120 protein-coding genes (1 of these 120 cut by a window edge) are annotated in these 107,650 nt (G+C 67.5%); 54 read left to right on the top strand and 66 right to left on the bottom strand.

Annotation, left to right across the window (positions count from 1 at the left end; translation table 11 throughout):
* Window positions 1–134: 134 nt before the first annotated feature.
* Window positions 135–518, bottom strand: coding sequence for a hypothetical protein (locus ACOTSS_RS03825; RefSeq protein ID WP_448690211.1), 384 nt, complete (start codon window positions 516–518; stop codon window positions 135–137).
* Between ACOTSS_RS03825 and ACOTSS_RS03820 the strand changes: the two genes are divergently transcribed.
* The gene (locus ACOTSS_RS03820) at window positions 465–3,134 is read left to right on the top strand and encodes a type ISP restriction/modification enzyme (RefSeq protein WP_448690210.1); all 2,670 of its coding nucleotides are present in this window, start codon (window positions 465–467) and stop codon (window positions 3,132–3,134) included. The genes ACOTSS_RS03825 and ACOTSS_RS03820 overlap by 54 nt on opposite strands.
* Window positions 3,134–3,331 carry a hypothetical protein gene (locus ACOTSS_RS03815; protein WP_448690209.1) on the top strand — a complete coding sequence of 66 codons (198 nt, stop codon included), beginning with the start codon at window positions 3,134–3,136 and terminating at the stop codon, window positions 3,329–3,331. The genes ACOTSS_RS03820 and ACOTSS_RS03815 overlap by 1 nt, the downstream gene beginning before the upstream one ends.
* A gap of 67 nt (window positions 3,332–3,398) precedes the next feature.
* On the opposite strand, the gene ACOTSS_RS03810 is transcribed toward ACOTSS_RS03815, so the two are convergent.
* The 7 genes from ACOTSS_RS03810 to argH form a co-directional block, all read right to left on the bottom strand.
* Window positions 3,399–4,283, bottom strand: coding sequence for a transposase (locus tag ACOTSS_RS03810; protein ID WP_448690208.1), 885 nt, complete (start codon window positions 4,281–4,283; stop codon window positions 3,399–3,401).
* 12 nt (window positions 4,284–4,295) lie between these two features.
* Window positions 4,296–5,282 carry a HEAT repeat domain-containing protein gene (locus ACOTSS_RS03805; protein ID WP_448690207.1) on the bottom strand — a complete coding sequence of 329 codons (987 nt, stop codon included), beginning with the start codon at window positions 5,280–5,282 and terminating at the stop codon, window positions 4,296–4,298.
* 53 nt (window positions 5,283–5,335) lie between these two features.
* Window positions 5,336–5,476, bottom strand: a complete 141-nt coding sequence (locus ACOTSS_RS03800) for a hypothetical protein (RefSeq protein WP_176473573.1) — start codon at window positions 5,474–5,476, stop codon at window positions 5,336–5,338.
* Between the two features lie 79 nt (window positions 5,477–5,555).
* Complete coding sequence (locus ACOTSS_RS03795) at window positions 5,556–6,332, bottom strand: siroheme synthase (protein WP_448690206.1); 777 nt, start codon at window positions 6,330–6,332, stop codon at window positions 5,556–5,558.
* A 210-nt stretch (window positions 6,333–6,542) separates the two neighbouring features.
* Window positions 6,543–7,802, bottom strand: a complete 1,260-nt coding sequence (gene lysA, locus ACOTSS_RS03790; RefSeq protein ID WP_448690205.1) for a diaminopimelate decarboxylase — start codon at window positions 7,800–7,802, stop codon at window positions 6,543–6,545.
* 123 nt (window positions 7,803–7,925) lie between these two features.
* Window positions 7,926–8,186, bottom strand: a complete 261-nt coding sequence (locus tag ACOTSS_RS03785; protein ID WP_448690204.1) for a hypothetical protein — start codon at window positions 8,184–8,186, stop codon at window positions 7,926–7,928.
* Between the two features lie 2 nt (window positions 8,187–8,188).
* Window positions 8,189–9,559, bottom strand: coding sequence for an argininosuccinate lyase (gene argH / locus ACOTSS_RS03780; RefSeq protein ID WP_448691286.1), 1,371 nt, complete (start codon window positions 9,557–9,559; stop codon window positions 8,189–8,191).
* Between argH and ACOTSS_RS03775 the strand changes: the two genes are divergently transcribed.
* The 3 genes from ACOTSS_RS03775 to ACOTSS_RS03765 all read left to right on the top strand — a co-directional run bounded on the left by ACOTSS_RS03775 (window position 9,558) and on the right by ACOTSS_RS03765 (window position 11,494).
* The gene (locus ACOTSS_RS03775; protein ID WP_448690203.1) at window positions 9,558–10,199 is read left to right on the top strand and encodes a TlpA family protein disulfide reductase; all 642 of its coding nucleotides are present in this window, start codon (window positions 9,558–9,560) and stop codon (window positions 10,197–10,199) included. The genes argH and ACOTSS_RS03775 overlap by 2 nt on opposite strands.
* A 158-nt stretch (window positions 10,200–10,357) precedes the next feature.
* The gene (locus tag ACOTSS_RS03770) at window positions 10,358–10,891 is read left to right on the top strand and encodes a hypothetical protein (protein ID WP_448690202.1); all 534 of its coding nucleotides are present in this window, start codon (window positions 10,358–10,360) and stop codon (window positions 10,889–10,891) included.
* 171 nt (window positions 10,892–11,062) lie between these two features.
* Window positions 11,063–11,494 carry a PilZ domain-containing protein gene (locus tag ACOTSS_RS03765; protein ID WP_448690201.1) on the top strand — a complete coding sequence of 144 codons (432 nt, stop codon included), beginning with the start codon at window positions 11,063–11,065 and terminating at the stop codon, window positions 11,492–11,494.
* A 183-nt stretch (window positions 11,495–11,677) separates the two neighbouring features.
* Here ACOTSS_RS03765 and ctrA read toward each other — a convergent pair whose 3' ends face one another.
* Window positions 11,678–12,385 carry a response regulator transcription factor CtrA gene (gene ctrA, locus ACOTSS_RS03760; protein ID WP_054589165.1) on the bottom strand — a complete coding sequence of 236 codons (708 nt, stop codon included), beginning with the start codon at window positions 12,383–12,385 and terminating at the stop codon, window positions 11,678–11,680.
* A 200-nt stretch (window positions 12,386–12,585) separates the two neighbouring features.
* The gene (locus ACOTSS_RS03755; RefSeq protein ID WP_448690200.1) at window positions 12,586–13,521 is read right to left on the bottom strand and encodes a LysR family transcriptional regulator; all 936 of its coding nucleotides are present in this window, start codon (window positions 13,519–13,521) and stop codon (window positions 12,586–12,588) included.
* A 238-nt stretch (window positions 13,522–13,759) separates the two neighbouring features.
* Between ACOTSS_RS03755 and ACOTSS_RS03750 the strand changes: the two genes are divergently transcribed.
* The 7 genes from ACOTSS_RS03750 (at window position 13,760) to ACOTSS_RS03720 (ending at window position 18,458) form a co-directional block, all read left to right on the top strand.
* A complete protein-coding gene (locus tag ACOTSS_RS03750; RefSeq protein WP_448690199.1) occupies window positions 13,760–14,455 on the top strand; it encodes a pirin family protein in 696 nt (231 codons plus the stop codon).
* Between the two features lie 89 nt (window positions 14,456–14,544).
* Window positions 14,545–15,141: an FMN-dependent NADH-azoreductase gene (locus tag ACOTSS_RS03745; protein WP_448690198.1), complete on the top strand. Its 597-nt coding sequence runs from the start codon at window positions 14,545–14,547 to the stop codon at window positions 15,139–15,141.
* Window positions 15,142–15,149: 8 nt separating this feature from the next.
* Complete coding sequence (locus tag ACOTSS_RS03740) at window positions 15,150–15,965, top strand: DODA-type extradiol aromatic ring-opening family dioxygenase (protein WP_448690197.1); 816 nt, start codon at window positions 15,150–15,152, stop codon at window positions 15,963–15,965.
* 408 nt (window positions 15,966–16,373) lie between these two features.
* On the top strand, window positions 16,374–17,057 hold the full coding sequence (locus ACOTSS_RS03735) for an RluA family pseudouridine synthase (RefSeq protein WP_448690196.1): 684 nt from the start codon (window positions 16,374–16,376) through the stop codon (window positions 17,055–17,057).
* Window positions 17,050–17,451: an alternative ribosome rescue aminoacyl-tRNA hydrolase ArfB gene (arfB, locus tag ACOTSS_RS03730; protein ID WP_448690195.1), complete on the top strand. Its 402-nt coding sequence runs from the start codon at window positions 17,050–17,052 to the stop codon at window positions 17,449–17,451. Before ACOTSS_RS03735 ends, arfB begins: the two co-directional genes overlap by 8 nt.
* Window positions 17,452–17,458: 7 nt before the next feature.
* A complete protein-coding gene (locus ACOTSS_RS03725; protein WP_448690194.1) occupies window positions 17,459–18,046 on the top strand; it encodes an SOS response-associated peptidase family protein in 588 nt (195 codons plus the stop codon).
* Window positions 18,047–18,134: 88 nt separating this feature from the next.
* Entirely contained in the window at window positions 18,135–18,458 is a 324-nt protein-coding gene (locus ACOTSS_RS03720) for a PilZ domain-containing protein (RefSeq protein WP_448690193.1), read from the top strand.
* A 13-nt stretch (window positions 18,459–18,471) separates the two neighbouring features.
* Here ACOTSS_RS03720 and ACOTSS_RS03715 read toward each other — a convergent pair whose 3' ends face one another.
* Window positions 18,472–18,897, bottom strand: a complete 426-nt coding sequence (locus tag ACOTSS_RS03715) for an EVE domain-containing protein (protein ID WP_448690192.1) — start codon at window positions 18,895–18,897, stop codon at window positions 18,472–18,474.
* 229 nt (window positions 18,898–19,126) lie between these two features.
* On the opposite strand from ACOTSS_RS03715, the gene ACOTSS_RS03710 reads away from it, so the two are divergent.
* Window positions 19,127–20,056: an isopenicillin N synthase family dioxygenase gene (locus tag ACOTSS_RS03710; RefSeq protein WP_448691285.1), complete on the top strand. Its 930-nt coding sequence runs from the start codon at window positions 19,127–19,129 to the stop codon at window positions 20,054–20,056.
* Window positions 20,057–20,101: 45 nt separating this feature from the next.
* A complete protein-coding gene (locus ACOTSS_RS03705) occupies window positions 20,102–20,524 on the top strand; it encodes a GFA family protein (protein ID WP_448690191.1) in 423 nt (140 codons plus the stop codon).
* A gap of 10 nt (window positions 20,525–20,534) precedes the next feature.
* Here the strand turns inward: ACOTSS_RS03705 and ACOTSS_RS03700 are convergent, their stop codons facing one another.
* The 3 genes from ACOTSS_RS03700 to ACOTSS_RS03690 are packed head-to-tail and all read right to left on the bottom strand — an operon-like array spanning window position 20,535 to window position 22,362.
* A complete protein-coding gene (locus tag ACOTSS_RS03700; protein ID WP_448690190.1) occupies window positions 20,535–20,939 on the bottom strand; it encodes a ribose-phosphate pyrophosphokinase in 405 nt (134 codons plus the stop codon).
* Window positions 20,915–21,733, bottom strand: coding sequence for a DUF1295 domain-containing protein (locus ACOTSS_RS03695; RefSeq protein WP_448690189.1), 819 nt, complete (start codon window positions 21,731–21,733; stop codon window positions 20,915–20,917). The genes ACOTSS_RS03700 and ACOTSS_RS03695 overlap by 25 nt, the downstream gene beginning before the upstream one ends.
* Window positions 21,730–22,362 carry a lysophospholipid acyltransferase family protein gene (locus ACOTSS_RS03690; RefSeq protein ID WP_448690188.1) on the bottom strand — a complete coding sequence of 211 codons (633 nt, stop codon included), beginning with the start codon at window positions 22,360–22,362 and terminating at the stop codon, window positions 21,730–21,732. Before ACOTSS_RS03690 ends, ACOTSS_RS03695 begins: the two co-directional genes overlap by 4 nt.
* A 109-nt stretch (window positions 22,363–22,471) precedes the next feature.
* On the opposite strand from ACOTSS_RS03690, the gene parC reads away from it, so the two are divergent.
* A complete protein-coding gene (parC, locus tag ACOTSS_RS03685; RefSeq protein ID WP_448690187.1) occupies window positions 22,472–24,775 on the top strand; it encodes a DNA topoisomerase IV subunit A in 2,304 nt (767 codons plus the stop codon).
* Window positions 24,776–24,865: 90 nt separating this feature from the next.
* Complete coding sequence (locus ACOTSS_RS03680) at window positions 24,866–26,548, top strand: putative bifunctional diguanylate cyclase/phosphodiesterase (RefSeq protein WP_448690186.1); 1,683 nt, start codon at window positions 24,866–24,868, stop codon at window positions 26,546–26,548.
* Here the strand turns inward: ACOTSS_RS03680 and ACOTSS_RS03675 are convergent.
* The 4 genes from ACOTSS_RS03675 to ACOTSS_RS03660 are packed head-to-tail and all read right to left on the bottom strand — an operon-like array spanning window position 26,512 to window position 29,440.
* On the bottom strand, window positions 26,512–27,720 hold the full coding sequence (locus tag ACOTSS_RS03675) for a CCA tRNA nucleotidyltransferase (protein ID WP_448691284.1): 1,209 nt from the start codon (window positions 27,718–27,720) through the stop codon (window positions 26,512–26,514). The genes ACOTSS_RS03680 and ACOTSS_RS03675 overlap by 37 nt on opposite strands.
* The gene (locus ACOTSS_RS03670) at window positions 27,717–28,307 is read right to left on the bottom strand and encodes a CoA pyrophosphatase (RefSeq protein ID WP_448690185.1); all 591 of its coding nucleotides are present in this window, start codon (window positions 28,305–28,307) and stop codon (window positions 27,717–27,719) included. The genes ACOTSS_RS03675 and ACOTSS_RS03670 overlap by 4 nt, the downstream gene beginning before the upstream one ends.
* Window positions 28,307–28,891 carry a DUF1285 domain-containing protein gene (locus ACOTSS_RS03665; protein WP_448690184.1) on the bottom strand — a complete coding sequence of 195 codons (585 nt, stop codon included), beginning with the start codon at window positions 28,889–28,891 and terminating at the stop codon, window positions 28,307–28,309. Before ACOTSS_RS03665 ends, ACOTSS_RS03670 begins: the two co-directional genes overlap by 1 nt.
* Window positions 28,892–28,936: 45 nt before the next feature.
* The gene (locus ACOTSS_RS03660) at window positions 28,937–29,440 is read right to left on the bottom strand and encodes a GNAT family N-acetyltransferase (protein ID WP_448690183.1); all 504 of its coding nucleotides are present in this window, start codon (window positions 29,438–29,440) and stop codon (window positions 28,937–28,939) included.
* An 89-nt stretch (window positions 29,441–29,529) separates the two neighbouring features.
* Between ACOTSS_RS03660 and ACOTSS_RS03655 the strand changes: the two genes are divergently transcribed.
* Together ACOTSS_RS03655 and ACOTSS_RS03650 are read left to right on the top strand one after the other, a co-directional pair.
* On the top strand, window positions 29,530–29,913 hold the full coding sequence (locus ACOTSS_RS03655; protein WP_095387576.1) for a dihydroneopterin aldolase: 384 nt from the start codon (window positions 29,530–29,532) through the stop codon (window positions 29,911–29,913).
* Window positions 29,910–30,674 (top strand): SDR family oxidoreductase, encoded by a 765-nt coding sequence (locus ACOTSS_RS03650; RefSeq protein ID WP_448690182.1) that lies wholly within the window; start codon window positions 29,910–29,912, stop codon window positions 30,672–30,674. Before ACOTSS_RS03655 ends, ACOTSS_RS03650 begins: the two co-directional genes overlap by 4 nt.
* 345 nt (window positions 30,675–31,019) lie before the next feature.
* On the opposite strand, the gene ACOTSS_RS03645 is transcribed toward ACOTSS_RS03650, so the two are convergent.
* Complete coding sequence (locus ACOTSS_RS03645; protein ID WP_448690181.1) at window positions 31,020–32,459, bottom strand: NAD-dependent succinate-semialdehyde dehydrogenase; 1,440 nt, start codon at window positions 32,457–32,459, stop codon at window positions 31,020–31,022.
* 113 nt (window positions 32,460–32,572) lie between these two features.
* Window positions 32,573–33,172, bottom strand: a complete 600-nt coding sequence (locus ACOTSS_RS03640) for a TIGR02466 family protein (protein ID WP_448690180.1) — start codon at window positions 33,170–33,172, stop codon at window positions 32,573–32,575.
* A gap of 47 nt (window positions 33,173–33,219) precedes the next feature.
* Here ACOTSS_RS03640 and ACOTSS_RS03635 point away from each other — a divergent pair, with 47 nt between their 5' ends.
* Together ACOTSS_RS03635 and ACOTSS_RS03630 are read left to right on the top strand one after the other, a co-directional pair.
* Window positions 33,220–34,137 carry an SMP-30/gluconolactonase/LRE family protein gene (locus tag ACOTSS_RS03635; protein WP_448690179.1) on the top strand — a complete coding sequence of 306 codons (918 nt, stop codon included), beginning with the start codon at window positions 33,220–33,222 and terminating at the stop codon, window positions 34,135–34,137.
* Between the two features lie 16 nt (window positions 34,138–34,153).
* The gene (locus ACOTSS_RS03630; RefSeq protein ID WP_448690178.1) at window positions 34,154–34,840 is read left to right on the top strand and encodes a VIT1/CCC1 transporter family protein; all 687 of its coding nucleotides are present in this window, start codon (window positions 34,154–34,156) and stop codon (window positions 34,838–34,840) included.
* A 121-nt stretch (window positions 34,841–34,961) separates the two neighbouring features.
* Here ACOTSS_RS03630 and ACOTSS_RS03625 read toward each other — a convergent pair whose 3' ends face one another.
* Window positions 34,962–35,345: a DUF488 domain-containing protein gene (locus ACOTSS_RS03625; protein ID WP_448690177.1), complete on the bottom strand. Its 384-nt coding sequence runs from the start codon at window positions 35,343–35,345 to the stop codon at window positions 34,962–34,964.
* Between the two features lie 62 nt (window positions 35,346–35,407).
* Between ACOTSS_RS03625 and ACOTSS_RS03620 the strand changes: the two genes are divergently transcribed.
* Together ACOTSS_RS03620 and ACOTSS_RS03615 are read left to right on the top strand one after the other, a co-directional pair.
* A complete protein-coding gene (locus ACOTSS_RS03620; protein WP_448690176.1) occupies window positions 35,408–36,511 on the top strand; it encodes a DUF2855 family protein in 1,104 nt (367 codons plus the stop codon).
* A complete protein-coding gene (locus ACOTSS_RS03615; RefSeq protein WP_448690175.1) occupies window positions 36,508–37,155 on the top strand; it encodes an HAD-IA family hydrolase in 648 nt (215 codons plus the stop codon). Before ACOTSS_RS03620 ends, ACOTSS_RS03615 begins: the two co-directional genes overlap by 4 nt.
* Window positions 37,156–37,158: 3 nt before the next feature.
* On the opposite strand, the gene ACOTSS_RS03610 is transcribed toward ACOTSS_RS03615, so the two are convergent.
* On the bottom strand, window positions 37,159–37,977 hold the full coding sequence (locus ACOTSS_RS03610; RefSeq protein ID WP_448690174.1) for a universal stress protein: 819 nt from the start codon (window positions 37,975–37,977) through the stop codon (window positions 37,159–37,161).
* Between the two features lie 55 nt (window positions 37,978–38,032).
* Complete coding sequence (locus tag ACOTSS_RS03605) at window positions 38,033–38,941, bottom strand: LysR family transcriptional regulator (protein WP_448690173.1); 909 nt, start codon at window positions 38,939–38,941, stop codon at window positions 38,033–38,035.
* Between the two features lie 87 nt (window positions 38,942–39,028).
* Between ACOTSS_RS03605 and ACOTSS_RS03600 the strand changes: the two genes are divergently transcribed.
* The 7 genes from ACOTSS_RS03600 (at window position 39,029) to ACOTSS_RS03570 (ending at window position 45,380) form a co-directional block, all read left to right on the top strand.
* Entirely contained in the window at window positions 39,029–39,739 is a 711-nt protein-coding gene (locus ACOTSS_RS03600; RefSeq protein ID WP_448690172.1) for a CoA transferase subunit A, read from the top strand.
* Window positions 39,736–40,605, top strand: coding sequence for an HAD family acid phosphatase (locus ACOTSS_RS03595; RefSeq protein ID WP_448690171.1), 870 nt, complete (start codon window positions 39,736–39,738; stop codon window positions 40,603–40,605). The genes ACOTSS_RS03600 and ACOTSS_RS03595 overlap by 4 nt, the downstream gene beginning before the upstream one ends.
* Window positions 40,605–41,270, top strand: coding sequence for a CoA transferase subunit B (locus ACOTSS_RS03590; protein ID WP_448690170.1), 666 nt, complete (start codon window positions 40,605–40,607; stop codon window positions 41,268–41,270). Before ACOTSS_RS03595 ends, ACOTSS_RS03590 begins: the two co-directional genes overlap by 1 nt.
* A 151-nt stretch (window positions 41,271–41,421) precedes the next feature.
* Window positions 41,422–42,879 carry a S41 family peptidase gene (locus tag ACOTSS_RS03585; RefSeq protein WP_448690169.1) on the top strand — a complete coding sequence of 486 codons (1,458 nt, stop codon included), beginning with the start codon at window positions 41,422–41,424 and terminating at the stop codon, window positions 42,877–42,879.
* Between the two features lie 83 nt (window positions 42,880–42,962).
* Window positions 42,963–44,264 carry a serine hydrolase domain-containing protein gene (locus ACOTSS_RS03580; protein ID WP_448690168.1) on the top strand — a complete coding sequence of 434 codons (1,302 nt, stop codon included), beginning with the start codon at window positions 42,963–42,965 and terminating at the stop codon, window positions 44,262–44,264.
* Between the two features lie 19 nt (window positions 44,265–44,283).
* Window positions 44,284–44,964, top strand: a complete 681-nt coding sequence (locus tag ACOTSS_RS03575) for a glutathione S-transferase family protein (RefSeq protein WP_448690167.1) — start codon at window positions 44,284–44,286, stop codon at window positions 44,962–44,964.
* 2 nt (window positions 44,965–44,966) lie between these two features.
* Window positions 44,967–45,380, top strand: coding sequence for a hypothetical protein (locus ACOTSS_RS03570; RefSeq protein ID WP_448690166.1), 414 nt, complete (start codon window positions 44,967–44,969; stop codon window positions 45,378–45,380).
* A gap of 13 nt (window positions 45,381–45,393) precedes the next feature.
* Here the strand turns inward: ACOTSS_RS03570 and ACOTSS_RS03565 are convergent, their stop codons facing one another.
* Window positions 45,394–45,912, bottom strand: coding sequence for a sterol desaturase family protein (locus ACOTSS_RS03565; RefSeq protein ID WP_448690165.1), 519 nt, complete (start codon window positions 45,910–45,912; stop codon window positions 45,394–45,396).
* A 211-nt stretch (window positions 45,913–46,123) separates the two neighbouring features.
* Between ACOTSS_RS03565 and leuC the strand changes: the two genes are divergently transcribed.
* From leuC to ACOTSS_RS03530, 7 genes are all read left to right on the top strand, one after another.
* Window positions 46,124–47,554 (top strand): 3-isopropylmalate dehydratase large subunit, encoded by a 1,431-nt coding sequence (gene leuC / locus ACOTSS_RS03560; RefSeq protein WP_448690164.1) that lies wholly within the window; start codon window positions 46,124–46,126, stop codon window positions 47,552–47,554.
* Window positions 47,551–48,141: a 3-isopropylmalate dehydratase small subunit gene (gene leuD / locus ACOTSS_RS03555; protein WP_448690163.1), complete on the top strand. Its 591-nt coding sequence runs from the start codon at window positions 47,551–47,553 to the stop codon at window positions 48,139–48,141. The genes leuC and leuD overlap by 4 nt, the downstream gene beginning before the upstream one ends.
* A gap of 111 nt (window positions 48,142–48,252) precedes the next feature.
* Complete coding sequence (locus ACOTSS_RS03550; protein ID WP_448690162.1) at window positions 48,253–49,248, top strand: NADPH:quinone oxidoreductase family protein; 996 nt, start codon at window positions 48,253–48,255, stop codon at window positions 49,246–49,248.
* A 119-nt stretch (window positions 49,249–49,367) separates the two neighbouring features.
* A complete protein-coding gene (locus tag ACOTSS_RS03545; protein WP_448690161.1) occupies window positions 49,368–49,535 on the top strand; it encodes a DUF167 domain-containing protein in 168 nt (55 codons plus the stop codon).
* A gap of 64 nt (window positions 49,536–49,599) precedes the next feature.
* Window positions 49,600–49,893: a hypothetical protein gene (locus ACOTSS_RS03540; protein WP_448690160.1), complete on the top strand. Its 294-nt coding sequence runs from the start codon at window positions 49,600–49,602 to the stop codon at window positions 49,891–49,893.
* 50 nt (window positions 49,894–49,943) lie between these two features.
* Entirely contained in the window at window positions 49,944–50,195 is a 252-nt protein-coding gene (locus ACOTSS_RS03535) for a type II toxin-antitoxin system ParD family antitoxin (protein WP_448690159.1), read from the top strand.
* A complete protein-coding gene (locus ACOTSS_RS03530; RefSeq protein WP_448690158.1) occupies window positions 50,188–50,484 on the top strand; it encodes a type II toxin-antitoxin system RelE/ParE family toxin in 297 nt (98 codons plus the stop codon). The genes ACOTSS_RS03535 and ACOTSS_RS03530 overlap by 8 nt, the downstream gene beginning before the upstream one ends.
* A gap of 138 nt (window positions 50,485–50,622) precedes the next feature.
* On the opposite strand, the gene sdhA is transcribed toward ACOTSS_RS03530, so the two are convergent.
* From sdhA to ACOTSS_RS03510, 4 genes are all read right to left on the bottom strand, one after another.
* Window positions 50,623–52,425, bottom strand: coding sequence for a succinate dehydrogenase flavoprotein subunit (gene sdhA / locus ACOTSS_RS03525; protein ID WP_448690157.1), 1,803 nt, complete (start codon window positions 52,423–52,425; stop codon window positions 50,623–50,625).
* 1 nt (window position 52,426) lies between these two features.
* A complete protein-coding gene (gene sdhD / locus ACOTSS_RS03520) occupies window positions 52,427–52,831 on the bottom strand; it encodes a succinate dehydrogenase, hydrophobic membrane anchor protein (protein WP_448690156.1) in 405 nt (134 codons plus the stop codon).
* Window positions 52,824–53,267 (bottom strand): succinate dehydrogenase, cytochrome b556 subunit, encoded by a 444-nt coding sequence (gene sdhC, locus ACOTSS_RS03515; RefSeq protein ID WP_448690155.1) that lies wholly within the window; start codon window positions 53,265–53,267, stop codon window positions 52,824–52,826. The genes sdhD and sdhC overlap by 8 nt, the downstream gene beginning before the upstream one ends.
* A gap of 118 nt (window positions 53,268–53,385) precedes the next feature.
* Window positions 53,386–54,354: a DMT family transporter gene (locus ACOTSS_RS03510; RefSeq protein WP_448690154.1), complete on the bottom strand. Its 969-nt coding sequence runs from the start codon at window positions 54,352–54,354 to the stop codon at window positions 53,386–53,388.
* Window positions 54,355–54,446: 92 nt separating this feature from the next.
* On the opposite strand from ACOTSS_RS03510, the gene ACOTSS_RS03505 reads away from it, so the two are divergent.
* Window positions 54,447–54,935, top strand: a complete 489-nt coding sequence (locus tag ACOTSS_RS03505; protein WP_448690153.1) for an Lrp/AsnC family transcriptional regulator — start codon at window positions 54,447–54,449, stop codon at window positions 54,933–54,935.
* Window positions 54,936–54,958: 23 nt separating this feature from the next.
* Here the strand turns inward: ACOTSS_RS03505 and ACOTSS_RS03500 are convergent, their stop codons facing one another.
* Both ACOTSS_RS03500 and ald read right to left on the bottom strand, forming a co-directional pair.
* Window positions 54,959–55,186, bottom strand: a complete 228-nt coding sequence (locus ACOTSS_RS03500; RefSeq protein WP_095387601.1) for a hypothetical protein — start codon at window positions 55,184–55,186, stop codon at window positions 54,959–54,961.
* A gap of 21 nt (window positions 55,187–55,207) precedes the next feature.
* Window positions 55,208–56,323, bottom strand: a complete 1,116-nt coding sequence (gene ald / locus ACOTSS_RS03495) for an alanine dehydrogenase (protein ID WP_448690152.1) — start codon at window positions 56,321–56,323, stop codon at window positions 55,208–55,210.
* Window positions 56,324–56,533: 210 nt separating this feature from the next.
* Here ald and ACOTSS_RS03490 point away from each other — a divergent pair, with 210 nt between their 5' ends.
* The 4 genes from ACOTSS_RS03490 (at window position 56,534) to ACOTSS_RS03475 (ending at window position 60,806) form a co-directional block, all read left to right on the top strand.
* Window positions 56,534–57,883, top strand: coding sequence for a methyl-accepting chemotaxis protein (locus ACOTSS_RS03490; RefSeq protein ID WP_448690151.1), 1,350 nt, complete (start codon window positions 56,534–56,536; stop codon window positions 57,881–57,883).
* A 217-nt stretch (window positions 57,884–58,100) separates the two neighbouring features.
* Complete coding sequence (locus tag ACOTSS_RS03485; protein WP_448690150.1) at window positions 58,101–58,793, top strand: SDR family NAD(P)-dependent oxidoreductase; 693 nt, start codon at window positions 58,101–58,103, stop codon at window positions 58,791–58,793.
* Complete coding sequence (bla, locus tag ACOTSS_RS03480; protein ID WP_448690149.1) at window positions 58,783–59,838, top strand: subclass B3 metallo-beta-lactamase; 1,056 nt, start codon at window positions 58,783–58,785, stop codon at window positions 59,836–59,838. The genes ACOTSS_RS03485 and bla overlap by 11 nt, the downstream gene beginning before the upstream one ends.
* Window positions 59,835–60,806 (top strand): 50S ribosomal protein L11 methyltransferase, encoded by a 972-nt coding sequence (locus tag ACOTSS_RS03475; protein WP_448690148.1) that lies wholly within the window; start codon window positions 59,835–59,837, stop codon window positions 60,804–60,806. Before bla ends, ACOTSS_RS03475 begins: the two co-directional genes overlap by 4 nt.
* 102 nt (window positions 60,807–60,908) lie before the next feature.
* Here the strand turns inward: ACOTSS_RS03475 and phhA are convergent, their stop codons facing one another.
* The 22 genes from phhA to ACOTSS_RS03365 all read right to left on the bottom strand — a co-directional run bounded on the left by phhA (window position 60,909) and on the right by ACOTSS_RS03365 (window position 81,758).
* Window positions 60,909–61,784, bottom strand: a complete 876-nt coding sequence (gene phhA, locus ACOTSS_RS03470; RefSeq protein ID WP_448690147.1) for a phenylalanine 4-monooxygenase — start codon at window positions 61,782–61,784, stop codon at window positions 60,909–60,911.
* A 50-nt stretch (window positions 61,785–61,834) separates the two neighbouring features.
* Entirely contained in the window at window positions 61,835–62,455 is a 621-nt protein-coding gene (locus ACOTSS_RS03465; RefSeq protein WP_448690146.1) for an ATP-binding cassette domain-containing protein, read from the bottom strand.
* Window positions 62,445–63,140 carry a molybdate ABC transporter permease subunit gene (gene modB / locus ACOTSS_RS03460; RefSeq protein ID WP_448690145.1) on the bottom strand — a complete coding sequence of 232 codons (696 nt, stop codon included), beginning with the start codon at window positions 63,138–63,140 and terminating at the stop codon, window positions 62,445–62,447. The genes ACOTSS_RS03465 and modB overlap by 11 nt, the downstream gene beginning before the upstream one ends.
* Window positions 63,140–63,904, bottom strand: a complete 765-nt coding sequence (gene modA, locus ACOTSS_RS03455) for a molybdate ABC transporter substrate-binding protein (protein ID WP_448690144.1) — start codon at window positions 63,902–63,904, stop codon at window positions 63,140–63,142. Before modA ends, modB begins: the two co-directional genes overlap by 1 nt.
* A 6-nt stretch (window positions 63,905–63,910) precedes the next feature.
* Entirely contained in the window at window positions 63,911–64,576 is a 666-nt protein-coding gene (locus ACOTSS_RS03450) for a Crp/Fnr family transcriptional regulator (protein WP_448690143.1), read from the bottom strand.
* Window positions 64,577–64,674: 98 nt separating this feature from the next.
* Window positions 64,675–66,672 (bottom strand): TonB-dependent receptor family protein, encoded by a 1,998-nt coding sequence (locus ACOTSS_RS03445; RefSeq protein WP_448690142.1) that lies wholly within the window; start codon window positions 66,670–66,672, stop codon window positions 64,675–64,677.
* A 70-nt stretch (window positions 66,673–66,742) separates the two neighbouring features.
* Window positions 66,743–67,144, bottom strand: a complete 402-nt coding sequence (locus ACOTSS_RS03440) for a hypothetical protein (RefSeq protein WP_448690141.1) — start codon at window positions 67,142–67,144, stop codon at window positions 66,743–66,745.
* Window positions 67,145–67,204: 60 nt separating this feature from the next.
* Window positions 67,205–68,374 carry a sterol desaturase family protein gene (locus ACOTSS_RS03435; protein WP_448690140.1) on the bottom strand — a complete coding sequence of 390 codons (1,170 nt, stop codon included), beginning with the start codon at window positions 68,372–68,374 and terminating at the stop codon, window positions 67,205–67,207.
* 111 nt (window positions 68,375–68,485) lie between these two features.
* On the bottom strand, window positions 68,486–70,630 hold the full coding sequence (gene ligA, locus ACOTSS_RS03430) for an NAD-dependent DNA ligase LigA (protein ID WP_448690139.1): 2,145 nt from the start codon (window positions 70,628–70,630) through the stop codon (window positions 68,486–68,488).
* Window positions 70,627–71,022 (bottom strand): putative quinol monooxygenase, encoded by a 396-nt coding sequence (locus tag ACOTSS_RS03425; RefSeq protein ID WP_448690138.1) that lies wholly within the window; start codon window positions 71,020–71,022, stop codon window positions 70,627–70,629. Before ACOTSS_RS03425 ends, ligA begins: the two co-directional genes overlap by 4 nt.
* A complete protein-coding gene (locus tag ACOTSS_RS03420; RefSeq protein WP_448690137.1) occupies window positions 71,019–71,708 on the bottom strand; it encodes a GNAT family N-acetyltransferase in 690 nt (229 codons plus the stop codon). Before ACOTSS_RS03420 ends, ACOTSS_RS03425 begins: the two co-directional genes overlap by 4 nt.
* Window positions 71,705–72,070: a hypothetical protein gene (locus ACOTSS_RS03415; protein ID WP_448690136.1), complete on the bottom strand. Its 366-nt coding sequence runs from the start codon at window positions 72,068–72,070 to the stop codon at window positions 71,705–71,707. The genes ACOTSS_RS03420 and ACOTSS_RS03415 overlap by 4 nt, the downstream gene beginning before the upstream one ends.
* A complete protein-coding gene (recN, locus tag ACOTSS_RS03410) occupies window positions 72,067–73,734 on the bottom strand; it encodes a DNA repair protein RecN (RefSeq protein ID WP_448690135.1) in 1,668 nt (555 codons plus the stop codon). Before recN ends, ACOTSS_RS03415 begins: the two co-directional genes overlap by 4 nt.
* A gap of 47 nt (window positions 73,735–73,781) precedes the next feature.
* The gene (locus ACOTSS_RS03405; protein WP_448691283.1) at window positions 73,782–74,519 is read right to left on the bottom strand and encodes an outer membrane protein assembly factor BamD; all 738 of its coding nucleotides are present in this window, start codon (window positions 74,517–74,519) and stop codon (window positions 73,782–73,784) included.
* Between the two features lie 125 nt (window positions 74,520–74,644).
* Window positions 74,645–75,361, bottom strand: coding sequence for a peptidylprolyl isomerase (locus tag ACOTSS_RS03400; protein ID WP_448690134.1), 717 nt, complete (start codon window positions 75,359–75,361; stop codon window positions 74,645–74,647).
* 254 nt (window positions 75,362–75,615) lie between these two features.
* A complete protein-coding gene (pnp, locus tag ACOTSS_RS03395; RefSeq protein ID WP_448690133.1) occupies window positions 75,616–77,922 on the bottom strand; it encodes a polyribonucleotide nucleotidyltransferase in 2,307 nt (768 codons plus the stop codon).
* Window positions 77,923–78,115: 193 nt separating this feature from the next.
* Window positions 78,116–78,385, bottom strand: a complete 270-nt coding sequence (gene rpsO / locus ACOTSS_RS03390) for a 30S ribosomal protein S15 (protein WP_095387625.1) — start codon at window positions 78,383–78,385, stop codon at window positions 78,116–78,118.
* A 25-nt stretch (window positions 78,386–78,410) separates the two neighbouring features.
* A complete protein-coding gene (truB, locus tag ACOTSS_RS03385; protein ID WP_448690132.1) occupies window positions 78,411–79,370 on the bottom strand; it encodes a tRNA pseudouridine(55) synthase TruB in 960 nt (319 codons plus the stop codon).
* 295 nt (window positions 79,371–79,665) lie between these two features.
* Window positions 79,666–80,088 (bottom strand): DUF6491 family protein, encoded by a 423-nt coding sequence (locus tag ACOTSS_RS03380; protein WP_448690131.1) that lies wholly within the window; start codon window positions 80,086–80,088, stop codon window positions 79,666–79,668.
* A 51-nt stretch (window positions 80,089–80,139) separates the two neighbouring features.
* Window positions 80,140–80,676, bottom strand: coding sequence for a GNAT family N-acetyltransferase (locus ACOTSS_RS03375; protein WP_448690130.1), 537 nt, complete (start codon window positions 80,674–80,676; stop codon window positions 80,140–80,142).
* Window positions 80,669–81,283, bottom strand: a complete 615-nt coding sequence (locus tag ACOTSS_RS03370; RefSeq protein ID WP_448690129.1) for a thymidine kinase — start codon at window positions 81,281–81,283, stop codon at window positions 80,669–80,671. The genes ACOTSS_RS03375 and ACOTSS_RS03370 overlap by 8 nt, the downstream gene beginning before the upstream one ends.
* Window positions 81,284–81,326: 43 nt before the next feature.
* Window positions 81,327–81,758 (bottom strand): RrF2 family transcriptional regulator, encoded by a 432-nt coding sequence (locus ACOTSS_RS03365; protein WP_095387630.1) that lies wholly within the window; start codon window positions 81,756–81,758, stop codon window positions 81,327–81,329.
* 82 nt (window positions 81,759–81,840) lie between these two features.
* On the opposite strand from ACOTSS_RS03365, the gene ACOTSS_RS03360 reads away from it, so the two are divergent.
* From ACOTSS_RS03360 to ACOTSS_RS03340, 5 genes are all read left to right on the top strand, one after another.
* Window positions 81,841–82,320 carry a group III truncated hemoglobin gene (locus ACOTSS_RS03360; protein WP_448690128.1) on the top strand — a complete coding sequence of 160 codons (480 nt, stop codon included), beginning with the start codon at window positions 81,841–81,843 and terminating at the stop codon, window positions 82,318–82,320.
* Window positions 82,313–82,726: a hypothetical protein gene (locus tag ACOTSS_RS03355; protein WP_448690127.1), complete on the top strand. Its 414-nt coding sequence runs from the start codon at window positions 82,313–82,315 to the stop codon at window positions 82,724–82,726. Before ACOTSS_RS03360 ends, ACOTSS_RS03355 begins: the two co-directional genes overlap by 8 nt.
* Window positions 82,727–82,729: 3 nt before the next feature.
* Window positions 82,730–83,038: a DUF1971 domain-containing protein gene (locus ACOTSS_RS03350; protein ID WP_448690126.1), complete on the top strand. Its 309-nt coding sequence runs from the start codon at window positions 82,730–82,732 to the stop codon at window positions 83,036–83,038.
* A 192-nt stretch (window positions 83,039–83,230) separates the two neighbouring features.
* Window positions 83,231–84,652, top strand: a complete 1,422-nt coding sequence (locus ACOTSS_RS03345; protein ID WP_448690125.1) for a WS/DGAT/MGAT family O-acyltransferase — start codon at window positions 83,231–83,233, stop codon at window positions 84,650–84,652.
* A 94-nt stretch (window positions 84,653–84,746) separates the two neighbouring features.
* Window positions 84,747–85,328, top strand: a complete 582-nt coding sequence (locus ACOTSS_RS03340; protein ID WP_448690124.1) for a YceI family protein — start codon at window positions 84,747–84,749, stop codon at window positions 85,326–85,328.
* Here ACOTSS_RS03340 and rbfA read toward each other — a convergent pair whose 3' ends face one another.
* From rbfA to rimP, 5 genes are all read right to left on the bottom strand, one after another.
* A complete protein-coding gene (gene rbfA, locus ACOTSS_RS03335; RefSeq protein WP_448690123.1) occupies window positions 85,329–85,727 on the bottom strand; it encodes a 30S ribosome-binding factor RbfA in 399 nt (132 codons plus the stop codon).
* A 112-nt stretch (window positions 85,728–85,839) separates the two neighbouring features.
* A complete protein-coding gene (gene infB, locus ACOTSS_RS03330; protein ID WP_448690122.1) occupies window positions 85,840–88,371 on the bottom strand; it encodes a translation initiation factor IF-2 in 2,532 nt (843 codons plus the stop codon).
* A gap of 9 nt (window positions 88,372–88,380) precedes the next feature.
* On the bottom strand, window positions 88,381–89,148 hold the full coding sequence (locus tag ACOTSS_RS03325; RefSeq protein WP_448690121.1) for a DUF448 domain-containing protein: 768 nt from the start codon (window positions 89,146–89,148) through the stop codon (window positions 88,381–88,383).
* A complete protein-coding gene (nusA, locus tag ACOTSS_RS03320) occupies window positions 89,129–90,784 on the bottom strand; it encodes a transcription termination factor NusA (protein ID WP_448690120.1) in 1,656 nt (551 codons plus the stop codon). The genes ACOTSS_RS03325 and nusA overlap by 20 nt, the downstream gene beginning before the upstream one ends.
* The gene (gene rimP, locus ACOTSS_RS03315; RefSeq protein ID WP_448690119.1) at window positions 90,784–91,329 is read right to left on the bottom strand and encodes a ribosome maturation protein RimP; all 546 of its coding nucleotides are present in this window, start codon (window positions 91,327–91,329) and stop codon (window positions 90,784–90,786) included. Before rimP ends, nusA begins: the two co-directional genes overlap by 1 nt.
* Before the next feature lie 484 nt (window positions 91,330–91,813).
* On the opposite strand from rimP, the gene ACOTSS_RS03310 reads away from it, so the two are divergent.
* The 3 genes from ACOTSS_RS03310 to ACOTSS_RS03300 all read left to right on the top strand — a co-directional run bounded on the left by ACOTSS_RS03310 (window position 91,814) and on the right by ACOTSS_RS03300 (window position 94,320).
* On the top strand, window positions 91,814–92,608 hold the full coding sequence (locus tag ACOTSS_RS03310; RefSeq protein WP_448690118.1) for an ABC transporter ATP-binding protein: 795 nt from the start codon (window positions 91,814–91,816) through the stop codon (window positions 92,606–92,608).
* Between the two features lie 142 nt (window positions 92,609–92,750).
* Window positions 92,751–93,887, top strand: a complete 1,137-nt coding sequence (locus ACOTSS_RS03305; RefSeq protein ID WP_448690117.1) for a cell wall hydrolase — start codon at window positions 92,751–92,753, stop codon at window positions 93,885–93,887.
* A gap of 46 nt (window positions 93,888–93,933) precedes the next feature.
* On the top strand, window positions 93,934–94,320 hold the full coding sequence (locus tag ACOTSS_RS03300; RefSeq protein WP_448690116.1) for a VOC family protein: 387 nt from the start codon (window positions 93,934–93,936) through the stop codon (window positions 94,318–94,320).
* Between the two features lie 22 nt (window positions 94,321–94,342).
* On the opposite strand, the gene ACOTSS_RS03295 is transcribed toward ACOTSS_RS03300, so the two are convergent.
* The 5 genes from ACOTSS_RS03295 to ACOTSS_RS03275 all read right to left on the bottom strand — a co-directional run bounded on the left by ACOTSS_RS03295 (window position 94,343) and on the right by ACOTSS_RS03275 (window position 100,466).
* The gene (locus tag ACOTSS_RS03295; protein WP_448690115.1) at window positions 94,343–96,055 is read right to left on the bottom strand and encodes an ATP-binding protein; all 1,713 of its coding nucleotides are present in this window, start codon (window positions 96,053–96,055) and stop codon (window positions 94,343–94,345) included.
* Window positions 96,056–96,138: 83 nt separating this feature from the next.
* On the bottom strand, window positions 96,139–96,912 hold the full coding sequence (locus tag ACOTSS_RS03290; protein ID WP_095387647.1) for a TIGR02186 family protein: 774 nt from the start codon (window positions 96,910–96,912) through the stop codon (window positions 96,139–96,141).
* The gene (locus ACOTSS_RS03285) at window positions 96,909–97,817 is read right to left on the bottom strand and encodes a sulfite exporter TauE/SafE family protein (protein WP_448690114.1); all 909 of its coding nucleotides are present in this window, start codon (window positions 97,815–97,817) and stop codon (window positions 96,909–96,911) included. The genes ACOTSS_RS03290 and ACOTSS_RS03285 overlap by 4 nt, the downstream gene beginning before the upstream one ends.
* A 109-nt stretch (window positions 97,818–97,926) precedes the next feature.
* The gene (locus tag ACOTSS_RS03280; RefSeq protein WP_448690113.1) at window positions 97,927–99,054 is read right to left on the bottom strand and encodes a hypothetical protein; all 1,128 of its coding nucleotides are present in this window, start codon (window positions 99,052–99,054) and stop codon (window positions 97,927–97,929) included.
* Window positions 99,054–100,466, bottom strand: coding sequence for a glycosyl transferase family protein (locus ACOTSS_RS03275; RefSeq protein ID WP_448690112.1), 1,413 nt, complete (start codon window positions 100,464–100,466; stop codon window positions 99,054–99,056). The genes ACOTSS_RS03280 and ACOTSS_RS03275 overlap by 1 nt, the downstream gene beginning before the upstream one ends.
* Before the next feature lie 149 nt (window positions 100,467–100,615).
* Here ACOTSS_RS03275 and nhaA point away from each other — a divergent pair, with 149 nt between their 5' ends.
* Complete coding sequence (gene nhaA / locus ACOTSS_RS03270; protein ID WP_448690111.1) at window positions 100,616–101,902, top strand: Na+/H+ antiporter NhaA; 1,287 nt, start codon at window positions 100,616–100,618, stop codon at window positions 101,900–101,902.
* Window positions 101,902–103,485: a hypothetical protein gene (locus tag ACOTSS_RS03265; RefSeq protein WP_448690110.1), complete on the top strand. Its 1,584-nt coding sequence runs from the start codon at window positions 101,902–101,904 to the stop codon at window positions 103,483–103,485. The genes nhaA and ACOTSS_RS03265 overlap by 1 nt, the downstream gene beginning before the upstream one ends.
* Before the next feature lie 18 nt (window positions 103,486–103,503).
* Here ACOTSS_RS03265 and ACOTSS_RS03260 read toward each other — a convergent pair whose 3' ends face one another.
* Window positions 103,504–105,243, bottom strand: a complete 1,740-nt coding sequence (locus ACOTSS_RS03260; RefSeq protein WP_448690109.1) for an N-acyl-D-amino-acid deacylase family protein — start codon at window positions 105,241–105,243, stop codon at window positions 103,504–103,506.
* A gap of 125 nt (window positions 105,244–105,368) precedes the next feature.
* Between ACOTSS_RS03260 and ACOTSS_RS03255 the strand changes: the two genes are divergently transcribed.
* Genes ACOTSS_RS03255 through ACOTSS_RS03245 form a run of 3 tightly spaced genes read left to right on the top strand, consistent with a single transcriptional unit; the run spans window position 105,369 to window position 106,783 of the window.
* On the top strand, window positions 105,369–106,118 hold the full coding sequence (locus tag ACOTSS_RS03255) for a class I SAM-dependent methyltransferase (RefSeq protein ID WP_448690108.1): 750 nt from the start codon (window positions 105,369–105,371) through the stop codon (window positions 106,116–106,118).
* A 4-nt stretch (window positions 106,119–106,122) separates the two neighbouring features.
* Entirely contained in the window at window positions 106,123–106,434 is a 312-nt protein-coding gene (locus ACOTSS_RS03250; RefSeq protein WP_448690107.1) for an alkylphosphonate utilization protein, read from the top strand.
* A 19-nt stretch (window positions 106,435–106,453) separates the two neighbouring features.
* Window positions 106,454–106,783: a DMT family transporter gene (locus tag ACOTSS_RS03245; RefSeq protein WP_448690106.1), complete on the top strand. Its 330-nt coding sequence runs from the start codon at window positions 106,454–106,456 to the stop codon at window positions 106,781–106,783.
* 13 nt (window positions 106,784–106,796) lie between these two features.
* Here ACOTSS_RS03245 and grxD read toward each other — a convergent pair whose 3' ends face one another.
* The 3 genes in view from grxD to ACOTSS_RS03230 are tightly spaced (at most 53 nt apart) and all read right to left on the bottom strand, a layout consistent with a single transcriptional unit that may run on beyond the window.
* Window positions 106,797–107,129, bottom strand: coding sequence for a Grx4 family monothiol glutaredoxin (grxD, locus tag ACOTSS_RS03240; protein WP_448690105.1), 333 nt, complete (start codon window positions 107,127–107,129; stop codon window positions 106,797–106,799).
* A 53-nt stretch (window positions 107,130–107,182) separates the two neighbouring features.
* Window positions 107,183–107,410: a BolA family protein gene (locus tag ACOTSS_RS03235; RefSeq protein ID WP_053556063.1), complete on the bottom strand. Its 228-nt coding sequence runs from the start codon at window positions 107,408–107,410 to the stop codon at window positions 107,183–107,185.
* 19 nt (window positions 107,411–107,429) lie between these two features.
* On the bottom strand, window positions 107,430–107,650 hold the 3' portion of the coding sequence (locus ACOTSS_RS03230; protein ID WP_448690104.1) for a DUF1476 domain-containing protein. Its footprint extends 106 nt past the window's final position; the window shows 221 of its 327 coding nt (coding positions 107–327); its start codon lies beyond the right edge, outside the window; the stop codon is at window positions 107,430–107,432.

Below are 107,650 nucleotides of genomic sequence, written 5' to 3'. Positions count from 1 at the left end.
GCGGGATAATGTAGGAAAGACTTTATTTCGGTGGCTTCCGATGTTGCGCCCGCCCGCGGACGACGGCATGACAAAGGGGGGAGACGTCATTGAGCCGCCAGTTGATTAATGAGTATCGGGCCGAGCTCGACCGGCTACGTGCGGTTTCTGGGACCCAGCGCGAGAGTGTGCTTCGCGAGGCGTTCAAGGATTTGCTGAAGCGCTGGGGCCGCGCGAACGATCTGCAGTTCGTCGCCGAGCATGATATGCTGACCAAGCAGATGACGCGCATCTATATCGACGGCGCGCTGCTGCACGGGCTGCGCGTGCCTTTCGGTTATTGGGAAGCCAAGGACGCCAACGACGATCTGGCGGCCGAGATCGAGGCAAAATTCCGCAAAGGCTATCCGCGCGACAATATCGTCTTCACCGACGATGTGACGGCGGTGCTGTGGCAGGACGGCGTGGAGGCGATGCGCGCCGATATGCAGGGCGACGACGACAGCCTGCTGAACCTGCTCACGCGCTTTTTCGCCCACGAACGCGCCGAGATCGCCGATTTCAACAAGGCGGTGAAGCAGTTCGCGACCGACCTGCCCGAAATATTGAAGGCGCTGCGCGACCGGATCGCCGAAAAGCACGCATCCTCGCGCGATTTCGCGGCGGCGGTCGCGGCGTTCCTGCAGCATGCGCGCGACGCGATCAATCCCGCGGTCAACGAGGACGACGTGCGCGAGATGCTGATCCAGCACATCCTGACCGAAGACATCTTCGCCAAGGTGTTCAACGACCCCGAATTCCACCGCAAGAACAATGTCGCCGCCGAGCTGTACAAGCTGGAGGACAAGTTGTTCGACCGCGGCGAAAAGGCGACGCTGCTGCGCGCGCTCGACCCCTATTATGCCGGAATCGCGTCAACCGCCGCGCTGATCCAGAGCCATTCGGAAAAACAGGGCTTCCTCAAGGCGCTCTACGAGGATTTCTACAAGGCGTATAACCGCAAGGCGGCCGACCGGCTGGGCGTGGTCTATACGCCGGGCGAGATCGTGCGCTTCATGATCCGCTCGGCCGACTGGTTGTGCGAAAAGCATTTCGGCAGGAACCTGATCGACAAGGGGGTCGAGATTCTGGACCCGGCGACGGGAACTGGTACCTTCATCGTCGAGCTGCTCGAACATTTCCGGGGCAATCACGAGAAGCTGAAATATAAATATCGCGAAGAACTGCACGCCAACGAGGTTGCAATCCTCCCCTATTATGTCGCCAATCTGAACATCGAGGCGACCTATCAGGCGATCACCGGCGAGTTCGCCGAGTTCGAGAATATCTGCCTTGCCGACACGCTCGACATGGTCGAGGGGCTGGGCATCCATTCGGGCCATCAGCACGACATGTTCGGCGCCTTCGCCGACGAGAATATCGAACGCATCAAGCGCCAGAATCGCCGCAAGATCAGCGTGATCATCGGCAATCCGCCCTACAACGCCAACCAGCAGAACGAGAACGACAACAACAAGAACCGCACCTATCCGCACATCGACGACCGGATCAAGCGGACCTACATCAAGGCGAGCACGGCGCAGAAGACCAAGCTTTATGACATGTATGCGCGGTTCTATCGATGGGCCAGCGACCGGCTCGGTGATGAGGGGGTGCTGGCGTTCGTAACCAATCGGAGCTTTTTGGATAGCCGCACGTTCGACGGATTTCGCAAGCTGATAGTCAACGATTTTCAGGATATCTGGTTGATAGATTTGGGCGGGGATGTCCGTGCGAACCCAAAGCTATCAGGGACAAAGCACAACGTTTTTGGAATTCAAACGGGAGTTGCCATCGCCTTCCTCGTACGTCGCAAATTAGCAAGCCCAGCGACCGTTCATTACACCCGGCGACCAGAGTTTGACACATTGGAAGACAAGCTCAGCTGGTTGCATTCGCAAGAATTGGAAAGTGCGGGCTTTACAATGCTCAACCCCACTTCGGATGGGACGTGGATTAACGTCGGAGAGGATGGCTTTTCATCTCTGCTTCCGCTCGCTCCTCGTTCGGTATCAGCCAACTTCCGAAATTCGATCCTCCACGCGACCTCATCTGGAGTTTTGACTGGACGAGACGATTGGGCGGTAGCTCGCAATCCAAGCGATTTGCGAACCCTTGCGAATGAGTTCGGATCTCGTTTCAATAATCTTGCAGACACTAAGGAATTCGAAAGCCAAGAAATAAAATGGTCACGAAATCTTAAGCGGCACGCGATGAGGGGGCGGCGCTTCCATCTCCACGAGGGAGCAATTCGTAAATATGATTTTCGGCCATTTACTCAAAGACTAATCTATATTGACCCTTTGCTCGCTGATGAACTTGGACGAATCGACGAATTTTATCCCGCTGAATCGACAAACCCTGCTTGCGTAATCAACTTCGGGCCGCGGTTGCCATTTAGCACATTGGCGACAGGGCATGTGTCGAGCTACAGCTTTTTCATAGCTGACCCTGCGCACTATCTCGCCCGCTACCGCTACACAAAATCCGGTGAACGCGTCGACAACATCACCGACTGGGCACTAAGCAAGTTCATCGCGCATTATGGCAAAAAGGCCGGCGTCACCAAGGACGCGATCTTCCATTATGTCTATGCCGTGCTGCATGACCCCGTCTATCGCGAGACATATGCGCTGAACCTGAAACGCGAGTTTCCACGCATTCCCTTGTATCCCGAGTTCGCCAAATGGGCGGCGTGGGGAGAGGCGCTGATGGCGATGCATATCGGTTATGAGGATGTGGAGCCGTGGGCGGTCGAACGGGTCGACACGCCCAATGCCAAGCGTGCCGAGGCGACGCATCCCAAGCCGGTGCTGAAATCGCTGCCCGAGCAAGGGCTGGTACGCGTCGACGAGGACACGCAGATCGGCGGCATTCCGCGCGAGGCGTGGGATTATCGGCTGGGCAACCGGTCGGCGATCGACTGGGTGCTCGACCAGCACAAGGAAAAGACTCCGCGCGACCCGACGATCCGCGAGAAATTCAACACCTACCGCTTCGCCGACTACAAGGAGAGCATGGTCGCGCTGCTGGCGAAGGTCGTGCGCGTGAGCGTCGATACGATGGCGATCACCGAGGCGATGGAGGCGCTCGATCGGAGTGGGTGGGAGGAATAATGCAACGCAGCGGCGGGCGTAGTGGCAGGCCTTTTGGTCATATGACAATCGATGCGATCGAGCAGCATGTGCGCGCGGCAAACGGGGACCAAGATGAATTGACGGCAATTCTGGCCGAGCTCGGACATCGAAACACCAAGCGAGCGCATGAACTGAAAGACCTGGTAACACGGCTTTTGCGAAACCCGCAGCATTAGCGGCAACGAACCTGCTGGCTTTGAACTTGATCTCGGCCTCCTGCCCTCTCTCACCAGCGGGAGAGGGCTAAAGCTTCAGCCACCTCCCGCAATCATCCCTGACCCGCGCATCCCCATCTCCCATCCCCCGCTCCAACACCGCCGCCCTGCCCTCGCCCTCCGCCACCGCCGCCAGCGCGGCGAGGGCGTTGGCGCGGATGCGGGGGACTGGGTGGGCGTGCGCGAACTCGGCGGCGATGTCCTTGCCCTCTTCGGTTAGATGCACCGCGCAGCGGAGGAGCATTTCGGTGGGGGTGGTGGTCGGGCGTTTGGCGATCGTGCCCGTCTCGAGGTCGACGATATATTGGTCGCGCCAGGGGACGTGCTCGCCCTCGTCCATGATGTTGAGGCTGACCGACAGGCTGTCCGGGGGGAGCTGGCTGTGGATGTCGCGGTGGGCGCGGTAGAGGAGCATCTTGCCCTCGGCGAGGGTGCTGCGCTCGACGAAATTCAGCTTCATCGGCTCGCCGAGGCGGCCGTCGACGGCTTCGGGGTCGTAGTCGTAATAGTCGCTGATATAGCCGGGGCCCCAATAGCCCGTCGTGAGGAAGTGGAAATTATGGTCGTGCGGCAGGCCGTAGGCGAAGGCCGCGGGGCCGCTCGCGGCGTAGACGGCGTCGCTTTCCGCGGGCCACAGATTGGCACGGAGGAACCAGCCGCGGCGGCTGCGGTGGAGGAGAAAGACCTGCGCCGAATAGCGGTTTTCCGCGAGCTGATCGCGGTAGCTCGCCTTGAGTTCGGCGATGACGCGGTCGGCGAGGAAGTGTCGGTTGCGCGACAGGCCGGCGAGGAGATGCGCGCATCGGTCAAGGCTCGCTTCGTCGGCGAGGTCGACGCCGGTTTCGTCGAGGCGCGCCGCGACTTCGGCGAGGTCGATTTCGGGGACGGCGGGCGGGTCGATCAGGCGGGGCATGGGGTCTGCTTTCTAAAGCCCCTCCCCTGAAGGGGAGGGCGTTTGATAGAGCGCCAGCGTCGCCGTTGCTGCGTGGCGGACCTCCGGATGCGGGTCTTCCCCCGCCATGCGCGCCAGCGGCGCGCGGGCGGCGGCGGGGTCGAGCGCGACGAGTTCGCGCATCGCGTGCCAGCGCGCCGCGAAATCCTCGGTGCGCGTCTCGTCGGCGAACAGCGGCGCCGCGTCGGCGCGGCGCATCGTGCGGAGCAGGGTCAGCGCCATCGCGCGGAAGCTGCTGTCGCGACGCGATGCCGAGACGTGGACGAGGCGGCCGCTTTCGCTGTCACAGGCGCGGATCGGGAGGCGCGACGGCGGCTGCGCCGCGAGTTCGAGCATCAGCACGTCGCCGTCGCCGCCAATCAGGCTGAAGGCGGTGCGCGCGGTGTCGAGCGCCAGCGTCTCGCCGGCGGCGAGCGGGCGCGGCGGATCGCCGGCGCACGGGCTCGCGGCGGCGGCGGTGAAAGCGCCGGCCTCCTCGGCCTGGCTCACCGCGACATGATGGAGGCGGATCGCGGCGTTCCCGGCGGCGAGGATGCGGATGCGCGCATGGCCGGGAACGAAAAGCACGGACGGCGCCGCGTCGCGCGATGCCGCCTCGACCGGGCGGACGAGCAGGGTCAGGCGGATCGCGCCGGCCTCGGCGAGCAGCAGCCCGCCGAGCGCGCCGCCGCCGACGGCGCGGAGTGGGGGACGAGCGAAAGGGTCGGCGGCAAGCAGGTGCAGCGCCTGCGCGAGCCGGGCGCGCAGCCAGCCGATATCGTCGAGCCAGGGCGCGAGGGCGGCGATCGCTTCGCCGGGCGGCGTGGCCGCCTGCGCGCGCATCGCGGCGAGGAGGCCGGCCGGGGCGCCGTCCTCCGCCGCCCAGCGGTCGGCGAGCGCCGCGGCGGCGGCGCGCATCGCCTGCCGGCGGGGAGCATCGGCGCGCGGATAATGGTCGTGACGCGAAGCGGGCGCGGACATGCGGGCCTCCGGAGCGATAGCGCGGGCGGCGCGGGAGCCGCCCGCGCACACGGTCAGTCGTAGATGACGAGCATCACGGTGACGGTCGCTTCGAAGACCGACGGCTTCGACGTCGCCATTTCGGCGGCGAAGGAGCCGAACAGGCCGACCGCGGTGTCGAGCAGCGGCAGCGCGGCGATATCGATGGCTGGCATTGGCATAATCCCTCCTGTTTTCCGGCGTTTGATCCGCCGCGAACAGGATGGGAAAGGCGCGCGGGTGGCGCCAGTTAACTTAATTTAATGGCGCGAGCCACAGCGACAGGCCCGGCGGCGGCGCGGCGGGGGGCGCCTCGGCCTCGGTCCGCGCGGCGTCGGCGCGGGCACGGGCGAGGATCGCGGGCGGCACCGAGGGCGCGTGAAAGATATGGTCGGCCTGCCCGAGCAGGCGCGCGGCGCGCAGCGTGAGCTCGTCGGGGTCGGCGCTGGCCAGCGCGATGGTTTCGAGGCGCGCGGGCGGCGCGGCGTCAGGGGCGGCGGCGAGCCAGGCCTCGATACGCTCCGCCGCGCCGCCGTCGAGCGGGTCGAGCGCACCGCCGGCATCGAGCGCGGCGTCGATCGCGCGGCGGCGGTCGGCGGCGGCGGGCCAGCGCGCGGTCATCGCGGCGCGCGCGGCGTGGAGCGCCGAGGCGAGCGCGCCGAGCCGCGCGGGGAGCAAGGCCTCGATACGCTGGCGGACGGCTTTGGCGAGCCCCGCCGACGCGCCGCCGGTGCCGATCGCGATGGTGACGGGCGCGCGGTCGACGATCGCGGGCGTGGTGAAGTCGCAGAGATCGGGGCGGTCGACGACGTTGACAAGCAGCCCGCGCGCGCGCAGCGCCTCGGCCGCGGCGCGCGCGGCGTCGGCATCGTCCAGCGCCACGAAGCCGAGGCTCGCGCCGGGCTCCCACGCCGACACGATCCGCCCGCCGGCGCGCGCGACGAGCCGCGCCTTGGCGTCGGCCGCCTCGCCGGTTCCGACGAGCACGACGGTGCGGCCGGTGAGGTTGAGGAAGATCGGGAGCTGGTTCATGGGCCACCTATAGCAAGCCCCTCCCCTTCAGGAGTGGCAGGTAAACTGTCCCCCGGACAGTTTAGATCATGCCGGGGGCATGATCGACCTGTCACTGGGTTGGGGTGGGGTCTTGCAACCTTGCGCAAGGCCGATGGACCCCACCCGCTGCGACTAGCGAGCAAGCTCGCAAGTCTCGCTGCCCTCCCCTGGAGGGGAGGGCTAAGTCGCTTACTCGATCCAGTCGGGCACCCGCTCCGCCGCCATGATGGTGCCCGCCGCGATGCGGTCGGCGACCACGGCGTAGCGGTCGCCGTCGACGAGCACTTCGGGGACGAGGCTGCGGCTGTTGTAGGTCGATGCCATCGTCGCGCCATAGGCGCCCGCGGTGCGGAAGACCGCGAGATCGCCCGATTGCACGACGTCGATGTCGCGGTCGCGCGCGAAGGTGTCGCCGGTCTCGCACACCGGGCCGACGATCGAGGCGGTCATCCGTTCGCCGCCCGGTTCAACCGCGACGAAATCATGATACGCATCGTAGAGCGCCGGGCGCGCGAGGTCGTTCATCGCGGCGTCGACGATGACGAAGGGATGGGTCGCGCCGGGCTTGACCCACAGCACTTCGGTCAAGAGCACGCCGGTGTTGCCCGCGATGACGCGGCCGGGCTCGAACATCAGGGTGACGTCCCAGTCCTTCGTCACGCGCGCGACCATCGCGCCATAGTCGGCGGGCGACGGCGGATCGTCGTCGGGGCGATAGGGCACGCCGAGCCCGCCGCCGAGGTCGACATGGGTGATGCTGTGCCCCGCGGCGCGCAGGTCGGCCACGAGGCGGCCGACGCGCTCGAACGCGGCCTCCAGCGGCGCGAGGCTGGTGAGCTGGCTGCCGATGTGGAGCGCGACCCCGCGCAGGTTGAGCCCGGGCAGCCCCGCGAGCCGCGCGAAGATTTCGGGCGCGGGGTCGATGCCGACCCCGAACTTGTTCTCGGCCTTGCCGGTCGAGATCTTGGCGTGGGTGCCCGCGTCGACGTCGGGATTGACGCGCAGCACCGCATTCGCGGTCGTCTCGCGCGCCAGCGCGATCTCGGCGAGCGCGACGCCCTCGGGCTCGTGCTCGATGTTGAACTGGCCGATGCCGCGATCGAGCCCCTGCGCGAGCTCGGCGCGGGTCTTGCCGACGCCCGAGAAGACGATGTCCTCGGCCGCCATGCCCGAAGCGAGCGCGCGTTCGAGTTCGCCGCCCGAGACGACGTCGGCGCCATAGCCCTGACGCGCGAGCACGCGCAGCACGCCGAGGTTCGGGTTGCACTTGATCGCGAAGGCGATGTGCTTCTTCGGCACATCCTTCAGCGCGTCGCGGAACACCTGCGCATGGCGCTCGAGCGTCGCGCGCGAATAGACATAGACGGGGGTTCCCACTTCGGCGGCGATGCGCGGCAGGGGGATGTCTTCGGCGTGGAGCACGCCGTCACGAAGTTCAAAATGGTCCATCGAAGGAAGTCCTGATCATCATTCTCCGTTCGCATCGAGCGAAGTCGAGATGCCCCGAAGGACAGGACAAGCCGATGGGTGTCTCGACTTCGCTCGACACGAGCGGATTAAACTGGGTTTGGCTCAGCCTGGCGGGGGCAGGTCGAAATCGTCGGGCTCGCGTTGTTCCGAGCGTTTGAGAAGTTCGTCGCTGCGCGCGGGCTTGGCCTGCGCGTCAGGCGTCGTCAGCTCCTCGTTCCTCGGGGGGCGCGTCGCGCCGATCGGGATGACCGGCGGGGCCTGGCCCACGACCGGTTTCAGATCCTCGCGCTTGCCGCACGCGCCGAGCGTCGCCGCAAGGGCGGCGGCCGACAGGAGGACGGCGGTCAGCGGGCGGATTCGCATCGTCAACTCTCCAGCGCGGCGCGGGCCGCGGCGATGGCGTCTCTTACCCGTTCGGGCGCGGTGCCGCCATAGCTGATGCGGCTGGCGACCGATGCCTCGACGGTCAGCGCGGCGAGCGCCTGCGGCGTCACGGCGGCATGGATCGCCGCGGCCTCGGCAGCGGGCAGCGCCGACAGCTCAACGCCCAGCTCCTCGGATCGTTTCACGCAGGCGCCGACGATATGGTGCGCCTCGCGGAACGGCACCCCCGCCTCGCGCACCAGCCAGTCGGCGAGATCGGTCGCGGTCGAGAAGCCCGAGGCGGCGAGCGCGCGCATCCGGTCGGTGCGGAAGCTCAGCGTCTCGACCATCCCGGTCAGCGCGGCGAGCGACAGCGCGAGCGCGTCGAAGGCGCCGAACACCGTTTCCTTGTCGTCCTGCAAATCCTTCGAATAGGTGAGCGGCAGCCCCTTCACGATGACGGCGAGCCGCTGGAAGGCGCCGAGCAGCATCCCCGCGCGCCCGCGCACCAGTTCGGCGGCGTCGGGGTTGCGCTTTTGCGGCATGATCGAGCTGCCCGTCGACCAGGCGTCGGGCAGGCTCACGAAACCGAAGGGCTGGCTCGCCCAGATCACGATTTCCTCGGCGAGCCGCGAGAGATGAAGCGCGGCGATCGACGCGGCGGCGCAGAATTCGAGGGCGAAGTCGCGGTCGGACACCGCGTCGATGCTGTTCGCCATCGGGCGGTCGAAGCCGAGCGCCTTCGCCGTCGCGTGGCGATCGACCGCGAAGCCCGTGCCGGCGAGCGCCGCGGCGCCGAGCGGCGATTCGTTGAGGCGCGCGCGCGCATCAGCGAAGCGTCCGCGGTCGCGGCCCGCCATCTCGACATAGGCGAGGAGATGGTGACCGAGCGTCACCGGCTGTGCGACCTGAAGATGGGTGAAGCCGGGCATGATGCTGCCGGCATGCTCGTCGGCGCGCGCGAGCAGCGCGGCCTGCAGCGCCTTCAGTCCCGCGTCGATGCGGTCGCAGGCGGTGCGCGTCCAGAGGCGGAAATCGGTCGCGACCTGGTCGTTGCGCGAGCGCGCGGTATGGAGACGCCCGGCGGGTTCGCCGACGATGTCCTTGAGCCGCGATTCCACCGTCATGTGGATATCCTCGAGCGCGAGGTCCACGGGCACGCCGTCGCGCGCGAACTCTTCGGCGATCCGCGCGAGGCCGGCATCGATCGCCGCGGCATCGGCCGCGGCGACGATGCCCTGCGCGCCGAGCATCGCGGCATGCGCGCGGCTCGCGGCGATATCCTCCTCCCACAGCCGCTTGTCGATGGGGATGGACGCGTTTATCTCTTGCATGATCGCGGCGGGACCGCCACCGAAGCGGCCGCCCCACATGCTGCTCTTGTCCGGAGATTCCGTCATTCGCCGCGTCCCAAACCCGAAAATTGCCCTCCTCGCCATCCTGCTGGCGGGGTCGATCGCCGGCTGCGATAGGGAAAAGCAGGACGGGGGGCAAGCGGGGGCGTCCCAAGCAAATATTGCGCCCGGCGAAGCGAAGGATGCGCGCGGGGTCGAGACCTTCCAGCATCAACTCGACCGCAGCCACGCCGGCGAGGCGACGCCCGCCGCGAGCTTCCGCGGCCCCGACGACGCGCCGGTGACGCTCGCGAGCTTCCGCGGGCGGCCGCTGCTCGTCAATCTGTGGGCGACCTGGTGCGCGCCGTGCGTCGCCGAAATGCCGACGCTCGACGCGCTCGCGGCCAAACAGGGCAAGGCGATGGCGGTGATCGCGGTCGCGCAGGATCTGCAGGGCGCCGCGGTCGTCGACCCCTGGTTCCAGAAGGCGGGGCTGAAAACGCTCCAGCCCTATATCGACCCCGAAAACGCCCTGCTCGACGCGGCGAGCAGCGCGCTGCCGACGAGCATCCTCTACGATGCCGAGGGCAAGGAGATCTGGCGCGTGGTCGGCGCGATCGACTGGGAGGGCGCGGAAGCGAAGGCGCTGCTGGGCGAAGCGGGGGTTCAGGCCTCTTGAAGGACCTCACCGCTTTTCCGTCCCACAAGCTGAACGCCAGCCAACGGCGGCTGAACCTCAGATAAGCGGAGGGTTCAGCACCCTGTCACCCCTGCCTTGGTAGACGGTCATCGACAGGCCGCGAATCCGTGCTGCCTGACGGTGAAGGAGACCGAACCATGGCTCAGATGATCAAAACGTCTTTGACCAAGGCCGCGATTGGTGCGGCCACCGTGGGCGCCTTGCTGAGCGCCACACCCGCAATGGCACGCGACCGTTACGACCGCGACGGCATCAGCGCCGGCGAGATCATCGCCGGGGCGGTCGTGCTCGGCGGCCTCGCGGCGATCCTGTCCTCGGACAATGATCGCTATGACCGGTACGATCGCTATGACGATCGCTATCGCGGCCGCTATGACGACCCCCGCTACGGCTATGGCTATGACTATAACCGCTATGGCGACAGCCGCAGCGCGGTGAACCAGTGCGTGCGCGCCGTCGAGCGCAGCGGCAGCCGTTACGGCCGCGCCGACGTCACCCAGGTGACGAGCATCGACCGCAAGCGCGACGGCTACAAGGTCAAGGGTCGCGTCGTCGTCCGCGACGGCTATGGCGGCCGCTGGGGCCGCGGCGGCTATTACGACAAGGGCAAGTTCAGCTGCGACGTCCGCTACGGCCGCATCCACGACCTTGACTTTTCGGGCCTGCGCTAAGCGCCCGAAAGGAAGACAGCGGGAGCCCGCCGGCCTTTCGACCGGCGGGCTCTTTGCAGGCGCCGCATTCCTGGATGATGACCGAATATTTACCTTCCTTCTTTATGGAGTCGCATGGGACCATTATGATCGCCAGGCGTGGGTGACCGGGCGGCAGCTATTGGGTCGCGCATGTCTTATCCCGAGGCCGAATCCGCCTCCACGGCCGCCGAAAAGCGCCAGCCGCGCCAGTCGCGCCTGGTGAAGGCGGCGCTCGCCTGCGCACGCTTCGGCCAGTTCGACGTGACCATCCGCAACGTGTCGCAGACTGGAATCGGCGGCCGGGCACCGCATGCCCTTAACCTCGGCGAGCGGGTCACGCTGTTCCTGCCGGGACATGATCCGATGATGGGCACCGTCCGCTGGGTCGTCGACCGGCGCTTCGGCATCGAAACCGACGCCGAGATCTTCCCCGGTCGGCTGCGCGCCGCGCATGGCGACGAACTGGTGGCGGCCGACAGCCGTGCCGATTTCCAGATCATGCCGCCCCCGAAGATTTCGGCGTGGCGGCCCGGGCTGCTGCAGACACAGTCCCTGCCCGGCCATTACGGTCGCAAGCGTTAAGCAACGAGTCCAAATAGGACCGCCTCACCGAGCGAAGACGAGGCGGCAACGGCTGCCGGTTCTCGCTTCGCTCGAACGGGCCCCTCGTCTTCGCTCGGGGAGGCGGCGCAACTTTATGACACAAAAAACCGGCGCGGATCGCTCCGCGCCGGTTTCTGTTCGACCAGTTGAAAAAGCGCGGCGTCAGGCGACGCGGCGGACTTCGTTGCCGTCGTCATCGATGTCGCGCAGCACATAGCCGCGGCCCCAGACCGTCTCGATATAATTTTCGCCGCCGCAGGCGAGCGCGAGCTTCTTGCGGAGCTTGCAGATGAAGACGTCGATGATCTTCAGTTCGGGCTCGTCCATCCCGCCATAGAGGTGGTTCAGGAACATTTCCTTGGTGAGCGTCGTGCCCTTGCGCAAGCTCAGAAGCTCGAGCATCTGATATTCCTTGCCGGTCAGATGCACGCGGGTGCTATCGACCTCGACCGTCTTGGTGTCGAGATTGACCGCCAGCTTGCCGGTCTTGATCACGCTCTGGCTGTGGCCCTTCGAGCGGCGGACGACCGCATGGATGCGGGCGACCAGCTCGTCGCGATGGAAAGGCTTGGTGACATAGTCGTCGGCGCCGAAGCCGAACGAGCGCACCTTGGAATCCATTTCCGAAATGCCCGACAGGATCAGCACCGGCGTCTGCACCTTTGCAGTGCGCAGTTTCTTCAGCACGTCGTAGCCGTGCATGTCGGGCAGGTTCAAATCGAGCAGGATGATGTCGTAATCATAGAGCTTGCCGAGATCCAAGCCCTCTTCCCCCAGGTCGGTGGTGTAGACGTTGAAGCCCTCGGTGGTGAGCATCGTGTCGATCGCCTTCGCGGTCGTCGGCTCGTCCTCGATCAGCAATACGCGCATTGGGCACCCCTTGACTGTTTCCCACGATGATCCCGCGAACCGATCGCCGGGCCATCATGAATGTCGCGGCGGATCGATCCCCTGTTGCGGGACTGCCGGACCATTAACCACGAAACTAATGAAGGGAAAAGGTTAATTTTGGTTTAACCCGCAGAAATCCACGAGTCGCGGGGAATCCGCCTTCGTCGGACACGGGGTTTTCACGCGCGCTCGGCCCCGTGCTGCCGATCCCCTGCCCCGCTGCAGGACCGTTTCAACGCATCGACGAGATAGTCGGAAAGCGCCCGCACGCGCGCGGGGCGCAGCCGCGAGGGCGGCGAAAGCAGGTGCAGATGCGCCTGCGGCAACGACCAGTCGGTGAGGATGCGGACGAGCGCGCCCGACACCAGCGCCTCCTCGGCGATGAAGTCGGGCAGCACTGCGATCCCGCCCCCCGCGACCAGCCACGGCACCGCGATGTCGCCATTGTTGGCGAAGAGCGGCCCTGCGGGCACGACCGTCGCCTCCTCCCTGTCGCGGTGAAAGCGCAGCGGGATCGCACGTTCGCGGTGGCCGTAGCCGAGGAGCCGGTGGCGCGCGAGGTCGAGCGGGTGGCGCGGCGTGCCGGTCTTTTCCAGATAGGCGGGGCTCGCCATCACCGATGCCGCGACCGGCGCGATGGTGCGCGCGAGCAGCGTCGAATCGTCGAGGCTCGCGATGCGCAGCGACAGGTCGATCCCCTCGGCGACGAGGTCGTGACGCGCGTCGCTCAGCATCACCTCGATCTCCACCGCCGGATGCCGCTCGAGGAAAGCGGCGAGCGGCGGGCCGAGCACCTTGATCCCGAAGCTCATCGGCGCCGCGAGGCGGATCGGCCCGGCAAGGTCGACCCGGTCGCCGCGCGCCGCCTCGGTCGCCGCGGTCGCCGCCGCGACCATCGCGCGCGCTTCGCCCAGCAGTCCCGCGCCGGCGGTCGACACGGCGACGACGCGCGAACTGCGATGCAGCAAGGTGATGCCGAGCGATGCCTCGAGCCGCGTCACCGCCTTCGACACGCTCGCCTTCGACAAGCCGAGCGCGGCGGCGGCGGCGGTGAAGCTGCCGCCGTCGGCGACGGCGACGAAACAGGCCCAGCCTTCATAATCGGGAAGCGCCATGAAACCCCCACTTCATGGTCATTGCGAGGAGCCGAAGGCGACGCGGCAATCCCCAGCTATCGGCCGGTATGGACGGTCGCTGGAGATTGCTTCGCTCCGCTCGCAATGACTGCAATTTGGAAACGATGATTTTCCATCTACGCTATTTCGGAAACGATACATATCCCTATCTTGGCCTCAACACGATAGCGCCGCCGGGCTTCATGCCCTTGCGCGGCCAGATTGAAAGGATTGCCCGATGATCGACATTCGCAAATTCGACACGCTGGGCCACGCCAACCACGGCTGGCTCGACGCGCGTCATCACTTCTCCTTCGCCAGCTACCATGATCCGGCCCGCATGGGCTGGGGCGCATTGCGCGTCTGGAACGACGATGCGATCGCGGCGCAGGCGGGCTTTCCTCCGCACCCGCACCGCGACATGGAAATCATCACCTATGTCCGCACCGGCGCGATCACCCATCGCGACTCCATGGGCAATAGCGGCCGCACCGCGGCGGGCGACGTCCAGGTGATGAGCGCAGGCACCGGCGTGACCCACAGCGAGTTCAACCTCGAGGACGAGGAAACCACGCTGTTCCAGATCTGGATCCTGCCCGATCGTGACGGCGGCAATCCGGGCTGGGGCCAGCGCGATTTTCCAAAGGCCGACCGCTCGGGCCGCTTCGTCACGCTGGCGAGCGGGATCGAGGGCGATGAGGCGCTGCCGATCCGCGCCAACGCCCGTGTGGCGGCGGCGACGGTGAACGCCGGCGAGACGCTGTCCTACGACCTCGACGCCGGGCGCCACGCCTATCTGGTCGCCGCCAAGGGCCGCATCCGCGTCAATGGCGAGGATGCCGATCCGCGCGACGGCATCGCAATCCGCGACGTCGGCACCATCACCGTCGAAGCGATCGACGACGCCGAACTGGTGCTGGTCGACAGCCTCTGACGAGCCTCCCCCCGGGCCGCCGCCTGCCCCCCTCCCTTGCGGCGGCGGCCCACCCCTTCTCCCCTCACACAGTCCAAGGAGTATCCGCCATGACCCATATTCTTCGCATCGACGCCAGCGTCCGCAACCAGGGTTCGACCACGCGCGCGCTCGCCGACCAGCTCGTGAACCGCCTCGTCGAGCAGGATTACGGCGCGACGGTGACCCGCCGCGATCTCAACGCGACCCCGCCCGCGCTGCTCACCGAAGGCTGGGTCGGCGCCAATTTCACCGACGAGACCGAACGCAGCGACGAACAGAAGGCGCTGCTCGCGGGATCGGACGAACTGATCGCCGAGCTCGAAGCCGCCGACACGATCGTCATCACCGCGCCGATCTATAATTTCGCGATCCCCGCTTCGCTCAAGGCCTGGGTCGACCTGATCGCCCGCGCCCGCCGCACCTTCCGCTACACCGAGACCGGCCCGGAGGGTCTGCTGACCGGCAAGCGCGCCTTCATCGTCTTCGCCTCGGGCGGCGTGCCGCTGGGCAGCGCGGTCGATTTCGCGAGCGGTTATCTCAAGCATATCCTCGGCTTCGTCGGCATCACCGACGTGACGATCATCGCCGCCGACGGTCATCTGACGGACGGCGAGGCGATCGCGCGCGCCACCTCGGCGATCGACACGCTGAGCCAGGCAGCCTGAGCCACGCGATGCAGCGGCTTCCCAGCCTGTTCCTTTCGCACGGGTCGCCGATGCTGTCGCTGGAGCCCAGTCCGGCGCGGGATTTCCTCGCCGGGCTGGGCGACCGGCTGCCGCGTCCGCGGGCGATCCTGGTCGTCTCGGCACATCATGACGCGGCGCATCAGGGCGGCCGCGCGACCGTCACCGCTTCGCCCGCCCCGCCGACGATCCACGACTTCGGCGGTTTTCCCGACGCGCTCTATGCGATGCGCTATCCGGCGCCGGGCGATCCCGCGCTGGCGCGGCGCATCCCCACGTTGCTCGGCGCGCACGGCCTCGACGCGACGCCCGACGCGGCGCGCGGGCTCGACCATGGCGCGTGGGTTCCTCTCTCGCTGATCTATCCGGACGCCGACATTCCGGTCGTCCAGCTCTCGATCGCCTCCGGCGCGTCGTCCGAATGGCATCATGCGCTGGGCCGGGCGCTTATCCCGCTTCGCGACGAAGGCGTGCTGATCGTCGGATCGGGCGGCATGACGCACAATCTGCGCGCGCTGTTCTCGGCGCGCCCCGCGGTCGATGCACCCGCGGCCGGGTGGGTCACCGCCTTCGCCGACTGGGTTGCCGAACGCCTCGCCGCGGGCGCGGTCGACGATGTCCTGCACGCGGTCGAGCGCGCGCCGCACGGCCGCGACAATCATCCGACGATGGACCATATCCTGCCGCTGTTCGTCGCGATGGGCGCCGGCGGCGCGCCGCTCGACGCCGAGCGGCTGCACGCCAGCACCACCTACGGCCTGCTCGCGATGGACGTTTACCGCTTTGGGCGGAGCAGTTCGGAATAGATTCGCGCCCCGCCTATTTTCATGTTCGCCGACGGAGCGTCGGCTTTGGGCCGGAAGCCGACGCTATTTTAGAAGACGACGCTATTTTAATCGTCATCCCGGACTTGATCCGGGATCCATTCACGCAGCGCTGGAGGAGTGGATCCCGGATCAAGTCCGGGATGACGAAGGTCTGAAAGCGACCGGTTGCTGCCATATCCGACGTGTACCCCGGCGAAAGCCGGGGCCCAGGGCTTCGTCGCGCATCCCTAGCTTTTTATCGCCCTGGACCCCGGCTTTCGCCGGGGCACACAATGGAATGGAAACGTCCGCTTCCCACCCCAAAGCGGACATTGCTCGCCCGGCGCGCTCGCGCCGCGATGGAGGTTTACGCTTTCGGCGGGGGATCGCGCCGCCTATAGCGCGGCGATGCTTCTTTCCGACCGTATCCTCTTCCTCGATGGCGAGGCGATCGTGCTCGACAAGCCCGCGGGCCTGCCGGTCGATCCGCCGCGCGACGGCAGCCTCAGCCTCGAAAACCATCTCGATTCGCTGCGTTTCGGCTTCAAGCGATGGCCGCTCGCGGTGCACCGGCTCGACCGCGACACCTCGGGCTGCCTGCTGCTCGCCCGCAATCCCAAGGCGCACGGCCGCTTCACCCGCGCCTTCGAGGAGCGCGCGGTCGAGAAGCAATATCTCGCGATCCTCGATGGCGTCCTCGAAGGCGAGCGCGGCACGATCGACCTGCCGCTCATCAAGACCTCGACCGCCGAGGCGGGCTGGCGCATGGTCGGCGATCCGAAAGGCAAGCCGTCGGTGTCGCATTGGGAAAAGCTCGCTGTCGTCGAGGGCCGCAGCCTGCTGCGCTTCCGCCCCGAAACCGGCCGCACCCACCAGCTTCGCGTCCATGCGCTCGAAGGGCTCGGCTTTCCGCTCGTCGGCGACCCCGTCTACGGACGCGGCGGCACGCGGACGCGCACCCTGCTCCACGCCGAGCGGCTGGTGGTAAAACGTGACGTCAAGCCGCCGATTATCGCCGAGGCGCCCTTCCCCGACGCCTTCGTCGCGCTGGGTTTCGCGGCGCCGGAGGGAGCGGCGCCGACCCGTGGCTGAGATTCCCGAGAGCGCGATCAGCGAGAAGTTCCTCGCAGGCACCGGTCCCGGCGGGCAGAATGTCAACAAGGTCGCGACCGCGTGTCAGCTTCGCGTCAACGTCTATGCGCTCGGCCTCGCCCCCGACGCCTATAAACGGCTGAAGCAGCTCGCGGGCAGCCGGATGACCGCCGAGGGCGAACTGGTCATCCTCGCGCGCCGCTATCGCACCCAGGAGGCGAACCGCGCCGATGCGCGCGAACGGCTGAACGCGCTGGTCGATGCCGCGCTGGTGCGCCCCGAACGGCGCATCAGGACCAAACCGAGCAAGGCCGCCAAGGCGCGCCGCGTCGAGAGCAAGAAGGCGCGCAGCACGATCAAGGCCGGACGCGGACGGGTGCGCGGGACCGACTAAAAGCCGGATGACCAACCTTTACCGCCTCGACGCGCCCGCGGGCGCGATCGCCGCGGCCTTCGATGCCGAGGCCGGCGACGATCCCTGGACCGGCGACTATGTCGCGCCCGGTCGTCCCGCCCCAGTGATCGTCAGTGACGGACGCGGCGGATCGCGCCGCTTTCTGCGCCCCCGATTATGGGGCGTTCCGCCGCCGCCGCAGGGCACGCGCCCGGTAACCACCGTCCGTAACCTTCAAAGCCCCTTCTGGATCGGCACGCTGCGGCACCCCGAACTGCGCTGCCTGGTGCCCGCGACGGCCTTCGCCGAATGGTCGGGTCCCCCGGGCGCAAGGCGGCAGCACTGGTTTTCGGTCGCGTCGCGCCCGATCTTCGCCTTCGCGGGAATCCAGCGGCAGATCGAGGACTGGCCCGGCTTCGCGATCCTGACGACCGAGCCCAACCGGCTGGTCGCGCATTATCAGCCCAAGGCCATGCCGGTCATCCTTCATGCCGAGGATCATGACCGCTGGCTGACCGCCGACTGGCGCGAGGCCGCCGCGCTCGCCGCCGCCTACCCCGGCCAGTCGATGGTGGCCGGCGACGCGCCGCCTTAACCAGAAGGCTTCACCATCGGCTTTGACCTGCCGGTAACCATCGGCGCGATAGAAATCTCGAATCGAATCGCACCAGGGATCGCCAGCCGTGCCGGTAAAGAACAGCAGCATCATCAAGCCCGCGCCGGAGGGGCGCCGCGCGACGCGCACCGACGTGTCCGCGCGGGCGCGCCTTCGCGAGGCGGGCATGAACCCGTTCGACGTCGACCTGTTCGACCTTTCATCGACGGGATTTCGCTTTTTCTCCTATTCGCCCCCCGCTGTGGACACCCATCTGTGGGTGAACCTGCCCGGCCTGCAGCTGCTCGAAGCGGTCGTCCGCCGCGTCGACGGCACCAATTGCGGCTGCGAGTTCGTCAGTCCGCTGCACCCGTCGGTGACGCAGCATATGCAGGCCAAGCTGCGCAAATAGGCCGGTCCCGGCTTCAGCTTTCCGGCTTTTCCGACTTCTTCAGGACATGCTTCCACTCGTCGGGCGTCACGCGACCGACCGACAGGCGCGACAGCCGGACGAGGTCCATGTCGGCGAGCTTCGGGTCGGCCTTGATCGCGGCGAGCGTCACCGGATGCGCGAGCGGCCGCACCGGTTCGACGCGCACCACGACCCACGGCGAGCCTTCGTCGGCGGTCGGATCGGGAAAGGCGGCCTCGGTGATCTTCATGATCCCGACGCATTCCTTGCCGATATTGCTGTGATAGAAGAGCGCCTCGTCGCCGACCTTCATCGCCTGCATGTTGAGCTTCGCCGTGTGGTTGCGCACGCCGTCCCAGATGCCGCTGCCGTCCTGGACCAGCGTATCCCAGCCATAGACGTCGGGTTCGGATTTCATCAGCCAATATTGCTTTGCCATGGCGGCGGGCTTAGCCGAGCCGACCGCGCGACGGAACCGCCTTTTTCCCTTTAACCGACCGGTGCCAGCGCCTAAATCGCAGCTATGACGCGCCCTGGGCGCGACCCCTAGAGTACCGGTTTTGATGGAATCAAAACCGGTACTCTAGATTTTTGTTTTACCGTGTTTTCCGAGTCGTCAGGTGATTCCACCTGACTTGAAAACACTCTAGCAGATGGATTCCAACCGTATGACCGCCGCCGTTCCCGTCATTTCCCTGTCGCTTCCCGCCGAGCAATTCGCGCACGACTTCGGCGCCTCGTTCGAGCGTTTCGGCTTCGCGATGATCACCGATCATGGCATCGACCCGGCGCTGATCGACGACGCATGGGTGAAGGCGAAGGCCTTTTTCGCGCTGCCCGAGGCGGCGAAGCGCGCCTATCACATCCCCGGCGGCGGCGGCGCGCGCGGCTATACGCCGTTCGGGACCGAGATCGCCAAGGGCGCGAAAGAGGTCGACCTCAAGGAATTCTGGCACGTCGGCCGCGACCTGCCCGCAGGCCACAAGCTCGCCGCGCAGCAGCCGAACAACGTCTGGCCCGCCGAGGTCGCGGGGTTCCGTGCCACCTATGACAGACTGTTCGCCGAGTTCGACCGCGTCGGCGGCCGATTGCTCTCGGGCATCGCCCGCTATCTCGGCCTTGCCCCCGATTTCTTCGACGACACGGTCAAGGACGGCAACAGCGTCATGCGCCTCCTCCATTATCCACCCGTCGAGGGGCCCGCGAAGGGCATCCGCGCCGAGGCGCACGAAGACATCAACACGATCACCCTGCTGCTCGGCGCCGAAGAAGCCGGGCTCGAAATCCTCGACAAGGACGGAAGCTGGCTCCCCGTCAGCCCGCCGGCCGGGGCGATGGCGGTCAATGTCGGCGACATGCTGCAGCGGCTGACCAACAACCGCCTGCCCTCGACCACCCACCGCGTCCGCAACCCCGACGCGGGCCGCGCCAGCGTCGCGCGCTATTCGATGCCCTTCTTTCTGCACTTCCGCTCGGACTATCCGATCGAGACGCTGGAGAATTGCGTCGATGCGTCGCACCCGAACCTCTATCCGGAGCCGATCACCGCCGACGAGTATCTGCAGGAACGGCTGCGCGAGATTGGACTCAAAAAATAGGCTTAACTGCGCTATTCTGGCGCCCTTCTGACGAAGGAGGGGGTCATGTCCTACGAAGGAGAATGCTTCTGCGGCGCCGTGGCGGTCGAGGTGTCCGGTGAACCGGAAGGCATGGGCTATTGCCATTGCCGCTCGTGCCGATCGTGGTCGGGCGGCCCGGTCAACGGCTTTACCCTGTGGAAGCCGGAAAATGTGCGGATCGCCCGAGGCGAGGAACATGTCGCGACCTTCAACAAGACGCCGGGCAGCAGCCGCAAATATTGCGCCGCATGCGGTGGCCATCTGATGACCGATCATCCGGGGCTCGGCGTCGTAGACGTCTTTTCCGCGACCTTGCCGACGCTGGCCTTCACGCCCGCGCTGCACATCAACTATGCGGAGACGGTGCTGCCGATGCAGGACGGCCTTCCCAAGTACAAGGATTTCCCCGGGGCTTTCGGCGGATCGGACGAGCAGATCGCCGAATAGCGGATCGCCGCTACCGCCCGTCCCAGAAATCGAACACCGCCTGCTGCTGCTCGCGGATAAAGCGCGTCGCCGCGGCGCCTTCCCACGGGCCGTCGTAACCGAGGAGCAGCGCGGTGCCGCCGACCCACCAGCCCTGCCCCGGCAGCCGGTCGCTTTCGCGCACGACCAGCACCGCGAGGTCGGGCTCGCCATCGAGCGCGCAGAGGCGGTCGACCTCGGCGAGCGTCTTGCACACCGCGCGCATCTTGGGCCGGGTGAAGCGGAAGCCGAGATCGCCGAGCAGTTCCGAATAGCTGACGCTGCGCCCCTCGCGCGCCGCCTCGGTCAGGATCGCGCGGATGCGCGGCGCGTCGCCGAGCGCGCTCGCGTCAACCGCGGTCGCCTCGCCGCCTAGCCCTTGGTCTTTGGCGGCCATGGGAGGAAACCGGAGGTGCGCTGGACATAATCGGCATAGCCGGGGCGCGACTTGTGCAGCCCCTTTTCGAGCAGCACCTTGCCCGACCATTTCGTGAGGGTGAAGGTGAGGAAGATGGGGCCGATGACGCTCGCCAGCGCCACCCACAGCCCGGCGTCGGCGGCGACGAGCCAGATGCCCCACCAGGTCAGCGTGTCACCGAAATAATTGGGATGGCGCGTGTAGCGCCAGAGGCCGGTGTCGAGCACCTTGCCGCGATTGTCGGGGTCCTTGCGGAAGGCATGGAGCTGCGCGTCGCCGATGCCCTCGAACGCGATGCCGGCGAGCGCGGCGAAGGTGCCGAGCGCCGCCAGCCAGCCCGCGGTCGCGGGCGGGGTCGTCGCGCTCGCCCAGATGCCGAGCTGCGCCGGCAGGCAGGTGAGGAACAGCAGCGGCGCCTGGGTCAGGAACACCGAGACCAGCGCCGCGGTGCCCCAGCTCCAGCCGCGCTGCTCGATGACGCTGGCGAGGATCCTGCGGTAGCGCGGATCCTCGCCATTGGCGCGCCAGCGCAGGAACAGATGCGCGGCGAGGCGCAGGCCCCACAACGTCACGAGGAGCAGCAGAAGCTGGGTCCGGACGCCCTCGAAGCCCGCCTGAAGCGCGGTGCCCCACGCGAGCAGCACCATGCCGAACGCCCAGAAGGCGTCGATGAACGAGACGTCGCGGATCGTCCGCGCCGCGATCCACAGCCCGAGGATCACGGCCATCAGGCCGGCGAAATTGATCGCCAATGTCTGCCAGAGTCCCGTCATGCCGTCGCCCCTCCTTCGTCGCCCTCCCCTAATATATCGGAAAGCGAACGCACAGCCCGGTCGGGATATTTGGGGGTGCAGTCGCGATAGACCGCCAGCACCTTCTCCATGTCGGCGCGAAAGTCGCCGGTCGGCCAGATCGCGGGGCCAAGTCCGCCGGTCTTTCGCCCATAGTCCATCAGCCCGACGACCATCGGCACCTTCGCCGCCATCGCGATATGATAGAAGCCGGTGCGCCATTTCTTCGTCCGCCGGCGCGTCCCTTCGGGCGCGACGGTGAGCATGAATTCATCGCGGCGTGCGAATTCGGCGACCATCGCATCGACGTAATTGTGGCCACCGCTGCGGTCGACGGGAATGCCCCCCATCTGCCGCATGAAGCCGCCGATCGGCCATTTGAACAGCGACAGCTTGCCCATGAAGTGCGGGCGGATACCGATGTCGGCGGTGAGGCCGAGATAATAGAGGAAATCCCAATTGCTCGTGTGCGGCGCGGCGATGATGATGAAGCGGCGCGGCTCGGGCACCTCGCCCGCCGCGGTCCAGCCCTGGCGGCGGTAGAACCACAGCATTGCCCCGCGCACGAAACGCGCGAGCGGACCCGGCGGGTCGTCGTCGAAAGCGGCCACCGATTCTCCCCTCTTCCGCCGTCCGGCTTGCGCGAATGCGCGCGCAGACGCAAGCGGCGACCGCTTTGCCCTTTGCCTCGGGCCCCGGCCTTGCTATCGGCACCGGACAATGGCGAATACGACCGACGATCCCGACCATAACGAACCCGTCCCCGGCCAGATCGATACCCCGTTCGACAGCGCGCTGTCCGAACGCTATCTCGTCTATGCGCTGTCGACGATCACCGCGCGCTCGCTCCCCGACCTGCGCGACGGGCTGAAGCCCGTCCACCGCCGCCTTCTGTGGGCGATGCGCTCGATGCGGCTCGATCCCAGCCAGGGCTACAAGAAATCGGCGCGCGTCGTCGGCGACGTCATCGGCAAGTTCCACCCGCACGGCGACACCGCGGTCTATGACGCGATGGTCCGCCTCGCGCAGGATTTCTCGCTCCGCTATCCGCTCGTCGACGGCCAGGGCAATTTCGGCAATATCGACGGCGATAACGCCGCGGCCTATCGCTATACCGAGGCGCGGCTTACGCGCGTCGCGATCGACCTGATGCAGGGGCTCGACGAGGGCACGGTCGATTTCAAGCCGACCTATAACGGCGAGGACGAAGAGCCCGAGATCATGCCGGGCCTCTTCCCGAACCTGCTCGCCAACGGCGCGAGCGGGATCGCCGTCGGCATGGCGACGAACATCCCGCCGCATAACGCCGCCGAAGTGATCGACGCCGCGCTCGTCCTGATCGACAATCCGCGCGCCGAGCTTTCCGAGCTGCTCGAGCATGTGAAGGGCCCCGATTTCCCGACCGGCGGCATCGTCGTCGACAGCGCCGAGACGATCGCGCACGCCTATGAGACCGGGCGCGGCGGCTTTCGCGTCCGCGCGCGCTTCTCGACCGGCCGCGACGCCAATGGAAGCTGGGAAGAAACCGGGATCGAGAAGCAGGCGGGCGGCACCTGGCAGCTCGTGATCAGCGAAATCCCCTACGGAGTCGCCAAGGGCAAGCTGATCGAGGCGATCGCGCAGCTGATCGCCGACAAGAAGCTGCCGATCCTCGAGGATGTACGCGACGAGAGCGCCGAGGACATCCGCATCGTCCTGGTTCCCAAGAGCCGCAACGTCGACCCCGATGTGCTCAAGGAAAGCCTCTACCGGCTGACCGAGCTCGAAAGCCGCTTCGCGCTCAACCTCAACGTCCTCGACGCGACGCGGACACCGAAGGTGATGGGGCTGCACCAGCTCTTGACCGAATGGCTGCAGCACCAGATCGTCGTTCTCGTCCGCCGCGCCGAGCACCGGATCGGCAAGATCGACGACCGGCTGGAGCTGGTCGGCGGCTATCTCATCGCTTTCCTGAACCTCGACCGGATCATCGAGATCATCCGCACCGAGGACGAACCCAAGGCGGTGATGATCGCCGAGTTCGCGCTGACCGACCGGCAGGCCGAGGCGATCCTCAACATGCGCCTCAGGAGCTTGCGCAAGCTCGAGGAAATGGAGCTGAAGCGCGAGCAGGCCGAGCTGACGGCCGAGCGCGAGGAGCTGGCGAAGCTGATCGAAAGCCCGGCGCGGCAGAAGACGCGGCTCAAGAAAGACCTCGCCGCGTTGCGTGCCGTCTATGGCCCCGGGACCGCGCTCGGTGCGCGGCGGACGGCGATCGCCGAGGCGGCGCCGGCGCGCGACATTCCGCTCGACGCGATGATCGAAAAGGAACCGGTGACGGTCATCCTGTCGAAGCGCGGCTGGATCCGCGCCCAGCGCGGCCATGTCGCGGCGGACCAATGGGGCGAGTTCAAGTTCAAGGAAGGCGACGAACTCGCCTTCGCGGCGCACGCGCAGACCACCGACAAGCTGCTGGTCGCGGCGAGCGACGGGCGCTTCTTCACCGTCGGCGCCGACAAGCTGCCCGGCGGGCGCGGTTTCGGCGAGCCGCTACGGCTGATGGTCGACATCGATCCCGAGGCACGGATCGTCGCGCTGATCCCCGCAAGCGCAGAAGGCCGCCTGCTGCTCGCCTCGACGAGCGGGCACGGCTTCGTTGTCCAGATGGCCGAGGTGATCGCCGAAACGCGCAAGGGCCGCGGCGTCGTCAATTTGAAGCCCAAGGCGCAGCTTGCCGTCGTGCGCCCGATCGCGCCGGGCGATGACAGCGTCGCGGTGGTCGGCGAGAACCGCAAGCTCGTCGTTTTCCCGATCAACGAAGTGCCGGTGATGACGCGCGGCCAGGGCGTGATGCTGCAGCGCTATCGCGACGGCGGCCTGTCGGATGCGATCAGCTTCGTCTTCACCGAGGGGCTCAGCTGGACGATGGGCGGCGACAGCGGCCGTACGCGGACCGAAACCGACCTCATTCCCTGGCGCGTCGCGCGCGGCGCCGCGGGGCGGATGCCGCCGACCGGTTTTCCTCGAAATAATCGTTTCGGCTGAAACCCATCGCCCCTTTGCCGTAAATAGCTTTTTTACTCCCGGTGACATAGTCATGGGTCAATGGGGAAAGGTCGCACAAAACCCTTCGTTATGCCTATCGATCAGACCGGCGAAGACCGGCCCTTGCTTTACGTCGGCTGGATCGACGCCCTGCCGGTGCCTGCTGCGCTGATCCGGCCGCTGGAGCGTGGCAATTTCAGCCTCCACGCCAGCAACGCCGCGTTCGACCGCCTCAGCCTGTCGCCTGCCGGTACGAAGGCACCGATCGAGCTGCGCCGTGCGATCGAGCGCGCGGCGGCGGGGCCGGTCGACGACAACCAGGAATTCTCGTGCCGTCTCGGCGAAGGCGTGGCGGCGCGCGACCTGCGCGGGGCGATCGGCCGACTGTCGGATGAATGCGGCGACGAATCGCTGTTCCTGCTGACGCTGATCGACCGCACGCAGGAAATGATGACCGAGCGCAACCTGCGCCGCGAACTGGTATCGGACAGTCTGACCGGTCTCCCCAATCGCGCGGGGTTCGAGGAACTGGTCGAGCAGCGGTCGCATGGCGACGAACCCGCCGACCATGCGATCCTGCTGCTCGACCTTGCGCGCTTCAGCCGCATCAACGAGCATATCGGCCCGCTCGCGGGCGACGAACTGATCATCACCGTGGCGCGCCGCCTGAAATCGAGCCTGCGCAGCGGCGACATACTGGCGCGCAGCGGCGGCGACGAATTCGCCATCTCCACCCGCATCGCCGGCGGCCGCGCCGATGTGCGCGAGCTGGCGCGGCGCATCCGCGGCTGCTTCGACCATCCGTTCCGCATCGGCGAGTTGAAGGTCAGCGTCGATTGCGCGCTCGGCTGCGCGATTCAGCCCGGACATGACACCGATATCGGCGACCAGATTCGCCACGCGCAGATCGCGCTGAAGCGCGCCAAGCAGACCGACCGCATCGAAATCTACGAGCCCGAGGCGGCGATGCTGTCCGACAATCGCTTCGGCCTCGAAACGGCACTCAGGAGCGCGATCGAAGAAGACCGGCTGCGCCTTGCCTTCCAGCCGCTGATCGAGCTGGCGAGCGGCCGCGTCGCCGGGTTCGAGGCGCTCGCCCGCTGGGACGACAGCGACGGCTGCCCGGTATCGCCGGCCGAATTCATTCCGGTCGCCGAGGATTCAGGCCTGATCGTGCCGCTCGGCCAGTGGGTGATCGCCAAGGCGGCGAACGTGCTGGCCGACTGGGACCGCGACAATGGCGGAACGCCGGTCGAATGCTATTTCTCGGTCAATGTGTCGGCGATCCAGCTCGTTCGCGACGATATCGCCGCCGCCGTGCGGCAGGCGCTGATGGCCAACGCGATCGGCGGCGAGCGGCTGATGATCGAACTCACCGAAAGCGCGATCATTGGCGACCCCGATCTCGCGCTGTCGGTGCTCAGCGAGCTGAAGGCGCTCGACGCGCGGATCGCGATGGACGATTTCGGCACCGGCTATTCGAACCTCGCCTATCTGCAGCGGCTGCCGATCGACGTGCTCAAGATCGACCGCAGCTTCGTCGACCATATGGTCGAGGATCGCGACAAGGCCGCGATCGTCCGCACGATCCAGAGCCTCGCCGAGGTGCTGGGGATGAAGACGACCGCCGAAGGGGTCGAGACCGCCGACCAGGCGCGGCTATTGTCGGCGCTCGGCTGCGATTTCGGGCAGGGCTATTTGTTCGCGCGGCCGATGGATGGCCCGGAAGCCTTCGCCTATTGGCGCGAATCGCTGGCGCTGCCGATCATCTGATCGGCGAGTTCCCCGGCGCGCGCCGCACCGGGAAAATCCTCCGCGACCCACGCTGCCTCGACCGCGCGCAGGATTCGCGCGACCTCTGGCCCCGCGGTCACGCCGCGCGCGATGATGTCGCTACCCTTGATCGGCAGCTCGGGCGGCGCCCAGCCGGCGAGGCTGCGCACCCCCGCCATATCGGAAGCGGCGACGAGATGGACGTCGCGCGCCGCCTCGACACCGATCGCATAGGCGAGCCGGCGCGCCGGGCGCGCGGTATCGTCGCGGTGCGCCGCGACTGCCGCCAGATGCCTGCGCTGGCGCGTCGACAGGCGCAGCCGGCTCGCGACCGTCTCGGCCGTCACGGCATCGGCGGGCAGCAGCGCCGACAGGCGGCGCAGGGGCGCGGGCGGCGTGCCGGTTGCCCCCTCGTTCGCGATCAACCGGTCGAGGGCGTTCGCGAAGGCCGGGTCGAGCTCGGGGACGATCACTGCGAAGATGCCGTCGACCGCCATCCGGCCGACGATCGCGCACGGATCGGGCAGCGCGAGGATCTTCAGCAGCTCGTCGGCGACGCGCTCGCGCGACAGGCTCTTGAGCGACTGGCGCGCGGCGACCACCGCCGCGTGGCTCACCGGGTCGAGTTCGCCGCGCCCGAAGCGCGCCGCGAAGCGATAGAAGCGCAGGATGCGGAGGTGATCCTCGGCGATCCGCGTCGCGGCATCGCCGATGAAGACGACGCGCCCGGCCGCAAGGTCGGCGAGCCCGCCGAACCAGTCGTCGACCGTGCCCGTCGCCGGATCGGCGTAGAGCGCGTTGATCGTGAAGTCGCGCCGCGCCGCGTCCTCGCGCCAGTCGTCGGCGAAGGCGACGGTGGCGCGCCGCCCGTCGGTCGCGACGTCGCGGCGCAGCGTCGTGATCTCGTGCCGGTCGCCACTCGCGATCGCGGTGACGGTGCCATGCGCGATGCCGGTCGGGATCACCTTGACGTCGGCCGCCTCCAGCCGCCGCGTCACCTCGTCGGGGCGGAGCGGGGTCGCGAGGTCGATGTCGGTGACGGGAAGGCCGAGCAGCGTGTCGCGCACCGCGCCGCCGACGACCTTCACCGCGCCGCCGTCCGCCGCCAGCGCCGCGACGATGCGCGCGAGCCCGGGCCGACGGCGCCATTCGGCATCGGGCAGCGCCGTCACCGGTGCCACCCCGCAGGCATCCGCCGCGCCAGATTGATGATGATTCCCGCCGTCACGCCCCAGATCCGCCGTCCCTGCCAGTTCATGTCATAATAATGCCGATCGTGCCCCTGAAAATGCGCATGCTGGCGGTGGTAGTTTTCGGGGTCGAAAAGGATGTCGAGCGGCACCTCGAACCAGTCCTCGACCTCGTCGGGGTTGGGATCGAGCGGCAGGTCGGGCGGGATGACGCCGAGCACGGGGGTGATGTGATAGCCGCTGCCCGAGCGATAGGCCTCGGTCGTCCCCGCGATCGCTACGTCGCGGCGGTGGAGGCCGATCTCCTCCTCGGCCTCGCGCAGCGCGGCGTCGACCGCATCGCGGTCGCCGGGGTCGATCTTGCCGCCCGGAAAGGCGACCTGCCCCGCATGGCTGCGCAGCCACTGCGGGCGCTGGGTCAGGATGACGCCGGGGTCGGCGCGGTCGGTGAAGGCGATCAGCACCGCGGCGTCGCGGAGGGTCGGCGGGCCGTCGAACAGATAGGCCTCGTCCTCGCCCGCATCGGGGAGCAGATTGTCGAGCGCGGCGCGCAGCTTTTCGGAGAGCATCAGGCGTCCACCAGCGGAAAGCGGGCCCCGTTCGACCAGATGACGGGCAGCTCCCCGCTGTCGGCGAGCGCCATCTCGACGATCTCATAATAAAGCGCGCGGTCGATCCGCGCCTCGAGCCCGTTGCCGATCGCGCCGCGGACATGGAGCCGCGGGTCGGGGCTGTCGGGATCGCGCCCGAAAGAGAGCGGATGATCGGCGCCCGCAAGGACCAGATCGTCGGTGTCGAGGCGGAAGACGAGCCTGCGCTTCTTCCCTTCGCCTTCGCTCTTCATCTCGACCGCGCGAAAGGGCGTATCCTCGACCGCTATGGCGAGCTTCTCGGCGGGGGTGACCAGCACATGGCCGCCGTCGGGCTCGCGGCGGAGGATGGTCGAGAAGAGCCGGACCATCGCCGGGCGGTTGATCCGCCCGCCCTCATGATACCAGCTGCCGTCGGCGCGAATCTCCATCGCGCTGTCGCCGCTGCGCTCGGGCTGCCACGTCTCGACCGGCGGCAGCTTGCGCGCCGCGAGCAATTCGGCCGCCTCGGTCAGCGAAAGCTGCGAAAAGGGTTTGGGAAGCGACGGCGCGGGGGTGACCATGGACCCGACATAGGGGGGCGTGCGCGGCGCGCAACCCCGCTATGGTCAACGCGGCCCGATCATCCCCGCATCCGCCGGCAGCGCGTGCCCGTTCACCGCGCGCGCGAGCAGGCGGCGTTTCTCGAACGGGCCGGGCAGGTCCCAGGCGCCCGTCGCATCGGCGGTGAAGCCGAAGAAGCGACCGTAATATTCGGGGTCGCCGATCATCATCAGCGCGCCGTCGGCCCTGGTTTCGGCCGCCTCCAGCATATGCGCCATCAGCGCGCGGCCGTGCCCGCCGCGCTGCACGTCGGGGCGCACCGCGACCGGGCCGACCATCACCAGCGGATGCGCCACGCCATCGGCGGTGCGGAGAGCGACGGGCCAGCATTGTATCGTCCCGATCAGCAGGCCGTCCTCGGCGAGCGCGAAGCTGAGCGCGGGGATCGCCGCCGCCCCTTCGCGGAGGCGGTAGGCGGTTCGTCCGAAGCGGTCGGGCCCGAAAGCGGCGTCGAGCAGATGCTCGACCGCCTGCGGCTCGATATTCGCCAGTGGAAGTAACTCGACCAATGCCCGCCCTTTCGCTAATGCGGCGGCGCTTTAGGGTCGCGGCACCGCGTTGCAAAGCCGAATGTCGCGCCCGCAGACAGGATTTTCTTGTGACCGACCAACTCTGGCTCGAAGTCGACGGGCTGACCGTCCAGGTGCTGACCGGCATCTATTCCGAGGAAACCCACCTGCCGCAGCCGCTCCGCATCTCGGTGCGCGCGCGGCTGGCGATGGCGGACCATTACGACCCGACGACCCCCTTGAGCGCGTCGAAGAATTACATGCACCTCAAATTCGCGGCGACCGACGCGATCCCGAAGGACGTGCATTTCGTGCTGATCGAAAGCGTCGCCGACCATATCATCGACACGCTGTTCCTGCAGGACGACCGCGTCGCGGAGGTCGAGGTGAAGATCGTCAAGCTCGCGATCGCCGAGGACGGCGAGGAGATCGGGATCACGATGCGCAGAAGTCGACCGGGCGCGCGCAAGTGACTCGAAAGCTCGCCCTCGTCACCGGCGGGCTGCACCGCGTCGGCGCCGCGATCGCGGCGCGGCTCGCGCGCGAGGGTTATGCGCTCGCGCTCCACAAGCACAGCCTCGCCGACCCCGACGCGATGCTCGTCGACGCACTTGCCGAGACCGGTGCCGAGAACCGGCATTTCATCGCCGACCTGTCGGATGCGGGGGCGGTCGACGCGCTGGTCCCGGCCGTGACCGACGCCTTCGGCCGCGCGCCCGACCTGCTCGTCAACAATGCGGCGCTGTTCGCCGAGGGCGAATGGGAAGGGCTGACGCGGGCCGATCTCGCGGCGATGATGCAGCTCAACCACCATGCCCCGGTGATGCTGGCGAAGGCGCTCGTCGCGCAGGCAGGCGAAGGGCGGCGCCCCGCGATCGTCAACATCGTCGATCAGCGCGTCGCGCATCCGGTGCCCGACCAGATCGCCTACAGCCTGTCGAAAGCGGCGCTGTGGCAGGCGACGGCGATATTGGCGGTGGCGTTCGGCCGCCGCGCGCGCGTCAACGCGGTGGCGCCGGGGCTGACCCTTCCCACCGACGATTATGTGCCGGGGCAGGTCGAGCGGCTCGCGCAGCGCATGCCGCTCGGCGCGCTGCCGACGCCGGGGCAAATCGCCGATGCGGTCGTTTACCTGGCAAAAGCCGAGGCGGTGACGGGGCAGACGATCTTCGTCGACGGCGGCGCGCATCTGGCGCCAATGGGACGCGATTTCGTGGCACTGGAGCGGGATTGATCGCCGCCCATCGGATGGCAATGAGCGGCCGAGAGCGGCCGGTGGTCGATCGTCACCCCGGACTTGATCCGGGGTCCCGCTGGATGTCCAAGCCAGTCGATGCCTCAAAAAGCGGGATCCCGGATCAAGTCCGGGATGACGAATGTCGGGAATCGACCGTAGCGGCCATTTCACCATCGTCACCCTGAACTTGTTTCAGGGTCCATGGCCTGCCGTCTACTTCGACGCGGCATCGAACGAGAGGTCTGGCCATGGATGCTGAAACAAGTTCAGCATGACGTGATTTTGAACGTCACCTCCCTCACCCCAAAGTCGATAGCGGGGCCAGCCTTCACGCCGCCCGGTTCAATAAATATGCACCGCCTTGGTCACCAGATAGCTCTCCAGCCCCTCGGGCCCGCTTTCGCTGCCGAAGCCCGATTCCTTGATCCCGCCGAAGGGCGTGTCGTTGCTCGAGATGACGAAGCTGTTGATCCCCACCATGCCGCTTTCGATGCCGTCGGCGATGCGGTTTATGCGGCGGCCGTTCTCAGTGAAGGCGAAGGCGGCGAGGCCGTAAGGAAGCCGGTTCGCCTGTTCGAGCGCTTCCTCCTCGGTTCCGAACGGCCGCATCAGCGCCATCGGGCCGAAGGGCTCGTGGTTCATCGCATCGGCGTCGAGCGGCACGTCGGCGATCGCGGTGGGCAGGAAGAAATTGCCCTCGCCCGTCGCCTCGCCGCCCGCGACGACGCGCGCCCCCTTCGCCTTCGCATCGGCGATCATCGCCTCCAGCGCGGGCGCGCGGCGCGCGTTGGCGAGCGGGCCCATCTCCGTATCGGGATCGAGCCCGCTACCGATCTTCACCTTTGCGGTGCGTTCGGCGAACCCCTTGACGAAGGCGTCGTAGATGCCCTGCTGGACATAGAAGCGCGTCGGCGACACGCACACCTGGCCTGCGTTGCGGAATTTCTGCGCGACGACGCGGTCGAGCGTTGCTTCCAGATCGCAATCGTCGAAGATCAGCACCGGCGCGTGGCCGCCGAGCTCCATCGTGATCCGCTTCACCCCGTCGGCGGCGAGGCGCATCAGATGCTTGCCGACCGTGGTCGACCCGGTGAAGCTGACCTTGCGGATCACCGGGCTCGCGAGCAGGTGGCGGCTGATCATGTCGGGGACGCCATAGACGAGCTGCGCGACGCCCGCGGGGATGCCCGCATCGTCGAGGCAGCGCATGATCGCGCTGGTGCAGCCCGGCGTCTCCTCGGGCGCCTTGGAGATCACGACGCAGCCCGCGGCAAGCGCGGGGGCGATTTTCTTGACCATCAGATTGACCGGGAAATTCCAGGGCGAAAAGCCCGCAGCGGGGCCGACCGGCTGCTTCAGCACCATCGCGCGCTGGCCCGCGGGGCGCTGGAGCACGCGGCCTTCGATGCGCTTTCCTTCTTCCGCAAAATAGGCGAGCACCGCCGCGGCCGAAGCGACCTCTCCACGCGCCTGCGCGATCGGCTTGCCCTGTTCGAGGGTCAGCAACGTCGCGATCGGCTCGACGCGCTCGCGGATGATGGCGGCGGCCTTGTGCATCAGCGCCGCGCGTTCATCGGGAGTTTTGGCGCGCCACAGCGGCCACGCCCGCTCGGCGGCGGCGAGCGCCTCGTCGAGGTCGGCGGCGGTCGCGACGGGCAACTCGGCGATCGGCGCGCCGGTTGCGGGATTGTAGACCGGCGCGACATCGCGCCCCTCCCCGCTCCGCCACGCGCCCGCGATGAAGAGTTGCAGGTCGGCGTTATAGTCGGCGGTCGCGGTCATGGGGTTTCCTTTCAATCTCGTCATTGCGAGCGAAGCGAAGCAATCCAGAGCGGTTTACGCTGCCCTTGATTGCTTCGCTTCGCTCGCAACGACGGGTGCGATATAGGATCGGCTCAGGAGTAGTTAAAGCTGATACTAATCCGCTCGCCCTTGCCGGCGTGGACCATGACCTCGTGCCGCAGCCAGCTTTCCCACAGGAAGACGCGGCCCGGCGCGGGTTCGGCGTAGATGAAGGGGTGCAGATGTTCGGGCGCGTCGTCGGTGCGCCCTGGCGCCGCCATCAGCATCGGCAGCCGCGGATCCTCGAGCTTGAGCGCGCCCGATCCGGGCGGCACGACGACGTAGAAAGTCCCCGACACGACACTGTGCGGATGGATATGCCCGCTGTGGGTGCCGCCGGGTTTCAGCAGATTGACCCACAGGCTGTCGAGCCGCAGCGGCTTCGCGAGGTCGAAGTGGCAGGCTTTGGCGAACGCCTTCACCTCGCGGTCGAGCAGGCGTTTCAGGTCCGCGAAGGCGGGATCGCGCTGCGGCAGGTCGTCGAGGCTCGCATAGCTGGTATAGCCGCGATAGCCGTGCGCGCGGCTCCAGCCGCGGCCCGCGCCGTCCTCTTCCGCAAGCAGGCGGCAGCTTTGCTCGAGATCGTCGAGCAGGTCGGAGTCGCCGATGTCGGCTTCGTAAAAATGGGTGGCGAAGAGCGTGCGAACGGGCATGATGGGCGGGAAAGCACAGCGGACGAACAAGAGCAAGGGAGACGAGGATGGAGTTCGAACTGATCGCCGACGGATTGCGCTTCCCCGAAGCGCCGGTCGTGATGGACGACGGCAGCGTGATCGTGGTCGAGATCGAGCAAGGGCGCATCACCCGCTGCTGGCCCGGCGGGAAGAAGGAGGTCGTCGCGACCCCCGGCGGCGGCCCCAACGGGCTTGCGATCGGTCCCGACGGCAAACTCTATTGCTGCAACAACGGCGGGTTCAACTATGTCGAATCGGACGGCTATCTCGCCCCGCACGGCATCGCGAGCGACTATTCGGGCGGGCGGATCGAGCGCATCGACATCGCGACGGGCGAAGTCGAGATCCTCTACAAATCGGGCGACAACGGCGTGGTGCTGCGCGGCCCCAACGACATCATGTTCGACAGCCACGGCGGCTTCTGGTTCACCGATCACGGCAAGGTCGATTATGCGAAACGCGCCCATGACATCGTCGGCATCTTCTATGCCAAGGCCGACGGCAGCTTCATCGAGGAGGTCGTCTTCCCCTCGAACAATCCCAACGGCGTCGGCCTGTCGCCCGACGGCAACACGCTCTACGCCGCCGAAACCTATACCTGCCGGCTGATGAAGTTCAACATCACCGCCCCCGGCAAGATCGCGCCCGACGCGGGGCCCGGCGGCCCCGGCATCCCGCTCTATCGCCCCGCGGGCTATAAATTCTTCGACAGCCTCGCGATGGAAGCGAACGGCAATATCTGCGTCGCGACGATCGGCGAATGCGGGATCAGCGTCGTCTCGCCCGCGGGCGAACTGGTCGAATTCGTCGCGACCGACGACATTTTCACCACCAACATCGCGTTCGGGGGTGAAGACATGCGCGACGCCTATCTGACCCTGTCGGGCAGCGGACGGCTGGTGAAGACGCGCTGGGCGCGGCCGGGGTTGAAGCTGCAATATTGAGGAAGGACGACGGGGCATGCACCGCGAAACCCACGCCGTCGAACGGATCGGCTGGCTGCGCGCCGCGATCCTCGGCGCCAACGACGGAATCGTCTCGACCGCGAGCCTGATCGCCGGGGTCGCGGCGGCGGGTGCTGAGCAGGCGTCGATCCTCGTCACCGGGGTCGCGGGGCTCGTCGCGGGCGCGATGTCGATGGCGGCGGGCGAATATGTGTCGGTAAGCTCGCAGGGCGACGCCGAAAAGGCCGACATCGCGCGCGAACGGCACGAGCTCAAGACGCAGCCCGAATTCGAACTCGAAGAGCTGACGCAGATCTACGAGGGGCGCGGGCTCGACCGCACACTCGCCGAAGAGGTCGCGCAGGCGCTCACCGCGCACAATGCGCTCGACAGCCATTTGCGCGACGAACTGGGGTTGAGCCGCGAGATGCGCGCGCGGCCGGTGCAGGCCGCGGCGGCATCGGCGGCGAGCTTTTCGATCGGTGCGGCGCTGCCGCTGCTCGTCGTGCTGCTCGACGCCGGCCGTTCGCTGCCGTGGACGGTCTCGGCGGCATCGCTGGTCTTCCTCGCGCTGCTCGGTGTGCTCGGGGCCTGGGCGGGCAATGCCCCGATTGCCCGCGCCGTGCTGCGCGTCAGCTTCTGGGGCGCGTTCGCGATGGCGGCGACGATCGCGATCGGGTCGCTGTTCGACGCGGTGGGCTGAATATAATCCCCGTCATTGCGAGGAGCGGAGCGACGAAGCAATCTCCAGCCACCGGCACAGCGCAAATGATAGCTGGAGATTGCTTCGCTCCGCTCGCAATGACGAAACCAACAGGAGGGCTCTAGCGCCCCTCCAGCCACTCGCGCAGCGCGACGGCGTTGTTCCGATCCTCGTCCTTCGCCGCATAGAGCAGGGTCACCGGTCCCGCCTTCATCGCCGCATCGAGTTCGGCGAGCGCCGCCGCGACCTCGTCGCCGCCGGCATCCAGCGCGGCGAAATACTCCTTGCGGAACGCGTTCCACGCCGCGTCGCTGCCGGCGGTGGCGTGGTGGAACTGTTCGCGCATCGCGTCGCTCGGCGACAGCGGCTTCAGCCATGCGGCGAGGTCGGCCTTTTCCTTCGACACGCCGCGCGGCCACAGCCGGTCGACGAGGAAGCGCGCGCCGTCGCCGGGCTCGGCCGGTTCATATATGCGCTTGACCGCGATTGTGTGGGACCGTGGCATCTGTATGACTATCCCCCGTCCCGCGCCCGCAGGCAAGGGCCAAGACAATCGGAGGGGTCCGCATGCACAATGGCTGGGCGATCGATATCGATCGCGACGATATCACCAAGGCGGCGCTGGTCGAAGAGGCGCCCGCGCCGCTCGCGCCGGGACAGATCCGCGTCGCGACCGACCTGTATGCGATGACCGCGAACAACATCACCTATGCGGTGTTCGGCAAGCCCTCCGGCCTGTTCGGGAACGATCAGGGCTATTGGGATTTCTTCGCCGAGCGGAGCGAGCCCGGGCGCCTGCCGATCTGGGGGTTCGCAACCGTCACCGAAAGCGCGGCCGACGGCATAGCGGTCGGCGACCGCTTCTATGGCTATTATCCGATGGCGAGTCAGGCGGTGCTGACCCCCGGCGCCGCCGGGCCCGGCGGCTTCACCGACGTCACCCCGCGCCGGGCCACTCTGCCCCCGATCTACAACCAGTATCAGCGGATCGAGGCGCTGCCCGACTATCGCGCCGAACATCACGATTATTGGCCGATCTTTCGCCCGCTGTTCCTGACCGGCTGGCTGATCGCCGACCAGTTCGAGGACGAGAGCGACTATGGCGCGGGGCAGATATTGATCGCGAGCGCGTCGAGCAAGACCGCGATCGGCCTCGGCTATTCGCTCGCCCGGCGCGGCGGCGCGCGGCCCGAGACGATCGGGCTGACGAGCCGCGCGCACGCCGCCGACCTCGCGGCGCAGGGCGTCTATGACCGCGTGCTCGCCTATGAGGAGGTGATGACGCTGCCGCCCTCGACCGCGGCGGCGCTGGTTGACATGGCGGGCAATGGCGCGGTGACGCGCGTCGTGCACAGCCATTTCGGGAGCAACCTTCGGGCCTCGATCATCGTCGGCAAGTCGCATTGGGACGCGCAGGCCGACGCCGCCGGGCTTCCGGGGCCCGAGCGCCAGGGCTTCTTCGCGCCCGGCCGGGTGCAGAAGCGGATCGGCGACTGGGGCGGCGCGGCGTTCGGGCAGAAGGTCGGCGAGGCGTGGCTCGGCTTCATGGAGGTCGCGCCGCGACTCGCGCGGCCGGACACGCGCGCGGGCGGCGCGGCGGCGCTTGACGCCTATCGCGAAATGCTGTCGGGGGCGGCGGACCCCAAGACAGGAATATTGATCGCGCCATGAGCTTCACGACCGTCATCTTCGACTTCGGCGGCGTCATCACCGCCTCGCCCTTCGAGGCGTTCAACCGGCTGGAGGAGGAGCGCGGGCTGCCGCGCGACTTCGTGCGCCGCGTCAATGCGCGCGATCCCGACGGCAATGCGTGGGCGAAGTTCGAGCGCGCCGAGATCGACGCGGCCGCCTTCGACCGCGCCTTCGCCGACGAGGCGCGCGCGCTGGGGCACGATCTGGAGGGCGAAGCGGTGCTCGCGGTGCTCGCCGGCGCGGTGCGCCCGGCGATGGTCGCGGCGCTCGATACGCTGAAGGCGCGCGGCTTCACGATCGGCTGCATCACCAACAATGTGCCGTCGGGAAAAGGCGCGGGCATGGCGCGCAGCGAGAGCGCGGCGGCCGAGATCGCGGCGATCATGGCGCGCTTCGACCATGTCGTCGAATCGAGCAAGGTCGGGGTGCGCAAACCCGACCCCGCGATCTACCGGATGATGTGCGAGGCGCTGGGCGTCGCGGCGTCCGACTGCGTCTATCTCGACGACCTCGGCATCAACTGCAAGCCGGCGGCGATGCTCGGCATGTACGCGATCAAGGTGACGAGCGGCGAACAGGCGCTCGCCGACCTGTCGGCGGCGCTGGAGATGCCGCTGCCCTAGAACCTAATGGGCGAGGAGCAGCGGCGTCCGGCTGTGCGACAGCAGGTGGCGCGTGACCCCGCCGAACAGCGTTTCACGCAGGCGGCTGCGGCCGAAGGCGCCCATGACGAGCAGCCCCGCGCCGATCTCCGCCGCCTCCTCCACGAGCCGTTCGCCGACCGCTTCGGGGCCGCGGGCGACGGTCTTCAGTTCGCCGTGGATGCCGTGGCGCGACAGATAGCGCAGCGCGTCGGTCGCGGGAAAGCCGTCCGCGTCGGGATCGCCCGTATCGATGGTGACGAGCGTCACGGCGCGGCCATGCAAGAGGGGGATGGCGGCGCGGAGCGCGTGCGCCGCCTCGGTGCCGCCGTTCCACGCGACCATCGCGGGCGCCTCGAAAACCAGCGCCTTCGTGTCGCGCGGCAGGGCGAGGACGGGAACCGGCGCGGCCAGCGCCACGTCGCCGGCGAGCAGCGGCAGGTCCCCCCGTCCCTCGCCTTCGGCAGCGGGCAGGCTGACGATGGCGAGATCGGCGAAGGTCGCGGCGGCGGCGAGCGCACCCGCAACGTCGCCGTCGGACATCGCAATGTCCCAGGGAACATCCTCGCCCGCAAGCCGGTCGGCCAGCCGGGTTTCGAGCGTCAGGTCCTCGGCCTGCGCCGCGGCGAGCGCCTCGGCCGCGAAATAGGTGCCGCCGAAGGGATCGAAGCTGACGAATTGCCGGAGCGGGGTTGCGATCAGCAGCGTCGCATGGCCCTCGAACCGCCGAGCTAGGTCGAGCGCGGCCTGCAGCCGACCTTCGAAAGCGGAATCCTTGTCGGCATGAACGAGTATCGAGCGCATGGGAGCCTCCTTTTTCCGTCCGATGAAGGGATAATGCACTGCAAGGCGCGGTGGTTCATTGACCGGCGTCAAGAACCGGCGCGATCCGTAGCCGGGCAGCCTGCTCGAAGATGCGGACCAGCACCGGCTCGGTATCGGCGACGCGCATCGCGACGTGGAATTCGACCGGCGCCGGCGGCGGCATGCCGGCAAGCTCGACGAGCGCGCCGCGCGCGACCTCGGCGCGCACCATCGGTTCGGGGAAGATGCCGACCCCGCCGCCCGCGAGCGCGATGTCGATCATCATCCGGGCGTTGTTGCAGAGGTTCAATGAGCGCGGCGCGATGCGCGAGGCGTCGATCGCGTCGCGCATCCGCCCGTGAATCGGCGAATGGCTCGCGAGCGACCAGACCGGCATCGCCGCCGCCTCGCCGCCCGCGTCGAAGGCCGCGGCGACCGCGGGACTCGCGAGCCAGACGAGCGCGACCTTGCCGATCGGGCGCGAGGTCAGCGCCGGATGCGCGACCGGCCCCGCGGCGAAGGCCATGTCGGTGCGGCCGGTGAGCAGTTGCTGGATCAAATTCGCAGTCAGGTCGATCTCGATTTCGAGGCCGACCCCCGGCATTTCCTCCTTCAGCGCCGCGACGAAGGGCGGCAGGCAGCTCGCCGCCGCGATCTCGCCCGCGCCGATCCGCACCACCCCGCTCGCCTCGGCAAAGCCGCCGCTGCCGAGCAGCGCGCGCTCCATGTCGCGGAGCAGCGGCGCGCAGTCGCGCACCAGCTTGCGCCCCGCGGGGGTCAGCGACATGGCGCGCCCGTCGCGGCGGAAGAGCGCCGAGCCCAGCCGCTGTTCGAGCTCGCGCATCCGCGCCGACACCGCGGGCTGGGTCGTGTTGAGTCGCTCGGCGGCGGCCGAGAAGGTGCCGAGCCGGTCGATCCACAGCAGGGTTTCGAGATGGTAGAGCGCGATTCGATTGATCGACATCGTTTATGGATAATCTAAAAACACTATGATTAGAATTGATATGTCGGATGCGCCAATGTCGCGCCGCCAGCAGCAGGAGGCCGATTCATGGCGAACAAGCGATACCCCGACGCAGCCGCAGCCCTCGACGGCCTCCTCTTCGACGGGATGCAGGTCTGCGCGGGCGGCTTCGGCCTCTGCGGCATTCCCGAGCGGCTGATCGACGCGATCCGCGATTCGGGCGTCAAGAACCTGACCATCGCGAGCAACAATGCCGGCATCGACGGCGAAGGCCTGGGCAAGCTGCTCCGCACGCGGCAGATCAGGAAGATGATCTCCTCCTATGTCGGCGAGAACAAGGAGTTCGAGCGGCAGTATCTGGCGGGCGAGCTCGAGGTCGAATTCTGCCCGCAGGGCACGCTCGCCGAGCGCTGCCGCGCGGGCGGGGCGGGCATTCCCGGCTTCTATACCAGAACCGGCGTCGGCACCGCGGTCGCCGAGGGCAAGGAGGTGCGGAGCTTCGACGGAGAGGATTATATCCTCGAACGCGGCATCTTCGCCGATCTCGCGGTCATCAAGGGGTGGAAGGCCGACGAGAGCGGCAATCTGATCTTCCGCAAGACCGCGCGCAACTTCAACCAGCCGATGGCGACCGCGGCTAAGATCTGCGTTGCCGAGGTCGAGGAGATCGTGCCGGTCGGCAGCCTCGACCCCGACAGCATCCATTTGCCGGGCATCTATGTGAAGCGGCTCGTCCTCGGCGCGCCCTATGACAAGAAGATCGAGTTCCGCACCGTGCGCCCGCGGGAAGCGGCGTGAGGCGCGCCCTCGCCCTGTCGCTGGGCCTGCTGCTCGCGGGCTGCGCGAGCGCGGGGCACGCGCCGGTCGCGTCGGCGCCCGCAGCCCCCGCCGAGCCGGCGAAACCGACCACGGCGCTCCAATATCTCTACGGTTCGGCCGAGGCCGCCGTCGCGGTGCGCGCGGTCAATGCGCGGATTGCAGATTATGTAACGGAGCGCGTCAAGGCGCGTCCGCAGGACAGCGTCGTCCTGACACCCGGTGCGAGCATGGATGCGCCGCGCTTCGAGCCGTGCGGCGACAAGCCCTTCGCCGCGGTGTTCGACGCCGACGAAACGCTGATCTGGAATCTCGGCGCGACGCGCTACATGGCCGAGCGCGGCATCGCCTTCGATCCCAAGATCTGGGACAGCTGGGAAAAGACTGGCGCCGGCGCGGCCAAGGCAATGCCCGGCACGGTCGAGATGGTGACCGCGCTGCGCGCCGTGGGGGTCACCGTGATCGCCAACACCAACCGCAGCGCCGCCAACGCCGAGGGCGCCGAAGCGACGCTGCGCGCGGCGGGCCTCGGCGAATTCAGGCATGGCGAAACCTTGTTCCTCGCGGGCGACGACGCCGGCGGGTCGAGCAAGGACGGGCGCCGCGGCGCGATCGCGTCGAAATATTGCGTGATCGCGATGGCGGGCGACCAGCTCGGCGATTTCAGCCAGCAGTTCAACGAGAAGGCGCTGGCGCCCGCCGCGCGCATCGCGCTCGCGACCGGCCCCGCCGCCTCCGCGCTCTGGAACAAGGGCTGGTTCCTCTTCCCCAACCCCGTCTATGGTCCGTGGGACCGGCTGGGCTGGGACGATCTTTTCCCCTCCGACACCCACTGGGAGCCGAAATAATGGCCGACGAAACAAAGGGCTGGACCCGCGACGACATGGCGGCGCGCGCCGCGCAGGAGCTGGAGGATGGCTATTATGTCAACCTCGGCATCGGCATTCCGACTTTAGTCGCCAACCATGTTCCCGCGGGCATGACGGTGACGCTGCAGTCGGAGAACGGCATGCTCGGCATCGGCCCCTTCCCCTTCGAGGGCGACGAGGACCCCGACCTGATCAACGCCGGCAAGCAGACGATCAGCGAGTTGCCGCAGACCGCCTATTTCGGGTCGGAGCAGAGCTTCGCCATGATCCGCGGCGGCCATATCGACCTTGCCGTGCTGGGCGGCATGGAAGTCGCCGAAAATGGCGACCTCGCCAACTGGATGGTGCCCGGCAAGATGATCAAGGGCATGGGCGGCGCGATGGACCTGGTCGCGGGGGTCAAGAAGATCATCGTCGTGATGGAGCATGTGGCGAAGGACGGATCGGCCAAGTTCATCCCCGCCTGCACGCTGCCGCTGACCGGCAGGAATGTCGTCGACATGATCGTCACCGACCTCGCGGTCTTCAAGCGCGCCGACCATGCGAGCCCGTTCCGGCTGATCGAGCTGGCGCCGGGGGTGACGGCGGAAGAGGTCGCGGCGAAAACGACTGCGACCTATGATGTGGCGCTGGAGACGGCCTGAGCGGAAACACCCGCCTGCCATTTTGCGTCATTGCGAGCGAAGCGAAGCAATCCAGGGCGGTTTGCGCCACTCTGGGTTGCTTCGCTTCGCTCGCAATGACGGATTGATCAACTGTATTGCAAATATAATACAGTGGCGATAGCATGAGGGCATGTCGATGCTCCTGCTGCCCCTGCTCGTCCTCGCGCCAGACGCCGCGCCCGCCGATCCCGCCCCGCCCCGCGACTGGGCCGCGACGCTGCGGAGCGACGCGCAGGCGATGCACGACGATATCGCGGCGAACCATCCGGGTCCGGTCAACGCGCTCGATCCCGGTTTTTCGCAGCGCAACGACGCTGGCCTCGTTCTGGCGCTGGCGCGCGCGGACAAGGTCACCGATTTCGCCGGCTATTATTATGCGCTCAAGGCCTATGCCGCCTCGTTCGACGACGGTCATCTGGGCTATGGCACGACCGACAAGGCGCCGCCCTTCGCCGCGCGCTGGCCGGGCTTCCTGACCGGCTTCGAGGGCGCGGCGCAGGTGGTGAAGACGCGCGCCGACGACGCGCCCGTTCCGCTCGGCGCGGTGCTCGAAGGCTGCGACGGCAGGCCCGCCGATAGGCTGGCGGCGGAGAATGTCGGCGCCTTCGAAGGACGCTGGTTCCTCGCCTCGCGGCGCATGCTGCGCGGCGGGCAATTGTTCGTCGACCAGGGCAATCCCTTTATCGCGCGCCCGGTGCGCTGCCGCTTCCGTGTGGGCGATACGGCGCGCGAGGTGACGCTCGACTGGCACCCGATCGACAATGCCGCGCTGACCGCGCGGGTGCGCGACACCAACCAGATGACGCGCGCGCCGATCGCCGCGCGCACGCTGGCCGACGGGACGCGCTGGTTCGCCCTGTCGGGGTTCGACGGCGATCCCGATTCGGCCGACGCCAAGGCGCTCGGGCCGCTGATCGAGGCGATGCGCGCCGACCGCGCCGCGATCGCCGCCGCGCCGCGCATCGTGCTCGACCTGCGCGGAAACAATGGCGGTTCGTCCGACTGGTCGGCGCAGATCGCCGCGATCCTCTGGGGACCGCAGCGCATCGAGGCGCTGCCGGGGTCGACAGGGGTCGACTGGCGCGCTTCGGCGGGCAATGTGAAGACGCTCACCGATTTCCGCGACCATGTCCGCGATGCGCCGGGCACGTCGGACGCGATGAAGCACTGGATCGACACCACGGTGAACGGCGTCACCGCCGCACACGATCGCGGCGAGCCGCTGTGGCGCTTCACCGAGGCCGAACCGGAGAAGACCCCCGGCGAACCGCCCGCTCCGCCCGCGGGACCGGTCTATTTCGTCACCGACAGCGGCTGCGCCTCGGCGTGCCTCGACGCCGCAGACCTGTGGAAGGCGCTCGGCGCGATCCAGGTCGGGCGGGAAACCAGCGCCGACACCCTCTATATGGACGTTCGGCAGGACGTTCTGCCGAGCGGTCTCACCCGCATCGCGGTGCCGATGAAGGTCTATCGCGGCCGGACACGTGGCTCGAACGAGCCGCTGCGTCCGGTGCATCGCTATCCAGGCGATCTGCGCGACACCGTCGCGCTGGCGGGGTGGATCGCGGCGCTGCCCGAAAGCCGCTGACCGCCCGCTCGCCCCATCCATCCTTCCTACCAGCTCGTTGGGGGTGACGACGGGAGAAGTCGCGGCTAAGAGGGCGGCCGAATATGAGGTCGCGATCCCATAACAAGTCCGCGCTGCGGTTTCTTCTCGTCCCCCTTGCGGTCGCCGCATTGGGACTGGGCTGGTTCGGTCTTCACGCCTCCGGCGGCGGCCAGCCCCTCGCCAGCATCGCGATCCCGATCAACGCTCCCGAGGATCTGCCCGACACACCCGCCGAATGGCGCGGCCGGATCGACTATCACGCGCTCGACCGGCAATTGTCCGATCTGGCGCAGCGCCCCGAAATGGCGGGGCTCGCGGTCGCGGTGGTGGAAGACGGCAAATTGCGCTTCGTTCGCACCTATGGCGTCGCCGACCGCTCGACCGGGGCGCCGGTCACGCCGCACACCCTGTTCCGCTGGGCCTCGGTGTCGAAGACCGCGACGGGCGCCCTCGCCGCCGCGATGGCGCAGGACGGCACCGTCGACCTCGACCGCCCTATCGCCGCGTGGCGCACGTCGCTGCATCTTCCGGGCGGCGCCGAGGCGCACGTCACGCTCGGCCAGCTTCTGGCCCAGCGCACGGGCCTGACCAAGAACGCCTATGACGACCGGCTGGAGGCCGGGCAGAACCCTGCGCTGCTTCGCGCGGGTCTCGTCAACGCACCGCTGCAATGCGAACCCGGAACCTGCCACACCTATCAGAACATCGCCTTCGACGCCGCGAGCGAGATATTGGGACAGGCCGCGCACAAATCCTTCCCCGACGCGGTGAGCGACCGGCTCTTCCTCCCGCTCGGCATGGTCAGCGCGGGATATGGGATGGAGCGGCTGACGGGCGCCAGGGATTGGGCGAGGCCGCATCGCGGCCGGACGATCCTGCCGCTCACCGAATCCTATTGGCGCATTCCCGCCGCCGCGGGCGTCGAAAGCGATGTCGTCGATTTCGCGCGCTGGATGCAGGCGATGATGGGAAAGCGCCCGGAGGTGCTGCCGAAGGCGGTCCTCGAGATCGCCCACCGCCCGCGCGTGGGTACGGCGCGGCTCTATGGCGGCGCCTTGCGCCAGGCCACCAGCGATGCGGACTATGGCCTGGGCTGGCGGAGCTTCACCTATGACGGTCGCCGGCTCGAAGGCCATTCGGGCGCGGTTTCGGGCTATCGCGCCACGCTGATGTTCGAACCGGCGACGCGGACCGGCGTCGTTGCGATGTGGAACAGCGATTGGGGATTTCCCTTCCGCATCCCCTTCGCCGTGATCGACAGCTACCACAAGCGCGAAGACGCGCGCTGGCTCGACCTCGGCAAACTGCCCCCGGTCAAAGGCGAAATCGCCGGCAGATCGGCGAGAACCTCCCAAACCGGCTAAGGGCGAGAAGGCGACCCGCATGTACGAACTGATCACCGCCAACCGCAATTATTCGAGCTGGTCGCTGCGCCCCTGGGTGCTGATGAAGGGGCTCGGCATCGCGTTCGAGGACCGGATCGAGCCATTCGCCAAGCCGGTCAATTATGAGGCGTTCCGCGGCTTCTCGCCGACCGGGCAGGTGCCGGCGCTGCTCGACGGCGCGCGGACGATTTACGACTCGCTGGGCATCGCCCTCTATCTGGCCGACCGGCACGACGGCGTCTGGCCCACCGATCCCGACGCGCGCGCCTGGGCGCAGTGCGCGGCGTGCGAGATGCACAGCGGCTTTGCGGCGTTGCGCAACGATTGCACGATGAACGTGGGTGTCCGCGTGCAGCCGAAGCCGATGTCGGACGCGCTCGCGGCCAATGTCGCGCGGGTCCGCGAACTGTTCGAAGAGGGGCTGGCGCGCTTCGGCGGGCCGTGGCTGGCGGGCGACGCCTTCACCGCGGTCGACGCCTTCTTCGCGCCCGTCGCCTTCCGCATCCGCACCTATGGCCTCGACGTCGGCGCCGGGCAGGCGTGGGTCAACGCGATGCTCGCGCATCCCGCGATGCTGGAGTGGGAACGGCAGGCGCTCGCCGAAAGCTGGCGCGAGGAAAGCCATGAGGCCGAGCTGGCGGCGGCGGGCGTGATTACGGCCGATTACAGGCAAAGCTGATTTTGGATCGGGGCCACTCCCTGCGCCGTGCCATCGGCTACCCACTGTTGATTGGCAGCCTCGGTTTGGCAGGATGCCAGACGCCGGACAGAAAGACGCAAAGTGCAAATCCGGGAGATACTGAACGGACGTTCGCGAATTGCGAGGCAAACGAATATGCAGAAATCCGGAACTGGAAGAGTGTACCGATCGACGGTTCGGATTCCACCGCGGCCATAGCGGCCAAAGCCGCAGCCGATGCCGGCGGGATAAGCGCCCCTGTCTTCAAATCGGAATATTGCGGCTATGAATTGCGCTCCCGCGACGCAGGCGACCGTTGCTTCCTCTTCATTTTGGAACCGCCAGGGGTCGGCGGGGATATTCAGCTGTGCGTGTCTTCCGAAGGCAAGGTCAAGAATCTCTTTCTCGGCGAATGATCCGCACGGCGGCCTAGTCCGCTAGCGCTTCCCTGACCACCGCGACCCCCGCCTCGCGCTGCGCCTTCAGTTCGGCCTTCAGCGTCGCGGGATCGCGCGCGAGCAGGAAGCCGAAACTGACCCCGCCTTCCTTGCCGAGCGTCGCGTGGTGGAGCTTGTGCGCCTGCACCAGCCGCTTCGCATAGCCGCGCCGCGGCACCCAGCGGAACCAGCGCTGGTGGACTAGGCCGTCGTGCGCCAGCGTGTAGAGGATGCCGTAGAAAAGGATGCCGAGGCCGATCCACGTCCCCGGTTCCCACGCCCTTGCGCCCCGGATCATCGGGCTGCCGGCCGCGAACATCGAAATGCTCATTGCGGCGCCGACGAGCGCGAAGCGGTCGTTCTTTTCCAGCCGCTTGTCGTGCGGCTCGTGATGGTCGCAGTGCCACGCCCAGCCGAAGCCGTGCATGATATATTTGTGGCTCGCCCAGGCGACGCCCTCCATCGCCACGACCGTGGCGAAGATGAGGGCGATGATGGCGAGGGTGGACATGACCCGATTATAGGCTGGTTCCCCTTCCTGTGCATCCTCCTCCTTCGTCACCCCGGACTTGATCCGGGGTCCATTCACGCAGCGCGGGAAGAATGGATCCCGGATCAAGTCCGGGATGACGATGAAAAAGTGGCAATAGCTCGACGACCGAAAATTGCGTTTTTGATCGCCACTCGCTTGCATTGTTATGCAACCGGCTTAAGTGGACCGCATGACTCGGCCCCGCACCCTCTATGAGAAAATCTGGGACGCACACGTCGTCGAACGGCGCCCCGACGGTACCTCGTTGATCTTCATCGACCGCCATCTCGTCCATGAAGTCACCAGCCCGCAGGCGTTCGCGGGGCTTCGCGCGAGCGGGCGCACGGTGCGCCGGCCCGACCTGACGCTCGCGGTGCCCGACCATAATGTGCCGACGACGGCGCGGCTCGACGCGAACGGCAACAAGCTGCCGATCGCCGACCCCGAAAGCGCAGCGCAGCTCGCGGCGCTGGAGAAGAATGCGCCTGATTTCGGCATCCGCTACATCGACGCGGTCGCGCCCGAGCAGGGCATCGTCCATGTCGTCGGCCCCGAGCAGGGCTTTTCGCTGCCCGGCACGACGATCGTCTGCGGCGACAGCCACACCGCCTGCCACGGCGGCATCGGCGCGCTCGCCTTCGGCATCGGGACGAGCGAGGTCGAGCATGTGCTCGCGACACAGACCCTGCTGCTCCAGCCCGCCAAGACGATGGAAGTGCGCGTCGAGGGCGAGGTCGGACCCGGCGTCAGCGCGAAGGACATCATCCTCCACATCACCGGGACGATCGGCGCCGCGGGCGGCACCGGCCACGTCATCGAATATACGGGCAGTGCGATCCGCGCGCTGTCGATCGAGGGCCGGCTGACGATCAGCAACATGGCGATCGAGGGCGGCGCGCGCGCCGGGCTGATCGCGCCCGACGAGACGACCTTCGCCTATCTGAAAGGCCGCCCCTATGCGCCGAAGGGCGCCGACTGGGACGCCGCGGTCGCCTATTGGAAAAGCCTCGCGACCGATCCGGGCGCGACCTACGACAAGACCGTCGTCATCGACGCCGCCGACATCGCCCCGAGCGTCACCTGGGGCACCAGCCCCGAGGACGTCGTGCCGATCACCGGCGTCGTGCCCGACCCCGCGAGCTTCGCCGACCCGTCGAAGCAGGCGGCTGCGGCCAAGAGCCTCGCCTATATGGGGCTCGAACCCGGCACGCGGATGCAGGACGTCGCAATCGAGAATATCTTCATCGGCAGCTGCACCAACAGCCGCATCGAGGACATGCGCGCCGCCGCCGCCGTGATCAAGGGCCGCAAGAAGGCGGCGAACGTCAAATGGGCGATCGTCGTCCCCGGATCGGGCCTCGTGAAGCGCCAGGCCGAGGCCGAGGGGCTCGACCGAATCTTCATCGACGCCGGACTCGAATGGCGCGAGCCGGGCTGCTCGGCCTGCCTCGCTATGAACCCCGACAAGGTACCCGCGGGCGAACGCTGCGCCTCGACCAGCAACCGCAATTTCGTCGGCCGTCAGGGGCCGGGCAGCCGCACCCACCTCGTCAGCCCAGCTATGGCGGCGGCGGCGGCGGTGACGGGCAGGCTCACCGACGTCAGGGAGTTGATGGCATGACCCCGCTGGAGAAAGTCGAAGGCCGCGCGATTCCGCTGGGGCTGAAGAATGTCGACACCGACGTGATCATTCCCGCGCACTGGCTGAAGACGACGAGCCGCGAAGGCATGGGACGCGGCGCGTTCGAGACGCTGCGCGCCGACCCCGACAATCTGTTCGACAGCGCCGAATATCAAGACGCGCCGATCCTGATCGCGGGCGACAATTTCGGCTGCGGATCGAGCCGCGAGCACGCGGCGTGGGCGCTCGGCGACCTCGGCATCCGGGTTGTCATCGCGCCCTCTTATTCGGACATTTTTTCAGGCAATGCGGTCAAGAACGGCATTTTGCCCGTCGTGCTGCCGCAGGCCGCGATCGACCGGTTGATGGAGGTCGCGCAAACCGACCCCATCCATGTCGACCTCGACACGCAGACGGTCACCACGCCGTTTCAGGACCGCTTCGCCTTCGAGATCGACCCGTTCCGCAAGATGTGCCTGCTCGAAGGGCTCGACGAGATTTCGCTGACCGAGAAAAGCGACGCCGCGATCGGCGCCTATGAACAGAGGCTCGACGCCGAGCGTCCCTGGATGCGACCGGCGGCATGAGGTAACGGCACCGGCCCGCTCCCCCACCCGGCCTCCCATCTCAGGATAAGCTGTGGGAGGCCGGGTGGGGGAGCGGGCCGGTGCCGCCACAACGAAGAAAAGGAGACGATGATGAAGGCTCTTCTGTCGACCGCGACCGGCGGCCCCGAAACGCTGACGCTCGGCGAACTGCCGCGCCCGACCGCGGGCAAGGGGCAGATCGTGATCGACGTGAAGGCCTGCGCGGTCAACTTTCCCGACGTGCTGATCATCGAGGATAAATATCAGTTCCGCCCCGAGCGCCCCTTCGCGCCGGGCGGCGAGGTCGCGGGGCTGGTCGCCGAGGTCGGCGAAGGCGTGACCGAGTTCAAGGTCGGCGACCGCGTGCTCGCGGGTTGCGGCAACGGCGGCATGTCCGAAGCTGTCGCGGTCGGCGTCCACAATGTCTATCACCTGCCCGAAGGCCATGATTTCGCCGAGGGCGCATCGCTGCTGATGACCTATGGCACCAGCATCCACGCGCTCGTCGATCGCGGCCACATCCAGGAAGGCGACACTCTGCTCGTCCTCGGCGCGTCGGGCGGGGTCGGCATCGCCGCGGTCGAACTGGGCAAGGCGTTCGGCGCGCGGGTGGTCGCCGGCGTGTCGAGCGAGGCGAAGGCCGAGATCGCACGGGCTGCCGGCGCCGACGAGGTGGTGATCTATGGCCGCCAGCCGTTCGACAAGGACCAGTCGAAGGACCTCGCGAACAGGTTCAAGGAAGCGGTGGGGCCGAACGGCGCCAATCTGATCTACGACGCGGTCGGCGGCGATTATGCCGAGCCGGCGCTGCGCTCGATCGCGTGGGAGGGCCGCTACCTCGTCGTCGGCTTCCCCGCCGGCATCCCGCGCCTGCCGCTCAACCTGACCCTGCTCAAGAGCTGCGACGTCGCGGGCGTGTTCTGGGGCGCTTTCGTCGCGCGCGAGCCCGCGCGCAACCGCGCTAATATCGCGCGACTGTTCCAGCTGTGGGAACAGGGCAAGATCAAGCCGCGGGTCACCGAGACCTTTGCGCTTGAAGACGGCGGCAAGGCGATCGCCAAGCTCGGCGATCGCAGCGCGGTCGGCAAGCTGGTCGTCACCCTCTGAAATATCGCCCCGACCCGGCGCTGACCGAGGCGCTGCGCACGCTCGCGGCGCCGACGGGCCGGCTTGAGCTGCGCGTCACGCCGGGCGCAAGCCGCGACGCGGTTGCGATTGCCGACGGTGTGGTGCAGGTGCGCGTGACCGCGCCGCCCGCCGACGGCGCCGCGAACGAGGCGGTGCTGAAACTGCTCGCCGCGGCGCTCGGCTGCGCACGCCGCGACCTGACGCTGATCCGCGGCGCGACCGGGCGGACCAAGCTCGTCGGGGTAACCCTGCCCGACGCCGGTTAACGCTTTGTCAGGGGCTTTCGCCTATCGTGCGAGGCTCGACTGAACCGGGCGCAAGGTGGGATTGATGGCGACTCGCCGTTCGATGGGTGAAGCAAGTGCCGCGAGCGTGGCGAATATCTCGCGCACCCGCCGCGCGCAGCTCGTCGCCGAGTTCGAGGGCGAGCTCGGCATCGACCACAAGGCGCGCGCCAAGGCGGCCTATGAAGCGCGGCGCTGGCAGGTCATCAAGACGGTCATCGTCTGGACCATCGCGCTGATGTTCTTCCTGATCGCATGCCAGAAACTGTGGCTGATGGGGCTCGAGGTCGACCAGCCCTTTTCCGACCTCGATCCGATGAAGAGCCTGTTCGGGGAATAGGCCAGCAGCCGGCAATGGATGACGTTACCAAAATTTGGTAACATGCTTTCATGGCAGCAAAGAACACCTCGGTCGCCTTGGGCGAACCCTTCATCGAATTTGCCCGCCGCAAGGTCGAATCGGGCGAGTTCGCGACGACGAGCGAAGTCGTGCGCGAGCCGATGCGGCGGTACATTGCTTATGACGATCGTATAGAGGCGTTGCGCCGCGAGATACAGAAGGGCGTCGATAGCGGCCCCGCCCATCCGTTCGATTGGGACGCTTTCATGGAACGAAAGTTCGGCCCCGAAAGCGATGCGTAGTGTCATCCTCCGCCCCGAAGCGGAAGTCGATATCGAAGACACCGCCGATTACACCATCGAACAATGGGGCATCGAACAGGCCCGGCACCATGTCGGCGATATCCGCCGGACCATCGAATATCTCGCGGTGAACGGACTACGCCACCCCGAAGAGGCAGAAGTCTTTCCGGGCCTGAGGCGCGCGCGGAGCGGCCACCATTTCATATTCTATCTGATCGACGACGAGCGGGTCGATGTAGTGCGCGTACTGCATGAGCGGCGAGATAGAGTCCGGCAATTGAAGGGCTGAGATTGCTTTGATTCGTCATTGCGAGCGAAGCGAAGCAATCCAGGACGATTTACGCGCACTCTGGATTGCTTCGCTTTGCTCGCAATGACGAGAATAGGGGAAGTGGAGTTCCGGCTTACCGAAAACTATCCCCTCAGTTCAATAAACCCGCGCCTTCGGCTTGATATATTCGACGTCGTCGGACAGCGTATATTCGTGGACCGGGCGGTAATCGAGTTTCACGCCGCCGCCCTTGCCGCCCCAGCCGTCGAACCAGCTGACCGTGTGCTTCATCCAGTTCGCGTCGTCGCGGTTCGGGAAATCCTCGTGCGCGTGGGCGCCGCGGCTTTCCTTGCGGTTGAAGGCGGAGTGCATCGTCACTGTCGCCTGCGCGATCAGATTGTCGAGCTCGAGCGTTTCGACGAGGTCGGTGTTCCAGATCAGGCCGCGGTCGGTGACATGAACGTCCTGCATCCGCGCATAGGTCTTGGCGAGCTTTTCCTTGCCCTCGGCCATCAGCTCGTCGGTGCGGAACACCGCCGCGTGCTGCGACATGGCGCGCTGCATCTCGGTGCGGATTTCCGCCGTCGGGGAACCGCCGCTGGCATTGCGAAAATGATCGAGGCGACCGAGCGCGAGGTCGGCGCTGTCCTTGGGCAGCGACGCCTGCGCCGCGCCGGGCTTCAGCAGTTCCTTCAGGCGATGCCCGGTCGCGCGGCCAAAGACGACGAGGTCGATCAGGCTGTTCGAGCCCAGGCGGTTCGCGCCGTGGACCGACACGCACGCCGCTTCGCCCACCGCGAACAGGCCGGGGACGACATGCTCGGGGTCGCCGTCCTTCAGCGTCACCACCTCGCCATGATAATTGGTCGGGATGCCGCCCATATTGTAATGGACCGTCGGCACCACGGGCAGCGGCGCACGGGTCAGGTCGACCCCGGCGAAGATCTTGCCGCTCTCGGTGATGCCGGGCAGACGCTCGGCGAGCACCTTGGGGTCGATATGGTCGAGGTGCAGGTAGATGTGATCCTTGTGCGGACCGACGCCGCGGCCTTCGCGGATTTCGAGCGCCATCGAGCGCGAGACGACGTCGCGCGAGGCGAGGTCCTTCGCCGACGGGGCATAGCGTTCCATGAAGCGCTCGCCCTCGCTGTTGGTCAGGTAACCGCCCTCGCCGCGCGCACCCTCGGTGATGAGGACGCCGGCGCCATAGATGCCGGTCGGATGGAACTGCACGAATTCCATGTCCTGCAGCGGCAGGCCGGCGCGCAGCACCATGCCGCCGCCGTCGCCGGTGCAGGTGTGCGCCGAGGTGGCCGTGAAATAGGTGCGGCCGTAGCCGCCGGTCGCGAGCACGACGGCCTGGCTGCGGAAGCGGTGGATGCTGCCGTCCTCGAGGCACAGCGCAACCACGCCACGGCACGCGCCATCCTCCATGATCAGGTCGAGCGCGAAATATTCGATGAAGAAGTCCGCGTCATACTTCAGGCTCTGCTGATAGAGCGCGTGAAGCATCGCGTGGCCGGTGCGGTCGGCCGCGGCGCAGGTGCGCTGCACCGGCGGGCCCTCGCCCATATTCTGCATATGGCCGCCGAACGGGCGCTGATAGATGGTGCCGTCCGGGTTGCGGCTGAACGGCACGCCGGCATGTTCGAGTTCGTAGACCGCCTGCGGCGCCTCGCGCACCATATATTCGATCGCGTCCTGGTCGCCGAGCCAGTCGGAGCCCTTGACGGTGTCGTACATGTGCCACTGCCAATGGTCCGGCGTATTGTTGCACAGGCTGGCGGCGATGCCGCCCTGCGCCGCGACGGTGTGGCTGCGGGTCGGGAACACCTTGGTGATGCACGCGGTCTTGAGGCCCGCTTCGGCGCTGCCCATCGTGGCGCGCAGGCCCGAGCCGCCGGCGCCGACGACGACGGTGTCGTATGTGTGGTCGATGATCTTGTACGCTTCGGTCATCTTACATGCCCCCCGGGCCGAGCGCGGCGGGCGCCAGTGCGATGCGAACGATCGCGAAGATTCCGAAGGCCGCGCCGCCGATCGCGTAGAAATTCAGGATGACGAGCGACAGCAATTTCGCCGCTTCGCCATGGACATAATCCTCGATCATCACCTGCAGTCCGAGGCGGAAGTGCCAGAAGACGCTGACGACGAGCAGAATCAGGCCGAGCGCGACGGTCGGGTTCGAGGCCCAGCGCGCCACCGCGCCATGATCGGCCAGCGGCAGGCGGAGGAGCGAGACGAAGAACCAGGTGACGAGCAGCAGATTGCCGAGTGCGGTGAGCCGCTGCTGCAGCCAGTGGCCGGTGCCGTGATGCGACGGGCCGAGCCCGCGCACGCGGCCGAGGCGCGTTCCGTTACCCATGAAGCGCCTCCTTCGCGATATAGAGCCAGACCGCCGCGGTCGCGAGGATCGCGCCGACGAAAACGAGGATCGACCAGAGCCTGTTTGTCTTCAGCTCATAACCCGCGCCGGTGTCGAGAACGAGGTGGCGAAGGCCCGAGAGGAGATGCTGGAACAGCGCCCAGGTCAGGCCGACCAGCACGACCTTCCCCAGGATATTGGTGATCTGGTGAGAGGTGCCAGCTTCGGGGTCGTGCCAGACGCAGGCGACGAAGGCCGCATAGGCGTCCGGACCCGCGGCGATCGCGCCGAGCCACCAAAGGAACATCAGCGCCCCGACGATCGCGAGTCCGTCGCCGGTTATGCGGTGGAAGATCGAGACCGCCATCGACGGCGCCCATTTATACACCCCGAGGTGCGGAGAGAGCGGTCGCCCGCCCGGTTCCTTGCCAGCCATATCAGCCCCGTATCTTCTGACTCTATCCGGTCGATGCGGGCCGGTTAAGCCTTCCCGCCGCGATATGCAATTGCTTAGGGGGCGAATGGGAAAGAATTTGCCCGCCGGGGTCCGCCGCTCAGCTCGCCAGCACGGCGGGCGGATGCCGACGGTGCGCGGCGATGCAGGAGAGGACGCTGGCGACGACCAACGCGAACGCCGCCACTTCGAGCAGCGTGGGGAACCGCCTTTCCCAGGCGAATCCATAGAGCAGCGCGAAGAGCGTTTCGAACAGGATCATCTGCCCGACCATCGTCAGCGGCAGCAGGCGGTTCATCCGGTTCCACAGCGCGTTGCCGGCGATCGAGGCGAGAAGCGCCACGCCAACCGACACGCCCGCGAAGCGGAGCCAGGCGGCGGCATCATGGCGGATCGGCTCGATCAGCAGGGTGAGCGGGATCAGCGCGAGCGCCTGCGCGCCGGTGACAACGCCGGTCAGCAGGTTCCAGTCGTGCGCCGAGACATGATCGAGGCGCGCGAGGCAGCGGCTGTTGCCGACGGCATAAGCGGTCCACGACACGAGCGCGCCCACCGCGCACAGCAGCCCGATCATCCCCCCGCCGCCATCGTCCGATGCCGGCGCGCTGATCGCCTGCCAGCCGATGCAGACCGCTCCCGCCGCGCAGAAGAGCAGCGACGGCACGAGGCGCCCCAGCGGAGCCGCGTCCCGATCACGGCTGCCGATCAGGGTGACGGCGACCGGCAGGAAGCCGATGACGAGCGACGTCATCGCGATCCCGCCCGTCTGCACCGCGGCCGAAAGCAGGATGTAATAGAGCGTGTTCCCCGCAAGCGCGAGCCAGACCAGCGCCACCCAGTCGCGCCGCGCGAGCCCGCCGGCCAGCGTGTGCCAGCGCGGCGCAATCAGCACCGCCGCGATCGCGCCGAAAGCGAGGTAACGCCCGATTGCGAGCTGAAGCGGGGTGAAACCACGCACCAGTTCGGGCGCGAGGAACACCAGCCCCCACAAGGCGCCCGCCCCCATGCCGCACGCGAGGCCGGTTCCGATTCGATGCGTGCCGGACGCGCCGGCGATGGCGATGGTCATGGCGATCCTCACTGTCGTTGAGCGGGGAATAGCATCGACGAAGCGAGCGAAGGACGCTTGCTTCGGGGGTAAAATGCAACAAATACTCGGCTATGGGCCGACCCAAAGCATCCGGCGAGCGCAGGCTCGACCATTTCGACCGCGCGATCCTGCGCATCCTGCAGCGCGACAACAGGACGCCGCAGCGCGAAATCGCCGAAGCGGTGAACCTGTCGGCGGCAGCGGTGCAGCGGCGCATCGCCGCGATGGAGGCGGCGGGGATCATCGAACGCAATGTCGCGATCGTCGACACCGGCGCCCTCGGCATGACGATCACCGCGATCGTCGAGGTCCATCTGATCGACGAGCGCCCGCCCACGGTCGACGGCGCGAAGGCGCTGTTCCTCGCGGCCCCGGAAGTGCAGCAATGCTATTATGTGACCGGCGGGATCAGCTTTGTGCTGGTGATCGTGACCCGCGACGTGATCGAATATGAAGCGATCAGCCGGCGCCTGTTCGCCGACAATGACGCGGTGGCGAGTTTTCGCAGCCTCATCGCGCTCAACCGGGTGAAGACCGGCGCGGAGATATGGATCGCCTGAGCGCGTTCAGCCGCGCCGCCGCGTCACTTGATCTTGTCGCGGTTCGCGTAGAGCAGCGCCGCGATCACCGCCGCCGATCCGATGCCGAGGCCCGCGGCTGCTTTCCAACCGCGGCCGCGCTTGCCGCCCTTGGCCTCGGCCTCCGCCGCTTCGAGGGCTTCCTGCTGCTCGTGGCGCTCGCGCGCGGCGCGCAGCACTTCATTTTCCTCGTCTTCGTTCGGGGGAGGAGTCGGCTGGCCTTGGTCCGTCATGTGTCTTCTCTACCTTCTTGCTCAACTTAGCGCCTGGTCGACGGGCACATAGTCGGTTCCGATCGCTTCGGCTACCGCCTCGAACGTCACCTTGCCATTCCAAACGTTCAAGCCCTGCGCAAGATGCACCTCACGACGCAAAGCCTCTTTCCAGCCGAGGTCGGCGATGCGCAGCGCGTGCGGCAAAGTGACGTTGTTGAGCGCATAGGTGCTGGTGCGCGCGACCGCGCCCGGCATGTTGGCGACCGCATAATGGACGATGCCGTCGACCACATAGGTCGGATCGGCGTGCGTCGTCGCATGGCTCGTCTCGAAGCAACCGCCCTGGTCGATCGCGACGTCGACGAGCACCGATCCGGGGCGCATCGTCTTCAGCATGTCGCGGGTCACGAGCTTGGGCGCCTCGGCGCCCGGGATCAGCACCGCGCCGATGACGAGATCGGCGTCGGCGACGCATTCGGCGAGATTGGCGCGGTTCGAGAAGCGGGTCTTCGCCCGCGATTCGAAGAAAGTGCCGACGCGTTCGAGCACCTCGGGGTCGCGGTCGAGGATGGTGACGTCGGCGCCGAGCCCCGTCGCCATCTGCGCCGCGTTGAAGCCGACGACCCCGCCGCCGATGATGCACACCTTGCCCGGCGCGACGCCGGGGACGCCTCCGAGCAGCACGCCGCGGCCGCCGTGCGCCTTTTCGAGCGCGGTCGCGCCGGCCTGGATCGACATGCGCCCCGCGACCTGACTCATCGGCTTGAGGAGCGGCAGGCCGCCGTGCGGGCTGGTCACGGTCTCATAGGCGATGCACACCGCGCCCGACGCCATCAGGTCGCGCGTCTGCTCGGGATCCGGGGCGAGGTGGAGATAGGTGTAGAGGATCTGGCCGGGGCGCAGCATCGCGCGCTCGGCCGGCTGCGGCTCCTTCACCTTCACCACCATCTCGGCTGTCGCGAAAATCTCGGCGGCGGTCGCGACGATCTCCGCCCCCGCATCCTCATAGGTGCGGTCGTGCGCGCCGATGCCTTCGCCCGCCCCGGTCTCGACCAGCACGCGGTGGCCGTGCACGACCAGTTCGCGCGCGCTTTCGGGGGTCAGCCCGACGCGATATTCGTGATTCTTGATTTCCCTGGGGGTGCCGATGATCATGACTTCGTCTCCGACCGGTTTCACCTGCAACCAATAGCCGCCCCGCGCCCTCGAAGTATAGCGCGCATCGCCGGCCCGGCGCCTGAAATTCGCCCTGCCGGGTTAACGGCGAATTTACCGTTTCCGCAGCATATCCCGTTCACCAGTTTCGCGGACGCAGGCGGACGGCAGACGCCGCGCATCCAAAACTTGGCCTCGGGGGACGGGATCATGGTGAAGGACAATCCGATTCATAAGCAGCAGATCGATCCGGTGCTGATGGCCGATCGTTTTCCCTATTACGACCTCGATGGCCGGCTTGCCGCGGATGCGCGCGAGATCGCCGAGATGGTGGTGGGCCACGAAGAGCCGATCGGCCGCGCCTATTGGACCGCCTTCAACGCGCTGCCCCATGTCCGCAAGGCCGAAGGCGAACTGCTCGAAGCCTATGTGCGCGGCAGCACCCGGCACATGCTGGTCAAATATTCCGATCCCGCGGGCCAGGAATCGGCGACGATCGCCTGCCAGAACACCCATATGGCGCTGCGCGTCGGCGTGCCGCTCGCCTCGGTCTTGTCGTGCCTCGGCGAAAGCCAGCGGCTGACCATCGAGCATGTCGTCCATGGCTGCGCTGGCGACACCGACCGCATCGTCAGGTTGACGAGCGCGATCAACCGCCTCGCGCTGCTCGAGATGGACATCATGCAGACTTATGCCGAAAAGCTGGAGCGCGCCGCGATCTCGAGCGAGCGCCAGGCGCTGGCGGGCGACTTCGACCGCTCGATCGCGACGCTGGTGCAGGACACCGACGGGGTGCGCCAGCAACTCGCGAGCCAGGCCGAATCGGCCGATCTCGCGGCCAAGGGCATGATCGCCAAGACCAGCGAGGTCGCCGCGGCGTCCGAGCAGTCGGCGATCGCGATGCGCGAAGCGGCGTCGACCGCCGCCGGGCTGATCCGCGCGATCGAGGATGCGCGCAGCGAGGTCGAAGCCTCGGCGAGCGTCGCGACCCGCGCGTCGGAACAGGCTGGCGAGGCAGTCGCCATGTCGGAGGCGCTGTCGCACCACGCCGAATCGATCGAATCGATCCTCGGGCTGATCCGCGAGATCGCGGGACAGACCAACCTCCTCGCCCTCAACGCCACGATCGAGGCGGCGCGCGCCGGCGAATCGGGCCGCGGCTTCGCGGTCGTCGCGCAGGAAGTGAAGAGCCTCGCCAACGAAACCGCGCGCGCGACCGACGATATCGCGGGCAAGATCACCGCGATCCAGCAGGCGACCAAGGGGTCGGTGAGCGCCAACCAGTCGATCCAGGCGACGATCGTCGAGGTCCAGCAATCGGCCGAGCGCATCCGCGACGCGATGGACGCGCAGGCGCAGACGGTCACCTCGATCACCGCCGCGGTCGACGAGACCGCGCTCGCCGCCGATTCGATGTCGTCGACGATCGCCAGCATCCGCAACGATTCGGGAATGGTCGCGGGCGAGATCAGCGTGCTGAGCGAGAAATTCGCCAAGATGGGCGAGCGGCTCCAGTCGCTCGAACAGGCAGCGAGCGAGTTCAGCCGCCGGGTGGCCTAAGCCCGAAAGCATAAATATACTGCCGCATCCCCGAGCCCTTCGTCTGCCCTGGCGGGCGCTCAGGATAAACTTCGGCCTTTGGCCGAAGACGAGGGGCCATGCCGAGCGAAGTCGAGGCTGCTAGGTCGCTGTTCTCGCTCCGCTCGAACGGGCTCCTCGTCTTCGCTCGGGGATGCGGTGTTTGATTATGAGGGAGGCCCCGCTAAACGCGAAGGCCATGAGCATCCATATCCTGATCACCGGCGCCAGCCGCGGCATCGGCGCCGCGATTGCTGATGCGCTGACATCCCCCGATCACCGGGTCGTCGCGCTTTCCAGCGCCGATGGCGACCTGGCCGACCCCGACATGCCGCCGCGGCTATGGACCGAAAGCCTCGATCGCCTCGACGGCCGCGTCGACGTGCTGATCAACAATGCCGGAGTGTTCGAGGCCAATCCGATCGACAAAAGCGATGCCGACTGGCTTGCCGGCTGGAACCGCACGATCGACATCAATCTGACCGCAAGCGCGCAGCTCTGCCGCCTTGCGGTGCGGCACTGGCGGCAAGGCGAGCACGGCGGGCGGATCATCAATATCGCGAGCCGCGCCGCGCACCGCGGCGACAGCCCCGAACACTGGCATTATGCCGCGTCGAAGGCGGGGATGGTCGCGATGACCAAGACGATCGCGCGCGCCTATGCCCGCGACAATATCCTCGCCTTTGCCATCTGTCCCGGCTTCACCATGACCGGCATGGCCGAAGAGTATCTGAGCAGCCGCGGCGGCGAAAAGCTACTCGCCGACATTCCGCTCGGACGGGTCGCAATGCCCGATGAGATCGCCGAGATGGCGCGCTGGTGCGCCCTCGCCGCGCCGCCCTCGATGACCGGCGCGGTGCTCGACGTGAATGGAGCCAGCTATGTCCGCTAGGACCAATTGCAGCAACTCCGAATCGATCCACATCCCCGAGCGAAGTCGAGGGGCCCGTTCGAGCGCAGCGAGAACCCGCACCGTCGCGACCTCGACTTCGCTCGGCAAAGCCCCTCGTCTTCGCTCGGGGACGCGGTCGCTGAGGGCTCGCCGTTCGATCCTGTTCGCCGCGCTGCTGCTCGCAGGCTGCGCGTCGCAGGCCGAAGCGCCCGCTTCCGCACCCGCCGCGCCCACAGGCCAGGCGCTTGCCGCCGCGTGCGAAGGCCGCGACGGCTGGAGCGACCCCGCGCCGCCCGCGAAGATCTTCGGCAACAGCTATTATGTCGGCACCTGCGGCATTTCGGCGGTGCTGATCGACGCGCCGGGCGGGCTCGTGCTGATCGACGCGGCGACCGAGGAAGCCGCGCCCGCGATCCTCGCCAACATCCGCGCGCTGGGGTTCGATCCGAAACAGGTGCACACCCTGCTCGCGAGCCACGAGCATCTCGACCATGTCGGCGGGCTCAGGGCGCTGCAGGACGCGACCGGTGCGAAAATCCATGCGCGCCATGAAGCGGTCGCCACGCTGACGAGCGGCGAGCCCGAAGCGCGCGACCCGCAGCGCGGCGCGATCCCGCCCTTCCGCGGCGTGACCATCGCGGGCGAGCTCCGCGACGGCGAGGCGCTGCCGATTCCCGGCCTCGACCTGACGCTCCATGCGACGCCCGGCCACACGCCGGGGAGCACGAGCTGGACGTGGCGGTCGTGCGAGGGCGGCGACTGCCGCACCATCGCCTATGTCGACAGCCTGAGCGCGGTGTCGGGCGACGATTATCGCTTCACCGATCATCCCGATTATGTCACGATGATGCGCGCGACCTTCGCGAAGGTGCCGGCGCTGCCCTGCGACATATTGATCACCCCGCATCCGGGCGCGAGCGACCTGTTCGCGCGCCTCGCGGGCGATGCCCCCCTCGCCGACCCGGGCGGTTGCCGCGCCTATGCCGCCGAGGCCGCGAAACGGCTCGACGATCGGCTGGCAAAGGAAGCCGCGGGCAAACCATGAGCTGGCTCGTCTCGCTCCCCTGCACCCGCGACGAGGCCGAGGCTCTGTCGGGCGAGGTGCCCGCGCTCGACGCGCTGCCCGATGCGCCGGTGGTGGTGACGCGTGAGATCGACGAAGCGGCCGCGCGCTGGCAGCTCGACGCCTATGTCGAAGCGCCGCCGAGCGCCGCGCTCATCGAAATGCTGCGCGCGCTGGTGCCGAGCGCGAAGGGCGCCGCGCCCACGGTCGAGGAGCTGCCCGAGGAGGATTGGGTAACGCTGAGCCAGCAGGGACTCGAACCCGTTCAGGCCGGCCGTTTCTTCGTCCACACGAGCAGCCATGCCGACCGCGTGCCGCCGGGCGTCGTGCCCTTCCTGATCGACGCGAGCCAGGCCTTCGGCACCGGCGGGCACGACACGACCGCAGGGTGCCTGTCGATGCTCGACCGGATCGCGCGGGCCGGCGCGGCGCCGCGCAATATCGCCGATATCGGCACCGGCACCGGACTGCTCGCCTTCGCCGCGCTGGCGCTGTGGCCGCGCGCGCGGGCGATCGCGTCGGACATCGACCCCGCGAGCATCCTCGTGACGCGCGACAATGCCGCGATCAACGGCGTCGCGCTCGGTCGCGGCGGCGGCCGGCTCGCGCTCGCGGTCGCGCCGGGAACCGATCATCCCGCAATCCGCCACCGCGCGCCCTATGATCTGGTCGTCGCGAACATCCTGGCCGGTCCGTTGATCACCCTCGCCCCCGACATCGCCGCCGCGACCGCGCCCGGCGGCCATGCGATCCTCGCGGGCCTGATCGCGCGGCAGATGGAGCCGGTTCTCGCCGCCTATCGCGCGCAGGGATTCCGGCTCGCCGCGCGCGGAGGAAGCGCCGAGTGGCCGTGCCTGCTGCTGGTCAAGCGGCGGCGCTATGGTTGGCGGCGCAAGGAGCGCGCGCTGCACCGCGCGAACCCGTCGGACGCGACGTTCGGGAGCTGGTAGCCGGCAGACGTCTTATTCCCGTTCGTGTCGAGCGAAGTCGAGACACCCATCTGCACAGCGCTACCCCGATGGGTGTCTCGACTTCGCTCGACACGAACGGATTTAGACGTTTTGCTTGCCCAGCGCATAATCCTGCGTGCCGCGCGTAATCACCTGATCGTCGCCCAATATGTCGGCGATCGGGATGGGCGGCAGCGCGGCGTTGGCCGCATAGAGCGGCGCGAAATCGGTGTTCACCGTCACGTCGAGGAGCTGGTCGAGGCTGTCGATGACGAAATAATTCTGCTGGAAATCATCGATCCGATAGTCGGTGCGCATCACGCGGGCGAGGTCGAAGCCGATGCGGTTCGGGCTGTCCGAATCGAGCGCGAAAACGCTTTCGGCGTAGGAGGAGACGATCCCCGCACCGTAAATGCGAAGCGCGGCGCCCTCGCGGATCAGGCCGAATTCGACCGTGTACCAATAGAGCCGCGCGAGCTGTTTCAGCGCGTCGAACTTCAGGCTGCGCAGGCCGCCTTCGCCATAGGCCTGCATATAGTCGCCGAACACCGGGTCGGCGAGCATCGGGACATGGCCGAAGACGTCGTGAAAGACGTCGGGTTCCTGCAGATAGTCGAGCTGTTCGGGGGTGCGGATGAAATTGCCCGCCGGAAAGCGCCGGTTCGCGAGATGGTCGAAGAAGACGTCGTCGGGAACCAGCCCCGGCACCGCGACCACCCGCCACCCCGTCGCCGCCGTCAGCCGCGCGTTGAGATCGCGATAGTCGGGGATGCCCGGCTTTTCGAGCCGCAGCACGTCGATGCCGCGCAGAAAGGCCTCCGACGCGCGGCCCGGCAGCATCGCCGACTGGCGCGCGAAGAGGCGGTCCCACATCGCATGCTCGTCGGCGGTGAACGCCTCCCAATCCTGCGATATCGTCCAGTCGGACGCGGCGCCCGGTGGCGGCGTGTCATGGACATGGGTGTCGGGATTCTTCATGCGCAACGGGCTATCATAAAACTGGTTTCAAGTGAAACTTTAAGTCGACCTCACCCATCGAGCGCGATCACCTCGGTCGCCAGCCGGTCGACCTCAGCGCGGTCGTGGCTGACATAGAGGATCGGCAGTTTCAGCTCGTCGCGGATGCGCTCGATCACCGCCATGATGTCGCCGCGCCGCGCCGCGTCGAGCGACGAGAGCGGTTCGTCCATCAGCAGGATTTCGGGCCCGGCGAGCAAAGCGCGGCCGATCGCGACGCGCTGCGCCTCGCCGCCCGACAGGCTGCGCGGCCAGCGATCGAGCAGATGCCCGATGCCGAGGAAGGCGGCGGCCTCGTCGAGGCCCATCCAGCGGTCGGCCGGCGCCGCGAGCTGGTGCCCGTAAAGCAGGTTGGCGCGCACCCGCCGGTGCGGAAAGAGGCGGCCGTCCTGAAAGACATAGCCGATCCGCCGCGCCTCGGGCGGCAGGTCGATACCGTCGCCGAAAAGCGTGCGGGTGCCGATGCGGATATGTCCGCGATCGGGCCGCAGCAGCCCCGCGACCATGGCCAACAGGCTCGTCTTGCCGACGCCCGAGGGACCGAAGAGAGCGGTCAGCCCCGACCCGGCGGTGAAGCGCGCCGCGATGACCCGCTCGCCGCGGCGCTTTTCGACATCGATATCAATCGCCATGCCGCTGCCTTTCGGCATGGGTGCGGCGGACGAGCCATTCGGAGAGGATCAGCGCGCCGAGCGACAGTGCGACCGAGAACAGCGCGAGCCGCGTCACCATCGCCTCGGCACCCGGGATCTGGAGCGCCGAATAGATGGCGAGCGGCAGCGTCCGCGTCTCGCCCGGGATGTTCGACACGAAGGTGATCGTCGCGCCGAATTCGCCGATCGAGCGCGCGAAGCCGAGCACCAGCGCCGCGAGCACGCCCGGAAATGCCAGCGGCAGGCTGATCGTCCAGAAGGCATGCCAGCGGCTTGCCCCCAGTGTGCGCGCCGCACCCTCGAACCGCCGGTCGATCGCCTCGATCGACAGCCGCATCGCGCGCACCATCAGCGGCAGCGCCATGATCGCCGCCGCGAGCGCAGCGCCGGTCCAGCGGAACATCACGCTCACCCCGAACCAGCTTTCGAGCCAGCGCCCGAAAGGCCCGAGCGGCCCGAAGGCGAGCAGCAGCAACCAGCCGGTGACGACGGGGGGCAGGACGAGCGGCAGGTGGACAAGGCCGTCGAGCAGCACGCGGCCCGGAAAGCGGTAGCGTGCGAGCGCCCAGGCGAGCGCGAAGGCGAGCGGCAGCGTCGCGAGCACCGCGATGCCGCCCACCTTCAGCGACAGCGCGACGATGCTCCATTCCTCGGGTGAGAGCATCAGGGCGCCGAGAAGCCGTGCCGCGCGAATATCGCGCGCGCCTGCCGCGACAGCAGGAAGGCGCGGAAGGCCGCAGCATCCTTGTGCCGCGAAGCCTTCAGCACTGCGACCGGATATCGGATCGGCGGATGGCTCGACGCGGGAAAGGTACCGACGACGCGAACCGCGCGCGAGGCTTTCGCGTCGGTCGCGTAAACGATACCGAGCGGCGCGGCGCCGCGTTCGACGAGCGCCATCGCGGCGCGGACATTCTCGGCCGGGGCGAGCCGCCCCGCGACCCCGCGCCAGACGCCGAGCGACGTCAGCGCCGCCTTCGCATATTTGCCCGCCGGCACCGCGTCGGGATCGGCGACCGCGAGCCGCCCGCCGCCGAGCGTCCGGGCGATCGGAAAGCCGCGCGCCGGCGTCAGCCGGACCTTGCTCCCTGCCGGCGCGATCAGCACCAGCCGGTTGCCGAGCAAGGTCGTGCGGGTTCCGCCGCGCAGCAACCCCGCCTTCTGAACCGCGTCCATCCATGGCTCATCGGCCGACAGGAAGAGATCGGCGGGCGCCCCCGCCATGATCTGCCGCGCCAGCGCCGACGAGGCGGCAAAGGACAGCACCGGCCGGGCATGTCCCTGCGCCGCCCAAGCATCGGCCGCTTCGGTCAGCGATTCCTGGAGGCTCGCCGCGGCGAGCACCAGCGGCCCGCGCTCGGCGGCGCTCGCGGCGGGCGCGAGCAGCAGCGCGGCGAGAAACAGGCAAAGAGTCCGAAGGAGCACCATATCGTCCTAGCTATAACGAGCGCCGCCGCTCCGCGAAAGCAACGCGGTGATGCGAATCCGACCATAGCCCGTTTCGACCAGCCCGCGCGCGGTCAGATCGCGCAACGCGGCGCCCAGGGTGACGCGCGAGACGCCGAGCAGGTCGGCGAGCTGCTGCTGCGTCGCGCGCACTGTGCAGCGGTCGGGCGCGTCGGCCGCCATCGCGGCGAGCAACCGCGCGAGCCGGTCGGCGGTCGGCAGCCGCCGCTGGGCGTCGATGATGTCGAGCGTGACCGCGAGCTGGCGCGACAGGCTGCGGAGGAGCAGTTCGGCCCAGCCGATGTCGTCGGCCATCAATCGGCGCAGCAGCGGCCGGTCGATCGCGATCAACCGCGCCGGGCCGCTGGCAATCGCGTCGGCCTGACGCGGCACGCCGGTGAAGAAGGCGAGCTCGCCGAAGATGTCGCCAGGGCCCAGCACGGCAAAGGCGGTGAAGCGCCCGTCCTCGGCATGGCGCCCGGCGAGGACATTCCCTTCGCACACCACCCAGAAGGCGTCGCCCGGATCGCCCTGATGCTGCACGAACTGGCCGTCGGCGAGACTGCGCATCGGCGCCATCGCGGCGAGCCGCTCACGCTCGGCACGCGAAAGCCCAGTTCGTTCGGCGAGCGCGAAGTGATAACTTCTTTGCATTCCGCTCGGGAAATTGCGGCAGCCGGCGGCAAAAGGCAAGCTGCGGCGGGAAAGCGCGGCCCCGCATCGCCCAAAGGCAACGCCGGGCCGCATATCCCTCAAAAGCGTGCGCGGAGGCCGGCGGATACCGCGCGGCGCTCGACCGGATAATAGATCGCCGATGTGTCGGTGACGTCGATCGCGGCGCTGATATCGCCGATCGCCCTTTTGCCCGTGATGTTGCGGACGTCGAGAAAGGCGTCGATCCCCTCGCCCACGCGCGCGCCGGCGGTGACGCCAAGCAGCGCATAGCCGGGGGTGCGGACGCGGTTCCGGTAATCGGCGAAGGGCCCCTGCGGCACCCACTCGACCGTGGGCGCGACGTGCAGCGCGTCGGTGCCGAGGCGCAGCTCGGCGCGATAGACGTGGCGCGGGACGACCGGCAGGCGGTTGTCGCCATAGACGGCGTCGCCGCGGAAGCGGAAGTCGCTGTAGGTGTAGACCTGCCGCAGCCGGAGCCAGCCGGTCGGGGCGATTTCCAGCGCGGCCTCTATCCCCTCGTGCCGCGTCCTGCCGGCGTTGAAGGTCGACGCCGGGATGTCGGCGCTGACCACATATTGCAGCAGTTCGCCCTTGATGTCGGCGCGGTAGAGCGAGAGGTCCCAGCTCAGCATCCCGGCCCGCCCGCGCGTGCCGATTTCCGCGGTCCACGCGCGCTGCGGATCGAGCGGGACGAACGCCGAGACCTGCGCCAGTTCGATGAAGCCCGGAAATTCGACCGAGCGGCTGTAGTTGCCGTAAAATTGCATCCCCGGCACAGGCTCGAACAGCACGCCGAACTTGGGCGAGAAGGCGTCGAAGTCGGCGCGGCCTTCATTGTCGACCGGGCCGTTGCTGAACGCCTCGCGCTGGCGCCGCATGCCGTCGGCGTAGATGCCGCCGGCGATCAGCGAGAGGGTTTCGACCGGCTTCAGCCGCACCTCGCCATAGAGCGTCGCGGTACGCGCATCCTGCTGCGCGTCGAAGGTCTTCGCGCCGCACCGTCCCGCCACATTGACGAAGCGCCGCGAATGGACGTCGCCGACGCGCAACTCGCCGCCGAGGGTCGCCTCGACTGGACCGGTGGCATAATCGAGACGGAAGAAGCCGCCGCGATCGACGCTCTTCTGGTCGATCAGCTGATAGATCGGATGGTGCAGCGTCTTGGCGTTGACGAAGACGCCGACGTCGAACTGCGCGGCACCGAAATCCACGCTCGTGCGGTTCTGAAGCCGCAGCGATTCGATATCGCGCGCTTGGTCGCCCGCGACGCTGGCGGCATTGGCCTTGCGCGGGGCGGTCAGCGCCTCCTCGCGGGTCAGCGCGCCGGGCAGCTCCTGGTCGATATTATTGTAGCTCGCGTAGAGGCGTGTCGTGATCCGGTCGGTGAGCCTTAGCCCCACATTGCCGTGGAAACGCAGGCTGCGCCGCCGCGCATGGTCGCGGTCCCCGTCCGATGTGTCGGCGCTCACCGCGCCCCACGCATCGACCCCCTCGCCCGCGATGCCGGCTGAAACGAGGCCGCGAAAACTGTCGAAGCTGCCGACATCGCTGCGCAGATACAGGCCTCCGGCGGTGCGCCCGCTCGGGGTCACCCCGTTGATCGCCCCGCCCAAGGTACCCGATCCGAAGCGCAACGCATTGGCGCCGCGGTAGACCTCGAGATGGTCGAAGAAGATCGGCTCCAGCTCCTGAAAATCGCCATTATCATCGGCGAGGTTGATCGGCACCCCGTCCTGAAGCAGCGTCAGCCCGCGCATGTGGTAGCCGCGCGACAGGCCCGAACCGCGGATCGAGATTCGCACCTCCTGCCCGAAGCGCGGCTGGAGATAGACGCCGGGCGAGAAGGCGAGCGTGTCGCGCAGGCTGACGATCGATTTGTCGGCATAATCTTCGTGGCTGACCACATCGGCGCCGCCGGGGGTCTTCGCCGCGTGCTCTTCCGCAGCGTCGGTGTCGGCGCGGGCGGTAACGATGATGGTCTGGTCGGCTTCGGCCGTTTCGGCGTGGGCAAGAGTGGGAACGAACGTGATGGCGAACGCCAGCAAGGGCGCCGCGCGGGTAACAGGGCTTTGCATCGATAATCCTTCGCTTGAAGACAGGCATGGGCCGGCGCGCGCGAGCGCGCGTCCGGCCGGTCAGGCTGATTCAGGCGAAGACGGGTGGTCCGGTGCTCGGCGGAAGCGGCGAGGCGATGCCCGGCGCATAGCCGAGCGCGGGAATCGCGGCAGGGACCGGCGCGGCCCTTGCGAGGGCCTCAGGCAGCGCGGGGGTGTCGGGGACGATCGGCGCGACCGCGAGCGCGCCCCACGGGCAATGCTGGTCCTGCGCGGCGTCATGATCGCCGGCCTTCTCGCCATCCCTCTCGAGCGCGATCGTCAGCGTCGCGCCCGGGTTCGCCGGGTCCGAACAGACGCGGACGGTGATCGACCCGCCGCTGTCGGTTTCGATCATCCACCCCGGCGCGACGAGCATGCGCGCCGCGAGCGCGAACAGCACGGGCAGCAGGAGCAGGATGCCGGGACGGCGAAAGGCGGCGAGGATGCCCACGACGCGGGCCTTATGGCGCGGGGCGCGGCAGCGCAAGCGGACATAATGTCCACGCACCCCTTATTCCGCCGCCGCCTCGTCGGTCTTCTTGCCGGTGCGCGTCCACGGATACAGGAACTGGCCCCAATAGGCCTTCGGCACATCTTCGGGGATGCCGTAATTCCGGGGCCAGCGGTCCTTGGGCAAATGGAAGGTGCCGAAGATCTTGTCGAGCCAGGGAAAGTGGATCGCGAAATTGACGTCGAACGCCTCGCGTTCGAGCCCGTGGTGCCAGTGGTGGAAGCGCGGGGTAGCAAGCCAGTGGCCGAGCCGGTTGAAGCTGCCCCCGACATTGGCGTGGAGCAGCGACGACCAGACATAGACGAAGCCGATATAGGCCTGCATCACCGAGGGCGCGAAACCGAGCGTGAACAGCGGCAGCGAGGTGATCGAGCGCAGGAGGATGATCTCGACGAAGTGCATCCGCGACCCCGCGAGCCAGTCCATCGATTTCGCGCTGTGGTGGATCGCGTGGAATCCCCACAGGAAAGGGAATTTGTGGAAGCTGCGGTGGAACCAATATTGCACGAAATCCGACGCGACGAGGACGATGGCGAACTGGACGAACCACGGCAGCGACGCGACCCCGGCGCGGAACGCGGCCCAGCTCGACGTATGGTCGTTGACGAAGGCCTGCGGCGCGAGCGCGAGGAAGCTCAGTATCTGCACGAACATCGTGCTGACCAGATAATAGAAGAGATCCTCGCGCCATTCGGTACGGAACAGGCGTTGCGCGCGGCGATGCGGGAAGGCGCGCTCCAAGGGCGCGAACATGAAGCCGGTGACGAGCAGATTGACGATGAAGAAGTCGAGCCCGAAGAAAATGCCCCAGTCGCGCGTTTCGGCGGGCTGGACATTGGCGCCGCCGAGCAGCGCCGCGGCGAGCCCGATCATCAGCGCGGTCAGCCCGAGCACTTTCCGGGGGCGTAGCAAGAGGCTGAGCAGCGCAAGGCCGTAGCTGACGAGCAGGGTCAGGTGGACGAAGCCGCGAAAGCCGGTCCAGTTCTTGACGATTTCGAGTTCGGGGGTCGCGAACCAGTCGGGAAAGCGCAGCGCGATGACCAGAAAGAAGCCGGTGATCGCGAAGAGCAGCCCAAAGAAGCCCGACAGCCAGCCGCTGCCGAAACGCCGCACTTCGGTATGCGATTCGAGATCGCGCATGAGCGTGTTCAGATAGTCGCGTCTGGCCATTCTCTCCGCCCCCAACTCTCGTCATGCCGGGCTTGATCCGGCATCCATTCTCGCCAAGCTGTGATCGACCCCGGATCAAGTCCGGGGTGACGAAAAATACTGATCAAAGCGCTAACCCGCCGCCTCCACGATCTTCGCCCACTCCGCCTCGTCGATCACCTTGATTCCCAGCGCAGCCGCCTGCTTGAGCTTCGACCCCGCGCCGGGGCCCGCGACGACGAGGTCGGTCTTCGCGCTCACCGAACCCGCGGCCTTGGCGCCGAGCTTTTCGGCCTGCGCCTTCGCCTCGTCGCGGCTCATCGTCTCGAGCTTGCCGGTGAAGACGACTGTCTGGCCCGACACCTCGCTGTCGCGCGTCTCGACCACATAGGGCGGCGGCGCGACCTCGGAGAGCAGGTCGTCCCACAGCGCGCGATTGTGCGGTTCGTGGAAGAAATCGCCGAGCGCCTCGCCCACCGCGACGCCGATGCCGTCGGCGCGGACTTCGAGGATCGACTTGATCGTCTCGACCTTGCGCGCGAGATATTTGCCGTCGGATTCGCCCTCGGCCTGCGGATTGGCGTCGAGATAGCCATGGATCTCGGCGGCCTTTTCGGGGAGCCGCGACAGCTCGCCCAGCCCTTTCATCAGGTCGCGCGCGGTGACCGCGCCGACATGGCGGATACCGAGCCCGAAGAGCAGCCGCGCCGCGTCAGGCTGGCGCTTCGCCTCGATCGCGGCGAACAGATTGTCGACCGACTTGTCCTTCCACCCCTCGCGGCCAAGCAGTTCATCGCGATGATCCTTCAGCCGGAAGATATCGGCTGGCCCCTTGTCGAGCCAGCCCAATTCCAGAAACTCCGCGATGCTCTTCTCGCCCAGCCCCTCGATATCGAGCGCACCGCGGCTGACGAAATGCCGGAGCCGCTCGAACTTCTGGGCGTTGCAGATGAGGCCGCCGGTGCAGCGCACGTCGACCTCGCCTTCCTCGGCGACCGCCTCGCTGCCGCACACCGGGCAATGGTCGGGAAAGGCATAGTCCGCCCGCGCCTCGTCGCGCGTCAGATTCTCGACCACCTGCGGGATGACATCGCCCGCGCGCTGGACGACGACACGGTCGCCGGGCCGCACGCCGAGGCGGCCGATCTCGTCGCGGTTGTGCAGCGTGACGTTCGACACCACCACCCCGCCGACGGTGACGGGGGTGAGCCGCCCCACCGGGGTCAGCTTGCCGGTGCGGCCGACCTGGATGTCGATGGCCTCCAGCGTCGTCTGCGCACGCTCGGCGGGGAATTTATGCGCGATGGCCCAGCGCGGCGCCTTGGCGACGAAGCCCAGCCGCGCCTGCCAGTCGAGCCGGTCGACCTTGTAGACGACGCCGTCGATATCATAGGGCATGTCGGCGCGCTCGGCCTCGATCGCGCGATAATGGTCGAGCACCGCCTCGATGCTCTCGAAGCGTTCCAGCAGCGGCGACACGGGAACGCCCCAGCCCTCGATGCGCTTCATCATCGCGAACTGCGTCGCCTCGGGCACGTCGCTGACCTCGCCCCAGCCGTGCGCAAGGAAGCGCAGCGGGCGCGACGCGGTGATGCTCGCGTCCTTCTGGCGCAGCGAGCCCGCCGCGGCGTTGCGCGGGTTGGCGAACTGGCGCGCCTTTTCGGGGTCTTCGGCCTCGGCGAGCAGCCGTTCGTTGAGCGCGGCGAAATCGGCCTTGGCCATATAGACCTCGCCGCGAATCTCGAAGATGTCGGGGGCATCACCCTTCAGCGTCTGCGGAATATCGGCGATCGTACGCACGTTCGGCGTGACGTCCTCGCCCACCGTCCCGTCGCCGCGCGTCGCGGCCTGCACCAGCTCGCCCTTCTCGTAGCGCAGCGAGCAGGACAGGCCGTCGATCTTGTCCTCGGCGGTCAATGCAACCGCCTCGTCCCCGTTCAGATTGAGGAAGCGCCGCACCCGCGCCACGAACTCCGCGACATCTTCGTCCGCGAAGGCGTTGTCGAGGCTCATCATCCGCTGCCGGTGCGCAACCTTGGCGAGCGGCGACGCTTCGACCGCGGCGCCGACGAGCCGGTTCGGGCTGTCGGCGCGGATCAGGTGCGGGAAGGCAGCCTCGATCGCATTGTTGCGCCGGACGAGCGCGTCGTAATCGGCGTCGCTGATCTCCGGCGAATCCTCGGCGTGATAGAGCTTGTTGTGGTGCGCGATCGCCTTCGCGAGCCGCATCAGTTCGTTGGCGGCTTCGGCCTCGGTCAGCGATTCGACATCTTTCATGCGCCGGCTTTTGCCACCGGCTTGAACTCGGCGCGAGACCCAAATCCCGCAATCAGCGGCCGCCCCTTCGCGATCGCCGCCTGCACCGCGGGCAATTGCAGCGACGCCGCGTGCGCCGCCTTGTCGGCCCACAGCTCGACGATCCACAGCGCGTCGGGGTTTTCGGCGTCCTCGCCGACCAGATAGGCGAAATTGCCCGGCATCGTATCGGTGCCCTCGGTCAGGATCGCGGCGAGGGCGGCGCGCTGCCCCGGCTGCGCGATCATCTGGCCGATCAGGCCATATTGCGGATGGTCTTCTTCCATGATCGTCTCCAAGGCCCGCAAGGACCGCACGGGCAACATCGCCGCGAAGGCGGCCAGCGCGGCAAGGTGCGTGCGCCGGTCGATCACCGCGCGATCACCAGCACATGCACCTGCCGCCGGATGCGAAAGCCGAGCGATTCATAGAGCGCGATGGCGCCGGCATTGTCGGCATAGCTGTGCAGGAACGGCTGTTCGCCGCGTGCCACCATCGCGCGCATGACATGGCCGATCAGTGCGCGGGCATAGCCGCGACCGCGACAGTCCTCCCACGTGGCAACCCCGCTGACCTCGGCCATGCCGGGCATCAACATGCGCTGCCCCGCCATCGCGAGCAGCCGCCCATTCTCGCGAATCCCGAAGAAGGGACCGTAGCGATGCGTCGTCGCGCCCCATGGTCCGGGCTGCGCATGCTCGGCGAGCGCCGCCATCTCGGCCGCATCGGCATCGGACAGCGATAGCATCGGCGGCTCGCTATCCCGCGCTGCCGGCGGCGCCCCCTCGGCGATCATCTGCGCGAGCACCGCGCGCTTCACCTCGCGCGCGCCGGGCGGAACCGGCCACGGATCGCCCTCGACGATCCATAGCTCGCCGCCGTCCGGCACGAGCGCCGCGAGCGCCGCCTGCGCCTCGGCGCTCCGATCCGCGGCGGCGCCGAACGGTCCATAGCCCCGATCGATCCGCACCGCCGCCCGGCGGTCCCCGTCGGCCAGATGCGCCTGCCGCCCGGTAAGCATGCTCCAGACTGGACGGTCGAGGGGGTGGGGCGCAGTCATTCCTCGCCTTCGGGATGATATTCGCGCGTCACGGCGATTTCGCCAACGATCGCGGCGTTGAAATTGTCGAGGTCCTCGGCGGGAATCCAATATTCCTGATGCGCGCGGCCGCCCGCCGTCTCGATCCGATAGCCATCGAGATAGGATTTCAGCACTTCAAAGCGCGTCACATAACCGCTGCCGCTCGCGCGAACATTCCAATCGCGCGCGATCTTGATCGCATAATCCTCAGTCGTCACCGGATAGAAGATCGGCTGCTCGGGCAAGCGCGGCGGAAACGCGCGCATCCCGCTTTCGCGAATCAGCGCCAGTTCTTCGGGCCCTACCGGACGCCAGAGGGTGATCGTCGGTTTGGCTATCACACCACCTCCAGCAACCGTTCCGCCTGCGCGCGCGCTTCGGCCGTCACCTCGGCGCCGGAGAGCATCCGCGCGATTTCCTCGCGGCGACCGGCGGGGTCGAGGGCGCGGACACCGGTGCGGGTGACCGTTCCCTCGCTCGATTTGGCGATGACGAAGTGCGCCGCGCCCTTGGCCGCGACCTGCGGGCTGTGTGTGACCGCGAGCAATTGCTTGCCCGCGCCCGCCAGCCGCGCGAGCCGTTCGCCGATCGCGCTCGCGACCGCGCCGCCGACGCCGCGATCGATCTCGTCGAAGATGATCGTGTCGGCGCCGCCCTCTTCGGCGAGCGCGACCTTGAGCGCGAGGATAAAGCGCGACAGCTCGCCGCCGCTCGCGATCTTGGCGAGGGGGGCGAAGGGCGCGCCGGGGTTGGTCGAAATCAGATATTCGACGCGGTCGATCCCGTCCGCCCCCCAGCGCTCGGCGGGCAGCCGTTCGACGAGCGTCTGGAATCGCGCGGCGTCGAGCTTGAGCGGCGCGAGTTCGCTCGCCACCGCGGCATCGAGCCGCGCCGCCGCCCTGGCCCGCTGATCGGAGAGCGCGGTCGCCGCGTGGGTATAGGCCGCCACGGTCTCGGCGACCGCCGCCTCCAGCTTCGCGAGCCCCGCGCTGCCGCCCTCGATCGCGTCGAGCCGCGCCGCGAGGTCACCCGTCAGCTCGGCGAGTTCGTCGGGCTGGACGTTGTGCTTGCGCGCCATCGCGCGCAGTTCGAACAGACGCGTCTCGGCCGCCTCCAGACGCTCCGGATCATATTCCATCGCGCGCGCCGCTTCGTGCAGCTTCGTCTCGGCCTCGTCGGCGTCGATGATCGCACGGTCGAGGCTGGCGAGCGCCTCGGCGAGCAGCGCATGGTCGCCCGCGAGCCGGTCCAGCCGCCGCGCCGCGCCGCGCAGAAGCGCCGGGCCGCCGGCGCTGCCATCGAAGGCTTCGAGGATCATCGCGAGATCGCCCGCGATCTTCTCGCCCTTCTGCATCGCGGCGCGTGCTTCGGCCAGCTCGGCTTCCTCGCCCGGCTGCGGGGCGAGCGCGTGCAGTTCGGCGACGCAATGTTCGAGCCATTCGCGATCGCGCTCCGCCTCGCTCACCGCCGCCTGCGCCGCCGCGAGCTTCGCCTCGGCGGCGCGCCATGCGGCGTGGGCCTCGGCCACCGCGCCGGCGTCGGCGCGCGCGTAGGCGTCGAGCAGCGCGCGGTGCCCCGCGGGCGCGAGCAGGCCGCGGTCGTCGTGCTGGCCGTGGATTTCGACCAGATGGCCGCCGATCTCGCGCAGCAGCGCCGCCGAGCAGGGCTGGTCGTTCAGGAAAGCGCGGCTGCCGCCGTCGGCCCTCAGCGTGCGGCGGATCAGCAGCGGCTCGCCGGCTTCGAGCGCGATGTCGTTGTCGGCGAGCAGACCGGCAAGCGCGGTTCCCGGCGCCGGCGGCGCGAAGCTCGCGGTCACCTGCGCCTTGTCGGCGCCCTGCCGCACCAGCCCGGTATCGGCGCGCATCCCGAGCGCGAGGCCCAGTGCGTCGAGCAGAATCGACTTACCCGCCCCCGTCTCACCCGTGAGCACACCGAGCCCGGCCTCGAAATCGAGGTCGAGCCGTTCGATCAGCACGATATTGGCGATGGAGAGCGCCGTCAGCATGACCCGCTCTTATCGCAGAACAAAATGCGAATCTATCGCGCGATGCGTCAGGCCTGCGGTGCGTATTTCCGCATCAGGTCGAAGGAGCGCTTGTACCATTTGCTGCCCGGATAGTTGGCGCCGAGGACGGCGGCCGCCTTCTTCGCCTCGGCGGGGATGCCGAGCGCGAGATAGCATTCGGTCAGGCGATAGAGCGCCTCGGGCGTGTGGCTGGTGGTCTGATATTTCTCGGTCACCTCGCGGAAACGGAGCGAGGCGGCGAGCCAGTTCGAGCTGCGCTGATAGAAGCGGCCGATCTCCATCTCCTTGCCCGCGAGATGGTCGCGCACCAGGTCCATCTTGACCCGCGCGTCGGCGGCGTAGCGCGTGTCGGGATAGCGGCGGATCACCTCGCCGAGCGCGGCCTGCGCCTGCTGGGTGATCTTCTGGTCGCGGGTCACGTCACTGATCTGCTCATAGTAGCTGAGCGCGATCAGATAATAGGCGTAGGGCGCATCCTTGTTGCCCGGATGGATCGCCAGAAACCGCTGCGACGCCTCGATCGACGGCGTATATTCGCGGTCCATATAATAGGAAAAGGCGCTCATCAGCTGCGCGCGGCGCGCCCAGGGCGAATAGGGATGCTGGCGCTCGACCTCGTCGAACAGCGCGGCGGCGAGCTTGTACTGGTTACGGTCGAGCCGGTCCTGCGCCGCGCGATAGAGCGTGCTGACGTCGCGCGCGACATAGCGCGTGTCCTTCTTTACCCCGCCTCCCCCGGCGCAAGCCGCCAGCATGGGCGTCATCACGAGAGCGGCGGCGAGCAGGCGCACGGCGGCGCGCGAAGAAACGGGATGAGTCATGCGCGCGGTATAGCCACAGCGCGGATGAACGCAAAATAAATGATCGCGCGTTTCGGCGCTTTGCCCCGCTATTGCGCCGGCGCGCCGGGCGCCGCCGCGCTCGCCGCCTTGACGATACAGCCCTGCGGCGCGTCGGCGGGCGCCGGAACGCGGCGCGCGGCCTTGATCGTCACCATCGGATCGAGGATCTGGCCCTTCATCGGCCCGTCACCTGCAGTGGGCGACAGCGGCGCGGCGAAAATCTTCTCCGCCACGTCGCGCCCGCCAACGATCTCGCCGAATACCGCGAAGCCCGCGCCGTCGCCGCCCTGCGCGTCGGCGTCGAAGCCCTTGATGTCGGAGAGCAGCAGAAAGAAGTCGGTGGTCGCGTCGCCGGGGTTGAGTCGCGCCATCGACAGCGCGCCGTCGCAATTGGTGAGCCCGGTCGCGGTCGTCGGCTCGTGCTTGATCGGCGGGAAGTTCTTCGCCGCATTGCCGCGATTGCCCGCCTGGATCAGGCGGCCCGCCGGGCCCCAACTCCGAGTCGCACGATAGAATTTGAACCCGTCCATCCGCTTCGTGTCGACATAGCGCAGGAAATTGGCGGCGGTGACCGGCGCGCGCTTGTCCTCGACGCGCACGGTGATTGTCCCGAGATCGGTGACGAGCGCGACATAGGGTCGCGTGTCGGGCGCGGCGGGGGTTGAGGGCGGCGCGGCGGTCGTGGGTGCCGGCGGCGTCGAATCGGGCTGCGTTGCGACGGGCTGGGCGGCGAGAGCGAGGAGCGGAAGGAGGATCGTGAGCATGGCCTTGGCATAGCTCAGATGGGGCGGGTGTGGCGAGCCCTTGCTTGGGGCGGGTGGCGGCCGGTTGCAGCTGTCGCCCCCGCGGAGGCGGGGGCCGCTGTCGTTTTACGCAGCGGCGCAGGAATAGGCCTCCAGCGGCCCCCGCCTTCGCGGGGGCGACGAGTCATGCAACGGCAACTCCCCACCCCAAAGCGGTCGATCACGCAAAAAAGGGGCCGCTTTCGCGGCCCCTTTCCTGTTCGCTTTACGGGCGATCAGTCCTTCAGGAAGTCGGGCACATGGCCCTGATCCTCGGGACCTTCGCTGCGCTCGCGGCGCGGGCCGCGGTCGCCGCGGCCTTCGCCGTCGCGGCGCGGACCGCGATCGCGGCCGCCGCGGCCCCGGTCGCCGTCACGGCGCGGACCGCGATCGCCGCGATCCCCGCGCTCGCGCGGTTCGCGCGGCGGGCGCGTGTCTTCGAGTTCCTCGCCGGTTTCCTGGTCGACGACGCGCATCGACAGGCGGACCTTGCCGCGCGGGTCGATCTCGAGAACCTTGACCTTGACCTCCTGGCCTTCGGACAGGACGTCGGCGACCTTCTCGACGCGCTCGTTGCGGATTTCGCTGACGTGGACGAGACCGTCCTTGCCGCCCATGAAATTCACGAACGCGCCGAAATCGACGAGGTTGACGACCTTGCCGTCGTAGATCTTGCCGACCTCGGCTTCCTCGACGATGCCCGCGATCCACTTGCGCGCCGCCTCGATCTGGTCGAGGTCGCTCGACGAGATCTTGATCAGGCCCTCGTCGTCGATGTCGACCTTGGCGCCGGTGGTCGCGACGATCTCGCGGATCACCTTGCCGCCGGTGCCGATGACGTCGCGGATCTTCGCCTTGTCGATCTGCATCGTCTCGATGCGCGGCGCGTGCGCCGACAATTCGCTGCGGGTTTCGCCGAGCGCCTTGTTCATCTCGCCGAGGATGTGCGCGCGGCCTTCCTTGGCCTGGGTCAGCGCGGCCTCGAAGATTTCCTTCGTGATGCCCGCGATCTTGATGTCCATCTGCATCGTGGTGATGCCTTCGGACGTGCCCGCGACCTTGAAGTCCATGTCGCCGAGGTGATCCTCGTCGCCGAGGATGTCCGACAGGATCGCATAATCCTTGCCTTCGAGGATCAGGCCCATCGCGATGCCCGAGACCGGCCGCTTGATCGGCACGCCGGCGTCCATCATCGACAGCGAGCCGCCGCACACCGACGCCATCGACGACGAGCCGTTCGACTCGGTGATGTCGCTGGTCAGGCGGATCGTGTAGGGGAAGTCGTCCTTGGTCGGCAGCACCGGGTGCAGCGCGCGCCAGGCGAGCTTGCCGTGGCCGACTTCGCGGCGGCCCGGGGCGCCGAAGCGGCCGACTTCGCCGACCGAATAGGGCGGGAAGTTATAGTGGAGCATGAAATTCTGGTACGACAGGCCGTTGAGGCCGTCGACCATCTGCTCGCTTTCCTTGGTGCCCAGCGTGCAGGTCGCGATCGTCTGCGTCTCGCCGCGGGTAAACAGCGCCGAGCCGTGCGCGCGCGGCAGGAAGTGCGTTTCGGCGACGATCGGACGGATCTGCGTCGTGGTGCGGCCGTCGATGCGCTTGCCGTCCTTGAGGATGGCGGTGCGGACGATTTCGGCCTCGAGCTTCTTGATCAGCTTGATGCCGGCCATCACGCTCTGCGGGTCGAGCCCGTCGGCGACGAACTGTTCCTTCGCCTTCGCGCGCGCTTCGTTCAAAGCGTTCGAGCGCGCCGACTTGTCGGTCAGCTTGTAGGCGGCGGCGATGTCCTTGCCGATCAGCTTCTTGAGCTTGTCCTTGAGCGCGGCATTGTCGTCCGACGACGCCATCTCCCAGGGATCCTTGGCGGCCTGCTCGGCGAGCTTGACGATCGCCTTGACGACTTCCTTGCACGCGTCGTGCGCGAACAGGACGGCGCCCAGCATGATCTCTTCCGACAGCTCATTGGCTTCGGATTCGACCATCATCACCGCGTCGTAGGTCGCGGCGACGACCAGATCGAGGTCGCCCTCGGCGACCTGCTCGTCGGTCGGATTGAGGATATATTCACCGTCGACATAGCCGACGCGCGCGGCGCCGATCGGGCCCATGAAGGGCACGCCCGAGATGGTGAGCGCGGCCGACGCGGCAACCATCGCGAGGATGTCGGGCTCGTTGTGGCCGTCATAGCTCAGCACCTGAGCGATGGCGTTGATCTCGTTATAGAAACCTTCGGGGAACAGCGGACGGATCGGACGGTCGATCAGGCGGGAAACCAGCGTTTCCTTTTCGGTCGCGCCGCGTTCGCGCTTGAAGAAGCCGCCCGGGATGCGCCCCGCGGCCGAATATTTTTCCTGATAATGGACGGTGAGCGGGAAGAAATCCTGCCCTTCCTTGACCGACTTGGCGGCGGTCACGGCGCACAGGACAACCGTTTCGCCCAGCGTCGCCATGACGGCGCCGTCGGCCTGGCGGGCGACCTTACCCGTTTCGAGGGTCAGCGTTTCACCGCCCCACTCGATCGATACTTTTTTCACGTCGAACATGATGTTTCCTTCGCCCGCCGGGCCCTATGCCGGGCGGGGCCTCTGATTCCGGGCGATCCGGCCCGGGGCGGTGTGGGGCGCTTTGATGCCCCTGTGGCGGTCCCGCCGGATGCGGGAGCGGCCCTGTGGCCGCGCACATAGGCGGGCGGCCAATATGACAGCGGCCCCGGAAGTCCGGGGCCGCCAGAAATTCTTATTTGCGCAGACCCAGCTTCGCGATGAGCGCCTGATAGCGGCCCTCGTCCTTCTTGCGAAGATAGTCGAGCAGGCTGCGGCGCTTGTTGACCATCATCAGCAGCCCGCGGCGGCTGTGATTGTCCTTGTGGTGCGCCTTGAAGTGATCGGTCAGCGTGTTGATGCGGTCGGTCAGGATCGCGACCTGGACTTCCGGCGAACCGGTGTCGCCCTTGGCACGGGCATTGTCCTTGATGACTTCGGCTTTGCGCTCGGCGGTAATCGACATATTCGTTTTTCCTCGAACATCCTGCTTACAGATTGAAGCCCCGCACGACCTTCAGCGTTCCCGCCGAAACCTCTATCAGGGCGATGGGACGATATTCGCCGTCCCGTCCCCAATAGAGCCCGTCGTGCGTGCTTACCCCGGTCCAGACGCGACCCTGACGGATCGCCCCTGCCGCTTCCGGGGAAAGGTCCAGAGCCGGGATGTCGACCAGCCCTGCCTCCAGCGGCAGAATAATCTCTGATTGCGCGGCCCCTTGGCCGAAAGCGTTCAATTTGTCCAGCGAAATCGCGTCGTCGAGCGTGAAGGGCCCCGCTTTCGTGCGGCGGAGCATGACGACATGGCCGACGCTGCCGACGGCCTGCGCGATGTCGCGCGCAAGGCTGCGGATATAGGTGCCTTTCGAGACATGGGCGGTAAGGGTGATGCTGTCGAGCCTCCCTTCCTCCTTCTCGTCACCCCGGACTTGATCCGGGGTCCCGCTTTCCGGCGCCGCTGAGCGGGACCCCGGATCAAGTCCGGGGTGACGAAGGCTGAAGACCGTCACCCCCCGCGCCTTCATCTCGACCGCTTCGCCCTTGCGCGCCAAGGCATAGGCGCGCTGGCCGTCCACCTTGATCGCGGAAAAGGCAGGCGGCACCTGCTCGATGTCGCCGGTGAAGCGCGGCAGCACGGCCTCGATCTCGGCGAGCGTCGGCCGCACGGCGCTGGTCGCCACCACCTCGCCTTCGGCGTCGAGCTCCGCGGTCTCGGTCCCGAAAGCCACGGTAAAGTCGTAGACCTTGCTCGCATCGAGCATGCGGCCGGTCAGCTTCGTCGCCTCGCCGAGCGCGATCGGCAGCACCCCCGACGCGAGCGGATCGAGCGTGCCGCCGTGGCCGACCTTGACCTTGCCCAGCCCGGCTTCGCGGCACACGCGTTTGACCGCGCCCACCGCCTGGGTCGAGCCGAGCCCCACGGGTTTGTCGAGGATGATCCAGCCGTTCATCCGCCGCTAGGGCCAGAATCTGCTAATTCCGCGATCGAGGCGTCGAAATGGTGAAGATATCGGGTCTGGGCGGGTGCAGCGGGTAGCATCGCTACCCGCAAGGCCGCGCGGGCCCGAGATCGAAGCCATTTCGACGTCCCTGCGGGATTTGACCGATTTTGCCCATGGCTTCGTCGGCAAGTCTTGAAATATCGACATATTCCTGCGCCTTGCCTCCTCGCCCTGGGCAAAATCGCTTCAAACCTCGAACGCGGAATTAGCAGATTCTGGCCCTAGGCCGGCGCGGCGCGGCTTGTCAATTTTCGGCGGAATTTTCCGCCTTCGTGTCGGCGATGTCCTTTGCCTTGTCGCGTTCGGCCTTCGACGGCGGCGGCGCCGAATTGACGAACGACACGAGGGGACAGCGTTCGCCCCGCACGATCAGCGTCGCGAAGCGGTCGAGCCGCGATTGGCCGCGCGTATCGAAGCCGATCGCCTGCGCGAAATCGACATCGCGGCAAATGCCGGCGAACAGGCCGTAATACCAGTCGCCGCGGCGATCCTGCACCCAGATGCCGCGCTCGCGATCGGCGCGCCAGTTGCGGATCGTCGTGTCGCTGGGAAAGACGATGCTCGCCTCGGCGCCGATCTCGCGCGGCGCTTTCGCGGGCTCGTCGGCCGCCGCTGCAGAAAGGGGAAGCAGCATGGCGGCCAGGGAGAGTGCGAGTTTCTGTTTCATGGCGCGGTGCCTAGCACAACCCGGCTGAACGGGTGCTGACTTGCGAGCGCCCTATCCTTGCCACTCCTCCGCCAGCAGCGACCAGAGGCCGGTATCGCGCACATGCCCCGTCCAGGTGATACGCTCGGCGCGCAGCACGCCTTCCCTGGTGGCGCCGAGCTTCGCGACCGCCGCCTGGCTGCGCGCATTGCGCTCGTCGATGCGGAATTCGACACGGCGGATGCCGACCGCGAAGGCGTGCCCCAGCATCAGCCGTTTCAAGCGCCCGTTGAGCCCGGTGCCACGCACGTCGGGATGGATATAGCTGTTGCCGATTTCGATCGTCTGCGCCGAAACGTCGGGACGCAGCCAGGCCGTCATGCCGACCAGCCGCTCGCCGGCGAATACCGCGTAGGGCATACGCGCGGGGTTCGCGAGCAGCGTGGTGAAGGTGGCGTCGAAATGCCCGGGGTCGAAGCTCGACGCATAGATCGGCCAGATATCGGGGTCGGCGGCGCACGCCGCGCCCAGCGCCGCGCGATGCGCCTCGACGAGCTTGACGAGCCTCAAGTCGCCGTCGACGAGTTCGGCGTAGAGACGGTCAAGCATCGGCGCCCACCTCCCCTGGCGCTTCCGCTGCCTGCCGCCGCTTTTCCATGAAGTGCCGCCGGCACATCGCGACATAGCGGTCGTTGCCGCCGATCTCGGTCTGGGCACCCTCGACCACCGCGCGGCCGCGTTCGTCGACGCGCAGGTTCATGGTCGCCTTGCGCCCGCATTCGCACACCGCCTTCAATTCGACGAGCGCATCGGCGAGGCCGAGCAGAGCCGCCGAGCCGGGAAACAAATTCGCCGCGAAATCGGTGCGAAGGCCGTAGCAGAGCACCGGAATATTCGCCTCGTCGGCGAGCCGCGCGAGATCGAGCACCTGCGCGCGCGTCAGGAATTGCGCCTCGTCGACGAGTACGCAGGCAAGCGGGCGCTCGGCGTTCTCGACCTGCACCGCCGCCCACAGGTCGCTGTCGGGGTCGAATTTATGCGCCTCGGCCATCAATCCGATGCGGCTCGTCACCTGCCCCGCGCCGTAGCGGTCGTCGAGCGCCGCGGTCCACAGCATCGTTTCCATACCGCGCTCGCGATAGTTGAAATCCGCCTGAAGCAGCGTCGTCGACTTGCCCGCGTTCATGCTGGCATAATAGAAATAGAGCTTGGCCATGCGCCGAGCGATACCGCCTTGGCCGCGCCAGGCAAATCGAAAATCAGGCGACCCCGAGCAGCGCGCGGAAGCGCCCGGGCTGCGGCACCAGATCGGTGAGCCGATAGCCGTCGAGATGCGTCAGGAACGCCGCGAGCGCCCCGCCGAGCGCGCCCTGCAAGCCGCAGCCGCCGCACACCGGGCAGGTCGAAGTCGCGGGGTCCATGCACTCGACCAGCCCCTCCAGATTCTCGAACTCGCGCACCACCGTGCCGACGATCACCGCCTCGGGTTCGCGCGCCAGCGTCAGCCCGCCGCCGCGCCCGCGCTGCGCGCTGACATAGCCGAGCGCCTGCAGCCGCTGCGCGACCTTGGCGAGATGGTTGCGCGAAATGCCATATTGGCCCGCGATCTCGTCGACCGACATCTGGCGGCCGGTCGCGGATAGCGCCATCAGGATGCGCAGGGCATAATCGCTATGGAGACTGAGCCGCATAAAAGTGGTATATTAGATATTGCTTTTTGCGGCAACCCGCTTAAAGAGGTATTTCAGATACTCAATATAGAGTCGGAACATTATGACGACACGAACGGTCCAGGCCCATCCCCACGCCATCGCCGCCCGCGAGGAGCGACGCGCCGAGGCGCTGGCCATGGGCATCGACGAGCCTTTCATTGCCGAACTGGTCGATCGCTTCTACGCCTCGGTGCGCGAGGATGCGATGCTCGGCCCGATCTTCGACGCGCGCATCGACGACTGGCCGAAGCACCTCGGCCAGATGAACCGCTTCTGGCAGTCGATCCTGCTCAGCGCCGGCAATTTCACCGGCAATCCGATGATGAAGCATCTGGCGATCCCGACGATCGGGCAGGAGCATTTCCAGCAGTGGCTACGGCTCTTCTACCGGACGCTGCACGATATCGCCCCGACCCCGGAAGCCACCGCCCATGTCGGCGCGAAGGCGCGGATGATCGCCGAGAGCCTGCTCACCGGCATCTGGGTTCACCGCGACCGGGGCGATCCCCTCGCGAAGAAAGTGGAGTTGCCCGATGTCTGATCTCCCCTCCGTTCCCCCGCCCGTCTATCGCTCCAACGATCCCTATGAAACCAGCGGGGTCCAGGCGGGCTTCCAGCTTCCGCGCTCGACCTGGCACGCGCTATTCGCCTGCTATGCGGTCTTCTTCCTCGGCATCTTCGCGGCGACCGGGCGCGATGCGGCGACGGTGATGATGCTCGTCATCTCGGGCCTCTACATGCTGATGTTCTTCGGCACCGCGAAGCTGCTCAATGCACAAAAGGGCCGCGAGCATGATTCGCCGCTCGACCGGACGGACGGCGTGCTCGACACCTGGACCGGACCGATGGACCGCCACACCGTCGCGGCGCAGATCCTCGCGGTGCCCGCGGGCTTCGCTTTCCTCGGCGTCACTTTCGTCATCGTCCGGGCGACGGCAGGTTTTTAGACCGTGACCGTGCCGATCGCCGAGCGCGGGCCGCCGCTTCCCTCCGGCGCCCGCGCGTACCGGCGGATCGGTCCGTTCGGCGCCGACACGATTCCCGCCGGGCTGCTGCGCCGCCACGACCTCAAGGACGGTGCCTGGGGCCTGCTGTCGGTCCTTGCCGGGTCGATCCGCTTCCACTGGGACGACGAGACGGGGGGCGCCCGCCTGCTGAAACCTGGCGACACGATACTGATCCCGCCCCGCGTTCCGCACCATCTGGAACGGCAAGGGTCGGTGACGATCGAAATCGCCTTCTGCGCGTCGCAAGAATGACATTTTTTGAATCGTCATTGCGAGCGGCGAAGCCGCGCGGCAATCCAGAGTGGGCGTAAACCGCTCTGGATTGCTTCGCTCCGCTCGCAATGACGAGGGCAGGTGATCCACGCCCCTTGCCCCGCTTGACTCGCCGCCGCCCGCTGTCATGCTGCGCACAAAAACCGCAGCATGACAGGGAGAGAGCTGCCTATGCGCCTGATGCCGGTGACCGACGCGATGTTCCTGTGGGGGGAAAGCCGCGAGATGCCGATGCACATCGGCGGCATCAACCTCTACACCCTCCCCGACGATGTCGACGAGACCGAATGGCTGAACGAGCAGCTCGCGCTGCTCCGCCAGTCGGAGGGGCTGCGGCGCCCGTTCAGCGAGGTGCTGAAGCTGACCCCGCTCGGCCAGTACGGCCCGATCCGGCTCGAACCCGACCGCGACATCGACATGCACTATCATGTCCGCGCCGCGGCGTTGCCCAAGCCGGGGCGCTACCGCGAGATGTTCGAACTCGCCTCGCGCCTCCATTCGGGGCTGCTCGACCGCACCCGGCCGCTGTGGGAGATCACGCTCATCTCGGGCCTGCCGAACCGCCAGATCGCGACCTTCAAGAAGATCCACCATGCGCTGATGGACGGCGCGGCAAGCATCCATTTCTATAATTCGATGCTGTCCCCCGACCCCGAGGAGCGGCGCACCGCTTCGCCGCTCTCGGTCGAGGCCTATGAAGCCTATAAGCGCCGGTTTCCCCCGCCCAAAAAGGCACCGCGCCCCAGCCTGACCGACATCGGCGCGATCGGCGAGTTCCTGAAGGAGCAATGGGGGAACAGCGTCGGGGTGAGCAAGGCGCTGAACCAATATGCCGCGGCGATGTTCGGCCTGGGCGGCGAAGGGCTCGTCACGCCCTTCGCCGGCGTGCCGCGCACCAGCTTCAACCGCAACATCACCGGCGCGCGCCGCTTCGTCGCGCAAAGCTGGTCGCTCGACCGCGTCCGCGCGGTGGGCAAGGCCTATGACGGGACGATCAACGACGCGGTGCTCGGCATGTGCGCGGGCGCGATGCGGAAATATCTGCAATCGCTGAACGAACTGCCCGACAAGCCGCTGAAGGCGATGGCGCCGGTGTCGATCCGTCCCAAGGACGACGTCGATTCGGGCAATTCGGTCACGTCGGTGACCGCCAATCTCGCCACCCACATCGACGATCCCGCGACCCGGATGGCGGCGATCCAGGAATCGATGAACGCCGCGAAGGCGCAATTGCGGGCGATGACCGCGCAGCAGATTCAAATCTATACCGCGATCACGCAAATGCCGCAGATGCTCACCGCGCTGACCCGCACCGCCGACAAATTTCCCGCCTATTCGGCAACGATCTCGAACGTTCCGGGACCGCGCGAGCAGATGTACTGGAACGGCGCGCGGCTCGACGGCATGTATCCCGCGAGCATCCCGGTCGACGGCATGGCGATGAACATCACCCAGGTCAGCAACAACAGGAATATCGACTTCGGCATCACCGCCTGCCGCCGCAGCGTCCCGCATGCGCAGCGGATGATCGACTATCTAGAGGATGCACTGGTCGAGCTGGAGGCTGCGGCGGGGATCAGGAAGGCGAAGTAGGACGCCCGCGCGGGCTTCGGCGAATCCGCTTTCGCACTCCCCCGAAACGCGCGATACGCCATGGTCAGAACGGCTAGCCGGAAGACGGGTGACCATGCCGACATTCGTCATCTCATCGCTCGCGGCCGCCGCGCTCCTGCTCGCGGCGCCGGCCGCCAGCGCCCCCGCGACCCTCGCCTACCGCATCGACAGCGCGGCGAGCCGCGTCGACGCGAAGGTCGGCTTTCTCGGCATCGGCAGCCGCACCGCCCATTTCCCATCGGTATCGGGCAGCGTCGCGCTATCGCCCGCCGCGATGGACCGGATCGACCTCGACGTGGCGATCGACGCGCGCCAGCTCACCGCGAGCGACGCGCTCACCACGGGGCGGCTGAAGGGCAGGAATTTCTTCGACGTCGACCATCATCCGATCGTCCGCTTCGCCGGCCATGCGCTGGCCATGACCGGCGCAACGACAGGCAATGTGTCGGGCGACCTCACCGCGCGCGGCGTGACGAAGCCGGTGGTGCTCGCCGTCACCTTCTCCATCCCGCCGGCGCGCGCGACCGGACGCGAGACCATCGACCTCACCGGAACGACGACGATCAACCGCCGCGATTTCGGCATGACCGCCTATTCGTTCATCGTCGGCCGCAAGGTGCGGATCATCATCAACACCCGGCTGGTGCCGGGCTGATCAATCCTCGGCCGGACCCAGATCGCGCGCGACCTTCGGGTCGCGCAGCAACGCGTCGATATGGCTCGCTTCGTCGAAGCTCTCGTCGGGCAGGAATTTCAGCTTCGCCGCATATTTCATGCGAATGCGGTGCGCGACCTCGCGCTGGAGATAGGCGGTGTTGGTGCGCAGCGCCTTCAACACCGCCGCCTCGTCGCGGCCGAGCAGCGATTTCACGAAGACGGTCGCGTGGCGGAGGTCGGGCGACATGCGAACCTCGGTCACGCTGACCGGATGCGTCGCGAGCACCTCGTCGTGGACATCGCCGCGCTGGAGGATTTCGGAAAGAACATGGCGCACCTGCTCGCCCACGCGCAGCACGCGAACCGAGGGGCCCTGATTTTGGTCGTTATGTCGCATTTCCAATTCCCCTCCCGCTTGCGGGAGGGGTCAGGGGTGGGCCTGACCTGAAACAATCTCAAAAGGGGCCCACCCCCCCCAACCCCCTCCCGCAAGCGGGAGGGGGAGTAGATTACAGCGTCCGTTCGCGCAGCTCGACCTCGAAGACTTCGAGATGGTCGCCCGGCTTGATGTCGTTGGTGTCCGCCAGCACGACGCCGCACTCGAGGCCCGCGCGCACTTCGGCGACGTCGTCCTTGAAGCGGCGGAGCGAGGCGATGGTCGTCGCCGAGACGATGACGTCGCCGCGGGTGAGGCGCGCGTGAAGCCCCTTGCGGATCGATCCCTCGAGCACCAGCAGGCCCGCGGCCTTGTCGCGCTTGCCGGCGGGGAAGACTTCCTTGACCTCGGCGCGGCCGACGACATTCTCGATGCGCTCCGGACCCAGTTCGCCCGCCATCTCCTTCGCGACTTCCTCGGTCAGGTGATAGATGACGTCATAGTACATGAAGCGCACCTTCTCGCGGTTCGCGATCTCGCGCGCCTTGGCGTTCGGGCGGACGTTGAAGCCGATGATCGGCGCCTTGGTCGAGGCGGCGAGCGTCACGTCGCTCTCGGTGATCGCGCCGGCGCCCGAATGGAGCACGCGGACGCGAATCTCGTCGGTCGACAGCTTGTTGAGCGCGTTGACGATCGCCTCGACGCTGCCCTGCACGTCGCCCTTGATGACCACCGGATATTCGATGACATTGGCCTTGTCGGCGAGCGCCGAGAACATGCCTTCGAGGCTGACCGGCGCCTGCGCCGTCCGCTTCTTCAGCGCCTGTTCCTGGCGATAGGCGGCGACCTCGCGGGCGCGCGCCTCATTCTCGACGACGGTCAGCGTATCGCCCGCCATCGGCACGCCGCCGAGGCCGAGGACCTCGACCGGCATCGACGGGCCGGCTTCCTTGATCTGCTGGCCCTTGTCGTTGACGAGCGCGCGGACGCGGCCGCTTTCGGCGCCGCAGACGAAGATGTCGCCGACCTTGAGCGTGCCGCGGCGAACGAGAATCGTCGCCACCGGACCACGGCCCTTGTCGAGCTTCGCCTCGACCACCGTGCCTTCGGCGGCGCGGTCGGGGTTGGCCTTCAGCTCCATGATCTCGGCCTGCACCGCGATCGCGTCGAGCAGCTTGTCGAGACCGGTCTTCTTGAGCGCCGACACTTCGACATTCTGGACGTCGCCGCCCATTTCCTCGACGATCACCTCATGCTCGAGCAGGCGCTCGCGCACGCGCTGGGGATTCGCGCCATCCTTGTCGATCTTGTTGATCGCGACGATCATCGGCACGCCCGCCGCCTTGGCATGGTTGATCGCCTCGATCGACTGCGGCTTCAGCCCGTCGTCGGCGGCAACCACCAGAATGACGATGTCGGTGACATTGGCACCGCGCTGGCGCATTTCGGTAAAGGCTTCGTGGCCCGGCGTATCGAGGAAGGTGACGAGTGACCCGTCGGGGGTCTTCACCTGATAGGCGCCGATATGCTGGGTGATGCCGCCGGCCTCGCCCGCCTGCACGTTCGCGCCGCGCAGCGCGTCGAGCAGGCTGGTCTTGCCATGATCGACGTGACCCATGATCGTGACCACCGGCGCGCGCGGCTTCAGCGCCGCGGCGTCGTCGACGTCCTCGTCGTGACGGATGTCGACATCGGCTTCGCTGACGCGCTTGATCTCGTGCCCGAATTCGGTGACGAGCAGCTCGGCGGTGTCCTGGTCGATCGTCTGGTTGACCGTGACCGGCATGCCCATCTTGAACAGCGCCTTCACCAGGTCCGCGCCCTTTTCGGCCATGCGGTTGGCGAGTTCCTGCACCGTGATCGTGTCGGGTACGACGACTTCGCGGACCTGCTTTTCGCGCGGCCCCGACGAAGTGATGTGCGAACGCCGCTCCTTTTCGCGGGCGCGCTTCAGCGCCGCTAGGCTGCGCGCGCGGGCACCCTCGTCGTCATTGAGCGCACGCGCGACGGTCAGCTTGCCCGACTGGCGGCGATTGTCGGCGCCGCGATTCGCCTTGGGCTCGGGACGCTTGGGTTCGGGACGCTTGGGCGCCTCGACCGGCGTGAAGCGGCGCGGCGCGGGGGCAGCCGTCGCCGCGGCGCGCGGCGCGGCAGCGGCGGGCGTGGCTTCGGCCGCAGGGGCTTCGGCCGCCTCGGGCTCGCTCGCGGCCGGCGCAGGCGCAGGCTCGGCGGTCTTGGCGGCTGCCTGCTCTTCGCGCGCCTCGGCGCGCTGCTTTTCCTCTTCGGCGGCGCGTGCGCGCGCGGCTTCCTCACGGCGGCGCGTTTCCTCGAGCGCGGCCATGCGGGCTTCTTCGGCTTCGCGAAGCAGTTGCGCCTGGCGTTCCTGACGCGACATCAGGCTGTCCGATTCGGTCGCGCGCGGCGCCGCAGGTTTGGGAGCCGGGGCAGGCGCGGGCTTCGGCGCGGGCGCGGCCTGGACTTCTTCGGGTTCGGGCGCGGGAGCGGCTTCGCCCGGACGTCCGATCACGCGGCGGCGCTTCACCTCGACGACCACCGTGTTGCGGCGCCCGTGGCTGAACTGCTGCTGCACCTGCCCGGCCTCGACCGTCCGCTTCAGCCCCAGGGGCTTGCGGGTAAGAGTCGGCTTGTCCTGTTCGTCACTCATCGAAAACCATCATTCCTTCAAAAACGCGCCCGAAACTTCGGAATCCGTGGACGCCGCCTCGTCTCCCGCCGCGCGGGAAGCCTCCGTCGGAACGCGGTTGGCCGCGTCCCTACTCCATCCGGTGAAAAACTGCCAGCGGCTCAAATGCGCCAGCACCCGGTCGGCGGCGCGGGCGTCGATTATCGCCAGATGCACCGCATTCTCACGCCCCAATGCCATAGATAGGGACTGCCGGTCCACCGGCAAGACCATCCCTTCGCGGCCCGAGCCTTCGTCATCCTCGCCGACGCGCCATGCCTGCGCCAGCTTCTTGCGTCCGTCCTCACCCGCATCCTGCGCGTGAAGCAGCAGGCGGACCTGCCCGCGCCGCGCCGCCTGCTCGATCTTGTCGTTGCCGCTGATCAACGTGCCCGCGCGCGATTCGAGCCCGAGCCGGTCGAGCGTCGCGCGCGCAAGCTGCGCCGCGATCCGCTCGCCGAGGTCGTCGGGGATCGCGATATTCCCTTCGTGCAGCGCCCGCGCGAGCCCGCCCTTGAGCTTGCCCTTCGCCTGCGCGGCTTCGAGTTCGGCGCGCGGCACGCCGATCCACGCGCCGCGCCCCGGCGCCTTGCCGTGGACGTCGGGCGCGATGGTGCCATCAGGCCCGAGCGCGAGGCGCACGAGTCGGTCGGCCGGCGAAACCTCGCCGGTCACCACACAGCGCCGCTCGGGCACGTGCTGGCCGCGCCCCTTTGCGCGGTCGGTGTCGCCTAGCTGATCATTGCGCGGGGTCCGCATCGGCGGCCTCCCCGGTTTGCGGCTCCGCCGCGGGCCCGGCTTGCGGCGCTTCGGCCACGGGTTCATCGTCGAACCAGTGCGCGCGCGCCGCCATGATGATCTCGTTGCCCTGCTCTTCGGAGAGGCCATATTCGCCGAGCACGCCGCCCTTGTCCTCGGCGCGTTCGCTGCGTTCGCGCGACGGGCCGCGGCGGTTGTCCTGCCGCTTCTTGGCGATCAGTTCGTCGGTCGCGAGGTCGGCGAGATCGTCGAGCGTCTTGATCCCCGCCTTGCCGAGCACGACGAGCATCGCTTCGGTCAGGTGCGGAATCTCGGCCAGATCGTCCTCGACCCCCAGTTCGCGGCGCTCGGCGCGCGCGGCTTCCTCGCGACGTTCCAGCCCCTCGGTCGCGCGGCTCTGCAGCTCCTGCGCCAGCTCCTCGTCGAAGCCTTCGATGCCCGCCAGTTCCTCGAGCGGCACGTAAGCGACTTCCTCGAGCTCGCCGAAACCTTCGGCGACCAGCAGCTGCGCGAGCGTCTCGTCGACGTCGAGCTCTTCCTGGAACATCGTCGAGCGTTCGACGAATTCGCGCTGGCGCTTCTCGCTCGCGTCGGCCTCGGTCATGATGTCGATCTGGCTGCCGGTCAGCTGGCTGGCGAGACGGACGTTCTGGCCGCGGCGGCCGATGGCGAGGCTGAGCTGGTCGTCGGGAACGACGACCTCGATCCGCCCGTCATCCTCGTCGATGACGACGCGCTGCACCGTCGCGGGCTGGAGCGCGTTGACGACGAAGGTCGCGGTGTCTTCGGACCAGGGGATGATATCGATCTTTTCGCCCTGCATTTCCTGGACGACCGCCTGGACGCGGCTGCCCTTCATGCCGACGCAGGCGCCGACGGGGTCGATCGAGCCGTCGTAGCTGATCACGCCGATCTTGGCGCGGCTGCCCGGGTCGCGAGCGGCGGCCTTGATCTCGATGATGCCATCGTAGATTTCGGGAACTTCCTGCGCGAACAGCTTCTTCATGAAGTCGGGGTGCGCGCGGCTCAAAAAGATCTGCGGCCCGCGCGTCTCGCTGCGCACCGACAGGATCAGCGCGCGGACGCGGTCGCCGACGCGCATCAGTTCGCGCGGAATCTGCTGGTCGCGGCGGATCACGCCCTCGGCGCGGCCGAGGTTGACGACGATGTGGCCGAATTCGACCGACTTGACGACGCCGGTGATGATCTCGCCGGCGCGGTCCTTGAATTCCTGATACTGGCGTTCGCGGTCGGCTTCGCGGACCTTCTGGAAAATGACCTGCTTTGCCGACTGGGCGTCGATGCGGCCCAAGTCGACCGCGGGCAGCGGGTCGACGATGAAGTCGCCGATCTTGGCATCCTTCTGCAGCTTCTGCCCCGCGGCGAGGTCGACCTGCTTGAAATAATCGTCGACCTGCTCGACCACCTCGACGACGCGCCACAGGCGCAGATCGCCGGTCTGCGGATCGAGCTTCGCGCGAATGTCGTTCTCGGCGCCGTAGCGCGCGCGCGCCGCGCGCTGGATCGCTTCCTCGATCGCCTCGATGACGATCGTCTTGTCGATCATCTTCTCGCTGGCAACGCTGTTCGCGATCGCGAGCAATTCGGCCTTGTTGGCGGAAATGGCAGTGGCCATCAGTCCTGTCCTTCTTCTTCCATATCGTCGGCGCCCTCGGTCGAGAGCGGAACGGTTGCGGCAATCAATTTGTCGGTGAGAACGAGCTTCGCGGTGTCGATCGCGTCGAACGGCAGCTTATGCTCGACCTCTTCCTTGTCCAAAATCGTCACGATATCGCCGTCGATCCCGACGAGGGTACCGTTGAAGCGCTGGCGCCCGTCCAGCTTCTCCTTGAGCGCCACCTTCGCCTCATGCCCCGCCCAGTCGGCGAAGTCGGTGCGGCGGGTCAGCGGCCGGTCGATGCCGGGCGACGAAACCTCGAGCCGGTAGGCGCCGTCGATCGGGTCCTTGCCCGCCTCTTCCAGCGCGTCGAGCCGTTCCGAGATGCGGCGCGACAGGTCGGCGCAATCGTCGATGGTGAGCTGGCGCGTGTCGGGCCGCTCGGCCATGACCTGCAGGGTCGGGTCGCTGTCGCCGCCGAAGAAGGCGACGCGCACGAGCGCAAGGCCCATCGCCTCGGCTTCGGGCGCGATGATCGCATTGAGGGCGTCGAAATCGACCAAAAGATGATCCCAAATCGGATGACCGGAAGAACCATGCGGAAACAGCCGCCGCGGCCCGCGGCCCCGACGTCCCAACTGGCTAACCATGTCAAGAAGTGCGTTGCATATAGGCGCGTTGGGGAGAGTCGGCAAGGGGGAATGGAGGGGCGGGTTGCGGCCGGTAGCAGACCTATCTTACATCGTCATCCCGGACTTGATCCGGGATCCATTCATCCGGCGCTGCGCGAATGGATCCCGGATCAAGTCCGGGATGACGAATATCTAAAACCGACCGCTTAGCGACATTCTGCGTCTCATAACGTCGTCATTCCCGCGAAAGCGGGAACCCAGCGTGAAGTCAGCCGACGCGCGCTCTGGGTTCCCGCTTTCGCGGGAATGACGAAGGTAGGGAATGGCACCTCCCCACCCCAAAGCGGCCGCCACGTCCCCGCCAAACCATTTCCCCCCTTGCCCTATCGCACCGCACCATGCTCAACGCGCCGCCATGGCCGACGACTCTCCCCTCCTCGCCCTCGCCGATGTCCGCGTCATGGCGGACGAGGCCTGCATTCTCGATCTCGCCGCACTGACCATCGGCGCGGGTGAGAGCACCGCGATCCTCGGCGCCAACGGCTCGGGCAAGTCGACGCTGGTCAAGCTGATCACGCGCCAGCTCTATCCCGTCTGGGGCGCCGATGTCCGTATCTTCGGGCAGGACAGCTGGAACGTCTTCGAGCTTCGCAAGCTGCTCGGCATCGTCTCCTCCACCGAACAGCTCGATTTCGACGCCGAGCCGCCGCTCGAGGTGCTCGACTGCGTCGTCTCGGGCTTCTTCGCCTCGCGCGGCCTCTGGAAGCATCAGCATTATACGCAGGAGATGATCGACGTCTCGCGCGCCGCGCTCGAAGAGGTCGGCGCGAGCCGCCTGATCGGGCGCAGCATGGCGAGCCTGTCGACCGGCGAGGCGCGCCGCGTTCTGATCGCCCGCGCCCTCGCGCACCGGCCCCGCGCGCTGCTGCTCGACGAGCCCTGCGCGGGGCTCGACCCCGCGGCGCGGCACCATTTCCTCGACATGTTGCGCGGCGTCGCGCGGGGCGGCACGACGATGCTGCTCATCACCCATCATATCGAGGAAATCCTGCCCGAGATCGACCGCATCGTGATGCTGCGCGGCGGCCACCTCCTCCACGACGGGGCCAAGGCCGCCCTGCTGACGAGCGACACGCTCACCGACCTCTTCGGCCTCGGCATCACCGTCACCCCGCGCGGTGAATGGTATCACGCCGATATTGCAGGCTGATCGCGCGCCGCCGCGCGCCTGTCCCGCCGCGGGACATTTTGCCCGCGGCGCAACTTTTTGTTCGTATCTCGCGGCTTAAGAGGGTCAGCGTGGGTCGCGCGCGAATCGGTCGCGCGGGGCGGCACCGGATTCCGACGCGCGCATGAAACCCGAACTGCATCTTACGCCCGGCATCGCCTGGCTCGATCCGCTGGCCGAACGGCCGGCCGGGCCGGGGCGCAATTTCTGGGCCGGGCTGATCGCGGCGGTGATCGTCGCCTGCCTGGCGATGGCGCTGGGGAGCGGGCGGATGCGCGCCTACACGCCACCTTTCGGGCCCTACAGCGTCACCGTGCCGCTCGACTTCAAGCCCTATGACCCGCAGCGCTGGGCGATCATGAACGCCGGAAGCTATGCCGACGCGCTGAAGATCGATCCGACGCTGCCCGATCCCGCGAGCGTCGGATATGCCGATGCCACCGGACAGCCGCCCGCCGACCCCGCGACGCTGCAACAGGAAGCGTTCGTCGGCCCGCCCGCCAAATCCTATGTCTTTCGCGGCGCGACCGCGCTCGACCGCGAGCGAGCGCATTATTGTCTGACCGCCGCCATCTATTACGAGGCGGCGTCCGAAAGCGACGACGGGATGCGCGGGGTCGCGCAGGTGGTGCTCAACCGTGTCCGCCACCCAAGCTTTCCCAACACCGTCTGCGGCGTCGTCTTCCAGGGGTCGCAGCGTCCGGGCGTCTGCCAGTTCACCTTCGCCTGCGACGGCGCGATGGCACGGGCACCCGAAAAGCGGAACTGGCTGCGCGCGAGCCGCGTCGCCTCGGCCGCGCTCGGCGGATATGTCTTTCCCGGCGTCGGGCTCGCGACCCATTATCACACGCAGGCGATCTGGCCGCGCTGGGGCAAGAGCCTGGTGATGACCAACATCGTCGGCGCGCATATCTTTCATCGCTGGCGCGGGCGCTGGGGGATGCCCGATGCGTTCCGCGCGCCCTATATCGGCCGTGAGCCGGCGCCGGGGCCCTATCTGCCGGTCGCCGAGCAGATCGCGGCGCGCGCGAAGGGCGCGGTGCCGGCCGCGCTGCTTCCCGAAACCGCCGCCGCGCCGCTCCCGGACGTCGCGGCCGCCCCGATGCCCGGCGCGCTGGCGCAGCAGGGGCGCGACATTGGCACGCCGGTCACCGCCGCCCGGCAGCCGGCATCGCCGCCGCCGACCTATGCCGACCCGCGGCTCAACCAGTCGGGCCAGATCCGCGACGAGTATAAGGGCAGCGGGGAGTGGATTCGCTGAGGCAATCGTCCTAGCCTTCGCGCCTCACCAGACAGGGAGGCGTCCCATGGGACATGTGAAAGGCATCGGCGGGCTCTTCTTCCGGTCGCGCGACCCCGCAGCGCTCAAGACATGGTATCAGCAGCGGCTCGGCGTCGGCGGCGGCTGCAGCGCCGACGACAGCGTGCCGCCCAACCAATGGGTATGGAACGTCACCGCCGGCCCGCTCGTCTTCGAACCCTTCAAGGCCGACAGCGATTATTTCCCCGCCGACCGCCAGCATATGATCAATTTCCGCGTCGACGATCTCGACGCGGTGCTCGAACCCTTCCGCGCTGCCGGCGAGGAGATCATCACCAAGGACGAGTGGAACGACCCCGCGATCGGCCGTTTCGCGCGGGTGCACGATCCGGAGGGCAATCCGATCGAGCTGTGGGAGCCGCCGGCGGGCTGACGGTCTTGTCTGGCGAAGAAAATCAACGCCCCTGGCTGCGCCAGCGCTTGACCACGCGGTCGAGGATTTCGACTTCGCCGCCCGTATCGCGCCATAGCTTCGAGAAAAGCGGATCGCTCGACGCCGGGCGCTTGTCCTCTTCGAGCGTGTCGAGATAGACGCGGATCGGGATCGAGACGCCTTCGCCGCAGACGATGCATTCGCGGTTGCGCAGCGCCGGGATCGAATCGATGAAACCGCGCGCGCCCTCAGGCATCGCGGCCTTGACGAAATGCTGGTCGCGCTCGTTGTTGAGGCGCATCGAGATGATCGTGCCGCACTGCGACAGCACGCCTTCGGCGAGGTCCGACGGGCGCTGGGTGATCAGGCCGAGCGACACCCCATATTTGCGGCCTTCCTTTGCGATCCGCTCGAGAATCTTGCGCACCGCCTGCCCCTGGCCGACGTCCTTCGCCGGAATGTAGCGGTGCGCCTCCTCGCAGACGAGCAGGATCGGCCGCTGCGGCTCGCCGCGCGACCAGATCGCATAGTCGAAGGTCAGGCGCGACAGCACCGCGACGACCACGCTCGTGATGTCCGAAGGCACCCCCGACACGTCGATGATCGAGATCGGACGCCCGTCCGACGGCAGGCGGAAGATCTTGCCGATGAAGGCCGCCATCGTATCGGCGACGAGCATGCCCGAAAACATGAAATTATAGCGCGGATCGGCGCGCATTTCCTCGATCTTGCCCTTGATCCGCATGAAGGGCGCCGACGAGGTCGCCTTGTCGAGCTTGCCCATCTCGTTCGACAGGATCGCGAGCAGGTCGGAGAGCAGATAGGGGATCGGCGAATCGACCGTGAGCTTGGTCATCCCTTCGGCCAGGCGGTTCTTTTGCCGCGCCTGGAGCAGGCATTTGGCGAGCACGTCGCAGTCGCCCTGCCGCTCGCGGCCCTCGCTGGTGACGAAGACCTCGCAATGCTCCTCGAAATTCATCAGCCAATAGGGCATCGCGAGATTGTCGACGTCGAACAGCGCGCCGGTGCCCTTGAAGGCAGCCGAATATTCGCCGTGCGGGTCGATCATCACGATATGGCCCTGCGGCGCAAGTTCGCAAATCCTGTGGAGGATCAGCGCCGCGCTCGTCGATTTGCCGGTGCCGGTCGAACCCAATAGCGCGAAATGCTTGCCGAGCATCGCGTCGACATAGAGCGAGCCGCGGATATCCTTGGTCGGATAGACGGTGCCGATCTCGACATGCGCGCGCTCGTCGGCGGCATAGATCTGCTTCAGATCGGCGCTGGTCGCCGCATAGACCTCGCTGCCCGGTACCGGATAGCGGGTGACGCCGCGGCGGAAGTTGTGGATGCGCCCGGTCAGCTTTTCCTCGTCGCCCTCGCCGAGGAAATCGACCGAGGCGACGATCACGCCCCGGTCCCCTTCGTGGAGTTGCTGGTCGCGGATGCTGGCGAGAAGCCAGACGTTGCCGACGCGAACCTTGATCTGGGCGCCGACCTGGCCCGCCATTGCGACCGCGGGGTCGCCCGACCCGGCAAGCCGGCCGATCGCCTCGGCGTCAAGGATGATGCGCGAGGCCGAGCCCGCGATGTCGATCACTTCGCCGACAAGCAGTTCGTCGCGATGATGCGCCGTCGCCGCCGCGACGGGCGCGACGGTACCGCCGCCGGCGAGGCGCACGGTTTGCGCGGCCGTCTGATCGCCGGCGCTGAACCCGCCGCTCTGCATGTCCATCCTTATGCCCCGCCTGTTGTCAGTCCCGGACACCGGTATCGCACCGGATGGTAAAGAAAGCGCTTATGCTGCTTTCTGGCGGTTCAGCGCCGCCGGAAGATCGCCGACGCGCCATAGCCGAGGACGAGCGACAGGAGGACCGCGGTCAGGCCATAGAGAAAGCCGTGGCGCTGCGCCGCGAGCGCGACGAAGCGTTCGAACCCCGCCTTGCGGATCTCGACGTCGCGCGAGGCGACCGCGATAACGCGGCCCTTGCTGATCAGATAGGTTTCGGCGCGGTAATTGCCGACCGGAACGCGCGCCGGCACGGGGATTCGCGCGCGGTAGAGCACCCCTTCGCTGATCTCCACCGCGCGGGGATTTTCATAGAAAAGGCCGAGCCGGCGATAGAGATCGATCAGCCCGCCCTCGAAGCGTTCGAGCTTCTTCGCTTCGGAAAAGCCCGTCGGCGACATCGACAGGTTGCTGAGCCCGAGTTCGAAGATCGCGGCGGTCCGCTCGTCGACCAGCTTGTCGATCGGGCGCGACGATCCGATCGCATAGAAGCCGGGCGAGGTGCGCAGGCGAATACTGCTGGCGTTCACCCAGATGCCCGCGACGCGCTGTTTCTCGCGCAGCACGATCGGACGCACCGGCCCTTTCAGCACGACGACGATATCGGCGCGGTCGTCGGGCAGGCGCTGGCCCGGATAGAGGATCGCGCCGAACAGCAGCAGTTCCTCGCCGGTGAAGCTGTACTGGATGTCGATCGCGCGGTTCGACACGTCGGGCACCAGCCGCGGGTCCGCCGCCTGGACGCTCCCGGCAGGCAACAGCGTGGCGGCAAGCCCCAGCAGCAAGGCGGCCAGGCGCGTCATTGCACGGTATAGATTTCTTCGGGGCGGATGAAGAGGTCGACCCCCATGCGCAGCGCGACGAGAAGGACGATCACGGCGAGCAGCAGCCGCAGATATTCGGGCCGCACCGACTGGGCGAAGCGCGCGCCGACCTGCGCGCCGGTGACGCTGCCGAGCAGCAGCAACCCCGCGAGCACGATGTCGACCGCGCCCGTCGTCATCGCATGCACCATCGTCGTCGCGATCGTCACGAACAAGATCTGGAACAGCGAGGTGCCGACGACCACCTGCGTCCCCATGCCGAGCAGATAGACCATCGCGGGAACCATGATGAAGCCGCCGCCGACGCCGAGCAGCATCGTCAGCACGCCGACCCCCATGCCGAGCAGCAGCGGCGCGAGCGGCGAGATATAGAGGCCCGAGCGATAGAAGCGCCAGCGCAGCGGCAGGTTGGCGACCATCGGGTGATGGCGGCGCTTGCGCGGGGGCGGCGGCATCCCCGCCTTCATCGCCCGCAGCGAGCCCCACGCCTCGCGCCCCATGATCGTGCCGACCGATCCCAGCATCGCGACATAGAGGATCGAGATTACCGTATCGATCTGCCCCCAGGCGGTCAGCAGCTCGAACAGCCCCGCGCCGATCAGCGACCCGACGAGGCCGCCCGCGACCAGCACCGCACCCATGCGCAGGTCGACGCCGTCGCGCTCGAGGTAAGCCATCGTCCCCGACACGCTGGCGCCCGTCACCTGCGTCGCTGCCGACGCCGCCGCCACCGTCGGAGGTATGCCATAGAAGATCAGCAGCGGCGTGGTCAGAAAGCCGCCGCCGACGCCGAACATGCCCGACAGAAAGCCCACTCCCCCGCCGAGCAGGATGATGACCAGCGCGTTGACCGACAGGTTGGCGACAGGAAGGTAGAGATCCAAGGACAGGCCCCGACGCGTGATTCCGGCGCCCGGACGGCGCCGATTCAGGCGACCCTAGACGATTTTTCCGGGCCGGGGAATCGGCTGCGCGCGTGTCGGAGCGCGATTTTCAGAAGTCGGCAGCCAGCGTCACCGCGAGCCCGCTCGCGGGGCGTGCTTCGCCAGCGACGCGCTGCCGCCAGTCGACCGCGATCCGGCCGCCCCGCCCGACATCGGGCAAGCGCAGCGTCAGCCGCGGGCCGACGTCCACCCGCGATGCGCCGGGCTGCGCCGCGGCAGCTGCCAGCGTGCCGAGCCGCAGCGGCGCGTCCGTGCCCACCGCGTGATCGACGACCACCGCGGCCTCCGCGAAGCCGTCGCGGCGATGGACGCCGACTACCCCCGCCTGACCATAGGCTTCCAGCCGGAAACCGCCGGGCAGTGCCACATCGCTGACGCCGCCGCCGACCGTCGCCGCCAGCGCGGTCCGTCCCTCGCGGCCCACGGCAAGGCGCTGCTCGATCGCGATGTCGACCGGCAGGCGCGCCACCGGCGCGAACGCCAGCCCGAGCGCGACCTCGCGCTGATCCGGCCGGTCGGTTGCGATCGTTGCGCGCGCAAAGGCCCGTGCCCGACCCTGATCGCCGAACCCATAGGCGATCCGCATCCCTGCCTGACTCCCGCCGAGTTCGCCGCCCGCGGCGATCGGTCCCGGCGCCGATGCCGAGCCTTGGCGCAGGAACAGCCAACCCGACACCGACCAGCCCGAAAGATCGCGCACCATCCAGAAGGGCGCTCCCGATCCAGGCTCGGCGCGCGCTGCGGCTTTCGACGGCATCCAGATCGCGCCGGCCGGCACTGCCGCGCGCGCATCGCCCTGCGTCAACGGCGAGAGCAATCGCGCCATCAGCGCGACGCGCAGGCTGTGGCGGTCGAGCCCGCCCTCCGTTCCCCTCGGCGTCGCCGCGCGGCCACGCCAACCGCTGCGACCTTCAGGGATGGGAGGGAGTCGCAAGACCGGAGACGTTTCCGCGCCGCCATTCACCCCCGCGCGATCGGCGGCAGCGGGCGGCGGCGATATCGCGTTCGTCGCGAACCGCGGAGCCGGTGCCCAGGGCGAAGGCGGCGTCGGCGGTGCCGGGACCGCGGGGTTCCAGGCCACCAGTACGCGCAGCGCGATCCAGCCGCCGCCGCACAGCAGCAGGAAACGCAGTGCCGGCGCATCACGACGCGCGCTCCGTCCCGACTGCCGGATCATCACGGCAGGCGAACCGGCATCGCGATGGGGTGCGGCGCGATTTCGGTATCATGGTCGGTCTTGTCCCATACGACCTCGCCCGACCGCAGCATCTGACAATAGATCGCCACCGCCCGCCATGTCGCAAGCACGGCGATGACGTTGGCGACGAAGGCGCGCGGGATCGCGCGCAATCCCTGCCGCCAACCGTACCAGCGCGTGGTGAAATGACAGCGCATGCCAAGCCGCCACAGCAACAGCGCAGCCGCGAAATCCAAGAGGAGGCGTAGCCCCTCATGCGCGGCCGGCGGCGGCCAGCCGAGCGTCCCCTGCCCCACCCAGCCCAGCAGGGTCAGGACCAGACCGGCATAGGCGGCGAGAATCACGACGGCGGCGAGCGGCGCGCGCCGGTCGCGCCACAGCATCCAGCGCGCCGCCCAGCCGCGGGCACCGCCACCTTCGGCGACGGCATTCCATCCCAGATGATCCCAGCCTTCGAGCGCGATCCCCGCGATCCACCGCGCCTTCTGCCGCATCGCGGCATCGGCGCGGCCCGGAAAGCAGCCGCGCGACACGATCGGATCGCCCGCCCCGGCCGAAGCCGCGACGAAACGCGCGCGCAGGCCATAGGCGCCGAGGAGCATCCCCACCTCATAATCCTCGGTCAGGCTGTCGGCGCGAAAGGGCCGCCCGTCGCGATGGAGGGCGAGCAGCGACAGCGCATTTCGCGACAGCGCGCATCCCACGCCCGCCGACGGAATCGGCAGGCCGAGCCGCGACCGGACCGCGAGCTCCTTTCCATGCGCCTCGGCGAACTCGTCGCCATAATGGCCGCCGACCCAGATCGCGCCCTTGCGGATCATCGGCACCACCGGAATCTGCACCATCGCATGATCGGCGAGCATCGCGCGATAAAGCGCCAGCTCGCCCCAATGGACATGGTCCTCGGCGTCGTGGAGAACGACGGCGGCGAAGCGCGCGCCCTCCGCCCGTTCATCGTCGAGCAGCGCCGCCCACAGCCGATTGAGATTGTCGCCCTTGGTCGTCGGGCCGTCCGCCGCACCGATGACGAGGCGCAGCCGCGGATCGCGCGCGACCAGCGGCGAAACGGCGAGCAGGGTCGCGGCGTCGTTCGGATAACAGCCGACATAGAGCCGGAAATCCTCGCCATCCCATGCGGCGAGTGTCCGCCGGATCGTCGCGGGGAGCACCTCCGCCTCGTCCCAGGCGGGCACGAAGATCGCGAAGGCACCGTCGACGATCCGCGTCCCGCCCTTGATCGACGGCAGCGGGCGGTGGCGCGTCGCGAGCCAGACTGCGTCGAGCAGCAGATCATCGAGCCCGATCAGCAAGATGCCGACCGCTGCAAAAAGCATCAATTCGTGCGCGGCGCCGTGCACGAACCACGGCAGCCATCCGATCGACAGTTCCACCCCCGTGCCCCGTCTTCCCGACGACGCCCCCGTCGCCATCTCGCGACAAGGGGTAATGGAAACCCTTTCTTTGTAAAGGGTGACGAACCGGGAAGCGCGCGTTACTAAGCCCGCGAAAACATCCGATCTGGCAGGAATATAATCGCCCGATGGCCCCCGGCCCCGCTCCCCGTTCCGCGCTGCGCGACTTTCTCGAAAGCGAAAGCGCCGGCGGGATGCTGCTCATCCTCGCAGCCGCGCTCGCGATGATCGTGGCCAATTCGCCGCTCGGCGCCCTCTATCACGACGCGATTCACGCGGTGACCGGCCCGGCCCTGACCGACAAGCTCGGGCCGATGACGGTGCATCTGTGGATCAATGACGGGCTGATGGCGATCTTCTTCCTGCTCGTCGGGCTCGAGATCAAGCGCGAGTTCGTCGACGGGCGGCTCGCGAGCTGGGACCGGCGGCGGCTGCCGATGATCGCGGCGGCAGCGGGCATGGCGGTGCCGGCGATCCTCTACATGCTCTTCGCCGGGTCCGAGCCGGGGCTGGCGCAAGGCTGGGCGATCCCCGCCGCGACCGACATCGCCTTCGCGATCGGCGTCCTCGCGCTGCTCGGAAAGCGCGCGCCGACCTCGCTCAAGCTTTTCCTCGTCACCGTCGCGATCGTCGACGACATGGGCGCGGTCGCGATCATCGCGCTCTTCTACACCGCCAAGATCAACCTCGCCGCGCTCGCCGCGGCGGCGGGGCTGCTCGGCGTCATGTTCGCACTCAACCGCGCGGGCGTAAGGCGCCTGACGGTCTATCTGCTGGTCTTCGCGCTCCTCTGGTATGCGATGCTGCTGTCGGGGGTGCATGCGACGATCGCCGGTGTCCTCGCGGCGATGGCGATCCCGTTCGAGGCGACGCCGGGCGCACCCGACAGCGCCGCCTCGCCGCTCCACCGGCTCGAACATGCGCTGCACCCCTGGGTCGCCTTCGGCATCGTGCCGCTGTTCGGTTTCGCCAACGCCGGGGTCGATATCGGCGGGCTGACCGCCGACCAGATTTTCGCGCCGCTGCCGCTCGGCATCGCCGCGGGGCTGTTCCTCGGCAAGCAGATCGGCATTTTCGGCAGCGTCTGGCTTTCGGTCCGGTTCGGTATCGCGGGCCGGCTGCGCGGCGCGACCTGGCTGCAGGTCTATGGCGTCGCACTGCTCTGCGGGATCGGCTTCACGATGAGCCTGTTCATCGGCGGCCTCGCCTTTCCGGGGAACGTCCTCTTGGTCGAAGAAGCGAAGATCGGCATATTGATGGGGTCGCTCGTCGCGGCGCTCGCGGGTTTCGCGGTGCTCCGCTTCGCACCGCCGCATCCGAACCATGCCGCGACCGAGGCCGACAGCGACGCCGAGATCGACGGCGACGGCGATGTCCGCGACACGTCGGAAACGAAAGGAGCCGTGCCCGTCTGATGCGCACCCCCACGATCCTCCTGCTGCTCGTCGCGGGCACCGCCTTGTCGGGCTGCTACGCACTCGACCCCGAAATGAAGCGCGTCGTCGCCGAGCGCAAGGCGCAGGAACGCGGCGCGCCTGCTACGCCGGCGCCCGCCGCCGCGGCGCCGCAAGCCGCCGATGACGAGCAAGGCGCCCCCGCCAAGGTCAGCACGGAGGTTCCGACGATCGACGTCCGCCGGATGGAGGTCGTCTCCGGCATGACCGAGCTGCCCGCACCGAACGCCCCTGCGCCGCCAGCTGCACCCGCCAGCGCCGACGCGAACGCCTGGCCCGCGCCCACCGCCCCTGTCGACCCCACCTCCGCCATGTACGCCGCGCAGGCGGTCGATGCGATCGCGTCGGCCTATGTGCTGCTGACCCTCGAAATCGGCACCCACGAAAGGGGCTATATCGACGCCTATTACGGCCCGCCGAGCCTGCTCGAAGCGGCGACCAAGGCGCCGCGCGACAAGCCGACCCTGCTCGCCGCGGCGCGGCAGCTGATGGCCAAGCTCGATGCGGCGGCGCCCGATCTTTCCGACTCGATCGAGCGGCGCCGCGCCGCCTTTCTGCGTGCCCAGCTCCGCGCCGCCGAGACGCGGCTGATGATGATGGAGGGGACGCGCTTCCCCTTTGCCGAAGAGGCCGAACGGTTGTTCGGCGTGCGCCCCCAACTGAAGCCGCTCGCAAGCTACGACGCCCAGCTCGCCGCGATCGCGGCGCTCGTCCCGGGCGACGGGCCGCTCGCGGCGCGGGTCGAGGCCTATCTCGACCGCTTCACCATCCCCAAGGACAAGCTGAAGCCGGTGTTCGACGCCGCGATCGCGCGCTGCCGCGGCCGCACCGCGGCGCATGTGACGATGCCACAGGGCGAGAGCTTCGAACTCCAGTTCGTCACCGGCAAGAGCTGGAGCGGCTATAATTATTACCAGGGCGGCTATCACAGCATCATCCAGGTCAACACCGACCTGCCGATCCGCCTGTCGCGTGCGCTCGACCTCGGCTGCCACGAGGGCTATCCCGGCCACCACCTGCTCAACATGAAGCTCGAGGAACAGCTGGTGAAGGCGCGCGGCTGGACCGAGTTCAGCGTCTATCCGCTCTACAGCCCGCAAAGCCTGATCGCCGAGGGCAGCGCCAATTACGGCATCGACCTCGCCTTCCCCGACCGCACCCGCCCCGACACCGAGCGCGACGTGCTGATGCCGCTCGCCGGCATCGCGCTGCCGGGCGACGATCGCTACTGGCAGCTCACCGACGCGCTGAAGGCGCTGCAGGGCGCGCGCCTGACCATCGCGCAGCAATATCTCGACGGCGCGATCGACCGGCCAGCCGCTGTGGCGCTGACGCAGAAATATCTGCTCGTCTCGCCGCAGCGCGCCGAACAGTCGGTCGCCTTCACCGACCAGTATCGCAGCTATGTGATCAACTACGGCATCGGCGAGGACATGGTCCGCGCCTATGTCGAGCGCGGCAACCCCGACCGCGACGAAAGCTGGCGGCGGATGATGCTGATCCTCAGCGAACCGACGCTGCCGGCGGATCTCACCGCGCCGTGAGCGCGGCGAGGCGGCGGATCACTCCGCCGCCATCGCCAGTTCGACGCGCTGCGGGCCGCGGATCACGCCGCCGGGGGTCGGCCCCTGCATCTCGCCGTCCTTGAACGTCACGACGCCCGACTTGATCGTCGCGACATAGCCGTCGGCCTTTTGCAGCAAGCGCTTGCCGCCCGCGGGCAGGTCGAAGGCGAGCCACGGCTTGCCGAGCTTGATCGCGCCCATGTCGATGACGTTCACATCGGCGAGATAGCCGGGCGCGAGTAGCCCGCGATCGTCGAGTCCATAGAGCAGGGCGGTGTCGCGGCACTGGCGCTTCACCGCATGTTCGAGCGCGATGCGGGCGCCCGCGCGGTCGCGCACCCAATGCTGGAGCATGAAGGTCGGCGAGGCCGCGTCGCAGATCGTCCCGCAATGCGCGCCGCCGTCGGACAGGCTGTTCACCGTGTCGTTCGCGGCCTGCAGATCCTCCAGGAAATTGAGGTTGCCGTCGCGATAATTGAGGATCGGGAAATAGATGAAGCCCTTGCCGTCGTCCTTCATCAGGAGGTCGTAGGCATATTCGGCCGGGCTCACCCCTGCCGCCGCCGCGCGATGCGCGATGCTCTCGTCCATCCGCGGTTCGTAGTTGAAATCGGGGTCCATTTCGAACTGCACGGGCCAGCCCAACGCGACGATCTTGAGGAAATCGAGGATGTCGCTTTCGGGCCAGACATTCTCCTCGTCGATCATCCGCGCCTTGAAGGCGGGGTCTTTCAGATGCGCGAGCTGCTGCCCCCACGGCAGGTCGATGATCTCGTTCCACGCGGGCTTGAAGCGGAACGGGTGGACGGTGCCCTGCCACGCCATGATCACGCCATTACCGCGCAGCGCGATCTGCGCGACGATGTTCGCGCCGGTCGCATTCTGCTTGCGCATTTCCGAAATCTGTTCCTCGAGCGGCAGTTCCTTGGCGATCGACTGAAGCGCGGCGAAGGTCACCGGCAGGCCGGTTTCGCGGCTGAGATCGCCCATCCACTGAAACTCGTTCCACTCGCGCTTCATGTCGCTCGCCATTTCGAACACGCCATAGCCGACGCGGCCCATCGCGCGGCCGATCGCGATCAGCTCCTCGGCGGTCGCGGTGGTACCGGGGACGAGTTCGCCGTCGACCGACTTGTGGAGCACGGTGCGGCTGGTCGAGAAGCCCAATGCGCCCGCGCGCACCCCTTCCTCGACGATGCGCGACATTTCGGCGATGTCTTCGTCGGTCGGGATCGCACCGGGCTTTTCGCGGTCGCCGAGCACATAGGCGCGCACCGCACCGTGCGGGACGTGGCACGCGACGTCGACGGTGCGCGGCAGCCGTTCGAGCGCGTCCATATATTCGGGGAAGGTCTCCCAGTCCCACGACATGCCCTCGGCGAGCGCGGTGCCGGGAATGTCCTCGACCCCTTCCATCAGGCTGATCAGCCAGTCGTGACGGTCGGGCTTGGCGGGAGCGAAGCCAACGCCGCAATTGCCCATCACGACCGTGGTGACCCCGTGCCAGCTCGATGGCGCCATTTCGGCGTCCCATGTCGCCTGCCCGTCATAGTGGGTGTGGACGTCGACAAAGCCGGGGGTGACGATCCTGCCCTTCGCGTCGATCTCTTCGCGGCCGGCGCCCAGATTCGCGCCCACCGCGGCGATGCGATCGCCCTCGATCGCGACATCGGCCACGAAGGGCGCGCCGCCCGTGCCATCGACGACCGTGCCGCCGCGAATTACCAGATCGTACATCCCGACTCTCCCGATTTTTCGTTTCAGGACGAAACCTATCACCAAATTCGCGATGTGCAAATAATCGCGCCGGAAGCCCGGCGAAGCGCTATGGTGGCGTGACAAATCCAAAGGGAGTCGCCGCCATGATCCGCTCGCTTACCCTCGCCCTCCTCCTTGCGACCGCCGCGCCCTCGCTCGCCGCCGAGCCCGCCGCCGCACCCGATTACAGCGCCGCGCTCGCCGATCCCGCGCGCCCAGCCGCCGACCGCGAACGCGATGCGATGCGCAAGCCCGCCGAACTGCTCGCCTTCGCCCAGATCGCACCCGGCGAGGCGGTCGGCGATTATGTGATGGGCGGCGGCTATGTCACCCGCCTCCTCGCCGCCGCGGTCGGGCCCGAGGGACATGTCTACGCCTTCCAGCCCGCCGAGTTCATCGCCTTCAAGAAGCAATATGGCGACGATCAAGCGGCGGTCGACGCCGCTTATGCCAATGTCGACGCGGTCAACGGCCCCTTCGCCGCGCCGCCCTTTCCGGTGCCGCTCGACACGATCATCACCGTGCAGAATTTCCATGACCTCTACCTCAAGCCCTTCCCCGAAGGTACCGGCGACAAGGCGAGCGCGGCGCTGTTCGCGGCGCTCAAGCCCGGCGGGACGCTGATCGTCGTCGATCACAGCGCCGCCGACGGCAGCGGCACGACGCTGTCCGACAGCCTCCACCGCATCGACAAGGCTGCGGCGGTCGCGGCGCTCACCAGGGCAGGATTCGCACTCGAGGCGGAAAGCGACCTCTATGCGCGGCCCGAAGATCCGCGTACGGCCAATGTCTTCGACCCTTCCATCCGCGGCAAGACCGACCAGTTCGCGCTGCGCTTCCGCAAACCCGAGTGAGACGATGACCGGCGACGACGAAGATTATGTCTATGACGAAGCGAGCGGCGAATGGCTGCCCGCGAGCGAAGCCCGCGCGCGCGCCGAAGCCGCCGCGGCGGGCCCCGAGGTCCGCGACGCGGTGGGCAATCTGCTCGCCGACGGCGACTCGGTCGTGCTGGTCAAGGACCTGCAGGTGAAGGGCGCGGGGCAGACGCTGAAGGTCGGCACGGTGATCAGGTCGATCCGCCTGACCGGCGACGATCAGGAAATCGACTGCCGCCACGAAGGCATCAAGGGTCTGGTGCTGCGCGCCGAATTCGTCCGCAAGCGCTAGGCTTTCAAGGGAACGGGCGGTGCATTACCTCTATCTCGCCATCGCGATCGTCGCCGAGGTGATCGCGACGTCCTTCCTGAAACAATCGGACGGCTTTCGGAACCTTGGTCCGTCGCTGGTCATGGCGGCGGGATACGCCATCGCCTTCTATTTCCTGTCGCTGGCGCTCCGCGACATTCCGACCGGCGTCGCCTATGCGATCTGGTCGGGGGTCGGCATCGTGCTGATCGCCACCGTCGCCTGGATTTTTCAGGGGCAAAGGCTCGACGCGCCCGCGCTGCTCGGCATGACGCTGATCGTGGCGGGCGTCGCGGTCCTGAATCTCTTCTCGAAGACCGCCGCGCACTGATCCCGCAAACGGTCTATTCGGCCCGCGTCGGGATCCCGTTCATCAGCGTGTGCAGTTCGCCGGCTTCCCACATCTCCATCATGATGTCGGAGCCGCCGATGAATTCGCCCTTCACATAAAGCTGGGGGATCGTCGGCCAGTCGGAAAATTCCTTGATCCCCTGGCGGATCTCCATGTCCTGCAGCACGTCGACCGTATCATATTCGATACCGAGCCGGTCGAGCATCGCGATCGCGCGCGAGGAAAAGCCGCACTGGGGGAACAACGGCGTACCCTTCATGAACAGCAGCACCGGATGGTCGCCAACCAGCTTGGCGATGCGGTCGTGGGTGGCGGGGTCGGTCATTTGTCGGTCTCCGGTCGGGCGCCGCGATCGGGCGCCGCAAAAGCATGGGGTTCCTATGAAGGAACGCCGGTGGTCAATTGCAAGGCATGAAGTTCGCCGCCCATGCGTCCGCCCAGCGCCGCATAGACCGCCTTGTGCTGGGCAACGCGGGTCATGCCGCGAAAGGCGGCGCTGACGACGTGCGCGGCATAATGGTCGCCGTCGCCTGCAAGATCGGTGATCGTCACCGTCGCATCGGGAAAGGCGGCGGCGATCATCGCCCGCAGATCCTCTTCGCGCATCGCCACCGGTCGCGCTCCCTCAGTTCTGATCGTCGATGAACTGGCGGCGCGCCTCGGCGGTCTTGTCGTTGAGCGCGGCGCGGATTTCGGCATCGCTGATCTCGACACCGGCGGCGGTCAGGTCGCCCGCGAGCTTGCGGATCACGTCCTCGTCGCCGGCTTCCTCGAAATCGGCCTGCACCACCGCCTTCGCATAGGCGTCGGTTTCCTCGGGCGTCAGCCCCATGCGTTCGGCCGCCC

The sequence above is a fragment of the Sphingopyxis sp. NJF-3 genome, from assembly GCF_053514865.1.
This window is presented reverse-complemented; position numbering and strand designations above follow the sequence as displayed.

Bases quoted from the DNA above. Each gene is read 5' to 3' on its own strand.
- ACOTSS_RS03820 (WP_448690210.1), top strand. From the start codon at position 465: ATGCAGGGCGACGACGACAGCCTGCTGAACCTGCTCACGCGCTTTTTC.
- ACOTSS_RS03815 (WP_448690209.1), top strand. From the start codon at position 3,134: ATGCAACGCAGCGGCGGGCGTAGTGGCAGGCCTTTTGGTCATATGACA.
- ACOTSS_RS03810 (WP_448690208.1), bottom strand. From the start codon at position 4,283: ATGCCCCGCCTGATCGACCCGCCCGCCGTCCCCGAAATCGACCTCGCC.
- ACOTSS_RS03805 (WP_448690207.1), bottom strand. From the start codon at position 5,282: ATGTCCGCGCCCGCTTCGCGTCACGACCATTATCCGCGCGCCGATGCT.
- ACOTSS_RS03800 (WP_176473573.1), bottom strand. From the start codon at position 5,476: ATGCCAGCCATCGATATCGCCGCGCTGCCGCTGCTCGACACCGCGGTC.
- ACOTSS_RS03795 (WP_448690206.1), bottom strand. From the start codon at position 6,332: ATGAACCAGCTCCCGATCTTCCTCAACCTCACCGGCCGCACCGTCGTG.
- lysA (WP_448690205.1), bottom strand. From the start codon at position 7,802: ATGGACCATTTTGAACTTCGTGACGGCGTGCTCCACGCCGAAGACATC.
- ACOTSS_RS03785 (WP_448690204.1), bottom strand. From the start codon at position 8,186: ATGCGAATCCGCCCGCTGACCGCCGTCCTCCTGTCGGCCGCCGCCCTT.
- ACOTSS_RS03775 (WP_448690203.1), top strand. From the start codon at position 9,558: ATGCTGCTCTTGTCCGGAGATTCCGTCATTCGCCGCGTCCCAAACCCG.
- argH (WP_448691286.1), bottom strand. From the start codon at position 9,559: ATGTGGGGCGGCCGCTTCGGTGGCGGTCCCGCCGCGATCATGCAAGAG.
- ACOTSS_RS03770 (WP_448690202.1), top strand. From the start codon at position 10,358: ATGGCTCAGATGATCAAAACGTCTTTGACCAAGGCCGCGATTGGTGCG.
- ACOTSS_RS03765 (WP_448690201.1), top strand. From the start codon at position 11,063: ATGTCTTATCCCGAGGCCGAATCCGCCTCCACGGCCGCCGAAAAGCGC.
- ctrA (WP_054589165.1), bottom strand. From the start codon at position 12,385: ATGCGCGTATTGCTGATCGAGGACGAGCCGACGACCGCGAAGGCGATC.
- ACOTSS_RS03755 (WP_448690200.1), bottom strand. From the start codon at position 13,521: ATGGCGCTTCCCGATTATGAAGGCTGGGCCTGTTTCGTCGCCGTCGCC.
- ACOTSS_RS03750 (WP_448690199.1), top strand. From the start codon at position 13,760: ATGATCGACATTCGCAAATTCGACACGCTGGGCCACGCCAACCACGGC.
- ACOTSS_RS03745 (WP_448690198.1), top strand. From the start codon at position 14,545: ATGACCCATATTCTTCGCATCGACGCCAGCGTCCGCAACCAGGGTTCG.
- ACOTSS_RS03740 (WP_448690197.1), top strand. From the start codon at position 15,150: ATGCAGCGGCTTCCCAGCCTGTTCCTTTCGCACGGGTCGCCGATGCTG.
- ACOTSS_RS03735 (WP_448690196.1), top strand. From the start codon at position 16,374: ATGCTTCTTTCCGACCGTATCCTCTTCCTCGATGGCGAGGCGATCGTG.
- ACOTSS_RS03725 (WP_448690194.1), top strand. From the start codon at position 17,459: ATGACCAACCTTTACCGCCTCGACGCGCCCGCGGGCGCGATCGCCGCG.
- ACOTSS_RS03715 (WP_448690192.1), bottom strand. From the start codon at position 18,897: ATGGCAAAGCAATATTGGCTGATGAAATCCGAACCCGACGTCTATGGC.
- ACOTSS_RS03710 (WP_448691285.1), top strand. From the start codon at position 19,127: ATGACCGCCGCCGTTCCCGTCATTTCCCTGTCGCTTCCCGCCGAGCAA.
- ACOTSS_RS03705 (WP_448690191.1), top strand. From the start codon at position 20,102: ATGTCCTACGAAGGAGAATGCTTCTGCGGCGCCGTGGCGGTCGAGGTG.
- ACOTSS_RS03700 (WP_448690190.1), bottom strand. From the start codon at position 20,939: ATGGCCGCCAAAGACCAAGGGCTAGGCGGCGAGGCGACCGCGGTTGAC.
- ACOTSS_RS03695 (WP_448690189.1), bottom strand. From the start codon at position 21,733: ATGACGGGACTCTGGCAGACATTGGCGATCAATTTCGCCGGCCTGATG.
- parC (WP_448690187.1), top strand. From the start codon at position 22,472: ATGGCGAATACGACCGACGATCCCGACCATAACGAACCCGTCCCCGGC.
- ACOTSS_RS03680 (WP_448690186.1), top strand. From the start codon at position 24,866: ATGCCTATCGATCAGACCGGCGAAGACCGGCCCTTGCTTTACGTCGGC.
- ACOTSS_RS03670 (WP_448690185.1), bottom strand. From the start codon at position 28,307: ATGCTCTCCGAAAAGCTGCGCGCCGCGCTCGACAATCTGCTCCCCGAT.
- ACOTSS_RS03665 (WP_448690184.1), bottom strand. From the start codon at position 28,891: ATGGTCACCCCCGCGCCGTCGCTTCCCAAACCCTTTTCGCAGCTTTCG.
- ACOTSS_RS03645 (WP_448690181.1), bottom strand. From the start codon at position 32,459: ATGACCGCGACCGCCGACTATAACGCCGACCTGCAACTCTTCATCGCG.
- ACOTSS_RS03640 (WP_448690180.1), bottom strand. From the start codon at position 33,172: ATGCCCGTTCGCACGCTCTTCGCCACCCATTTTTACGAAGCCGACATC.
- ACOTSS_RS03635 (WP_448690179.1), top strand. From the start codon at position 33,220: ATGGAGTTCGAACTGATCGCCGACGGATTGCGCTTCCCCGAAGCGCCG.
- ACOTSS_RS03630 (WP_448690178.1), top strand. From the start codon at position 34,154: ATGCACCGCGAAACCCACGCCGTCGAACGGATCGGCTGGCTGCGCGCC.
- ACOTSS_RS03625 (WP_448690177.1), bottom strand. From the start codon at position 35,345: ATGCCACGGTCCCACACAATCGCGGTCAAGCGCATATATGAACCGGCC.
- ACOTSS_RS03620 (WP_448690176.1), top strand. From the start codon at position 35,408: ATGCACAATGGCTGGGCGATCGATATCGATCGCGACGATATCACCAAG.
- ACOTSS_RS03615 (WP_448690175.1), top strand. From the start codon at position 36,508: ATGAGCTTCACGACCGTCATCTTCGACTTCGGCGGCGTCATCACCGCC.
- ACOTSS_RS03610 (WP_448690174.1), bottom strand. From the start codon at position 37,977: ATGCGCTCGATACTCGTTCATGCCGACAAGGATTCCGCTTTCGAAGGT.
- ACOTSS_RS03605 (WP_448690173.1), bottom strand. From the start codon at position 38,941: ATGTCGATCAATCGAATCGCGCTCTACCATCTCGAAACCCTGCTGTGG.
- ACOTSS_RS03600 (WP_448690172.1), top strand. From the start codon at position 39,029: ATGGCGAACAAGCGATACCCCGACGCAGCCGCAGCCCTCGACGGCCTC.
- ACOTSS_RS03590 (WP_448690170.1), top strand. From the start codon at position 40,605: ATGGCCGACGAAACAAAGGGCTGGACCCGCGACGACATGGCGGCGCGC.
- ACOTSS_RS03585 (WP_448690169.1), top strand. From the start codon at position 41,422: ATGTCGATGCTCCTGCTGCCCCTGCTCGTCCTCGCGCCAGACGCCGCG.
- ACOTSS_RS03580 (WP_448690168.1), top strand. From the start codon at position 42,963: ATGAGGTCGCGATCCCATAACAAGTCCGCGCTGCGGTTTCTTCTCGTC.
- ACOTSS_RS03575 (WP_448690167.1), top strand. From the start codon at position 44,284: ATGTACGAACTGATCACCGCCAACCGCAATTATTCGAGCTGGTCGCTG.
- ACOTSS_RS03565 (WP_448690165.1), bottom strand. From the start codon at position 45,912: ATGTCCACCCTCGCCATCATCGCCCTCATCTTCGCCACGGTCGTGGCG.
- leuC (WP_448690164.1), top strand. From the start codon at position 46,124: ATGACTCGGCCCCGCACCCTCTATGAGAAAATCTGGGACGCACACGTC.
- leuD (WP_448690163.1), top strand. From the start codon at position 47,551: ATGACCCCGCTGGAGAAAGTCGAAGGCCGCGCGATTCCGCTGGGGCTG.
- ACOTSS_RS03550 (WP_448690162.1), top strand. From the start codon at position 48,253: ATGAAGGCTCTTCTGTCGACCGCGACCGGCGGCCCCGAAACGCTGACG.
- ACOTSS_RS03540 (WP_448690160.1), top strand. From the start codon at position 49,600: ATGGCGACTCGCCGTTCGATGGGTGAAGCAAGTGCCGCGAGCGTGGCG.
- ACOTSS_RS03535 (WP_448690159.1), top strand. From the start codon at position 49,944: ATGGCAGCAAAGAACACCTCGGTCGCCTTGGGCGAACCCTTCATCGAA.
- ACOTSS_RS03530 (WP_448690158.1), top strand. From the start codon at position 50,188: ATGCGTAGTGTCATCCTCCGCCCCGAAGCGGAAGTCGATATCGAAGAC.
- sdhA (WP_448690157.1), bottom strand. From the start codon at position 52,425: ATGACCGAAGCGTACAAGATCATCGACCACACATACGACACCGTCGTC.
- sdhD (WP_448690156.1), bottom strand. From the start codon at position 52,831: ATGGGTAACGGAACGCGCCTCGGCCGCGTGCGCGGGCTCGGCCCGTCG.
- sdhC (WP_448690155.1), bottom strand. From the start codon at position 53,267: ATGGCTGGCAAGGAACCGGGCGGGCGACCGCTCTCTCCGCACCTCGGG.
- ACOTSS_RS03510 (WP_448690154.1), bottom strand. From the start codon at position 54,354: ATGACCATCGCCATCGCCGGCGCGTCCGGCACGCATCGAATCGGAACC.
- ACOTSS_RS03505 (WP_448690153.1), top strand. From the start codon at position 54,447: ATGGGCCGACCCAAAGCATCCGGCGAGCGCAGGCTCGACCATTTCGAC.
- ACOTSS_RS03500 (WP_095387601.1), bottom strand. From the start codon at position 55,186: ATGACGGACCAAGGCCAGCCGACTCCTCCCCCGAACGAAGACGAGGAA.
- ald (WP_448690152.1), bottom strand. From the start codon at position 56,323: ATGATCATCGGCACCCCCAGGGAAATCAAGAATCACGAATATCGCGTC.
- ACOTSS_RS03490 (WP_448690151.1), top strand. From the start codon at position 56,534: ATGGTGAAGGACAATCCGATTCATAAGCAGCAGATCGATCCGGTGCTG.
- ACOTSS_RS03485 (WP_448690150.1), top strand. From the start codon at position 58,101: ATGAGCATCCATATCCTGATCACCGGCGCCAGCCGCGGCATCGGCGCC.
- bla (WP_448690149.1), top strand. From the start codon at position 58,783: ATGTCCGCTAGGACCAATTGCAGCAACTCCGAATCGATCCACATCCCC.
- ACOTSS_RS03475 (WP_448690148.1), top strand. From the start codon at position 59,835: ATGAGCTGGCTCGTCTCGCTCCCCTGCACCCGCGACGAGGCCGAGGCT.
- phhA (WP_448690147.1), bottom strand. From the start codon at position 61,784: ATGAAGAATCCCGACACCCATGTCCATGACACGCCGCCACCGGGCGCC.
- ACOTSS_RS03465 (WP_448690146.1), bottom strand. From the start codon at position 62,455: ATGGCGATTGATATCGATGTCGAAAAGCGCCGCGGCGAGCGGGTCATC.
- modB (WP_448690145.1), bottom strand. From the start codon at position 63,140: ATGCTCTCACCCGAGGAATGGAGCATCGTCGCGCTGTCGCTGAAGGTG.
- modA (WP_448690144.1), bottom strand. From the start codon at position 63,904: ATGGTGCTCCTTCGGACTCTTTGCCTGTTTCTCGCCGCGCTGCTGCTC.
- ACOTSS_RS03450 (WP_448690143.1), bottom strand. From the start codon at position 64,576: ATGCAAAGAAGTTATCACTTCGCGCTCGCCGAACGAACTGGGCTTTCG.
- ACOTSS_RS03445 (WP_448690142.1), bottom strand. From the start codon at position 66,672: ATGCAAAGCCCTGTTACCCGCGCGGCGCCCTTGCTGGCGTTCGCCATC.
- ACOTSS_RS03435 (WP_448690140.1), bottom strand. From the start codon at position 68,374: ATGGCCAGACGCGACTATCTGAACACGCTCATGCGCGATCTCGAATCG.
- ligA (WP_448690139.1), bottom strand. From the start codon at position 70,630: ATGAAAGATGTCGAATCGCTGACCGAGGCCGAAGCCGCCAACGAACTG.
- ACOTSS_RS03420 (WP_448690137.1), bottom strand. From the start codon at position 71,708: ATGACTGCGCCCCACCCCCTCGACCGTCCAGTCTGGAGCATGCTTACC.
- recN (WP_448690135.1), bottom strand. From the start codon at position 73,734: ATGCTGACGGCGCTCTCCATCGCCAATATCGTGCTGATCGAACGGCTC.
- ACOTSS_RS03405 (WP_448691283.1), bottom strand. From the start codon at position 74,519: ATGACGCCCATGCTGGCGGCTTGCGCCGGGGGAGGCGGGGTAAAGAAG.
- ACOTSS_RS03400 (WP_448690134.1), bottom strand. From the start codon at position 75,361: ATGCTCACGATCCTCCTTCCGCTCCTCGCTCTCGCCGCCCAGCCCGTC.
- pnp (WP_448690133.1), bottom strand. From the start codon at position 77,922: ATGTTCGACGTGAAAAAAGTATCGATCGAGTGGGGCGGTGAAACGCTG.
- rpsO (WP_095387625.1), bottom strand. From the start codon at position 78,385: ATGTCGATTACCGCCGAGCGCAAAGCCGAAGTCATCAAGGACAATGCC.
- truB (WP_448690132.1), bottom strand. From the start codon at position 79,370: ATGAACGGCTGGATCATCCTCGACAAACCCGTGGGGCTCGGCTCGACC.
- ACOTSS_RS03380 (WP_448690131.1), bottom strand. From the start codon at position 80,088: ATGAAACAGAAACTCGCACTCTCCCTGGCCGCCATGCTGCTTCCCCTT.
- ACOTSS_RS03375 (WP_448690130.1), bottom strand. From the start codon at position 80,676: ATGCTTGACCGTCTCTACGCCGAACTCGTCGACGGCGACTTGAGGCTC.
- ACOTSS_RS03370 (WP_448690129.1), bottom strand. From the start codon at position 81,283: ATGGCCAAGCTCTATTTCTATTATGCCAGCATGAACGCGGGCAAGTCG.
- ACOTSS_RS03365 (WP_095387630.1), bottom strand. From the start codon at position 81,758: ATGCGGCTCAGTCTCCATAGCGATTATGCCCTGCGCATCCTGATGGCG.
- ACOTSS_RS03360 (WP_448690128.1), top strand. From the start codon at position 81,841: ATGACGACACGAACGGTCCAGGCCCATCCCCACGCCATCGCCGCCCGC.
- ACOTSS_RS03355 (WP_448690127.1), top strand. From the start codon at position 82,313: ATGTCTGATCTCCCCTCCGTTCCCCCGCCCGTCTATCGCTCCAACGAT.
- ACOTSS_RS03345 (WP_448690125.1), top strand. From the start codon at position 83,231: ATGCGCCTGATGCCGGTGACCGACGCGATGTTCCTGTGGGGGGAAAGC.
- ACOTSS_RS03340 (WP_448690124.1), top strand. From the start codon at position 84,747: ATGCCGACATTCGTCATCTCATCGCTCGCGGCCGCCGCGCTCCTGCTC.
- rbfA (WP_448690123.1), bottom strand. From the start codon at position 85,727: ATGCGACATAACGACCAAAATCAGGGCCCCTCGGTTCGCGTGCTGCGC.
- infB (WP_448690122.1), bottom strand. From the start codon at position 88,371: ATGAGTGACGAACAGGACAAGCCGACTCTTACCCGCAAGCCCCTGGGG.
- ACOTSS_RS03325 (WP_448690121.1), bottom strand. From the start codon at position 89,148: ATGCGGACCCCGCGCAATGATCAGCTAGGCGACACCGACCGCGCAAAG.
- nusA (WP_448690120.1), bottom strand. From the start codon at position 90,784: ATGGCCACTGCCATTTCCGCCAACAAGGCCGAATTGCTCGCGATCGCG.
- ACOTSS_RS03310 (WP_448690118.1), top strand. From the start codon at position 91,814: ATGGCCGACGACTCTCCCCTCCTCGCCCTCGCCGATGTCCGCGTCATG.
- ACOTSS_RS03305 (WP_448690117.1), top strand. From the start codon at position 92,751: ATGAAACCCGAACTGCATCTTACGCCCGGCATCGCCTGGCTCGATCCG.
- ACOTSS_RS03300 (WP_448690116.1), top strand. From the start codon at position 93,934: ATGGGACATGTGAAAGGCATCGGCGGGCTCTTCTTCCGGTCGCGCGAC.
- ACOTSS_RS03295 (WP_448690115.1), bottom strand. From the start codon at position 96,055: ATGGACATGCAGAGCGGCGGGTTCAGCGCCGGCGATCAGACGGCCGCG.
- ACOTSS_RS03290 (WP_095387647.1), bottom strand. From the start codon at position 96,912: ATGACGCGCCTGGCCGCCTTGCTGCTGGGGCTTGCCGCCACGCTGTTG.
- ACOTSS_RS03280 (WP_448690113.1), bottom strand. From the start codon at position 99,054: ATGATCCGGCAGTCGGGACGGAGCGCGCGTCGTGATGCGCCGGCACTG.
- nhaA (WP_448690111.1), top strand. From the start codon at position 100,616: ATGGCCCCCGGCCCCGCTCCCCGTTCCGCGCTGCGCGACTTTCTCGAA.
- ACOTSS_RS03265 (WP_448690110.1), top strand. From the start codon at position 101,902: ATGCGCACCCCCACGATCCTCCTGCTGCTCGTCGCGGGCACCGCCTTG.
- ACOTSS_RS03260 (WP_448690109.1), bottom strand. From the start codon at position 105,243: ATGTACGATCTGGTAATTCGCGGCGGCACGGTCGTCGATGGCACGGGC.
- ACOTSS_RS03255 (WP_448690108.1), top strand. From the start codon at position 105,369: ATGATCCGCTCGCTTACCCTCGCCCTCCTCCTTGCGACCGCCGCGCCC.
- ACOTSS_RS03250 (WP_448690107.1), top strand. From the start codon at position 106,123: ATGACCGGCGACGACGAAGATTATGTCTATGACGAAGCGAGCGGCGAA.
- grxD (WP_448690105.1), bottom strand. From the start codon at position 107,129: ATGACCGACCCCGCCACCCACGACCGCATCGCCAAGCTGGTTGGCGAC.
- ACOTSS_RS03235 (WP_053556063.1), bottom strand. From the start codon at position 107,410: ATGCGCGAAGAGGATCTGCGGGCGATGATCGCCGCCGCCTTTCCCGAT.